We start from the raw sequence: 99,142 nt of genomic DNA, 5'->3' as shown, positions 1-99,142 counted from the left end.
GGTCGCTTCCGCGTGCGGAAGCGACCGACTCGTGTGTCCCCGTTCGTTCACCGTTGAAACAACCTTTTGTGAAGGGATTCAGTGATGACCCGCGACCTGAGGACAGCCCGAACCGGGGCAGTTCTCACATTCGTGCTGGCCGGCCTGCTCTGTGGGTCGATGACCGTGCGTATCCCGGCGCTGTCCGACAAACTCGGCCTGTCCGAGGCGTCGATCGGCGTCACGCTCCTCGTGTGGGGGCTGGGCGCGCTGGTCACCATGCAGTCGATGCGCGGGGTGATGGCACGGCTTGGCAGCCGGAGCGTCCTGCGGGTCGGCGCTCCCCTGTGCGCGGTCACCCTGGCCCTGCTGGCCCTGGCGCCGACCTATCCCCTGCTGCTCGTCGCCGCGGCGCTGTTCGGCATGGCGTTCGGCGCGGTCGACGTCGCCATGAACGCGCAGGGCTCGACGGTCGAGCGCGCCTACGGCAGGCCGCTGATGAACGGCATGCACGCGGGCTGGTGCGTGGGCGCGATCTCCGCGGGTCTCCTCGGCACGGCGGCCATCGCGGCGGGCCTGTCGTTCACCGCCCACCTGATCCTGGTGGCGCTCGTCTCCCTTCCCGTACTGGTCGTCATCAGCCGTTCCTACCTGCCCGACCCCGTCCTGTCGGAGAAGGCCGCCGCGGCCGGCCGCCGCCGGATGCCTCCGGTGGTCTACCTGCTCGGTGTGATCGCCTTCTGCGCGTTCATGGTCGAGGGCACGATCGCCGACTGGAACGGTCTGTACCTGCGCGACACCCTGGGCGCGGCCGAGGCCGTGGCCGCGCTGGGCTACCCGGTCTTCGAGGCGGGCATGTTGCTCGGCAGGCTCACCGGCGACCGGGTCAGGGCCCGCTTCGGCGCCCGAGGCATGATCGTCACCGCGGGTCTCGCGACCGCGGCCACCTTCGGCGCGGTGCTGAGCGCGCCGACCGCCCCGGTCGCCGTGGGCGCCATGCTCCTGGTCGGCGTCGCGGTCGCCACGGTCTCCCCGATGGCCCTGTCCCTGGCGGGCGGCGCGACGGCCAACCCCGGTCCGGCCATCGCCCAGACCGGTGCGATGGGCTACGCGGGACTGCTGCTCGGCCCGGTGATCATCGGGTTCGTCTCGCATGTGACCACCCTCAGGACCGCGCTCTTCCTGGCCGTCGTCCTGGGGCTGCTGATCGCGCTGGCCGCCCGGTTCCTACCCCGCCCCGCCGTACCGGCCGCCGTGGAGGAGACGCGGGAGCGGGAGCTGTCCATGGCCGCCTGACCAGGTCGTCTTTCCGGCCTTCCGCATTCCGCGGAAGGCCGGACATATATGTCTTAAATGCGAACAAAATCCAAATAAGAGATCAAGGCAGAAAATCCTCTGTACGTGTCGTTGATCGTTGATCTACAGTTCTGACTGGTAGTGCACTGCCTGTCAAGTACGTCGTATTCACGATCCGTCAGAACAGGAGATGCTCATGCGACCCGTCCTTCCGGTGGTCACCGCACTCGCCTTGGCCTCGACGCTCGCCCTGGCCGGTACCGCCCAGGCGCAGCAGACCGGCCCGGCCTCCAAGGCCTCCCTGGGACCCGTGGCCTACTTCGAGTTCGCCGACGCCGGCAGCGACACGTTCGTCTTCAAGCTCACCGACACCTCCAAGATCCGGCACGCCAGGGATCTGCTGAGCGGCCTGTCCACCGACAGGCGCAGCGTCATCGGCAAGATCGTCACCGGCACCGAAAGCTACAACCCGTCCTGGAGCTACCACTACGACCCCGCCACGGTCGACTTCTTCGACGTCGCGACCGAGGTGTGCGACGCCTCGATCGGCTACGTCGAGGAGCACCTGTCCGAGGTGGGCGGCGCGTTCCTTCCCGGCAACACCTGGTGCCCGTGGAGCTCGCACCTGGTGCGCGAGGTGACCGTGCCGTAGGGCACACGACCCGTGGTGAACGGGAGGTCCAGACCGTCGGGGGACGCCTGGGGACTCCCTGAGTGAGGACAGCGCCGTCCGGCGGCGGGCCCGCCGCCGGACGGTCACACGGGAAACGGCGCCGCACCCGGGCGCGACGCCGTTTTCCGTGGTCCTGTGAACTACTTGCGCTTGGTGATCTCGTCGGTCAGCTGCGGGACGACCTGGTGCAGGTCACCCACGACGCCGTAGTCCGCGAGCTCGAAGATCGGCGCCTCGGGGTCCTTGTTGATGGCGACGATCGTCTTGGCCGTCTGCATCCCGGCCCGGTGCTGGATGGCGCCGGAGATGCCCGCGGCGATGTAGAGCTGCGGGGAGACGGTCTTGCCGGTCTGGCCGACCTGGAACTGGTGCGGGTACCAGCCCGCGTCGGTCGCGGCGCGGGAGGCGCCGACGGCGGCGCCGAGGGAGTCGGCGAGCCCCTCGATGACCGAGAAGTTCTCCGCCGAGCCCACGCCACGGCCACCGGAGACCACGATCGCGGCCTCGGTCAGCTCGGGACGGGCCCCCTTCTCCTCCTTGACCCGCTCCACGATCCTGGCGGCCTTGGCGGCGTCGGAGATCGTGACGGAGACGCGCTCCTCGGCGCCTGCGCCCGCCGCGGCCTCGACCGGGGTGGCGTTGGGGCGGACCGCGATGATCGGGGTGCCCTTCGTGACGCGCGAGTGGACGTTGACCCCGCCACCGAAGATCGACTGGTCGGCCACGAGGCCGTCCCCCACACCGACCGCGTCGGTCAGCACACCGGAGTCGATCTTGATGGCCAGCCTGCCCGCGATCTCCTTGGCCTCGGCCGTCGCGGCGACGAGCACCGCGGCCGGAGCCTTCTCCGAGACGAGCTGGGCGAGCAGCTCGGCCTTGGGGGCCACGACGTAGTCAGCGACCTCGGCGGAGTCGGCGACGTAGATCTTCTCGGCGCCGTGCTCGGCCAGCTTCGCCTGGGCCTCCGCGGAGTATCCGGGACCGGCCCAGACCGCCGACGGCGAGCCCAGCCCTCGGGCGAGCGTCAGCAGCTCCAGCGTGACCTTCTTGACCTGACCTTCGACGTGCTCGACCAGAACGAGAATCTCAGACATATCAGGCAACCCCCGTTCTCAGACGAACTTCTTCGACGCGAGGAAGTCGGCGGCCTTCACACCGCCGTCGCCCTCGTCCTTGACGATCGTGCCCGCCGCGCGCGGCGGAGCCGCGGCGAAGTCGGTCACCTCGCTCCAGGAGCCCGCCAGGCCGACCTGGGCGGCGTCGATCTCGGCGTCGGCGACTCCGAGCTTCTCCACCGGCTTCTTCTTGGCGGCCATGATGCCCTTGAAAGAGGGGTAACGCGGCTCGTTGATCTTCTCGACGACGGAGACGACGGCGGGCAGCGAGGCCTCGACCCTGTCGTAGCCGTAGTCGGTGACGCGCTGGACGGTGATCGTGCCCTTGCCCACCTCGACCTTGTTGGCGAAGGTGAGCTGCGGGACGCCGAGACGCTCGGCCAGCATGGCGGCGAGCACTCCGGTACGGGCGTCGGTCGACTCGGAGCCGAGCACGACCAGGTCGAACCCGACCTTCCTGAGCGTCTGCGCCAGGGCGTAGGAGGTGCCCAGCGCGTCGGAGCCGTGCAGCGCGTCGTCGACCAGGTGGACCGCCTTGTCCGCGCCCATGGCCAGGGCCTTGCGGATGGTGTCGCTCGCCTTGTCGGGGCCCATGGTGAGGACGGTCACCTCACCCCCGTGCGCCTCCTTCAGGCGCAGCGCCTCCTCGACCGCGTACTCGCACAGCTCGTTGATGACGCCGTCGGCGGCGTCGCGGTCGATCGTCTTGTCATCGGACCGCAGCTTGCGCTCGGTCGCCGTGTCGGGGACTTGCTTCACGCAGACGACGATGTTCATGGCCGGTGGCCGACCTCCCGTGTTCGCGTGCGCCACCGCGTCGCTGCGGTTAGCGCCGAATGCTCCCTACGCGCACGCGGGGTACGTGCACGCGATGCCAAGACTGCCGGGTCCCCGTGGGCGGAACGGCAGCGGACGGCACGGCCGGGATGTCCCGTCCCTGCCCTCCGGCACCATGTTACCGATCGGTAGCCTACCCGGGTCGTACGGCTGACGCCGACGGCCAGGGCTGGCCGACCAGTCACACACCCCCACCATACCGAACTATGTTCCGGAAATCGTGGCCGGGTCCCATAGCTCAGCTCGACACGAGGATGGCCACCAGAACGAACAGGACCGTACCCAACGCGAGCGCGAGTGAAAGGGTGCTGAAGAAGGTGCCCAGAACGGCCCAGAGTATGACGGCTCCCGCGCCGCCCGCCAGATCGACGATCGCCCGGCCCCGGTCCTTACGGGCGAGGAGGGCGACTCCCCCGTCCACGAGCACCGTCAGGCCGTAGGCCGTCAGCAACAGCAGCGACAGCTCCGGCAGCGGACCGCGCGCCGTCGCCGCCGCCAGCGCGGTCAACAGCCCCGTGCCGACGACCCAGCGACGGTGCACCACGACCCTGCGGCGCCGCAGGGCCTCCTCAGCCGAGAGCCTGCCCTGCGGCGGGCGCCGCCCCGGACGCCACTGCCGGGTGGTCAGCGCGTGCACCCCGGTCTCCACCGCCCCGCCGCCTGAGGAGTCCGTGGAACCTGTGGAGACTCCCGGCACCGCGAAGGCCCGCCGGGGCCGTGCGAGCGGCTCGCCGACCTCCGGGGCCTCGGCCCCGAGGCGTCCGAGCACCTCCGCCGCCGTGGGCCTGGCGGCCGGGTCACGCCGCATGCACTCGCGCAGCACCGGCTCAAGCCAGCCGGGAACCCCCTCAAGGTCGGGATCGTGGTGGACGACGCGGTAGCCGACCGCCGAGGCCGGGCCGGTGCCGTACGGGTGCCTCCCCGTCGCGGCGTGGGCGAGTGTGGCGCCGAAGGAGAACAGGTCGGCCGCCGGGCCCGCCGCCGCGCCCTCGATGACCTCGGGCGCCAGGTATCCGGGAGTGCCGATGACCGTCCCCGACGCCGTGACGGAGGCGGCGTCGAGGGCCGAGGCGATACCGAAGTCGATCACGACCGGCTCGCCGTCGGCCATGATGACGTTGGCCGGCTTGAGGTCGCGGTGGACGACCCCCGCGCCGTGTACGGCCGCCAGCGCCCGCGCCAGGCCGTGCGCCAGCCGTACGAGATCGTCGCCGGGGACCGCGCCCTCGGCGGAGATCAGCGCGCTGAGCGGGCGGCCCTGCACGTAGCGGGTGACCAGGTAGGGGCGGGCGCCCTCCATGGAGGCGTCCAGAACCTCGGCGACGTGCGGCCCCTGGACCCGCCGCATGGTCTCGACCTCGCGGGAGAGGCGGGCCAGGGCCGTGGCGTCGGCCGCGACGTGCGGATGCAGGATCTTTACCGCGACCGTCCGCCCGTCGGGGTCGAGCGCCAGGTGGACCTCGCCGAAACCTCCGGCGCCGAGCGTGGACAGCAGGTGGTACGGGCCAAGGCGGTCACCCTCGGTCGCTCCCATGCGGCTCCTTCCGGCCTGTCCCCTCATCGTGCCTCAGCCGGGCCGCTCCCGCACGAAGAGGTTCCGAGAAACCCTCCATAAAGGACACGGGCCTACACCCGGCTTCTCCATCACGGTTACCGGAACTCACATCTTCCGGACGGAGACCGTCCGGAGATCAGGCTCCGGCCTGGGAAACGACGACCGGTTCCAGTTCCTCGCCCTTGGGGGTCGTGGCGAGCTGAGCGCGCAACCGGCCGAGAAGGTCGGCGACCCCGACCACCCGTTCCCCCGAGGACAGGGTGTGCCGGCCGAGGAAGCGGTCCTCGCCGTACCAGGCGATGAAACGGCCTGAATCCACCGGAACCCGGGCCGCCTGCGCGCCGTCCGCCGTTCGCCAGAGGCAGAGCTGACCGGCCTGCCCGGCGCAACGGGTGGCGAAGACCCTCCCGGAGGGGGACATCCAGTTCTGCTCTCCCATCAGTTTCCCGACCTTCTTGAAGCGGTGTCGCACCGCACCGTGGAGGTCGAAGAACGTGACGTCACGGTGGGCGTCCTCCTCGTCGCGTTCGAGCCCGGTCTGAACGGCCACCGTCTTGAAGTCCGCCCCCCAGCGGAATCCTCCTGAGTAACGGCCGCCATGGGCGACGCGGACGAACCGGGAACTCATCGTGGCCACGTCGACGATCACAAAACCGGTGATCGCCTCCTGGGTGCGGGCGGTCAACAGCAGACGTCCGTCCGGCGACCAGACGGGGCGGACCACACCCATGGGCGCCTTGACCGTCGGCACCTCGCGGACCTTCCCCGTCGCGGTGTCCACGATCGTCACAGGGTCCCGGCCCTGCGCCGGGTAGCTCTCCGTGGTCCCGGCCCCCCAGGCACCGGTCGGCGAAAGGGCCCTCACCGTCCCGTCAAACCGGGCGAAGACTCCCTTCACTCGGACGTAGAGGTCTTCACCGGACAGATAGGCGCCCAGCCAGGGGGAGGTCGTGGCGTCCTCGGCCACCACCGTTCGCGTTCCCGGCAGGCGGAGCAGCCTGAACCGCTGTGGTGGCGCGGGAGCGGGGACGGCCCGCGCCTCGCTGACGACATCGGTTTCGCGCAGCCGGTCGGCGACGGATCCGGAGAGTTCCGTCAGCCGGCGCCGCACGGAGATGTCACCCGACACGACGGAGACCACCACCGAACCGGCCCTGAGGACAACGGTGCTCGGCAGGGTCGCGTCCGCGACGGCCTGGTCTCCGATGCCGGTGACCGGTCTGTACGCGTAGACGTCCCGCAGCGTCTCGATCGTGCCGACGGCCTCGCCCGGATCGTCGGCGACCCACAGGACACGTACGACGAGGTGGCCGCCGTTCCGATCGGTGTAGCGGCAGGCGACAGGGCTGGGCATGGTGTAACCGGACAGGGTGGTCCGGGGCGTCCCGGCGGAGAACGTCCTCCCCGGGGAAAGCGCGCAGGCGTCCGGCCAGCGGCCCGGGTCCACACCCGCGAGCAGCGGCGTCCCTCCGCCCTGGCCACGTCGCAGGGCCGCGATGCGTACACTCGGCGTCTGCCCCACCGCGCTCATGACGCTTCCTGCGTAGAGACGCTCACCGGCCGACGCCAGCGGCCTGCCGGGCGTCGGAAGGCCGTAGGAGGTCACCTCGCCGGTCCCGGGCTCGATCAGGTCGACGACCGGAAGGCCTTCCTCCTCCGTCGCCCGGATTCCGACGCCTCCCTCGACCAGGCCGGTGTACGCCGGCGCCGGTCTCACCTGCCACACAGGGGCGCCTCCGGGCCAGGAGGCCGCCTCCATGACATCCTCCTCACCACTGTGGTAGGTCGTCAGCACGAGGCCCTGTTCGTACGTCATCGCGCATCGCGGCCAGCACTCCCCGCGCCGGAGCACCGCCCGCCCCTCGTCGTCGTACAAGGTCATCGCACCGTCACCGAAGAGCGCGATCACGTGATCGGCGACCTGGAAGTCCGAGACCGCCCCCGCGGGAAGCCGGACCGACCGGCGCGTCGCACCGGTGGCCACGTCCAGGAGAAGCATGCGCGACGACCGGCCACAGGTGAGGAGGAGCACCACGTCGGCGGCACGAACCGCCGATTGGGAGACGTCGCACCCGGCGGGAGGGCGGAAGCTCCACAGATCACGCGCCGTGCCCGGCGAAACGGCGATCAGCCCTCCTTTCTCCGACTTCCTGGTGAGGAAGACCGGCGAGCGGTCCTGCAGGGCCGCCGACCTCCGTCCCCGGGGCGGGAGGGACAGCCCCCGTCTGCGCCACAGTTCCTTTCCGGTGACGCTCGACACCGCGATCAGCTGGTGCCGCCTGTTCTCCTGGGCGAACGGCTGGTAGTAGTCGACGACGAAAACGCCGGAGGCGATGCTCCAGCCCACGGCCGTCGCCGTGGAGAGGTGGTGTCTCCACCTTGGCCGTCCGTCGTCCAGGCCGAGTGCGAGCACACCGCGTGCGGTGTACACGAGAAAGTCACGCGACGTGAGGGCGTACCCGTACTCCCCCTGCGGGATCGAGACGTCCCTGTGCCAGAGAGGGACGAGACGCGCTCGTGGCTGGGCGGCCGCCGGTGCGTCCGCCAGGGGCAGGGGCAGGACCAGCACCAGAAGGACCGCCAGCAGCCGTGTTCTCATCGCCTTCCGCACGGCTGATTCCTACCGGTGATCCGGTAACCCACACCGAAACTGCTGGGATCGTTGTAGACGACCGAGTACCTCGGTGCCTCTCCTGTGACTCTGAACGGCTGTCCGTTGGCCTGTTGGAAGAACGCGCTCTCGGTCTCCCCACTGTCCTTGTAGGCGTAAACCACCTCGATACCCCATTCGTACCAGCGGTTCTTGGCATGCACCGTGAACTCGACCGTCACACGCTCCCCATATGCCAGATCGATGCTCTTGGGCAGGAACCTCGACTGACCGCCTCTGGGGTTCAGGTGGTCGAGGTCCGCCTTGACCTTGTACTCCTCACCACCTCCCTGGGCGGGGATGGTGAGACAGGTGCCCGTGGGAAGGGGCCCGGACCTGACGATGTACGGCCGGACGTCGATGATCCTGACGGCGCCGTGGCGCCGGCCCCGGAGAACGGTGACCACGTTCATCGTCCCCAGCCGAGCCGCATGGTGACGGAACAGCGTCTCCGTCAGCTGCCGGTAACTCGGAGCGCGCAGCAGAAGGGCGTGCTCGGCGGTCGAGAACTCGTCCGGCATCGCGAAGGAGTCTCCGACGTTGACTATCGATGTGGTGACGGCGGTCAGGACCGGCGCGCCGAGAGCGTCCTGAGCCACGTCGGCCAGAGTGGAGCGTTCGCCGAACGCTACCGCGCCGACCGCCAGGACGACGCCTACGACGAACAGCCACACCGGTGAACGCCGCCGGACGGGTCTTCCCGCAGACTCGGAGACAACCGTCACGTCCCTGGCGGACGTGATCTGGACGTTGTTCCCGCCAACCGTCGCATGGTGCAGGCTCGGGGCGGCGGCGGGCTGCTCGACCGGCTCGGTCTCAGGCGGATGACGGGTCATCTCGTCGCCCGAAGGCCACGAACCACCTGGCGGGCGAGTCTCACGGTGACCTCGTGGCCGCCAGCGCCGTCCATGCGGACCACCGTGTCACCCGCCCGTAGGATCGCGACATCGCGCACCGCACTGTTGGTGTACATCTGCGCGCCATGCCCGAGAGAGATGGGTTTTTTCTCGTCGAACCTCGCCATCAGATCCTGAAGAACGTCCTCTGTCTCGTCCTTGTCCGTTCCCGCCCATCTGATGTCGATCGTGATGACGGGATGCCTCGCGTCGCCGGGAACCAGGTCGCAGCCGACGGGCGTGTCCAGGGCGAGTTCCGGCGGCCCCGGCCGGGCGACAGGAGTGTAGTGAGCCTCCGGGAACTCGGCCCTCAGCGTGGAGGCCGGGATCAGGGCACACGCGTCACGCCACCTCTCACGACCGACGCCTCCGCGCGCCGTGGCGCCGGGGTCTGCCGACGGCGGAACCGTCGTGTAAGCGGCCAGCGACGAGGTGGACACGGAGGCGAACAGCAACGTGTACCGGCTCATGCCAAGCAGGCTGACGGGAGCGGGAAAGGCGACGACGGGCGTCTGCTCTCCCGTCACCGGATCCACCGTCACGACGATGGAGCTCTGAAGCTCACCGAGCCGCCTCGTCGCGTAGATCCGCCCGTCGAGCGCCTGAACCGCCATGAAGGAGACACTCTCGTCCTCGCTCTCGATGACGCGGCCGGATCGCCGGTCCACGATCGCCGTCAACAAGGAGTTTCTGTAGTCGTCCTGCCCCACGACCAGCACACCGGTGGCCGTGGCGACGAGAGAGCACGGACAGGCGTGTTCGGCGACGTGCTCGTAGAGTTGCCGGCCGTCGGCGTCGTAGACGTTCAACGCGTTGTCGCTCTCCAGGCCCACCACCCCGTCGGCGACCACGACCAGGGGATTGCCCAGGGGAAAGACCTCCTGCTCCCAGAGCCACCTGCCGGTGGAGGCGCTCAGCACACGCAGACGGGTCTCCCGCCCGCAGGAGATCAGCATCGCGACGACCCACCGGTCCGCCCCGCCTGTCTGCCCGAGGCACCCGGAGGGGAGGGGGGAGTCCCATCTGCGGCGCCCGTCCGCCACGTCGAGAGCTCTCACCACACCGATGGCGGGAAGGTGGATCAGTACGTTCCCCTCACCGACACCGAGATAGGTCACCAGAGGGGGCAGGGGCGTGTCGGAGCCGTGGAATCCGGACCCGAGCGTCCAGAGGAGCGCTCCAGTGCGTCCGTTGAACGTCAGAAGGCCGTCACCCCTGGGGGCCTCTTCGTCCGTCTTGTCCTTCCCGTCGCGCGGAATCGCCGCGACGACGTAGTCACCGGTCACCCCGATGCGCTCCTCCGGCGGGCTGTAGCCGTTGGAGTCCGACACGCCGAAGGACCACAGGAGACGCCCTGTGTCGGCTTCTCTGCCTTCGATCTGATCTCCGTGTGTCACGACCAGCACGTCACCGACGAAGACGGTGTTGGACAGGTCCTCCGGGATCTTCACCTTCCACAGCAGCGAGCGAATACCGTCGGGAACGGCCGCGCCTCCATTTTCCACAGGAACGCGGAAAGGCACCGGAGGAAGCGAAGAAGGAATCACCAGGTAGGGCAGGAACAGCAGGGCAAGCCACACCCATGATTCACGAACGCGCCACTTCCCGATTACGAAGTACATCTTCAGGAAGCCATGTCCACTTGACCTCCCGGCGAATCAGCGTCGATGGAGGTTGACGTCCCGTGCCGATCCGATCTGAACGTTGTCCCCGGAGATCGAGCTTCCAGCGACGACCTGGCCACCGTTGTTCACCACCGGAGTGGAGGCGGAGGCGGCCCGCAGCAACTCCGCCACGTCCCCGGCCAGTTCGGGATCGGCGGCGAGAGCCCTCTTCAACTGACCACGGAGTGCGGCCAGGGCGTCCTCGTCCTCCGGCTCGCCCGCGAGATCCTGAACGGCGGACTCGATGCGATCGCGGCTTTCCTCACGCTTGACGAAACGCCGCAGCAGCCTGCGCCCGAGATTCACCGACTCGTCGGCGGCCAGATCCTGCGTCTTGGCCAGCACCGCGCCTCCGTAGGCGCCTATCGCCGCCACCACATAAGGTGTCACCTGATTTGCCAGATCGGCAACGTTCACGCGCCCTCCCAGTCCTTCTATCTCATCTCCCCCGCCGCCGTCATGGTTACACCGCCGACGATTATCGGCCCGCCTTTTGTTCTTCTTCCGGCCTGTGAAATCGCACACGCCGCGGAAACCTGACGGACCGGCGCCGGGCAGGAGGGTGAAACGGTGCCCCGGCAACGACCGGGGCAAAGCCGAAGGGCGTGGGGTCCGGAAGACACCCACGCCCTTCGTCGTTCAGGATCCCGGCGCTTGGACCCTCCGTCTAGAAGGAGACGAACCCGAGGCCGAGGCTGTCCATCAGGTCGTTGAACAGGCCTCGGACGAGGTCGATCGCCCCCATCTGCCCGTTCTCCACCTTGACCTGCCAGGCCCGCGTCACCTGCTTGACGACGCTCGACGGCTGGTCCCACGGGACGAAGGACGGGATCAGCGTCAGCGCGCCCATCACCACGAAGAACGCGAGCGTGCCCAGGATGATCGTGGTCACCATCGCCGCCCCCGGGCTGCGGATCACCCCGGTCAGCGCGCGGGAGACCGCTCTGCGCGGCTTGCCTCCGCCGGGCAGCACGAACAGCCCCGCCACGAACGCCCCGGCCGCGTAGGCCGCCGCCGGGTCGGTCTTCATGTGCCCGATGAACGTCAGCGCGCCCCAGACGCACATGCCGAACATCGCGGCCAGCGGAGCCGTGACCAGCGTCGCGAGGAACGCCTTGATCAACGCCCACGGGGTGCCGACCAGCGCGAGCAGCGGATCGGCGGCGCTGTTGCCGCGCACGGAGCGACGCTGGGCCAGGTCTCCGAAGAGGTACTCCCCGACCCGCAGGCAGAGCACGGCGACCAGGGCGAAGGCGCTCACCACCACGGGCAGCACGCAGGCCAGGCCGACCAGGATCGCCAGCAGCAGCGCCGCGGCCAGCGGATGCCCGGTGCGGTAGCGGGGACGCTGCTCCCCGGGCAGGGGCTGCGGCGCGGGCGGCGGGACGTACGGCCTGGGCTCGTGCTGGGGCGGGGCGAACGGCGCGCCCTGCCCCACCGGCTGCGGCGCCGGGTATCCGGCGACCCGCTGGTCGGGGTAGGGGGGCGGCGGCGCGACCCTGCGCTGCACGGAGAGCGGAGCCGGAACGTAGGGCGGCGGTGTGGCCGGGACGTACGGCGGCGGCGACCCGGCCGTGGAACGCCCGGCCTGGTGCTCGGGCGGCTCCTCACGCGGCCTGCGCTCGCGCCGCTCCGGCTTGGCGTACTCGACCGGGGGCAGCAGGTCGGAGTAGGTCCCGTCCTGCGGCAGCGCCCTGGTGCCGTTCGCCGGAGGCGGGACCTGAGGCCGCGACGCGGAAGGCGACGTGGAGGACGAAGCGGAGGACGTGGAAGACGGCGCGGTGGGGGGCGGCACGACCGGCGGCTGACCGTCCAGCACCCGGGTGCCGTCCGCGCTGAACACCCTGGTGCCGCCGTCGTTGGCCTGCGGCGGCGCGGCCTCGTGGAAGGCGGTGACCGTCGGGTCGAGGTCGCGTGCCATCCGCAGCAGCGCGTGCGCGCTCGGCCTGGCCTTGGGGTCGACCGCCAGGGCCTGCCTGAGCCAGCCGCGCAGCCAGACCGGGGCCTGGTCGACGTTGGCCCGGCCCTCCATGATGTTGAAGCAGACGACCTCGAAGCTCCCGGTGCCGAACGGCGGCTTGCCGGTCGCGCCGAAGAAGACCGTCGAGGCCAGCGCGTGCACGTCGGCGGCCTGGGTGATCTCGGAGTCCCTGATGATCTCCGGGGCGAGATAGCCGGGCGTGCCGACGAACATGCCGGTCTGGGTCAGCCGGGTCGCGTTGACCAGGTGCGCGATGCCGAAGTCGATGACCAGCGGCTCTCCGTCGACCATCATCACGTTCGACGGCTTGAGGTCACGGTGCACGACGTCGGCCGCGTGGATCGCCACCAGCGCCGCGCACAGGCCGCGGGCGAGCTTGATGACCTCGTGCGGGGCCAGCGGCCCCTCCGCGAGGACGATCTCCTCAAGCGTGCGGCCCGGCGCGAAGCGGGTCACGATGTACGGCTGCGCGCCGGTCAGCTCGGCGTCGAGCACCTCGGCCACCTGCGCGCTGCGCACCCGCCGCATGGTCTCGACCTCGCGGGTGAGCCGGTCGCGGGCCTTGAGGTCGGCCGCGACGTGCGGGTGCAGGACCTTGACCGCCACCTCGCGGCCGTCCTCGTCGAGCCCCAGGTGGACGACCCCCATGCCGCCCTCGCCGATCTGCCTGAGCAGCCGGTACGGCCCGAGCCGCTCCGGTGCCTGCGTCTCTCCCGTCGTCATCGTGTCGCCCTGTCCCGTAGATTGCGCAGTTCCCCCACCACCGTTCCGACGTCGACCGGCGCCCATTGCACCCGCGACGTCCCTCCCCTGAAGGTGCCGATCGCGAACAGGAGCGCCAGTGCGGCGACCGCTCCCAGCACCGCGGCCACGGCCGTGGCCGCGCCGCGCGAAGGCAGCAGTGATGCCAGCGTACGTCGCATCTGCCTCCTGGGGCCCTCGACTCCAGGACCTGCGCAGATCGTCCACAGCGCCACAGCCGCACCCCAGCTGAGCGCGGCGGTCTGCGGCAGGCTCCTGACCAGCACCGACAGCAGCAACGTCACCGGCAGGCCGAGGATGAGGCCGTACGGCACGAGCGCGAGGGTGATGCCCGCGGACTTCGCCAGGGCGGCGGGCCTGCCGAGCACCCGCAGGACGTCGGCGGCCCCCTCGGAGGCCTGCCTGCGGCCGTTGAACTCGGGCTGGGCGATGTCGGCGGCGCGCAGCAGGATCACCAGCGGGATGGCGACGACGGCGGTCAGGACGGGCGCCAGGACGGCGACGGCCGTCACGGCGACCATCAGCAGCGCGCTCGCGACGCCGTAAACCGCGGAGCCCCGCGGAGCGGAGGAGGCGGTGGGACGCCACTCCTGGCGTTCCTCGGCGGGCGGGTAGGACTGCACCCGTGTCGCCTGGTAGGGCTGCGGGCCCGCGGCGCCCGGATGCGCGGGGTGCCCGCCCGGCTGGGGAGCCCGCTCGAAGGCCGCCTGCCCCTGGGGGTACTGCCGCTGCGCCTGGTTGCGCAGTTGTTCGAGCTCGTGGGGCCGGACCCGCTGGGTCGGGATGTCGCCGTCGCCACCGGGCCTCGCCGGCAGGCCTCTCGTCCCCGGCTGCTCCTGGAAGGCCTGCTGCGGCATCGGCTGCGAGACCGGCTGGGCGGCCGCCTGACGCAGCTCCTCCGGCGTCACCCTGCGGGTCGGCCACGGGTCGGGCCCCTGCTGCTGCTCGCCGAGCAGCGAGACGTAGTCGGGCGGCGTCGAGACCGGGGCGGGCGGCCACGGCATGGACGTGCCGGGACGCGAGGCGACCGGGGTCGGCACGTCACCGGGGTCGGTTCGCTCCCCCGTACGGCCGGGCGCCGCGACGTCACCGGGGCGGGAACCCAGGCCCGTGGGCACGTAGGGACCGGTCGGCTGCCCGGGGTCCGCGACGGGACCGGACCGGAAACCCGGGCCGGTGGGCACGTAGGGCCCCGTCGCCTGACCCGTCGCCTGGCCGGGGGCCACGCCCGGAGCGCCGCCGGGAGTGGCGCCGAGTCCCGTCGGCACGTACGGCCCGGTCGGCTGCCCGAGGTCCGTCGTGCGGCCCTCGAAGCCGGTGACCGTGGGCACCTCGTCCGGCGGGCTGGGACGTCCGGAGGCCGACATCAGCCGTTCGATCTGGGCGGCGAGCTCCGCCGCCCTGGGACGCCTGGCGGGATCGCGCTGGAGGGCGGCGCGCAGCACGGGCCGCAGAGCCTCGGGGACCGCGTCCACGTTCGCCCGGCCCGCGGTGATGTTGTAGAAGATCATCTCCAGCGTGCCCTTGCCGAAGGGCGGCTGGCCGGTGGCCGCGAAGACCATCGTGCCCGCCCAGGCGTGCACGTCCACCTCGGGTCCCGCCTCGTGCCCCTCGATGATCTCGGGCGCGAGGTAGCCGGGCGTGCCGATGAACATGCCGGTCTGGGTCAGCCGGGTCGCGTCCACGGCCTGCGCGATGCCGAAGTCGATGAGGACCGGCCTGCCGTTCAGGATGAGCACGTTGCCGGGCTTGAGGTCGCGGTGGATCACCCCGACGGAGTGCACGGACGCCAGCGCGGAGGCAACCCCGTAGGCGACCTTGAGCAGCGCGGGCAGGTCCATCGGACCTTCCTGCTTGACGTGGTCGTCCAGCGGCTGACCCGGCACGTAGCGGGTCACGATGTAGGGGCGGTGTCCTGTCACGTCGGCGTCGAGGACCTCGGCGATGTGCTCGCTGCGCACCCGCCGCATGGTCTCGACCTCGCGGGAGAGCCTGCGGCGGGCCACGTCGTCGCCCGCGACCTCCGAGCGCAGGACCTTCACCGCGACCTGCCGCCCGTGGGGGTCGGCCGCGAGGTGGACAACGCCCATGCCGCCTTCACCGAGCCGCCGGAGCAGTCGGTACGGGCCCAGTCGGTCGTCCTGATTCATGGCATGAAAAACCATACCGGCTTAAACCCCGCCCATGAGATGAACCATCAGGCCATATTCTCTGATGGGATAACGTGTGCCAGATCTCCACGGTTTCCCAAACCGGGGTAACACTCAATCTCTTTTCGGCGTCAGTTCGCCAGGCCGATCACCTGGGCGGTCTTCAGACCGGCCAGCAGGGCGCCGGAGACCGCCAGCTTCGACCTGCGCACACCGCTGCCGATCACCACCCCCGGATGGGCCGCGACCGCCTCGTCCACCAGCACCGGCCAGTCCTCGGGCAGGCCGAGCGGGGTGATGCCGCCGTACTCCATCCCGGTCAGGCCGACGGCGTCGTCCTGCGGGGCGAAGGAGATCTTCCTGGCGTCCAGGTGCCGCCTGACCACGCCGTTGACGTCGGCCCTGGTGGTGGCGAGCACCATGCACGCGGCGTAGCGGACCTCGCCCGCGCGCTTGGCGGCCACGATCACGCAGTTGGCCGACTCGCCCATGCCGACGCCGTAACGCTCGCAGAAGGCCGCCGTGTCGGCGAGGTCCGGGTCGATCTCCGCGACCTCGACGTCCTGGCCGGTCACGGCCCGCGCGACCGGCTCGGCGAGCAGGTCGGGCCGCTCCCCGGCGGGCACCCAGTCAAGTGTTCCGATCCTCACAGCCTTCTCCCAACCACTCACCGCGTCGTTCCTGAGACTGTACGGCGAATCAGGCCGGGGCCCGTACGACCCGGGTGTGCAGTTCGGTCACCGCACGCCTGGCCGACTCCATCGCCCCCGCCTGCCAGGCCACCAGGTGGGTGAGCCAGTCTCCGGCGAAGTAGACCCGCCCGGCGGGGCGCCGCAGCAGGGCGAAGGCCCCCTCGTAGGAGGGCCAGCGGACCCAGCCGCCCTCGATGTGCGGTTGCCTGTGCCAGGCGATGGAGACGCTGGAGCGCAGGTCCGCGCGGTACCTCTCGCCGTGGATCTTCTTGCCCTGGGTGAGCGCGCGGGCCCGGCGCCCGGCGTGGGGGAGCCTGCCGTACAGCTCGGCGTTCTCCTCGGTGTTGTAGTAGCCGACGATCAGGCCGGACGCAGAGTGGTAACCGTGCGAGGGGTACCAGATGTGAGTGATGTCCAGGTCCGTCTCGGTGACGCCGCCGTAGATGCGTTCGTCGATCTCCCACCAGCGCCTGCCGTACTCAAGGCCGATCTTCCCGGCGGCGACCGGGACCGGGGTGCGCAGCGCGGCGGTGACCTGGGCGCCCAGATTGTGCGGGAGGCGGGCCATCAGGTGCGGCGGCAGCGTCGCGACGCAGTAGTCGGCGCGGATCACGCCTCCGGTGTGGGTCACCTCGACGCCGTCGGGCAGGTTCTTCAGGCCGGTGACACGGGCGCCCGTCATGATCCGGTCCCGGCCGACCGCGCGGGTGAGCGCGGTCACGATCGCGTCCATGCCGCCGACCGGCTGGAACATGGGCACGGCCTGGTCGTAGCCGAAGTCCATGGTGATGGCCCTGCCCATGCCCGCGGCGAAGACCTCGGCCAGTGAGCCCGGGGCGCCGAGCGGGACCCCGTCGTCGACCCCGGGGTAGACGGTGAAGCCCCTGCGGGTCGAGCCCCGGTAGGACAGGTCGGGGCCCAGGTCGCCGAAGCGGCGCAGGAACTCGCCGAGCCGTTCCCTGTCGTCCCTGGTCAGCCTGCGGTTGAGCGCGCCCGCGTGGCTCGCCTTCGCCAGTAGTTCGGCGACGTAGCCGTACATGTCGGCGCGGGCGGTCCTGGCCCTGACGGGGGCCTTCATGCCGTGGGTGTAGACGTAGGCGGAGGCGTTGTTGTTGACGAACGTCTCGATGGGCACGCCCAGCTCGCGGCAGTAGTCCATGGTGACCATCCACGGCGCGATACGGCCCGGCCCGGCGTTGAAGTAGGTCCCCTCCTGGAAGTCCGCCGTCTGGGCCTGCCCGCCGTTCTCGGTCAGCCGGTCGCCCCGGCGCAACGTGAGGTTCCGCCCGCCGACCCGGTCCGCGGCGTCGAGGAGGGTGCAGTCGTAGCCCGCCTTGCCCAGCTCGTAGGCGCAGGTCAGCCCGGCGACCCCGGCACCGAGGACGACCACCTTCGCCGCGCCCCTGCCACTGAGGGAGAAGTCGGAGGCCCGGGGCGGGACGTAGTCCTCGGGCCGGGTCTCGTGGGAGCCGGGGGCCAGGCCCAGCGCGCCCATGGCCGCGAACATGGCGCCCGCCCCGCCCGCGGCCCCGACGCCGACCAGCAGCGCCCTGCGGGTCAGCGTCCCCCGGGTCCCCTGGGCCTCCCGATCGTTCATCGTGTTCCCTGAGCCGTCCCCCGGGTCGTCCCCCAGCTCTCGACGCGGCGTGCCTCGTCCTCACTCATGAAGCCCACCTCGGCCGCCATGAAGTCGTGGACCTGTTTGCGCCACGGCTCGGGGATCTCCTCGACGGCCGGGGGGTAGCAGCGGTCGAGCCAGGCGGTCGAGGCCTCGGTCGCGCCGAGGAACCCGGCGGCCCTGCCGAAGACGGTGCCCTCGACGCCGGGGACCCTGGCGCAGCCGTACTCGATCATCTCCTGCCCGCCGTACGGCGGGGGCTCCTGCCACTTGCGGGCGACGGGGCGCTTGGGGCCGACCGCGGTGCGCAGCGGGCGGCGTTCCACGGCGGCCTGGATGAGCTCCTTGTAGAGGCACTTCCCGCAGGTCCCGCAGGGTCCCTCGACGCCCCGAAGGCACCAGCGGACCTGCTCGCGCAGGGAGGAGTTCAGGGCCAGGCGCATGGTGACCGCCTCGCTCACCCCGCCGACCGGGAGCACGATGTGCACCCCGGCGGCGGCGAACGCCCTGCCCCAGGCGCCGTGCGGCGCCCACATCGGGTTGTCGGGGGTGTATCTGAGCAGGTAGCGGTCCCCCCCGAGCCAGCGCGACCCCAGCTCGTAACCGAAGGCGAGACCGCCCAGGTCGAGTTCGTCGGCCAGCAGCAGCGCCCCGGCGGCCACCGCGTGGTGCTCGGGATAACCGGGGCGGGGCTCGGCGAGGGTGAACTCCAGGTCGGAGCGGACCACGGTCAGCTCCCTGCCCGTCTTCTCGGCGAGGCGGGCCAGGACGTCGGAGCGGTAGTGGGTCCAGCGGTTGGGCACGCGCGGATGGGAGACCCGCTGGAAGTGCACGAACGGCGCCTCGGGCAGCATCGCGGCCACGGCGACCGAGTCCGCGCCTCCGCTGTAGGAGACCGCGAGCCTGCTCCCCGAGCGCGGCGTCCCGCCGACCGGCCCCGCCTCGACCCCCCAGCCGTCGGCGAGGGCCTCGGCCAGAACCGGTGAGATCGGCTCGTCGAAGGTGACCGTACGGCGCGTCCACGGCGCGACGATCGTCCAGGCCGCCAGCGCCCGCAGGTCGGGGTGGACCTCGCCGGGAGTGCGCGGCAGCTCGACCCGGCAGGAGTTCGTGGCCATCCTCAACGGCTGGCCGTCGGCGCAGAGGCCGGTGATCTCGTCCTCGGCGTCCAGCCGGAAGGCCAGGCGCATGACGTCGTCCTCGGTGGTCCAGGTCACCCTCATGGAGCACCCGCCCCACGGCGGCCCAGCGCCTGGTCGGCGGCCTGCCAGAGCAGGACCTCGTTCTGCAGGACGTGCTCCATGGCGGCCGCGGTCTCCTGCGCCAGCCGGTGCGCGTCGTCCCAGCGCCGCACCTGCGCCTGTTCCGGGGTGGCCTTGGCCACCTGTGCCCTGAGCCTGTCGACCTCGGCCCGCAGCGCGGTGACCTCCCGGCCCAGCGTCTGGACCTCCCAGAGCGCGTCCTTGATGTCCTGCCGGTGGTCGGCCCTGGAGATGTACCGCGCGTCGAACCAGCCGAGCACCGCGCGCCGCAGCCATGCGGGCAGCAGCGCGCGCTTCCTTAAGCGCACCATAACCCGGCACGATACCGGCAAAACACGATCTACCAGGACGCTCTTCGACGCTTCAGGTGACGGGCAGCGCCAGATCCCTGGTTCCTCCGGCGGGTTCCCCCGGGGCGGCGATGACCTGCCGGTAGATCCGCTCGTACCCGGCGGTCATGACCTCGACGTCGAAGTTGCCCGCGACGTGGGCCCGGCAGGCGTGCGGGTCCAGCCCGCCGGCCGCCTCGACGGCCTCGGCGAGTTCCTCGGCCTCCTCCCTGACGAATCCGGTGACGCCGTCGGCGACCACCTCGGGAACCGCCCCCCGTTTCAGGGCGACGACGGGGGTGCCGCAGGCCATGGACTCGATCATGACCATGCCGAACGGCTCCTCCCACAGGATGGGGAAGAGCAGGCAGCGGGCCGCGGCCAGCAGTTCCCGCTTGCGGTCGGCGTCGGCCTGCCCGACGTACTCGGCGTCGGGGCCGAGTCTCGGCTTGATCTCCCGCTCGAAGTAGTCGTGTTCCGCGGGCTCGGTGAGCTTGCCCGCCAGCACGATCCTGCGGCCTGCCTCCCTGGCCACGTCGATGGCGATGTGCGCCCCCTTGTCCGCGTTGAGCCTGCCCAGCCACAGCACCCAGTCCTCCTTGCGCTCCCGGAAGGGGAAGGAGGCCGTCTCGACGGCGTTGTGGACCACCCCGGCCCAGTTGAGGTCGGGGGCCAGCCGCCGTTGCGCCTCGGAGATCGCGACCATCGACACGGCCGGGCCGAGCACCCGGTAGTACTCGCCCAGCTCGCCCTCGATCTCCCCGTGGCAGGTGACCAGCGTCGGCACCGCCCTGGCCGCCGCGCTCAGCGGCCCGGCCAGCGAGTGGTCGTGGACGATGTCGGCGTCGATGTCCAGGGCCAGCGCGTACGCCTTGGCCGCGTGCAGCACCTCGGGCATCGGCTCGCCGATCCGCTCCGAGGGCGCCGGGTCGTAGGTGGGCAGGAACCTGGCCCCCGTCCGCGCCCTGCCCGCCCCGATCAGGGTGACGTCGTGCCCCCTGCGGGACAGCCCGGAGACCAGCTCGGCGAGCATCGCCTCGATGCCCCCGTAGCCCAGGGGCGGGACGTCGTACCAGGGGGGCGCGACCATGACGACGCGCATCGCGTCGCGTCGTCGGGAAACAGCGGTTGTGGCGATCATTCTCAACCTCACCTACGGCCGTCCGGCCCGCCGGAATCCGACTTGAGTGGAACCTCAGGGGGCGTAGCGCAGGGCGGCCGCCGTCGGGCGGCGCGGCTCGTTGATCAGGGTGACGCCTTCGGAGAGGCCGGTGACGGACACCTCCGAGCCGTCGACGTCGACGGTGACACGGGAGTCGTCCAGGGGGAGCCCGGTGATCCGCAGCTTGCCCAGCCCGACCGGGTCGACCCACACCCGGCCCCGGGGGATCCACGGGTCCAGGCGCATCAGGGTGCGCACCAGGTGGATGGGGGCCGCCGCCGCCCACGCCTGCGGCGAGCAGGAGGTGGGGTACGGCACCGGCCAGGAGAATTCGGAGCGGCCGAAGCCGCAGAACAGCTCGGGCAGCCGCCAGCCGAAGACCTCGGCCGCGTCGAGAAGGCCGAAGGTGATCCGCTTGGCCTCCTCGGCGAAGCCGTAGCGCATCAGACCGGCCGCGATCAGGGCGTTGTCGTGCGGCCACACGGAGCCGTTGTGGTAGCTCATCGGGTTGTAGGCGCCCATGTTGGAGGCCAGGGTGCGCACGCCGTACCCGGTGAACATCTCCGGGGAGAGCAGGTGCTCGGCCACGGAGGCGGCCCGGTCCTCGTCGATGATGCCCGTCCACAGGCAGTGCCCCATGTTGGAGGCGAGGCTGTCGATGGGCCGTCCCGCGTGGTCGAGCCCGATGGCGTAGTAGCCCCGGTCGGCCAGCCAGAAACGCTCGTTGAAGGCGTCCCTGATCCGGGTCGCGCGGGCGTTCCACTCCTTCTCCAGTTCGATGTCACCCACCTCGTGGGCGAAGTGGGCGCGGGCGATGTAGGCGGCGTAGACGTAGCCCTGCACCTCGGCCAGGGCGATGGGGGCGCGGGCCAGGGTGCCGTCGGCGAAGTTGACGCCGTCGAAGGAGTCCTTCCAGCCCTGGTTGACCAGGCCGTGGTCGGTCTTGCGCTGGTAGGAGAGGAACGGGTCGGCGCACCTGACGATCCAGTCGAGGGCGTCGTCCGCGTACGGCATGAGCTCCTCGACGGCCTGCTGGTGCACCCCCCACCTGCGCAGTTCACCCAGGAGCATCACGAAGAGCGGGGTGGAGTCGACCGAGCCGTAGTAGGCGTGACCGCCGTGCGGCGAGGCGCCGGTCTGCACGCCGAACCGCAGCTCGTGCAGGATCTTGCCCGGTTCCTCCTCGGTGAGCGGGTCGTCCACCTTGCCCTGGAGCCTGGCCAGGCGGCGCAGGGTGCCCAGCGCGAGCGACTGGTCGAGCGGCAACGCCATCCACGAGGTCAGCAGCGAGTCGCGGCCGAACAGCGTCATGAACCAGGGCGCGCCCGCCGCGATCGTCGGCGGCTCCTCCGGCCGGTCCGGTTCGAAGAGCCGCAGCGCCCCCAGGTCCTCCCGCGAACGGTGGATCACGTGGGCCAGGGCGCGGTTGCTCGTGGTGAAGGAGGGGCTGAGCCGCTCCCAGTCGGCGCGGCGCCTGGCGGGCTCGGCGTGTTCGAGCGGGTGGTGGGTGGAGAACCAGGCCGGTGACTCCTCCCCCTCCAGGATCGGGTTGACCTGGAACGTCGCCTTCCACTCGCCGCGCGCGGGCACGACGACCCTGAAGATGAGCACGCCGGGCACGGCGAACGGCGGAGGGTCGGTGACCACCCGCGTCCCGCGCGACCTGGTGGCCGAGAAGATCAGCAGCCCCGACCTGTCCGCCGTCATCTCCACGTCCGTCACGTGCCTGATCCGGCCCGCCTTCACCTCGAACAGGTCGGCCACGTCGGAGGAGACGTGCACGTCGAGCACACACCCGGCGGGTTCGTCGGACAGGTTGCGCAGGATCAGGTCCTCCCGCAGGCCACCGCCGACGTAGCGGTCCCTGATCACCAGCAGACTGCTCTCGACCCGTCCAGGACGCGGCGCCGCCCTGCCCACGAACGTCGCGTGGTACGGCTCGCCCGCCAGCACCCTGAGCGGCTCGACGGGCGACTCGTCCACCCGCAGCTCCCAGCGGGACAGCAGCCGGGTGTCGGCGTGGTAGACCCCCTGCGGCCCTCCCTGGATGATGTCCCCGCTCCGCGAGCACACGCAGAAGGAGCCCCCCTCGACCAGGGTCACCGTGGTGTCGCCCAGTGCTCCGGGCTGTCCTTCGAACGTCCAGGCGTTCAATGCACTCTCCGGGGTCCACGTCCTCGTTTCCTGCCCCATTCCCTCCTCCCCGGGGGAAAGAACGCTTCCATGGCGTGTCTTGCCTGTTCACAGGCGTGTCGCCGGGAGAGGGACTACCGTTTGGTGCCGTCTTCGTGACGCCTGGCGAACTCCTGCTCCAGGAGTTCGTGCAGGCGCCGGACCATGCCGGGGCCGGGGCTCGGGCGCGGCGTCTCCGGCGGGACGTGGGGGGACAGCGACGGCTGAGCGGGGATGATCTCCCGCCACGGCGTGACGAACACCCCCGCGGGTTCGGAGTCCTCCGGCTCCTCCGGGGTGTCCGAAACCGACGACACGGCGGTCACCAGGAACAGGATGCCGATCAGCGCGGCGCCCGCCAGACGGAGCGTGAACCTCCTGCGGCTCCTGCGCGCCCTCTCCACGCCCACGGCCACCGGAGCGCCCGCCGTCGCGACGGGCTCCTCCGCCTGGGGTGTCCCCTCGGCGTCGTGGCCGAGCCAGGTCCCGGGGTCGACCCCGAGCGCGGCAAGCCGCAGCCGCAGCCGCCTCACTTCGGGGGCGCCGCCGAGGACGGCCGCCGCCACCAGGGAGTGGATCTCCCCGACGGTGACGCCCGCCGCGACCGCCCGGCCCCGTTCGCTCCAGGCCAGGCGGCTCGGCCCGGTCCATGTCGTCTCCCAGTTGGCCCGCCCCCGCACCACCAGGGCCTGGCCGACCAGCGCGAACAGCGCGGTCTCCAGCCGGGCCAGGCTCCCGGCCGTCTCCTTCCCGCTCCGCTCCTCCTGAGGGCCGAGGCAGGCGGCGAGCCGTCCCGCCCGGCCGTCGGCCAGCAGGTCGAGGACGGTCTCCAGCGCGGGCCGCGCGGTGCCGCCGACCCTGCGGGCGGCCCGGACCAGGCCCCGCACCGGCTCCGTCGCCAGGGTCTCCATGGTCAGTCCGACCCACTCCTGCCAGGGCAGTACGGCCCGCCTCTCCCGCTCCCCCGGGAACAGGCAGTGCCGTACGGTCCCCGGCCTCACCTCGAACCCGGCCTCCAGGGCGGTGGTACGGCCCCGGCCCGCGGGTTCCCGGCGCCCGCCCAGGGCCCGCATGCGCCGTTCCACACTGGGGTGGGGGTCGTGACGCGAGGTCCGCCGGGACGGCGTCGCGTGTTCCATCCCCTCGATAGCGGCCCGGTAGCCGGACGAGGCGAGCATGGCGGCGAACACCGCCGGCGGGTCGTCGGGCAGGTAGCCCCTGACGTACATGGGGTCGAGATACCGGTCACGGAACTCGCCCCACGCCACCGGCAGCACAACCAGGGTCCGCCACAGCGCCTCCGCCGCGACCGTGCCCCCTGTGCCTCCTGTGGCTCCCGTGCCTCCTGCGGCTCCCGTGGCCTCGACGGCCCTCGCCGCGGCCGCGTCCGCCTGGAGTTCCTGCCGCCGGTTGACGGCGGAGGAGACCCAGAGGTACAGCCTCGCGTAGCCGGAAAGCGGCCACCGGATCCAGGAGACCGGGACGCCGCGCGCGGCGGGGTCCGGGGTGCGGGGGCGTTCGAGCCGGTCGAGGACGGCACGCAGCGCCAGGTGCCCCCGGTAGACGACCGCGCCGAGCCCGGTGGGGGCGTGGTGACCCAGTTCGTGGCAGAGCGCCGCGCGCAGTTCGTCGGCCGTCAGCCCGGCCAGCAGCGGCAGTCCGAGGCGCAGGTGCCGTCTGCCCCCGACGAGGCCGAGCAGCCTCGTCTCCTCCGTCAGCTCGGCGTCCACCTCCGCGGTCAGCCGCAGGGTCGCGGGCGGGCGGGTGCCGAGCCGCCCGGCCAGTTCCGTGACCACGGCCCACAGCTCGGGCGCCTGGCCGGGGGTGACCAGGACGCCATCGGGGGCGGGCCGCACCCCGGCCCCGGTGACGAACAGGCGGCGCAGGATCCACAGCGCCGGGATCGCGGTGAGCGCCGCCGTCACCGTCCCCGCCCGCGACGGCCTGCCCAGCGCGGGCGCGTCCCACACGAACAGGACGAGGACGCCCGCGTCGAGCAGGACGAGGACCAGGCCCAGCAGGCAGGGGCCCGCGAGCAGTCCGAGCGCCAGCAGCGCGCGCACCGCGATCACGGCAGCCCCCTTCCCCGGTCCGCCGCCGTCCCGATGGCATGGCGGACCCGGTCGAGGCAGGTCCCCTTCTTCCTCAGCCGCTCCCACGCCCCGCGCGGGAGGAGGCCTCTGGTGGGCACACCCGCGAACGTCAGGCGGTGGAACCCCCCGAACCCGTCCGCCCTGTCAGGTGCCCGTGTGTCTTCCTGTCGTGCGACGTCCCGTTCCGTCATCGTTCGCCCCTCCGCCGGAGGCCGGACGCGGAGACACCATGGAGACACCTGATGAGCGTCCCCTCGCCCGCCCTGTGGCCGATGGGCACGGACTCCTCACCGGCCCGTGCCCGTACCACCGTGACCTGGCCGCGCGCCTGACTCCCGCCGGTCGAACGCATGCGGTACAGAACCACCGAGAACACCGGCCTGACCGAGCCCGCGAGCAAGGCGGGGACGACCGATCGCTCATCGCCGAGGTGTTCCGACGGCCGGCGCGCCCTGCGCAGGCCCCGTGCTCCGAGAGGGTCTCGACAGTGAGAGATCTTGGCCGGAGTCGACCTGAACCACAGCGGTGCGCGGGCCCGCCCGGCCGCGCCCGCCGGAGCGGGCGGCGGCCCGGTGGGCCACGAACACCGGTAATGCCAGTAAAGCAGCAGGCTGCGGCGTTGCGGAGGGAAAGACGGATTTCCGGACTTCGGCGATCCCCGGCCGGACGAGGCCGGTCGGGGACAGCCGGGGACGGCGTTACGCCGGGGTCAGCGCAGGGTGCCGTTGGTCATGCCGACCGGTTCCTCGGGGACGGCGATCAGGCCGAGTTCGGCGGGCGTGGCCACCAGCGGGTGGTCCGGCACGACCCGGACGGTGTATCCGAAGGAGCCGGTGCGGTCGAGCGGGATCGTGCCGCTGTAGACGGCCTTGCCGTCGTCGGCCTCCGTCTCCAGGGTCAGGTCGGCGTAGGACGGGCCGACCATCTCGTCGTGCTGGCCGACCAGCCCGTAGGCGGCCTGGACCCGGATGTCGGACGGCTGCAGCTCACCGAGGGCGATGGCCGCCCGCAGTTCCAGGGAGGCGCCGACCTCGGGGGTGTCCCCCAGGTTGGTCGCCTCGACGTGCTCGACCCGGACCCCCGGCCAGGCCTGGTGGACCCGGAGCTTCCAGGCGGCGAAGTGCCTGGCGGGCTCGTAGCCGTCCGCGGACAGGGCGCGGGCCGACCCGGCCGCCGGGGCGTACAGGCCGATCACGTAGTCGCGGAGCATCCGGCCCGCCAGGACCTTGGGCCCGAGCGAGGTCAGGGTGTGCCTGACCATCTCCAGCCAGCGCAGCGGCAGGCCGTCGGAGGCCCTGTCGTAGAACCGGTCGGCCACCTCGTGGTCGATCAGGTCGTAGAGCGCGTGCGCCTCAAGCTCGTCGCGGCGGTCGGGGTCGGCGACCCCGTCCGCGGTGGGCACGGCCCAGCCGTTCGTGCCGTCGAACCACTCGTCCCACCAGCCGTCGCGGATGGACAGGTTGAGCCCGCCGTTCAGCGCGGCCTTCATCCCGGAGGTCCCGCAGGCCTCAAGAGGACGCAGCGGGTTGTTCATCCACACGTCACAGCCCTGCACGAGGAGCTGGCCCAGGGCCATGTCGTAGTCGGGCAGGAAGACGATGCGGTGCCGTACGTCCTCGCTGTCGGCGAAGCGCACGATCTGCTGGATGAGTTTCTTGCCGCCCTCGTCCGCCGGATGGGCCTTGCCCGCGATCACGATCTGGACCGGCTTCTCCGGGTTGAGCAGCAGTTCGCGCAGGCGTTCCTGGTCGTTCAGCATCAGGGTGAGCCGCTTGTACGAGGGCACCCTGCGCGCGAAGCCGATGGTCAGCACGTTGGGGTCGAGGGCGTCCTCGATCCAGCCGAGTTCGGCCCGGGAGGCGCCCCTGGCCAGCCAGGACCTGCGCAGCCGTTCCCTGGCCGCGTTGACCAGGCGGGCCCTGAGCCTGTTCCTGATCCCCCAGACGTCCACGTCGGAGATCTTGTTGACGCCCTCCCAGCCCTGGGCGCGCTCGACCAGGGTGGGCAGTTCCCTGCCCGCGAGTTCCATGATCTCGCGGCCGACCCAGGTGGGCGCGTGCACACCGTTGGTGATGGACCCGATCGGGATGTCGTCGGCGTCGAAGCCGGGCCACAGGCCGCGGAACATCTCCCGGCTGACCTCGCCGTGCAGCTCGGACACGCCGTTGACCCGCTGGGCCAGGCGCATGCCCATCGCGGCCATGTTGAACTTGCCCGGTTCGTCCTCGGCACCGAGTTCGAGGATGCGCTCGACGGGGACCGTTGGCCAGGCGTTGTCGCCGCCGAACTGGCGGGCGATCATCTCGGCCGGGAAGCGGTCGATCCCGGCGGGGACCGGGGTGTGGGTGGTGAAGACCGTGCCCGCCCTGACGGCCTCCAGGGCCTCGTCGAAGGAGAGCCTGGCCTCGGTCAGCTCGCGGATGCGCTCAAGGCCGAGGAAACCCGCGTGCCCCTCGTTGGTGTGGAAGACCTCGGGCTCGGGGTGGTCGCCGACCCGGCAGTAGGCCCGGATCGCGCGCACTCCGCCGATGCCCAGCAGCAGTTCCTGGAGCAGGCGGTGGTCGGTGCCGCCGCCGTACAGGCGGTCGGTGACGTCGCGGGCGGCGTTGTCGTTCTCCGCGACGTCGGAGTCGAGCAGCAGCAGCGGGACCCGGCCGACCTGGGCCACCCACACCTGGGCGTGCAGAGGACGCTGTTCCGGCAGGCTGACCGTGATCCGGACCGGGGTGCCGTCCCGCTCCTTGAGCAGGGTCAGCGGCAGGCCGCCCGGGTCGAGCGAGGGGTAGTGCTCCAGCTGCCACCCCTCGGGGGAGAGCGACTGGGTGAAGTAGCCGTGGCGGTACAGCAGGCCGACGGCCAGGATCGGCACCCCGAGGTCGCTGGCCGCCTTGAGGTGGTCGCCCGCGAGGATGCCCAGACCGCCCGAGTACTGCGGCAGCGCGGCGGCGATGCCGTACTCGGGGGAGAAGTAGGCGATGGCCCGCGGTGCCTCGGCGAGGGTCTGGTACCACCGGGGCGCGGTCATGTACTCGTGGAGGTCGTCGGCGGCGTCGGCGACCCGCCGGAGGAAGCGGCGGTCGGCGGCCAGCTCACGCAGGCGGCTCGCCTCGACGGCGCCGAGCAGCGCGACCGGGTCGTGACCGACGCGTTCCCAGGTCGCCGGATCGACCTCGGCGAACAGATCGAGTGTTTCGGGGTGCCACGACCAGCGCAGATTGTGGACAAGCTCGCCGAGGGGGGCCAGCTCCGGGGGAAGGACGGTGCGGACAGTGAACCTACGGATTGCTCTCACGCTGCCAGACCCTAGTTACTCAGCGCCATGACGGCGACCCGGACACTCACGCGTCTCCCCCTCACCACTATCAATCCGCTCCAAACACATCCAAGGGCAGTCGATCGACCGGGAGACCACACCCTGGGAACAACTCGCCGAACAGTAAGAGGTCCCGCACTCTTCCACCTAGGCGCATGAAGATGGACTATTGGGGCACGCATCTGTGGGTCGCGACGCCCCACCCCCGGGGGGCCGACCGTCGATGCAACGGCAGGGTATTGTCCTGCATCAAAGCCGGTGACCAGGGGCTTTTAGAGAATCGAAGATCTATTCTTGCCGACTTTTTCGGCGGCACCGGGTGTGCCGTCGCTACCTTGAGACGCGATGATCGGACGAATTCCCATCCAGGACATCCAGCCCACGGTCGAGTGCGGGAGCTACCCCGCCAAGGCGGCCGCGGGTGAGACCTTCGAGATCACCGCCGTCGTGTTCCGTGAGGGCCACGACGCGGTCGCCGCGGGCGTCGTGCTGACGAGCCCCGACGGCGCGCGTGGACCGTTGCTGCCGATGCGCGAGCTCGCGCCGGGCACCGACCGCTGGGGCGTCGAGGTGACGCTGCCCGCGGAGGGTGAGTGGAGTTTCCGCGTCGAGGCGTGGGGCGACCCGATGGCGACCTGGCTGCACGACGCGGGCATCAAGATCCCCCGTGACCTGGACGCCGAGCTGATGTGCGAGGAGGGCGCCCGGCTCTTCGACCGCGCCGCCAAGGCCGTACGGCCCGCGGACTGCGCGCCGGCGGGCCAGGAGCCGAAGAAGAAGTCGGGCAAGACCGGGAAGAAGACCGCGTCGGCCCACGTGTGCGGGCACCGGGCCGCGTTGCAGGCGGTCGCGGCCAAGCTGCGTGTCACGGCGCTCGACCCCAGGGCCCGTTTCGCGGTCGCCCAGTTGCCGGAGACGGCGGAGCTGCTGCGGGCGCATCCGCTGCGTGAGCTGGTGACCCGCTCCCAGCGGCGGCTCGTCAGGGTCGATCGCCGCAGGGCGCTCTACGGCTCGTGGTATGAGTTCTTCCCGCGTTCGGAAGGGGCGATCGTCGAACCGGACGCAGCCCCCAAGTCCGGAAATTTCAAGACTGCCGCGAACCGGCTGCCCGCCGTCGCGAAGATGGGCTTCGACGTCGTCTACCTGCCCCCGATCCACCCCATCGGGCACAGCTTCCGCAAGGGCCGCAACAACACCCTGACGCCGGAGCCGTACGACCCGGGCTCGCCGTGGGCGATCGGCTCCGAGGAGGGCGGCCACGACGCCATCCATCCCGACCTGGGCACCTTCGAGGACTTCGACGCCTTCGTGGCCAAGGCCCGTGAGCTGGGCATGGAGATCGCGCTCGACCTGGCCCTGCAGTGCGCCCCCGACCATCCGTGGGTCAGGGAGCACCCGGAGTGGTTCAACGTCCGCGCCGACGGCTCGATCGCGTACGCGGAGAACCCGCCGAAGAAGTACCAGGACATCTATCCGCTGAACTTCGACAAGGACCCCGAGGGCCTCTACGCCGAGGTCAAGCGGGTGGTCCGGCTGTGGATGGACCACGGCGTACGGATCTTCCGGGTGGACAACCCGCACACCAAGCCGGTCGCGTTCTGGGAGCGGCTGATCGCCGACATCGGCTCGACCGACCCGGACGTGCTGTTCCTCGCCGAGGCCTTCACCAGGCCGCCGATGATGCACGCCCTGGGCAAGGTGGGCTTCCACCAGTCCTACACGTACTTCACCTGGCGCAACTCCCGGCAGGAGCTTGAGGAGTATCTCACCGAACTCTCGCACGGGTCGTCGAGCTTCATGCGGCCCAACCTGTTCGTCAATACTCCGGACATTCTCCACGAATACCTGCAACACGGGGGAGTCGCGGCATTCCGCATTAGAGCCATCATCGCTGCGATGGCCATGCCAACGTGGGGCGTGTACTCGGGTTATGAACTTGCGGAAAATGTCCCGGTTCGCCCTGGTAGCGAAGAATACCTAGATAGCGAGAAATATCAGTACAGACCTCGCGATTGGGCCAGTGCCGAGCGAGAGGGCCGTAGCCTGGCTCCACTGATCACGCAACTTAATCTGGTGCGCAGAGCACACCCGGCGCTCCAGGAATTGCGTAACCTACGGTTCCATAGCGTCGACAATCCGGACGTGGTCTGCTTCTCCAAGCGGCTGCCCGGCGCCCACGATACGGCCACACGACGGCACGGCATGGGCGACGTGGTCCTGACTGTCGTCAACCTCGATCCGCACCGCACCCACGAGGCGACGGTTTCGCTGGACATGCCCGCCCTGGGTCTCGGCTGGAACGCCGAGTTCGTCGTCGACGACGAACTCTCCGGCGAGTCGTACAACTGGCGGCAGTCCAACTACGTGCGCCTCGACCCTTATATCCACTCAGCACACATCTTCACTCTGCGTGCCACGGCGAACCAGCGGTGAGCCGGCCGGGTACGCATACCGGCAAACAGCGGGGAGTCCACTGGTGAGTCAGGTACCTGAGCCAATTCCGAACACCTTCGACGAGGAGAAGCCGCGCGACCCGTACTGGTTCAAGCGCGCCGTCTTCTACGAGGTGCTCATCCGGGGGTTCGCCGACTCCAACGGAGACGGCACCGGAGACATCCGAGGGCTGATCGAACGGCTGGACTATCTCCAGTGGCTCGGCGTCGACTGCCTGTGGCTGCTGCCCCTGTACGAGTCCCCGCTGCGCGACGGCGGCTACGACATCGCGGACTTCATGAAGATCCTGCCCGAGTTCGGGGACCTGGGAGACTTCGTGAAGCTCGTGGACGAGGCCCACAAGCGCGGCATGCGGGTCGTCGCCGACCTGGTGATGAACCACACCAGTGACGCCCACCCCTGGTTCCAGGCGTCCCGGCACGACCCGCAGGGCCCCTTCGGCGACTTCTACGTCTGGAACGACGACGACGAGCTCTACAAGGACGCCCGGATCATCTTCGTCGACACCGAGACCTCGAACTGGACCTACGACCCGGTCCGGCAGCAGTACTACTGGCACCGCTTCTTCTCCCACCAGCCGGACCTCAACTACGAGAACCCGGACGTGCAGGACGCGATGCTCGAAGTGCTGCGGTTCTGGCTCGACCTCGGTATCGACGGCTTCCGGCTCGACGCGGTGCCGTACCTGTTCGAGCAGGACGGCACCAACTGCGAGAACCTGCCCAGGACCCACTCCTACCTCAAGCGGATCAGGGCCGAGGTCGACCGGCTCTACCCGGACCGGGTGCTGCTGGCCGAGGCCAACCAGTGGCCCGCGGACGTGGTCGAGTACTTCGGCGACCCCGCGACCGGTGGCGACGAGTGCCACATGGCCTTCCACTTCCCGCTCATGCCGCGCATCTTCATGGCCGTGCGGCGCGAGTCGCGCTACCCCATCTCGGAGATCCTGGCCCAGACGCCGAAGATCCCGGAGAACTGCCAGTGGGGCATCTTCCTGCGCAACCACGACGAGCTGACGCTGGAGATGGTCACCGACGACGAGCGTGACTACATGTACGCCGAGTACGCCAAGGACCCCCGGATGCGGGCCAACGTCGGCATCCGGCGCCGCCTGGCGCCGCTGCTGGACAACGACCGCAACCAGATCGAGCTGTTCACCGCGTTGCTGCTGTCGCTGCCCGGCTCGCCGGTGCTCTACTACGGCGACGAGATCGGCATGGGCGACAACATCTGGCTCGGCGACCGTGACGGGGTGCGCACCCCGATGCAGTGGAGTCCCGACCGCAACGCCGGCTTCTCCAGCTGCGACCCCGGCAGGCTGTACCTGCCGATCATCATGGACCCCATCTACGGCTACCAGGCGATCAACGTCGAGGCCCAGCAGAAGAGCTCCGGCTCCCTCCTGCACTGGACCAAGCGCATGATCGACATCCGCAAGCGTCACCCGGTCTTCGGCCTGGGCGCCTACACCGAGCTGAACTCCTCCAACCCGAGCGTCCTGGCCTACGTGCGTGAGCTGGGCGACGACCGGATCCTGTGTGTGAACAACCTGTCGCGGTTCCCGCAGCCGGTCGAGCTCGACCTGCGCCGTTTCGAGGGATCGGTGCCGGTGGAGACGATGGGTGGAGTTCCGTTCCCACCGATTGGCGAACTTCCGTATCTTTTGACGCTTCCTGGGCATGGGTTCTACTGGTTCACCCTGCCGCCCACATCCCAGGAGGCGTGAGACCGTGTTGACGGAGCTCCTTTCCGGCTGGATCACCCATCAGCGATGGTTCGCCGGTAAGGGGCGCCCGATCGACGAACTCGGCGTCGACTCCGACGTCGAGCTGAGCCCCGGTCTGCGCCATCTGATCATCTCGGTGCGCCAGGCCGGGGACCACGACCGCTACCAGCTCCTGCTCGGCACGGACGGCGACGCCTCAGGCCGCTACAGCCACGCCAGGATCGGCGGCGACTACTACGACGCCGTCTACAACCCCGACCTCACCGGGCCCCTGCTCACCGGGATGGCCGAGGGCCGCGACCTGGGCCCCCTGCGCTTCCGCCATCTGGAGGGCGCCTCGATCGACACCTCCCTGCGCAGTCTGGTGCTGAGCGCCGAGCAGTCCAACACCTCCCTGGTGTACGGCGAGACCTACATCTGCAAGCTGTTCCGCCGCCTCATCCCCGGGGTCAACCCCGAGCTTGAGATCGTCACCGCCCTGGCCCGCCACGGCGCCGGGCACATCGCCCGGCCGTACGGGTGGATCGAGACCGACCTCGACGGGGAGACGACCACGCTGGCGATGACCCAGGAGTTCCTGGCGACCGCGAACGACGGCTGGTCGCTGGCCCTGGCCAGTGTCCGTGACCTGTACGCCTCACTCGACCCCTCGGCGGAGGACGCGGGGGGCGACTTCAGCTCCGAGGCCTACCGGCTGGGCGTGGCGACCGCCGAGGTCCACCGTGAGCTGGCCGTCGCCTTCCCCACCGGAGTGCTGGAGTCCCAGGACGTCAAGCAACTGGTCGAGGACCAGCGCCGCCGCCTGGCCCAGGCGATCACCGAGGTGCCCGCGCTGGCCGCGCACGCGCGGGTGGTCGAGGACGCCTACCAGCGGATGGCCGACGTGGTCTCCGAGATGCCCGTCCAGCGCGTCCACGGCGACTACCACCTCGGCCAGGTGATGCGCACGACGACCGACTGGGTCGTCCTCGACTTCGAGGGCGAGCCCGGTCAGCCGCTGGCCGAACGCCGCGCGCTGTCGTCCCCGCTGCGCGACGTGGCCGGGATGCTGCGCTCCTTCGAGTACGCGGCCCGCCACCTGCTCGCCGACAATCCGGACGCCGAGGCACTGCGCCCCAGGGCGGCCGAGTGGGCCGCGCTGAACCGCGCGTCCTTCCTCGACGGCTACGCGGCGGGCGGCGGCAGGCTGCACCCCCAGGACACCGTCCTGCTGCGCGCCCTCGAACTGAGCAAGGCCGTCTACGAGGTCGTCTACGAGGCCCGTAACCGCCCCACCTGGCTGCCCATCCCCATGGCCGCCTTCGAAACGGACCGCTGAGGGTTTCTCACTCCAGCCGGCCCAGGTCGGCCAGGGAGCCGTTGAACAGGAAGTCGGAGGTCTGGGTCATGGCCATGACCACGAGGTCGCGGGCGGGGTGGTTGAACCACGAGGTGCCGTAGCCGCCGTCCCAGCCGTAACGGCCGGGGACCGAGGAGATCTCGTCCGGCTCGGTGACGACGGCCACGCCGTACCCCCAGCCGTGACCGGCGAGCACGATGTCGCCTGACGCCCGCTGCCCGGCCGTCAGGTGGTCGGTCGTGATCAGCTCGACGGACCGCTCGGACAGCACCCGGCGCCCCCGGTGGACGCCCCCGGCCAGCAGCATGCGGGCGAAGGCCAGGTAGTCGTCCACGGTGGAGACCAGACCGGCCGCTCCCGAGGGGAAGGCGGGCGGCCTGGTCCAGGCTTCGTCGGCGGTGTGCGTCTGCGGCGTCAGCTCGCCGGTCGGGCCGGTCATGTAGTGGACCGGAAGCCTGCCGAGGTGCTCGGCGGGCAGGTGGAAGCCGGTCTCGGCCATGTCCAGCGGCTCGAACAGACGCGTCCTGAACACATCGCCGAGCGACATGCCCGTGGCGCGGGCGACCAGCACACCGAGCACGAGGGAGGCGGTGTTGTACTGCCAGCGCTCCCCCGGCCGGCACATCAGCGGCAGCGTGCCGAAGCGTCGCATCCACTCGTCGGGGTCGTGCGGCGTGCGGGGGTCGGGCGGGCCGGTGACGAGTTCGAGCTCCCGGGCCGCCTCGATGACGGGATAGGGCAGGTCGATCGTGGGGTACGGCGAGTCCGGCGTGACCCCGAAGACCAGGCCGTATCCCATCCGGAAGGTCAGCAGGTCCTCCACCGTGATCGGGCGTCCGGCGGGGACGGTGTCGTCGAGCGGGCCGTCGAGGCGCCTGAGCACCCTGCGCCCGGCCAGCTCGGGAAGCAGCCGGTCGACCGGTTCCTCCAGTCTCAGCGTGCCGTCCTCGACCAGGGTCATGGTCGCCGCGGCCAGAACCGCCTTCGTCATCGACCCGACGCGGAAGATCGTGTCGCGCCGCATCGGCTCGTCACCGCCCAGGGCCGTCGCCCCGATCGGCTCGACGAGCGTCTCGCTCCCCTGGGCGACGAGAAGCACCATGCCGGGCAACTCGCCTTTCTCGACACGCGCGGCCATCGCCTGGCGCACCCGGTCGAACCCGGCTCGCAACGGAGAGGTTGTCATCGTCGTGCCTCCACGCTCAGGGCTCCCGCCCACCGGTACGGCGTCACCCCAACCCTGCCATCCCCGACCGGCATTTCCCACGCGCATTCGGGGTACGGCGGTGCCGTACGACCGCTTCCGCCTCCGGAGGGAGGCGAAGAAAAGGGTGCCGTAAGCCGGAAAGAGGCTAGGAAAGAGCGGACATAAGGCTTTCCCATAGCTTTTCACAATCGCCTGACGGGTTCGCGGAAATTACCAGGACAGGCCCTTGTCGTCGTCGCGAACCAGTGGACGGGCATACACCGCCCACCTCAGGGCATGAATCCGGTCACACCCTCACCACCCGTACGGCCCCGCGACGCACCAGGTGTTTCGGCCGCCCCATAGTCCTCGTGACATAACACACGCCACGCGCACCACTCCCGGAACGGATTGAATCCACAAACCCTGGCGGACCAATTCACTGACTTCCGTGATCGCCGCGGGAGGGGCAATCTTGTCGGTGATCCTTCCGGCCGAAAAAACCTTCTCATCGGCTCGGGAAAAACACGGGAAAACTCATCGGGAGTCTGGAGAATCGAACATGGATCACGGAAGGAAAACAAAGGGAATCTTATCCGGATCGGGGACGCTGCTGGCGTGCGCCCTGCTGGTCGCCGGAGTCGGGGCCGTACCGGCGCAGGCGAGCGCGGCCGCGGTGAACTGCGGCGACACACTGACCGCGGACGCCGCCCTGACCGCCGACCTGGTGTGCGCCGGCGGCGGGCTGACCATCGCGACCGACGGCGTGACCCTCGACCTGGGCGGGCACGTCCTCACCGCGACCGGCCTCACCCTGCGGGCCTCGGGCGTGACCGTGAAGAACGGCAAGATCGTGGGAACGGGCGGGGAGGCGGTGACCGTGCAGCCGGGCACCACCGGCGGCACCGTGGAGGCGACGCTCTCCGACGTGCAGGTCACCGCGGGGGCGACCCGGGTGCAGGACGCGACCCTGACCGTGGCGGGCAGCAACCCGGCCCTGTGCCTCCTGACGGGCCTGACGGTGCTGAAGTCCACGGCGACGGTCGAGCAGTGCGTCGTGCACGGGGAGGTCAGCGTCCAGGACTCCCCCGAGGTCACGGTGGCGTCGAGCACGCTGAGCGAGGGGAGGCTGACGACCGCCAGGTCCGGCGGCGTCTACAACGGGACGGTCTTCGACAGCTTCCCGGTGACCGTCGCCGCCGACGCGGGTGAGGACGTCTTCCAGGACAACCTCTTCAGGAACGCCGACACCGCCCTTGAGGTCAAGGGCGGGCAGCGGACCACCTTCGACGGCAACGTCTTCATGAACAACTCCGTCGGACTGCTGAGCACCGGCGGCTTCGCCCTCACGACCGTGAAGAACAACGTCTTCCACAGCAACAAGACGGTCGGCCTGCTGGTCAACCAGAACCTCGCCGGGGTCAACCCCGACCCGGTGGCCGACAACATCTTCTTCGCCAACGGCATGACCCCCCGCAAGCTCACCGACCTGGGCGGCAACACCGTCCGCGGTGGCCTGCACCTGTTCACCGGCACCCTCACGCAGGCCGCCCTCACCGTGGCGCGCAACGGCGGCCTGGCCAACGGCGGCTTCCTCATCTGGGCCAGGCCCGGCTCGGTGACGGACGGCGGCGGCAACCGGGGTCCGTGCGGCCCCAAGCCCAAGTCCGGCCTCACCTGCGCCTGACCCCGGCCTTCGACCTTGACGCTTGAGGCGGCTCCCGCCGGGACACGGCGGGAGCCGTTCAGTCGTCCGAGGTGATCCGTCGCTCGATCCGGTGGCGGATCCCGGCCGCGCGGGGGTCGTCGTAGTCGGCGAGCAGGCCGAGCGCCTTCGTCCAGTGCCGTCTGGCCGCCTCGGGGTCCTCCTCCACCAGGGACGCGCCGAGGGCGTCGAGGTCCAGGGCCTCGTGCCAGGTGTCGCCAAGCATGTGGTGGATCGAGGCGGCCTGGCGGTGGAAGTCGGCCGCCTCCCCGTGCCGGTCGAGCGCGTGGAAGGTCTCGCCGGTGCCGTACCAGGCCAGTGCCTCCCGGCTGCGGTCCCCGAGGCGCCGGTGGAGCGTGGCCGAGCGCTGGAAGGAGGCCAGCGCGTCGACGAACTGCCCGGCCGCCCGCTGGGCGTTGCCAAGGGCGATGAGCCAGAAGCCCTCAAGCCGGTTGTTCCTGAGCACGAGGGCTATCTCGACCGCCTCGTTCGCCGTGGCCAGCGCCTGTTCGACCTCGCCCCGTTCACGCAGGACGTCACTGAACAGGCGCAGCGCGTTGCCCTCGCCGCGTTTGCTCTCAAGGAAGCGGTGCATCTCCAGTGCGCGCCGTACGGCCTGCTCCGCCTCGGTGAGCCGTCCGGCGTGGTAGTGGGTGCTGGCGAGGTTGGCCAGGGTGGTGGCCTCCCAGTGCGCCGAACCCTGCTCCCTGAAGGCGGCGACGGCCCGCTCGAAGTGCTGCGCCGCCTCGTCCAACCGCCTCCTGCGGAGGTTGACCAGCCCGATGAGGTTGAGCGAGTGGGCCTGGCCGAGCCGGTCGTCCACCTCGGTCCAGATCGCCAGCGCCTGGCGGTGGCTCTCCAGGCTGTCGTCCAGGCGGTTGATCCGGACGTAGCCGATGCCGAACTCGGTGAGCAGCCGTGCCCGCGCGGGCAGGTCGCCGAGCCGTTCCGTCGCGGCCAGGCCGAGCCTGCCGACCTCCAGCCAGTCGGCGACCGGCGCCGAGGGCGGCTGGCTGTTGGCCAGCACGACCGCCAGCTGCCAGGTCAGCTCGTCGTATCCGGCGGAGATAGCGGTCCTGGCGACCTGCAGGAGGTTGGCGTGCTCGCGTTCCGACCAGTCGACGGCCGTGTCGTAGTCGGCGAAGGTCAGCGGTCGCACACCCTCCATGGGAGGTGTGAGCCGTATCCGGTTCTCGGCGGGGCCGATCCAGTTCTGGGCGGCGTCGGCGGTGTGCAGGTACCACTCCAGGACGCGGCGGAGCGCGGCCTGCCGGTCGTCGTAGGAGCCGTCCCGCTGCGCCTGGTCGGCGGCGTAGGCGCGCAGCAGGTCGTGGAACTGGTAGCGGCCCGGCGTCGTCTGTTCGAGCAGGTGGGCGCCGACCAGGGAGTCCAGCAGCTGCCGTGTCCTGCTCGGGGTCAGCCCGCCGAGCGCGGCGGCGGCGTGCAGCCCGAACTCGGGGCCCGGGTGCAGACCGAGCAGCCGGAAGAGCCTGGCGACCTGGTCGGGCAGCGCGCGGTAGGACCACGCGAACACCGTCCGTACGGCCCCGGCCTCCTCGTCGTCCCCGGTGCTCAGCGCGTCCCACAGGGCGGACTCGTCACGCAGGTCGGCGATCAGGTCGTCCAGCCGCATGTGGGGGTAGCTGACGGCTCGTTCCGCGGCGATCCGCAGGGCCAGCGGCAGCCGGGCGCACAGTCTGGCCAGCTCGGTGAGCTTGCTCTCGTCGTCCTCAGGACGGTATCCGGCGGTGACGGCCCGCAGCAGGGCGACCGCCTCCGGCTCGGGGAGCGTGCCCAGCGTCAGGCGGTGCGCCCCGTCGCGTACGGCGAGGATCGACAGACGGCTGCGGCTGGTGACGACGACCAGGCAGCCCGCGCTGCCGGGCAGCAGGGGGCGGACCTGGCTCACCATGGCCGCGTTGTCGAGGACGATCAGCATCCTGCGGCCGGCCAGCAGTGAGCGGTAGAGCGCGGCGGCGGCGTCGAGGTCCTGCGGCACCGAGTGGGCGCGGACGCCGAGGGCGACCAGGAACCGGTGCAGCGCGTCGTAGGCGGTTACCGGCTCTCCGGGGTCGTAGCCGCGCAGGTTGACGTAGAGCTGCCCGTCGGGGAAGCGCTCCTGGATCTGGTGGGCCCAGCGCAACGCGAGCGAGGTCTTGCCGACACCGGCCGTCCCGGCGATCACGCACACCGAGATGACCCTGGGGTCGCCGTCCTCACCGGTCAGGACCGCGTTCAGCCGTTCGAACTCCTCGACGCGGTTGACGAACCCTCGCACGTCCGCGGGAAGCTGGCGCGGCACCGGAGCCGGGGAGGCGCCCCTGTTCCTGCCGCCGTGGTCGTGGAAGTGCACTCCCCCGCTGACGTTCCTGGCCTGCACGACGTCACGTGAGGACCCCGACAGTTCGGAGTACGAACCGCCGGGGTGTTCTTCATCTTCTCTGTGCTTTTTGACGGCTACTCCGTTTTCGACCCGACCGTGGACGAGGAGAGGGAGGTGAGCTCCCGGTCGACATAGGACCTGACGTCCTCGCCCGTCTCGTAGAGGCCTCTGATGTAGTCCTCCCAACCCCTGACGAGGTGGGGAGTGGTGTAGCGGAACGCGCCGTCGGGGACACCGCCCTCGGTGTAGAGGACACGGTAGAGAGTCCGGCCGCCGAGGACGACCACCTCGGGAAGCGGGCCGCCGCGTTCGAAGGCCGCGACCGCCTCGGCGCCGACCACCCGGATCCGCTCGCCGCACTCCGCGCGCATCCGCAGCGAGCGCAGCTCCCAGCGCATGTACGGCGTGAGCGGCGTCTCGACGACCCGCACCCGGTGGAAGAAGGAGTTGCGGAGCTCGTCCTCACGCGTCATGGCGAGCAGGCTGTCCGTGCGCTTTTCGAGCAGCCGCATCGACTCGTCCCAGTCACCCCGGCGGAAGGCGTCGTAGCTGGGAACGGCCTGCTCCTCGAAGTGCTGGCGCCGTTCGAGCTTCCAGGAGTCACGGTTGCGGAGGACCGCCTCCCGCTGCCGGAAGTCGCGCCGGTAGGCCTCTCTGACGAGCCTTTCGCCCTGGGCGGGGATGAGATGGGGAGCGCGGAGGTCAGACATCGGCGATGTCCGGTTTCGCGACGCTGAGCATGATGCCGGGGATGACGACCAGTCGCTCGTCCGGAGCGAGGGAGACGCCTTCCGGCAGACGCGGCTCGTAGACGGCGGTGAGATCTCTGCCGATCACCGCGATGTCACCGTTGTCCAGCTGCCAGATGTCGGGGCACTCGTCTCGACCGTCGGAACGGTCAAGCTCCTTGGCCGACTTCCCCAGGCGCCGTTGGAACAACGCGGACGGGTCAGCCTCCCAGGAACGAGCCATGCCTGCCTCCCAGTCGGCTTGGCCGTACGTGTGACTTGCACGGAGCATATGCGAGACGGCCTCCCGGAACAATGGAAAGTTCGCCTTCGCCGCCGAACATCACCCAAAAAACAAACGGCTAGCCCTAAACAGGATGAAAGCAGACCAATAACCGGCAATCACCCAACCCAGCCGAGAGGCCATGGACACCCCTGACCTGGGGATTGTCTCCACAGAAAGCCTTTTTCCCGTAAACGATCATGGCCTCGTATTCCGACGTCACCCCCTTTGGGCACCGTTTCCGGCAGACACCGGACGCCGAAGACACCAAGAACGGCACGCCCGAGATATCGGCCTCCGAAAAGCCGCTTCCGGCACTCGCGGGCGCCGTCATCCCGAGTACAGCCAGCACCACGAGAAGAGAGGCGCTGGTGGGATGTCGCCGGGTACGGCGTCGCCGTGAGGATCGACGGGCTCTTCCATCGCTCACAAACAGGAGAGGCCCGTGGCGAAGCGACATATCCCCATCGCCCTCATGATCGGCGCCGCCCTGGCCGCCGTGACGCCCGTACTGCCGGCCCTGGCGGGCGGATCACGCCCCACGGCCGTGGCGGTCTCCGACGTCCCCTGCCCGGTCGTGAAGGGAACGGCGGCCCGCTGCGGAGAGATCACGGTGCCGCTGGTCCGCGCCGACCCCTCAGCGGGCACGAACCGGATCGCCTACGCGCTGCTGCCGCGCACCGACGTCGGCCGTCCCTCGGCGGGAACGGTCATGGTGGTCAGCGGCGGTCCCGGCGAACCGGCGATCGCCTACGCGGAACGCTTCGCCGAGGACATGACCGCCCTGCGCGACGACCACGACCTGCTCCTGGTCGACCCGCGCGGCACCGGCGGATCGGAGCCGGTCGACTGCGGTGTCCCCGCGGACTACGACCTGCTCCCCAGAGAGCGGCAGATCGACGAGGTCGAGGCGTGCGGACGACGGCTCGGGGAGCGGGCACGGGCCTACACCTCGGCGGAGCTGGCCGACGACCTGGACGCCGTCCGCTCACGCCTCGGCGTCGACAGGGTCGATCTGTACGGCGTGTCCTACGGCACCTATCTGAGCACCGTCTACGCCTTCCGGCACCCGGAGCACACCCGCAGCGTCGTCCTGTCCGGGGCCTATCCCCTGCGCTTCGACCCGCTGGGCCGTCCGAACGCGCGGGCGGTCGAACGGGCCCTGCTGCGGCTGTGCGCGCGCAGCGACGGCGCCTGCCAGGGTGAGAAGGCGGTCGCCAACCTCGAACGGCTGGCCGCCCGCCTGCGGGAACGCCCCATTCCCTTCGAGATCGAGGTCTCGGGGCGTCGCCGTACCCTGCTGCTCGACGAGCACATGCTCGCCCTGATCCACTTCTATGTGGCGAGCGGCAACGGCACCCCGCGGGTCTGGTCCGAGCTGCCGGCCATGGTCTCGCGGGCGGTCTCCGGTGACACGGCCCCGCTCGTCGCCCTGGCCGGGCAGCTCGCCGAGGGACTCGCCTCCCAGCCGCCGGAGAAGCGGGCCACCAGGGCCCAGGCCCTGTCGATCGTCTGCAACGACTATCCGACCGTGTGGGACCGGCGGGCCACCGTCGCGGACCGTACCGCCGTCTTCGCCGGGGCGCTGCGACGGGCCGAGGGACGGTTCGGGCCGTTCAGCGCGCGTGGCTGGACCGAGGCCGTGATGGACGGCGCCGACCTGTGCCTCAAATGGCCCCGTACCGACCGGCCCGCGGGCCACGGCACCGCGCCCCGCGTCCCGGTGCTCGTGCTCTCCGGTGAACTCGACACCAACACCCCCGTCTCCCAGGGACGCCTGGCCGCGGAGCAGTTCCCGGTGAGCACCTTCGTGGAGGTTCCCTCCTCAGGACACGTCCCGACCTGGGAGGAGACCGGTTGCGCGGCCAGACTGGCGACGGCCTTCATCCGCACCGGCTCGACCGGTGACCGCTCCTGTCTGAAGGCCATCCCTCCCCTGCCGGTCACCCGCCTCCGCTGACCCTGCCGTACGGCGGAGCCCTTTTCGTACGGCGGGCTCCGCCGTACGAAAAGGTGTTGAGAGGTTGTCGGACCTCCGTGAGAGGCTGGGCGACGGTGATCAGGGCCGATCAAGATGAGAGGACCACGAGTCATGACCGACGACCGCGTTTCCCCCGCTTTCATCGCCGACGAACGCGCCATGCTGGACAGCTGGCTCGACTGGCACCGCGAGACTCTGGCCGTCAAGTGCGCCGGCCTGCCCGAGGAACGGCTCCGTGAGCGTTCCGTGCCGCCGTCGTCCCTGTCGTTGCTCGGCCTGGTTCGTCACATGGCCCATGTGGAACGCGTCTGGTTCCGCCGGGTGCTGGACGGCGAGGACGTCCCGCTTCTCTACAGCAAGGCCGAGGACCCCGACTCCGACTTCAACGACGTGGACACCGCCTCCGTGGAGGAGGCCTTCGCCATCTGGCGGGCCGAGATCGAGGTGGCGCGCGAGATCTCGGCCCGGGTGCCGCTCGACGCCGTCGGCAGGCAGCAGCGTCACGGCCAGGACGTCTCGCACCGCTGGATCCTCGTCCACATGATCGAGGAGTACGCCCGCCACAACGGCCACGCCGACCTGCTCCGCGAACGCCTCGACGGCGCCGTCGGCGAGTAGCCCACTTCTCTCTGCCATCAAGGAGCCGCGGCCAGGTTCGTCGAAGGGGAGTGAGATTCGCATCCTGTTCGCGTTCGATCCGGTCCGACGGGCAGTGCTGTTGGTCGCAGGTGACAAGGCCGGTAACCGGCAGCGTTGGTATGACACGAACGTGCCGCCGGCGGAAAAGCGATATGCCGAACACCTGCCGGAGTTGGCCAGCAGGGAGTACGAATGAGCGCGGTCAGCTGGAACGAAGTGAGGCGACGGGCCAGGGAGCAGCGTCAGGCCGCCGGGCTGACGGTACGGTCCGACGCCGAGAAGTCTGCCGCGATGGACCGGCTCGCGGCGGAGATCAGAGCGTACCGGCTCATGGAGATCAGGCATGAGCCGGACCTGACCCAACGCGACGTGGCCGCCGTCATGGGGGTCTCAAGCCCAAGGGTTTCGGCCATCGAACACGGAGACATCGACCGCGTCGAGGTCGCGACCCTGCGTTCCTACATCGAAGCTCTGGGCGGGCGTCTCCGCGTGGTGGCGGACTTCGGCGATGCCGAATACACCGTCGCCTGACCGACCCGTTCACCCAGCCGTTGGTGAAGGCGCTGGGCACCATCGGAGAGCGGCAGCGCTCTCGCACCGCTGGATCCTCGTCCACGTGATCGAGGAGTACGCCCGCCACAACGGCCACGCCGACCTGCTCCGCGAACGCCTCGACGGCGAGTGACCTTCTCCAGGGGACAGACCAGGTAAGCCGGAAAGGACCGGTGGTTGAGAGCCGGTCTCCCGGTGGCGCGATGTCCCCTCCGGTGCGAGCACCGGCTTTCGCCGCACCGCCTTGACGTGGACGGTCCCAGGTCGTCCATGGGCTGCGGATGCCGAAGTCGTCTCCCGAGGCGGAGAGGTCACCTGCCGGGCGGCGAAACGACTAAAAGGGCAAGAGGGATGTACACCTCCTGCCACTACCAAGCTATAGCGCATGGGGGGACTTGCCACAAGGCCCCGGTTGTGCCGCACAATCCCCCTTCGACACCGGAACGTACGGACATCGGGGGCCGTGAATGCGCGTTGTGTTGGTGACCTACGGATCACGCGGGGACGTCGAGCCGATGACGGGGCTGGCGGTGCGGCTACGGGCGCTCGGCGCCGAGGTGCGGGTGTGCGCGCCGCCGGACTTCGCGGAGTTGCTGGACGATGTCGGCGTGCCGCTGAGTCCTCTCGGCTGGCCGATCCGCGCGCTGGCGACGGGGGCGATCCCCGACAAGGCGAAGGCGGGCCTGTCCGGTATCGCCGCCGAGCTGACCGCCATGGCCTACGAGACGGTCGTCGAGGCGGCCGGCGACCGCGCCGCGGTGGTTGCCACCGGTTCCTTCCCCGCCGTGGCCGGTGCGCGGGCGGCGGCCGAGAAGCTGGGTGCGCCCTACGTGTTCGCCTCCCTCTCCCCCTCCTACCTGCCGTCGCCGCATCACGCGCCTCGTCCCTGGCCGGGCCAGGTGGTCCCCGAGGGGGTGACCGGCAACCGGGAACTGTGGGCCCTCGACGCCGAGCACAAGGACGCGTTGTTCGGCGAGACGATCAACAACCATCGGGCGTCGGTCGGCCTGCCCCCGGTGGACGGCATCCGCGACCATGTCTTCACCGGCCGCCCGTTCCTGGCGACCGACCCGGTCCTGGGTCCCTGGCAGGAGACGCCGGAGCTCGACGTGACGCAGACCGGCGCGTGGATCAGGCCGGACGAGCGCCCGCTTCCTGCCGGCCTGGAGGCGTTCCTGGCCGCCGGGGACAAGCCGGTGTACGTGGGCTTCGGCAGTATGCCGATGCGGGGCGCGAGCGCCCAGGAGATCTCGCGGGCCGTCATCGAGGCGGTTCGGGTGCTGGGTCGCCGTGTCCTGCTCGGAAGCGGCTGGGCCGACCTGACCGCGATCGACGACCGGGACGACTGTTTCGTCGTCGGCGAGGTCAACCAGCAGGCGCTGTTCAGCCGGGTGGCCGCCGTCGTGCACCACGGCGGCGCGGGCACCACGACGACGACGGCCCGTGCCGGAGCGCCGCAGGTGATCGTGCCTCAGGTCGCGGACCAGCCGTACTGGGCGAGCCGGGTGACCGAACTGGGCATCGGCGCGGAACACGACGGTCCGACGCCGACCGCCGATTCGCTGTCGGCCGCGCTCAGGATCGCCCTGGCCCCCCAGACCGGTGCCCGCGCGGCCGTCGTGGCCGGGACGGTCCGTACCGACGGGGCGGAGCGGGCCGCGAGGCTCCTGCTCGACATGATCGGCCGGAGCGGGTCCGCGCTGCCCGCGGGCTGACTTCTCAGAGGTCACACGGATGGTGGCGGCCTCACTCAGGCTCACCGTCAGAAGTCGAACTCACCCTTCTTGGCGCCGTCGACGAAGGCGTCCCACACACTCGCACTCACCACGAACGGCGCCTGATCGGGCACCTCGGTGTCACGGATCCCCACCCGACCACCCGACAACGGAGCCACCTCAAGACAGTTCCCCTGGCCGGAGCCGTCTTGGTGGCCCTGCGTCAAGCCGTGGTCTTCAGCTCGTCGCTCAGGTCCACAGTCGGGCGGCGACGGCCTTGTCCACCTGCTCCTCGGTGATGCCGGGCTCGCCCCGGATGACCAGAGGCTTGGCCGAAGGATCGGCCTTGGATATCACGGACATTTCTCCTCCGTCCGCCAGGGGATTGTTACAGCGTCAGCACACCAGCACAGTTTCAGCACAGCGCAGTACAAACTGTGGCCACGATGTGGTTCGGCTTTTCGTGCTCAACGTAGCCGGTCAGGGGCACCCTGCGAAGCGGGCGGGGACGCGAAGAAGCTCCTATGAGAGACCTTGTCATGCATGTAGTACGCCCCCTCACACCACCACCATAGAAACCTCAGGATATGTCCGGATCAAAGGGGTGAAAAATGCACGTCGAAGGTCGGAAAACGCATTGCCGGGACGGAGCGGACGGATGTTCGCCGGGCAGGGGGATGTCACTTCCGCGTAAGGGAAATGAGGAGACGGCTTTCCGGTCCTCGACATTCTCCGAGGACGCGACCACGCTCTCCCCCGAGAACGCCCCGTTCCCCAGGACCGCCTCTCCCACGAGCACTCCGATCCCCAGGACCGTCGCCCTCGGAAACGCTCCGCTTCCCGGAGTCGTCTCCCCCGGGGAGACGGCCTTCCCCGGAGGCGCGCCATACGCCGGGAGCGTGCCGTGCCCGAGGGAGGGGCGTGATCTGGAGGGAGACGTGGGTGCGGCTCGGTGGGCGGCACCGGCGTGGTGAGCCCTTCTCCCAGCCCCGGGTCCGCAGGTGGGACCCCGCCAACCGGGCCGGCGCCGAGCAGCTGGACCAGATCGAGCCCGCCTGGGCCGTCTGGTACGGCGTGGCCACCCGGTGCTTCTACGCCGCCGTCTGGCCGACTCTGGAGTCCCTGGTCGTGTGCGCCGGTTCGGCGGACGAGCTGTGCCGCCTGATGCGCGCCGCCGAACAGACCGCACCGCCCCGCGCCGGCGTCCCGGCAAGCCTCCCGGGAGCCGTCTCGGCCGGTCCGGACGTCACGGCCCCCGGAGTTTCCCGGGTCACGGGAACCGGACGCGGGCCCTCCATCCCCACGACCCCGGTAGCCCCGATGCGCCGGACACAGGACGGTCTGCGCACCGCCTGCTGGGACCTGCCGTACGACCTGTCGATCGTCGGCGGGGCGCGCCGCTCCGTGGGGCCCGTGCTGGCTCCTAGGGGCTGGCGCGCATGACGGACGACGTGGTCCTGGTGACCGGTGAGCTGCCGGCCAAAGCAGTCACCCACGGCGAGCCCCCGGTCAGGTTCTCCCTGTGGCTGGGGGCCGGGGAGCTGCGCGTACGGGTCACCGACCACGGCCCCGACCGGCCCCGCCACCTGGACCTGGAGGTCGAGGCCGTACACGGCAGGGGGCTGAGCATCGTGGACGCCCTCGCCGATGCCTCCGGCGTCACGCCCCTGCCCGACCCTCCGGGCAAGACCGGCTGAGCCCGCTGGCGTCTGGCCGCCCGTCCCCGGCCCCCGGCCCCCGGCCGGATGAGCGAAACGGCCGTGGAGGTGGTCCCTCCACGGCCGTGTCCCCCGTCGCCGATTGGTCAGGCCACCTCGGGCACTCCGGGGTCACCCGCTCCTTCTCCGGCCGCGACGGCCGCCCGCACCGTCACGGCCCTGGCGTGGTCGTCAGTCGACGTAGTCGTTCACCTGCGACTCGTACGTGGTCAGGTTCTCGGTCGTGCTCGTCTTCAGGCCCCACCAGTGGATCGCGGAGGGCGCCACGTCGTAGGAAACGACGGAGAAGCTGCTCTCCCCGGAGCAGTCACCGTTGAGCATGAACGTGCGGTAGATGTTGAGCGCGGGGATCTCGTAGTGCACTCCCACTTTCCATCCGTCGCCGCAGAAGGTGTCCTTCACCGTGAAGGAGTTGCGGCCCTTGGCCATGTTGTGCGTGCCGGCGTTGAACCACACCTCCCCCGCCCAGTTGCCGTCGGCGTGGTAGACGACCTGGTGGGACGTCGCCGCGTGGGCGACCCCGCTGGTGGTGGCGAGGGTGAGCGCCACGACGGCGGTGGGCACCGCGACGCGCAGTAGTCGGAAACGCATGTGAAAGTCCTTCCGATGCCGATCCTGATCCGGCCGCCGGTTCCGTTCACCGGCTGACCGGGATCCGTTTGCAGGGACGCCGGTGCTCTGGAACAGCCTCACGGTGCCGCCACGGTGCCGCCGGAGCAGGCGAGCAGTGGTAAGCCGGGAGGTCGGTCGCACCGGCCTGGCCCTGTCGTACCGTCCGGGCCGACGGCGCGGGAAGAGATCGGACAGCGGGGTGGACATCCATGAACAGCAACGAACAACCGGTGTGTCGTCGCAGCTCAACGGCGTGTCAACATGCCGGAGGAGAACACGGGCTTCCACCGGGAACCACACCGAACAGGCGCGGGCCGTACGGCCGACGCCTCCCGGGTCAGGGTCCCGGGGTGGCCGCCTCGAACTCCTTCGTCTCCCCGTTCGGAAACCGCACGTAGCCGAGGGCGGTGGTGGACCGGTTCATGCCGAACAGCATGTTCGACCAGAGGGGCGGGGTCTTGTCGTAGAAGCTCACGCAGTCCAGGGGGTAGCAGTCTCGCGTCGTCTTCGTGACGATCTCGACCCGGCCCCGCCACCCCTTGGGCATCCGCAGTGCCGCCCAGTTGGTGCCGCACTCCGCCGAGTACCAGTTCTCCAACTTGCCCACCGCCTTGCCCTTGTAGGAGAAGGTGGAGGCCGCGGCCAGTTGCGCGGTCTTCCAGCACCCCGAGGCGTCGGGATCCTTCTTGTGACACCCATAGCCCGGCGTGGCACCGCCGCACGCCGCCACCGGGGTGGGGTCGGGGCCCGGGGGGAAGGTCGGCCCGGACTGGTTCGCCGGAGGCTGGACGGCCGTCGCCGGACCGCGTACCGGGGAGTGACCGGGAAAGAGCACCGGGAAGAGCAGGAAACCCGTGGCCGTCAGAAGTGAGGAGGCCACGCTCGCCACCAGCAGGTGCCACCAGCGCGGCCCGCCCCGGCCCGGTCGTTGGGAGGCCCGGGCCACGGGGGCGTCGGGTACGGCGGAAGCCGACGACGCTGAGCCGGGCGGGTCGTCCGTCCCGGCCGGGTCCGATGCGGTCGACTGCGGAAGGCCGGTGACGGGTTCCGGTCCGGCGCTCGCCGTGGCGTCCGGGACGGGAGCCGGCTGGGCCGCCTCGTGTTCGAAGGCGGCGTCCCACCAGCCGCGCCACCGTTCGAGGTCCTGGGAGCCGCACGCCTGGACGAACGCGGCGGCCACCTCCCATGTCGGCAGCCGTCTGCCGCTCTCCGCGATGGACAGAGTGCTGTGCGAGTACCCCGAGATCTCCGCCAACCGGCGCAGCGTGAGTCCCGACCTCTCGCGGGCCTCCCTCAGCCTGACGGCGAAACGCATGGTCGGCCCGTCGCCTTCCAGGGGCGTCTTCCTTCGCGCCATCTCTCTCCCCGGCTTCCACAGTTGATCTTTACCGATGAGCAAAACGGTGTTGATTGTCCATGGTTACTCGATCATGTCAATTTCTCATGGGTAGCAGTCATATGTTCGCCGCCTCGACGGCCCGCCCACCGGCTGCGATCGGCGCGCCGGGCGGTTGACACGTCTTCGGTGCCGGGGATTGTGAACCGTTCCAAACAGGTGGGTCACAAGGAGGTTCCGGATTCGTTTTCGGGATTGCCCTGCCGGGAAAATCCCTCTAAATCCATTTAAATGCGATATGGGGATGTAGCTCGAGGTCGTGTGGTGTTAGCGGCGGCGGTGGGGGCGCTGGTCGCGGGAGTTCTGGGGGGCCTCGCGGCCCGGCTGCTGATGCGCGGGGTCGCGGTCGCCGTGGGCGTGGACACCTCCTTCACCCTGGTGGCGACGGTGATGATCACCGTCGTCTTCGTCGTGCTCGCCGTACCGGCCGCGATCACCGCGACCGCGCGTCCGGGCATCAGGCGCGGCGGCAGGTGGGTGACCGTGCTGGTCACCGGCTGGACCTCGGCCAGGACCGGGTTCGCCGACGCCAAGTCCATCCTGCTGGCCGAAGAGGAGCGGCTGCCGGTGCTCGCGGCGCTGGCGGTGGCCTTCGCGGCGGTGGTCACCGCCCACGGGCGGTTCGCGCAGTGGCTGACCCGCCGCCTGGCGACCTCGGGGGAACCCGCGAGGCCGTACGCGGCGAACCTCGGACACCCGGAGCCGGGGGCGGAGTTCGCCGACGGCGAGGCCTTCATCCGGGGGTCCTGTCAGAGCCCCGCCCCGCCGGCCCGTGGGACCGGCGGTCACTGAGCCCGTCAGCCTCCGGCCGCGACCCGTGCCTCCTGGAAGCGGGTGATCCGTACCACGACGATGGCCAGCAGGGCGGCGGCCAGCAGTGTGGGGATCCAGGTGAACGGGTCGAGGCCGAACCCGACGAGCGCGCCCACCTCCTCGGGCGGGCGCCCGGCGAGGCTCAGCAGCGCGACGGACGACAGCGGGACCACCCAGAAGGCCAGCAGCCACGCGATCCACCAGGCCCACACCAGCCAGGAGTGCGGCTGCCTGCCGATGCTCTCCCCCCGCACGCCGCCGGGGCGGGAGGCGGCCCAGACGTCGTCCACGATCTGTTTGGGGATCCACCACCCGACGACCGGCAGCGCCCAGCCGAGCACGATGAAGATCTTGAACCAGCGGTGCGGGACCCGGGTGAGGGACTCGGCGTTCAGGCGCGCCCGTACCAGCCAGACCAGGAAGACGACGACCAGACCCGCCCTGACCAAGGCTCTGGAGGCCGTCAGGGCGACCAGGAACGCGGAGTTCGACAGCAGCGGGAGGGCGCCCTCACCCACGACCTCGACGACGGTGGCCAGGGGGTCGGCCGCCACCGCCCAGGCGGCCCCCACGAGGGTGTCGAGGCCGAGCAGGGTCAGTACGGCCGTCGCGAGCCCTCTGACCGGCCGCAGCGGGCGGGGCGGCGGAGGGAAGGCCGTCTCCGCGGGCAGCGGCCAGTGATGAGGGCGTGCGGGAACGGGTGCCCCGGCCGTGTCACCGCGCATCGCCGCCCTCCAGGTGATCAACGGAACCGACGGCCAGTATTCCGCACCACGTGATGGCGACATACAGGATTTTCCTCATCGCATATCCGCACATTTTCGCGACACGCATGGTGATAGCGGACAAGGGCATGGGTCGTAACGCCCGAGTAGGGCAGGGTTAGGGGATACCGATCTACGGGAGTGATCCATGAACGCGGACTTGGACCTGGAGCGGCTCGCGGGCGGAGCGCACCACGATCCGCACTCGATCCTCGGCGCGCACCCGGGGGCCGGTGGCGTGACCGTCAGGACGCTGCGGCCGCTGGCGGAGAAGGTCCAGGTCGTCGTGGACGATCACACCCATGACATGGAGCACCTGGCCCACGGCGTCTTCGCGGTGACGATTCCCGGTCTTGACAAGATCCCCGACTACCGGTTCCTGGTCACCTATCCGGGCGCGGAGCCGTACGAGATGGCCGATCCCTACCGGCACTGGCCGACGCTGGGCGAGGTGGACCTGCACCTGATCGGCGAGGGGCGCCACGAGCGGCTGTGGGAGGTGCTCGGCGCGCGGGTCATGCGGCACGAGGACGTCGAGGGTACGGCCTTCGCCGTCTGGGCGCCGAACGCGCGGGGCGTCCAGGTGATCGGCGACTTCAACCACTGGGACGGCACCGCCCACCCGATGCGCTCGCTGGGCAGGTCCGGGGTCTGGGAGGTGTTCGTCCCCGGCCTCGGCGAGGGCGAGCGCTACAAGTTCAACGTGCTCGGCGCCGACAGCGTGTGGCGGGCCAAGGCCGACCCGATGGCCAGGCGCACCGAGGTCCCGCCCGCCACGGCCTCGGTCGTCGAGCGCTCCTCCTACGAGTGGCACGACGAGGAGTGGTTGCGCGGGCGCGCGGCGGCGGACGCGCTGAAGGAGCCGATGAGCGTCTACGAGGTGCACCTCGGCTCGTGGCGGCCCGGCCTGTCCTACCGGGACCTGGCCGTCGAACTGGTCGAGTACGTGGTGGACATGGGGTTCACGCACGTGGAGTTCCTGCCGGTCGCCGAGCATCCGTTCGGCGGCTCGTGGGGTTACCAGGTGACCTCCTACTACGCGCCCACGTCCCGCTTCGGCGGCCCGGACGACTTCCGGTACCTGGTGGACAGCCTGCACGCGGCGGGCGTCGGGGTGCTGGTCGACTGGGTGCCCGCGCACTTCCCGATGGACGACTGGGCGCTGGCCAGGTTCGACGGCACCGCGCTCTACGAGCACGCCGACCCGACCAGGGGCGAGCACCCCGACTGGGGCACCTACGTCTTCGACTTCGGCCGCAGGGAGGTGCGCAACTTCCTGGTCGCCAACGCGCTGTACTGGCTGCGCGAGTTCCACGTGGACGGGCTGCGGGTGGACGCGGTCGCCTCAATGCTCTACCTGGACTACTCGCGGCGCGAGGGCGAGTGGCGGCCCAACGAGTACGGCGGGCGGGAGAACCTCGACGCGGTGGCCTTCCTGCAGGAGATGAACTCGCTGGTCTACCGGGACCAGCCGGGCATCGTCACCGTGGCCGAGGAGTCGACCGCGTGGCCCGGGGTCTCCCGGCCCGTGCACCTGGGCGGTCTCGGCTTCGGGTTCAAGTGGAACATGGGCTGGATGCACGACACCCTGGCCTATCTGGCGCACGAGCCGGTCTTCCGGCAGTACCACCACCACCAGATGACCTTCTCCCTGATGTACGCCTTCTCGGAGAACTTCGTGCTGCCGCTGTCGCACGACGAGGTGGTGCACGGCAAGGGGTCGCTGCTCGGCAAGATGCCCGGCGACGAGTGGCAGCGGTTCGCGAACCTGCGCGCGCTCTTCGCCTTCATGTGGGCCCATCCGGGAAAGCAGCTGCTGTTCATGGGCGGTGAGTTCGGGCAGGGGTCCGAATGGTCGGAGGTCCGAGGTCTCGACTGGTGGGTGCTCGACTTCGACGGCCACAAGGGGGTGCAGCGGCTGGTGCGCGACCTCAACCGGATCTACCGGGAGACGCCCGCGCTGTGGACCCGGGACGACACCCCGGACGGTTTCCGCTGGATCGACGCCGACGACGCCCAGGGGAACGTTCTCTCCTTCCTGCGTCTGGCCTCCGACGGCTCGGTGCTGGCCTGCGTGGTCAACCTCTCCGGGGCGCCGCACGAGGACTACCGGCTGGGGTTGCCCCTTCCCGGCACCTGGGAGGAGGCGCTCAACACCGACGCCTACGACTACGCGGGCAGCGGGGTGGGCAACATGGGCGCGGTCGAGGCGGTCGAGGAGGAGCGGCACGGGCTGCCGTACTCGGCGCGGCTGCGCGTGCCGCCGCTGGGCGCCGTCTGGCTCCGGCACGACGCGCCGTCGGAGAGTCCCGCCGCGGAGAGCCCCGTCGCGGAGGCGGCCGGGGAGGCCGTGAAGAAGACCTCCGGGAGGAAGGGCGCCGGGAGGACCACCCGCCGCTGAGGGTTCCTTGACCGACGGGACAACCGCCGGGTCAACGTCACAGGAAGATTTTTTCGGTCGGGCCTGGCCGGTCACGCAGCGTGTGACCGGCCCTTTTCCGTTCAGGCCGGGTTCGCCAAGGCTTCCGTGAACCTTAAATCCGCCTTATATCGGTCAGCGAGCCATTGACCGCCCACGAAGGAGAACCTACGCTCTGGAAACTAATAGGAAACTTTCCTATGAATTCGGGGGCTAGGAACTCTTTGACCTGGAGCGACCCTTGCGACGAATGACCATCGGCTCCTTGATCGCAGCCACAGCGCTGATAGTCCCGGTGGGGATCGGGATGGGCAGCGCCACGGCCGCCACCTCCGCCACCGCCGTCTACACCACCACCTCCGACTGGGGCACCGGCTTCCAGGGCAACGTGACGGTGAAGGCGGGCTCGACCGCCCTGACCAGCTGGAAGGTCGAGTTCGACCTCCCCGCCGGCAAGTCGATCGCGTCCGCGTGGGACGCCGACATGACCAAGAGCGGCAGCCACTACACCTTCGCGAACAAGTCGTGGAACGGTGCGCTGGCCGCGGGTGCCACGGTGAGTTTCGGCTTCACCGGATCCCCCGGCGGAGTCTCCGGTGTGACGAACTGTAAGTTGAACGGTGCGCCTTGTGAGGGCGGGGACGCCACCCCGACGCCCACGGTGACGCCGACCGTCACCCCCACCGTGACGCCGACCGTGACGCCCACGGTCACGCCGACCGTGACCCCGACCGTGACGCCCACGGTCACCCCCACCGTGACCCCGACCATCACGCCCACCGGCCCCGCCGGGAACAAGAAGGTCGTCGGCTACTTCACCGAGTGGGGCGTCTACGGCCGTAACTACCACGTCAAGAACCTGGTCACCAGCGGCACCGCGCCGAAGCTGACCCACCTGCTCTACGCCTTCGGCAACACCGCCGGTGGCCGCTGCGCGATCGGCGACGCCTACGCCGACTACGACAAGTCCTACGGCGCCGACCTGAGCGTCGACGGCGTCGGGGACACCTGGGACCAGCCGCTGCGCGGCAACTTCAACCAGCTCCGCAAGCTGAAGAAGGCTTACCCGAACCTCAAGATCATCTACTCCTTCGGTGGCTGGACCTGGTCCGGTGGCTTCACCCAGGCCGCCGCCAACCCGCAGGCCTTCGCCGACTCCTGCTACAACGTCGTCAAGGACCCGCGTTGGGCTGACGTCTTCGACGGCATCGACGTCGACTGGGAGTACCCGAACGCCTGTGGCCTGACCTGCGACACCAGCGGCCCCGACGCCTTCAAGAAGGTCGTCTCCGCGCTGCGCGCCAAGTTCGGCTCCAGCGCCCTGGTCACCGCGGCGATCACCGCTGACGGCGCCGACGGCGGCAAGATCGACCTCGCCGACTACGCCGGTGCGACCCAGTACCTCGACTGGTTCATGCCGATGACCTACGACTTCTTCGGTGGCTGGGACGCCAAGGGCCCGACGGCTCCGCACTCGCCCCTGACCTCCTACCAGGGCATTCCGAAGGAGGGCTTCAACACTGACGCCGCCATCCAGAAGCTGAAGGGCAAGGGCATCCCCGCCAGCAAGCTGCTCATCGGTATCGGCTTCTACGGCCGTGGCTGGACCGGCGTGACCCAGTCGACCCCGGGTGGCACCGCCACCGGTGCCGCTCCCGGCACCTACGAGGCCGGCATCGAGGACTACAAGGTCATCAAGACCAAGTGCCCCTCCAACGGCACCGTCGCCGGTACGGCCTACGCCTTCTGCAACGGCCAGTGGTGGAGCTACGACACCCCCGCCACCATCACCAGCAAGATGGCCTGGGCCAAGAGCCAGGGCCTCGGTGGCGCGTTCTTCTGGGAGACCAGCGGAGACACCCCCAACGGTGAGCTGATCACCGCGCTCTCCAACGGCCTCAAGTAATATTTCGGACACTCGGCCCTCCGTGCGCGACACGCCGCGGGGGGCCGAGCCATGTCCGGCCCCGAGATGAACTCGGGCTGAGAAGATCCTTCAAATCCGGTACGTGCTATTCACTGGCGACAAAGCAGTATTTAAACTCCGTATCGCATGATCAGCAGCCGGAGCTGTCCTTACCCCCCGGAGGACGTGTGCGACTTCGAGCCCTCGTGGCCCAGGTGATCGTGCTCGGCGTCGTTTTCTGCGTCGTTTTCTGTGGGACCCCCGCGGTACCGGCCCTCGCCGAGGAGCCGCCGGCGGAAACGGTCCAGACGACACCGGAGCCGGAGAAGCTTGAGGCCGGGCTCGTCTCCGACGAGGACGGCGCCCGCGCCATCGTCGAGCTCGCCGTCCCCGCGCAGGCCGAACAGGTCGCGGGCGAGGCACGGCTGCTGCCGGAGACCGACGTCGTGCTCCAGCCCCAGGACACCTCCTTCATCGTCGTGCAGGGCACCGGTGAGTCGCTGGCCGAGCTGGCCAAGAACCCCCGGGTGGTCTCCATCCGCAGGGACCGCACCTACTCCCCCAGCTCGCTCGCCTCCGGCCTGACGCTCGTCGGGGCCGACCGCGCCCACGCTGAGGGAGCCGACGGACGCGGCACGACGATCGCGATCGTCGACACCGGGATCGACGCCGCCCACCCCGCCCTGGGGAGCAAGGTCGTACGGCAGGCCTGCTTCTCGGTCGTCGACGAGGGCGTGCGCTCCCTGTGCCCGAACGGGCAGGAGGCCGACACCTCCGAGCGCGCCGCCGACGCCGCCACACCCGCCTGTCTGGACGGCCAGGTCAACCTGTGCGAGCACGGCACCCACGTCGCGGGCATCGCCCACGCCGTCGCTCCGGGGGCGGACATCGTGGCGCTCCAGGTCTTCAGCCGTGTCGACGACTGCGGGGCCGGTGAGCCCTGCGTCACGGCCTACGAGTCCTCGCTCCTGCTCGCCCTCGAATACCTCACGCGGCTGAAGGACACCGTCCCCGGCCTCGTCGCGGTCAACATGAGCCTCGGCGGCGGTCTCTACGGCGCCTCCTGCGACGGCGAGCCCGAGGTCCAGGAGATGAGGGGACGCCTCGGCGCGCTGCTCGCGAAGGGCGTCGCGACCGTGGCCGCCGCCGGGAACGAGGGCTCCCCCGGCGCCGGGGTGCCCGGCTGCCTGTCCGGCGCGGTGACCGTGGGCGCCACCGACGACGCCGACCGCGTCCCCGACTGGTCGAACCACGGCTCCGTCCTCGACCTGTTCGCCCCCGGCGTCGACGTCGACTCCTCGGTCCCCGGCGGCAGGACCGAGATCTACAGCGGGACCTCGATGTCCACCCCGCACGTCACCGGGGCGCTGGCCGTACTGGCGCAGCGGGCCGCGGAGACGGGCGCGGACGCCTCGGCGGGCGCGCTCACCGGCAGGCTCACCGCCGCGGGCCGCCCGATCGTCTACGACGGGGTCGCCGTCCCCCGCCTCGACCTGTACGGCGCGCTCACCGGCGCCGCCCCCTCCCCCGGGGTGACCCAGAATCCCGGCGACCCGGGTGACCCCGGACCCGGAGACCCGGGAGACCCCGGAGACTCCGACGTTCCCGAGGAGCCCGGCGACGACCCGAGCCCCGAACCCGGCACCCCGCCCGTCGGGCCGACCCAGGCGCCCGTCCCGATCCCGCTGCCGACGGTGACCGTCACCGTGACCGTCACCGCCGACCCGGTCGATCCGCCCGCCGTCGCGGCGCCTGTCAGGCCCACGATGTGCGTGCGCGGGACATCGAAGAAGACGCTGAGCGCGGCGAAGTGGGCCGCCGAGTTCGGCACGGGCAAGGGCACGCTGACGGACGCGACGCTCCGGTGCTATCTCGGCATGGTGGGCAAGGCCAGCAGGGTCTTCCCCGAGTTGGGCGGGGCCTCGACCCCGGCCGCCGCCCGCCGGGTGCTCAAGCCCGCCAAGCGGACGAAGCGGACGGTGTTCGAGAGCGAACTGCTGGCGGCCTGGCTGAACTGGGCCAGCGGCTCCGTCAACCTCACCGCCAGGGTGAACGAGACCACGTCGGTCGGGGACGCCCTCACCACGGCGGAGGTCAGGCGGCTGCGGGGGTCGTTCCCCTCGGCGTCGGCCTCACTGCTGGGCAGGCACGTCAACGCCCGCCGTACCTGACGCCCCCGGCGCCGGTTCGGAGAGGTTCTCCGCCACAGGACCCTGTCGCCAAGACGTCGCTTAGGGTGTCAAGCATGGATGCGACCAAGGTGATCATCGACACCGTCGACCGGTTCAGGCAGCGGCGGACCGCTCCGCTTGTCCTTGAGCTCGACCTCACCGAGGGGCTCTTCGAGGGGCCTCCCGCCGACCCTCTGGGCGCGATCCTGTCCATGCGCAAGACGCGGCTGGCCGACGTGCTCTCCGGTCTGCGGCGCGCGGCGAAGGACCCCAGGGTCAGGGCGCTGATCGTCAAGGTCGGCACCCGGCCCCTCGGCCTGGCGACGGTTCAGGAGCTACGGCGGTCGGTGACCCGGCTCAGGGAGGCGGGCAAGCTGACGGTGGCCTTCTCCGAGACCTTCGGGGAGTTCGGCGCGGGCACCGTCCCCTACTACCTGGCCACCGCCTTCGAGAAGGTCTACCTGCAGCCCTCCGGCGACGTCGGGCTGACCGGCGTCTCCCTCGAACAGCGCTTCCTGCGGGGCGCGCTCGGCAAGCTCGGCGTCGAGTACCAGATCGGCCAGCGGCACGAGTACAAGACGGCCGCCAACACCTTCACTCAGGACCACATGACCGACGCCCACCGCGAGTCGCTGGGCCGCATCACCGAGTCGGTCGTCGAGCAGGTCGTCGCGGGTGTCGCCGAGGGTCGCGGCCTCGAACCCGCCAAGGTCAGGGAGCTGATCGACCGGGGGCCGTTCATCGGCGCCGAGGCGGTCGAGGCCGGGCTCGTCGACCGGCTCGCCTACCGCGACGAGGTCTACGACGAGGTGCGCAGGGCCGCGGGCGAGGAGTCCCTGCTGCTCTACGTCGGCCGTTACGCCAAGGGACCGATCGCGGGCAAGCTCCCGCAGCCGGGCGGCCAGACGGTCGCCCTGGTGCACGGCAGCGGCCCGATCCGGCTGGGCCGCAGCGGGCGCAGCCCCCTGGGCGGCGGCGAGGCGATGGGGTCCGACACCGTCTGCGCCGCGTTGCGCGCCGCCCGGCGCGACGAGCACGTCAAGGCCGTCGTCTTCCGGGTGGACAGCCCCGGCGGGTCCTACGTGGCCTCCGACGCCATCTGGCGTGAGGTCGTGCTCACCCGCAGGGCGGGCAAGCCCGTGGTCGTCTCGATGGGCGACGTCGCGGCCTCCGGCGGCTACATGGTCTCGATGTCCGCCGACGCGATCGTGGCCCAGCCGGGCACGCTCACCGGCTCCATCGGCGTGTTCGGCGGCAAGGCCGTCATCGGCGGCCTGCTGGACAAGATCGGTGTCTCCACCGAGTCGGTCGGGGAGGGCGCCAACGCCGGGATGTTCTCCTCGACGCACGCCTTCTCCGAGGCCCAGTGGGAGCGGATCAACGTCTGGCTCGACCGGGTCTACGACGACTTCGTCAACAAGGTGGCCGAGGGGCGCGGCCTGTCACGGGAGCGCGTCCACGAGCTGGCCAGGGGCCGGGTCTGGACGGGCGCCGACGCCCACGAGGGCGGGCTCGTCGACGTGCTCGGCGGCCTTGAGGACGCCCTCGCCCTGGCCCGGCGCAAGGGCGGTCTGGCCGAGGACGCCCCGGTGCGCGCCTACCCCCGGCTCAACCCGATCGAGCGCCTGCGCCCGGCGGACTCCAGCGAGGACAAGGCCGCCGCCATGACGCGGCTGCGCCTTGAGTCGTGGGGGCCGCTGGCCCACCTGGCCGCCGAGCTCGGCCTGCCGTCCTACGGGCCGCTCATGCTTCCCGGGTCGTGGACGATCCGCTGAGCCGTACCGGCTCTCCGTGGCCCTGCCACGGACGGGCGAACGCCAGGGCCAGGGCGGCCAGTGCGAGAGCGACCAGCATGACCGCGGCCGTCGGCGTCGGGCTGTCCGTCCCGAACAGGCCCGCCAGCGGGGAGGCGGCGGCGCCCAGCACGAACTGGGTGCCGCCGAGGAGGCCGGAGGTGGCTCCCGGGGCGTCGTGACCGAGGGCCTGGACGATGGTCGTGCTCGCGGGCAGGACGAGGCCGAAGCCGACGATGACCAGGAAGAAGCAGACCCAGGTGACGACGAGCCCGCCGCCCGTGGTGAGGAGCACCACGAGCAGTACGGCCGTCGCCGCCAGGGCGGTGCCCAGGCCCACGGTCAGCAGGGCGTTGATCCTGACCCGGGAGGCAACCCGCCCGAAGACGATCCCGCCGACCAGCATGCCGAGGGCGTTGACGGCGAAGATGAGGCTGTACTGGGTGGGTGAGACGCCGTAGACGTCCTGGAACACGAACGCCGAGCCCGCGATGTAGGTGAACAGGGCCGCGCCGCAGAAGGAGGAGGTGAGGACGTACCCCATGAGGGCGCGCCTGCCGAACAGCCCGGCGATGGCCCTGAAGGTGGTGCCGACCCCGCCCGAGTGCCTGCGGGAGGCGGGCAGGCTCTCCGGCGCCCAGGCCAGGACGCCCAGCACCAGCAGGACGCCGAAGCCCGCGAGCGCCGCGAAGACGACCCGCCAGGAGGCGACGCCGAGGATGGCTCCGCCGAGCACCGGGGCGGCGATCGGGGCGAAGGACACGATCACCGACAGGGTCGCGAAGTGACGCGGGGCCTCGGGAGTACCGTGGAAGCGGTCGGTGAGGACGGCGCGGCCGACGACCATGCCCGCCGCCCCCGCGACGCCTTCGAGCAGGCGGGCGACGTTGAGCACGTCGACGTTCGGGGCCAGTGCGCAGACCAGCGAGAACACCGTGAACAGTGTCGCGCCGCCGAGCAGGACCTTACGGCGGCCGACGGCGTCGCTGACCGGGCCGAGCAGGATCTGCCCGACGGCCAGGCCGATGAGGAAGGCCGTCATGGACAGCTGGACCGACGACTCGGTCGTGCCGAGAGACCGGACCAGCCCGGGGAAGCCGGGGACGTACATGTCCGTGGCCAGCGGGGCGACGGCGCCGAGGGCGGCGAGCACGACAAGCAGCCGTCCGACGTGTTCCGGCGGCCGTTCACCGGTCGCTGCGTCTGTCACTGTGTCTGTCACTGCGTCTGTCACTGTGTCTGTCGCTGTGGGGGCGGCGAGAGGGGGGTCCTTGGGCATGGCACGAACTGCTTTCTCGCCACCGGGCGAACGTGACGCCGCTACGATGGGCGACATCGGCAACAGGTAGTTAACTAGTTAACGGATATAAGTAGTTTATAGGTTAACGAATTGGAGGGCTCATGCAAGCCCCCGCCCAGCAGGTGTACGAGCGGTTGCGGCAGATGTATCCAGGCCTCGACACCTCCTCGATGGAGGTCGTCGGCCCGCTGAAACGGGTTCAGGCGCTGCTCGACCTGGCCATCGAGCCACTCTTCGCCGGCGCCTCGGTGACCTCCCCCGAGCTGGACGTGCTGCTCCGGCTGCGGTACGCCGAACAGCCGACGATCGCCAGGCAGCTCGCCAGGCAGATGAGCCGCTCCCCCGCCGCGCTGAGCAAGACCCTGGCCAAGCTGGAACGGCGTGGCTACATCAGCCGCACCGCCAACCCCGCCGACCGCAGGGCCGCCCTGGTCCACCTCACCGACGAGGGCAGCGAGGTCGTGAACACGCTGTTCCCGCAGCAGCTCGCCGTCGAGGTGCGCCTCCTCAGCGGCATGACCGCCCAGCAGCGAGCCCAGATCATCGAGGGGCTCACCCAGCTGGTCAAGGTCATGGAGGCGGGCCTGCGCGACATGACGGCCCCCTGAACGCGCCCCCGGTACGGCGGGCTCAGCCGCCGGCCGGGCGGTAGCGGGCGCGTAGCCGTACGAGAGGGGTCAGGCCGGGGGTGACGTAGTCGACGGCCAGCACCCTGGCGACGAAGAGCGTGTGGTCCCCGGCGGGGACGACCTTGATCGTCTCGGCCTCCAGGGCGGTCACTCCGCCGTCCACGACGAGTGCCTCGCTCAGCTCGCCCCGGTGGTGCGGCGTTCCGGCCAGCAGGAGCCGGGCGCCGGGACGGCCCGCGGTGGCGAACCGGCTGGCGATCGCCTTCTGCCCGCCGGACAGCACACTGGCGGCCCAGCGGTCACGGCGCAGCAGCAGTTCGTTGAGGTAGCCGCCGCTGTCCATGCTCACCATGACCAGCTGCGGATCGAGCGAGACCGAGGTGAAGGTGCCGACGGTCGCCCCCACGTCGTCACGCTCGTCCTTCACCGTGACGACCGTCACGGCGGTCGGCACCTGTCCCATGGCCTCGACGAACTCGTTCATTGGTCAATCATGGCGAAAACGGCGCACGGCCCGCGCCGCGGGGCGGCACGGGCCGTGCTGGAGGACCGGCGGGGGTCAGGCGAGACCGTTCTGGGTCAGCCAGTCCTTGGCCACCGTGGCGGCGTCGGCCTTGTCGATCGAGACGCGCTTCATCAGCGTGAGCAGCCCGGCGGTGTCGAGCTTGGCGGAGACCGCGTTCAGCGTGCCGGTGACGGTCTCGTTCACCCCGGCCTTGTTGACCAGGGGCGCGACGTTGCCCGCGCCGAAGACGTGCTTGGTGTCCTGCAGCGAGACCAGGCCGTTGATGATCACCTTGGGGTCGGTGGTGAAGACGTTGCCGACCTCGATCGTGCCGTCCTTGATGGCGTCGGCGGTCGCGTCACCGGTCTTCTTCCACTCCTTGAACTCCAGGCCGTAGGCCTCCTTGAGGGCCTTCTCCTGGCGGGTCTGGAACTCCGGCGGGCCGCCGACGGTGTAGTTCTTGGCGACCTTGGCCAGGTCCTCGATCGTGACCAGGCCGACCTTCTGGGAGAGCTCCCTGGTCACGGTCAGCGAGTCGCTGTCCTCGGCCGCGGAGGGTTCGAGGACCTCAAGCTCGGCGGGGAGCTTCTCCTTGAGCGCGGCGACGACGTCTTCCTTGCTCTTGGCGGTCGCCGACTTGTCGATGAAGGCGAGCAGCGAGCCGACGTACTCCGGCAGGATGGTCAGGCCACCGCTCTTGACCTGCCCGTAGAGGACCTCACGGCTGCCGATGTTGAGCTTCTTCTCGACCTGGACGCCCTTGGCCTCAAGGGCCTGGGAGTAGATCTCGGCGAGCAGGACGTTCTCCGGGAAGTTCGCCGAGCCGACGACGACCTTGCCCCCGCCACCCCCGGTCGCCGGCGCGGCCCCGGAGTCTGCCGGGGTCGGGGAGGTGTTGGTGAGCGGATCACCGCCACCGCACGCGCTGAGTGTGAGCGCCGCGGCGAGGGTGACCACCACGGTGCTGAAAAGGCGCTTCATCGTGCTTTCCCTTCTAAGGCGGGAGGTAAAGGTGACATTACCGTACGGCGTTACGCCGCCTCACCCCCGGTGAGACCACCAGTCTCTGGATCAGGACGAAGACGAGTTGGACGAGCAGGGCGAGCAGCGCGACGAGCACCGCCCCGGCGAGGGTGCGGGGGTAGTCGTTGGTGGCGAACCCGTCGACGACGTAGCGCCCCAGGCCTCCCAGTCCGACGAAGGCGGCCACGGTCGCGGTCGCCACCACCTGGATCGCCGCGAGCCGCAGGCCCAGCAGGATCAGCGGCAGCGCGACCGGCACCAGCACCCGCCCCAGGACCTGGCCGCCGCGCAGGCCCATGCCGTACGCGGCGTCCCTCAGGTCGGGGTCGACACCCCTGACGCCCTCGTAGGTGTTGACGAGGATGGGCGGCACGGCCAGCGCGACCAGCGGGATCAGCACCGGCAGGTCGGTGCCCAGGCCTGCCAGCAGCACGACCAGCACCAGCAGGCCGAGCGTGGGCAGGGCGCGGGCGGCGTTGGCGCTCAGCACGACCAGCAGCGCCCCCCTGCCGGTGTGCCCGATCCACAGCCCGAGTGGCAGCGCCACCAGCATGGCCAGCAGCAACGCGACCGCGGAGAACTGCAGGTGCTCGGCCAGCCGTACCGGGATGCCGTCGGGGCCCGACCAGTTGGCCGGGTCGCCGAAGAAGTCGACCAGCCAGTTCATGTCGTCCCCCTCGCCCGTGACCACGGGGTGAGCAGCCGCTGGGCCAGCACGAGCAGCGCGTCGGCGATCGCGGCCAGCAGCACGACCAGCACCACGCCCACGATGATCGGGGTGTAGAACTGCCGCTGCCAGCCGTCGATGAACAGGTAGCCGAGGCCGCCCCTGCCCACCAGCGCCCCCACGCTGACCAGGCTGATGCTGGAGACCGCGGCCACGCGCAGCCCGGCCAGCACCACCGGGACCGCGATCGGCAGCTCGACCAGCAACAGCCTGCGCAGCGGGGTGAAGCCCATGGCGACCGCGGACTGGCGCACGTGGTCGGGAACCGAGCCGAGCCCGTCGACCACCGCCGGGATGAGCACCGCCAGCGAGTAGAAGGCGAGCGGGACGATGACCGTCGCCCTGGTGGCCAGGCCCGTGACCGGGATGAGCATGACGAAGACGGCCAGCGAGGGAAGCGAGTAGGTCACGTTCATGACGCTCATGGTCGGCTGGTAGATCCCGCGCCAGCGGACGCAGGCCAGCCCGAGCGGGAGCGCGACGAGCAGCCCGACGACGATCGGCACCAGCGACATGACGACGTGATCTTCGAGGAGGGACTGGATGGAGGGCCAGTTACGCCCGATCCAGTCCCAGCGAACCAGCGGCTCCTCACGCATGGGCGCCCCCGGCGACCCGGTCGAGCGCCTCGTTCAGCGCCTCGCGGGTGACCACGCCCTCGGCCCGCCCGGCGTCGTCGACCGCGATCGCGCACCCCGACGGGGACAGCAGTGTCGCGTCGAGCGCCGCGCGCAGCGAGTCGCGCCCCCTGACGAACGTCCCGTACGGCGCGGGCCGCACGTCGGCGAGCGTGCCCGAGGCGGGCAGGTCGGCGACCCTGACCCAGCCGAGCGGCCTGCCGTCCTCGTCGAGCACCGCCAGCCAGGGATCGGCCGCGGCGCGCAGACCGGCGACCTCGGCGGAGACGGGCGCGGTGAGGTCGGTGCGCAGCCGTACCTCCTGGCCGGGGACGAACGACAGGCGCCTGATGCCCCGGTCGCGGCCGAGGAACTCGCGGACGAAGTCGTCGGCGGGCCTGGACAGGAGGGTCGCGGGGTCGTCGAGCTGGGCGAGGTGGCCGCCGACGCGCAGCACGGCCACCCGGTCGCCGAGTTTGACGGCCTCGTCGATGTCGTGGGTGACGAAGACGATGGTCTTGTTCAGCTCGGCCTGCAGCCGCAGCAGCTCCTCCTGCAGGCTGGTGCGCACGACGGGATCGACCGCGCTGAACGGCTCGTCCATCAGCAGCACCGGCGGGTCGGCCGCCAGCGCGCGGGCGACGCCGACACGCTGCTGCTGCCCGCCGGAGAGCTGGAAGGGGTAGCGCTCGGCGAGCCCGAGGTCGAGCCCGACCCGTTCGAGCAGCTCCATCGCGCGGTCGCGGGCCTTCTTCCTGTTCCAGCCGAGCAGGTGGGGCACCGTCGCGACGTTGTCGACGATCTTGCGGTGCGGGAAGAGGCCCGCCTGCTGGATGACGTAACCGATGCCCCGGCGCAGGGCCGGTGGGTCGATGGTCGTGACGTCGACGCCGTCGAGGAGGACACGGCCCTCCGACGGGTCGATCATCCTGTTGATCATGCGGAGTGAGGTGGTCTTGCCGCATCCTGAGGGGCCCACGAAGACCGTGATCTCGCCCGTCGGCGCCTCAAGGCTGAGACGGTCGACGGCCACGGTCCCGTCGGCGTAGCGTTTGGTGACCCCGTCAAATGTGATCATGCGCAACCCCATGCTTCTCGGCAGGGCCGCGGCCCCCCTGCCACAACCGCCCCATGATCTGTCCGACCGACAGCCTACGGTGGCCCTCCGACATTCGACCCCGTCCCCCCGGCCAAGTCATCCGGGATCGTGAGATATCGAGCAAAAGAGCACTCAATAGTGCCCAGAATCTCGGCGTCTCACCACGATTACCCATATCGTGGACATCGACCCCTCCAGTCACACGTACCACGGGCTTTTCGCCCTCGCTTCTCACCACGACCCCAGAGGAACCGGTCTCGTGAACCAACCGATCCTCGGTCAGCGCTCGCGCGGCGAACTGATTACCGAGCTCTATGACACACACGCCGCCGGGCTGTTCGCCTACTGCCACGACCAGCTGGGCGATCCGGGGGCCGCGGGCACGGCGCTGGCGGCCGTCTTCGCCACCGTCGCCTCCTCTGGCGCCTCCACTCATGCTTCCTCGGGCGCCGTCTCCGACGCACGGCCGCCGCGCGCCGCGCTGTACGCGCTCGCCCGCCGCGAGATCCACCAGCGGGACGTCGTCCACGCCGCCCCGCTGCCCGGCGCCGACCCGGTCTCCCTCTTCGTCGACCGGGTGCTGCACGACCTGCGCCCGCACCAGCGCGAGGTGCTGTACCTGTCCGGCGTGTGCGAGATGGACACCGCCGAGCTGTCCTGGGTGCTCGACGTGGCCGCCGACACGGCCGACGAGCTGACCGTGAGCGCCTGCCGCCGCTTCGCCCAGTCCCTCCAGCTCGCCCTGGTCTCTGCCAGGGTCCCGGCCCACCTGGCCGACGCCTTCGGCGCGCTCGGTGTGGCCCCGATCAGGGACGTGCTCGTCCGCGCCCCGTGGGCCGTCCCGCCCGCCGGACTGCGCGCGGCCGTTCTGGGGCTCCCCGGTGCGCCAGCGCTCCCCCCGGTCTCCCCCACGCGGACCCCGGCGCTGCCGGTCTCGCTCAGGCCCCTGTGGCCGACGCCGCCCGCCTGGCCGCTGCCGCTGGCCGACACCGACGCCCTGACCAGCACCAGCGTCTTCGCCACGCCGGAGCTGCCGCCGCCCTTCTCCCCTGCGGACTTCTTCCCCGCCGCGCCCGCACGGGACAACTTCCCCGACCCCTTCTCCCCGCCGGACCCCGACGTCGTCTCCGCGCACGAGGCGACGACCGAGCCGATGCCCAAGCTCAAGGACTCGGTGCTGAGCGCGCTCGACGAGATCGTCCCGCGCACTCCCCGGCGCAGGCTCCAGCGGCCCAAGCCGCGCGGGGCGAAGCCGCTGCCCGCCCCGATCCCGGGGGACGTGCTCGACGACGCGCCAACCACCCGTCAGGAGGGCGCCACCGAGGACCTGTTCCAGCCGTTCACCCCCGAGCCGAGGCCCAGGCAGCACTCCGACAAACTGGTCGCCGCCGCTCCCAGGGAGACGGCCCCCGAGGACTTCGCCGCCTTCGAGGCCTCCGGGGTCGTGACGCCGCTGCCTGGCTGGCCGCTGCGGGCCGAGGAACTGGACGCCGCCGCCCCGGTCCTCCCCGAACCGGAGGCCGTACGGCCCGCCCCGGCCGGCTGGCCGCTACGGACCGACGAGCTGGGCACCGTGGAGGCCTCTGCGGAGGCCCCTGTGGAGGCCTCTGTGGACTCCTCGGACTTCACGGACTCCGGGGACCGTGCCAGGCACGCGAGGAGGCCGGGCCGGAGCGCCAGGAGAACGGGCGCGCACCGCGGCGCACACGCGGAGCAGCCCGGCGACGACGCCCCGGCCCCCGCGCCCCTCCCCGAGGGCCTTCCCGAAGACCTTTCCGGCGTACCGGACTCCCCTCGGGAGATCCCCGCCGAACCCGAGACCGCCGGCGTCTCGGAGAAGGCCCCCGCCACACGCCTGTCGCGGCTGGGCGGGAGGGCACGCCGCAGGCGCGGGCAGGCCAGGCGGGGCGGGCAGCGCCACGACTGGGCGTGGGAGCTGTTCGGCTTCGTCATCTGCGTGGTCTGCGTGGCGATCGCGATGCTCGTCTTCTTCGCGATGCCCACCCCGCTGACGCCCTGACGCCCGGCCCGGCGCCCTCAGTGGTCGGGGAAGGCGAGACGGACGGTGCCCGAGACGTGTGTTCCGAGGCCGATCTGTCCCAGGACCCGCACCGTGAGCCTCTCGCCCTCACGGGACATGACGGTCCCGGTGAGGGCCAGCGTCTCCCCGGCGTGGGCGGGAAGGCCGAGCTTGACGTTGATCCCGCGGACCAGCGCCTCCGGTCCCGCCCAGTCGGTGACGTACCGCTCGACGAGGCCCATCGTGGTCAGGATGTCGAGGAGGCCGCCCTCAGGGCGGTCACGGTGCGGCGGGGCGAGGCCCGCGGTCGAGGTCAGCGTGATCGTGGCGGTGGGCAGAAGGGTTCCGACCTCGACGAACGCCGCCTCCTTCCCGGGAGGCCCGCACCTGCGAGCCGACTCGTCATCCTGCTGGCGGTACGTCACACACGACGGCATACCGATACCCACTTCTCCAGGTGGGCGGCCCACGACGCCGCCACCGCCCACACACCTTCCGGCAGTTACCACCACCGTCCTCCCGGCGCCGGGGGTCACGGCGCACGGCGAGGCCGCGGGTCCTCGCCGTGACAACCGCGCTCCCGCGACGTGCCACGCCGTACGGCCCGGCGGCCCGGTCGGTGGGGGAAGGACCGCACCCGACGCGTCCCGCCCCCGGCACACCCTTCCAGAAGAAGGCGGTCCCGCCTTTCCCCCTGCCTTCCGGAGGGTACGGCTCGCATGTGTCGGGCTGGTTTTTCCCTCCCCAGGGCGAAAATCCAGTACCCGAGGACTTCCGCACAGTGGGGTAGAACCAATTACATTTTTCACCCCGCCCCATACCTGCCCCATGGTGACGACAGGGCTCCATAACACGCGTGACATGTGGAGACAGAGATCCCCTGTAACTGACAGATAACCCACCGGAGCGGGCGAAGGTCAGATAACGTGTTCTCATGCGTACCCCGCGTGCGGCCGTGGGTCTCCCGGTCGCCCCGCGCCCCGGCGGAGCCCCGGCCACCGGCGGCGCCGGACCGGCCACGATCGAGGGGGCATCCGGCATGCAGAGCGAACCGCACCCGAGCGGTGTCCGCGCGAGAAGCCAGCACCAGCGCCGAAGGCGCATCGTCCAGGCCGCCGCGGCCCTGGCCTCCCTCGGCGGCGTCGAGGCCATGCAGATGCGCACCGTCGCCGAGCGCGCGGGGGTCGCCCTCGGCACGCTCTACCGCTACTTCCCCTCGAAGATGGACCTGGTCGTCGCGGTCGTCAGTGACGAGATCGACCTGATCGAGGGCAGCGTCGAGCGCAGGCCCCCGGCCACGACCACCCCCTCGGGCCGTGCCGTGGACGTGCTGATGCGCGCGACCCGGGGTCTGATGCGCGAGCCCGAGCTGGCCGACGCCCTCGTCCGTTCGCTGATCATGGCGGAGATCGACACCCCGTTCGCCGAGCGGGTGACCGGCCTGCTGCTGCGCGTCTCCGGGCACGAGCCCGACGCGCGGACGGTGACCGAGGAGCAGCGCGTCCTCGCGGGTTCGCTGACGAGTGTCTGGGTGCACGAACTGCTGGCGATGCTCAGGGGGCAGCGGACCTACGACCAGGTCCAGCGTCATCTGGAGATCACCGCCACCCGGCTGCTCGCCGATTTCCCCGCCCCGCCTTCACCCTGAAGGCCGGCACGCGTTACTGTCGGCGAGGCGAACAGACTAACGTTCTAGAGCGACGCGCCGGGAACCCCCTGGACCGTGGAGCCGCCGGGACGACGCCGACAGACAGGGAGCGCCGCCGTTGAAATCCCTCCGCAGGCCCTACAGCGAACAGCGTCCGACCGACATCGGTGGCGGGGTGTGGAGCGTGCCCGTGCCGATCCCCGGCAACCCCCTCGGATACACGTTGATCTACGCGATCGAGTCCCCCGCCGGGCCGGTGCTGGTCGACGCGGGCTGGAACCACCCCGACGCCTGGCTGGCCCTGCGGGACGGGCTGGCCGCCACGGGCATGGACATCCGCGAGGTCAGGGGGGTCGTCGTCACCCACTTCCACGCCGACCACGCCGGACTCGCCGGTCAGGTGCGGCAGGAGTCCGGGGCCTGGATCGCCATGCACGAGGCCGACGCCGAGCTGGTCGGGACCATGCGCGAGGCCGAGGAGGACGCCCAGCGCACCGAGCGGGCCGGGATGCTGCGCCGGGCGGGAGCCGGCGCGGCCGAGATCGAGGCGGTGACCACCGCCTACCGTCCCGAGCCCCCCGCCGCACCGGACAGGACGCTGCGCGACGGCGACATGATCGACATTCCCGGGCGCAGGCTCCGCACCGTCTGGACCCCCGGTCACACCCCGGGTCACGTCTGCCTGCACCTGGAGGACGCCGACCGGCTCTTCACCGGGGACCACGTGCTGCCGGGCATCACCCCGCACATCGGCGTCTACCCCTACGACCGGACCGACATGGACCCGCTCGGGGACTTCCTGGCCTCGCTGGAGAAGGTGGCGGAGCTGGGACCGCTCGAAGCCCTGCCCGCCCATGAGTGGATATTTCAGGACACGGCAGAGCGGGCGCGGGCGATCGGCGCGCACCACGAGGAGAAACTCACCTCCCTGGTGGCCCTGCTGGCCGAGGCGGGCGAGCCGCTCACCATCTGGGAGATCGCCTCACGGATGACCTGGAAGCGCTCCTGGGACGACCTGCCCTCCATGCTGCGCGGCATGGCCGCCGCCGAGGCCGCCGCCCACCTGCGTGCCCTTGAGGTGCGGGGCCGGGTCCGCCGTACCGCCGAGGGGGACCCCAAGGAAGATATGGTGCGCTTCGCCGTACACTCATAGACATCCGATGTCTGAGCGTGACCAGGGAGGACGAAGCGTGGCGGTCACCGACACCGCTATCGACAGGATCAAGCAGATGATCCTGGAGGGCGAGATCCCCCCTGGCGGCAGGCTTCCGAAGGAGGCCGACCTGGCCGAACGGCTCGGCCTGTCGCGCAACTCCCTGCGCGAGGCCGTCCGCGCCCTGGCGCTGATCAACGTGCTGGACGTACGGCAGGGCGACGGCACCTACGTGACCAGCCTGGAGCCTCGCCTGCTGCTGGACGCGATGGCGTTCGTGGTCGACTTCCACCAGGACGACACGGCGCTTGAGTTCTTCCAGGTCCGCCGGATCCTGGAGCCCGAGGCGACCGCGATGGCCGCCACCCGGATGACCGAGGCCGAGATAGCCGAGCTGCACGAGATCCTCACCCGGCTGCCCGAGAACCCGAGCGTCGAGCAGCTGACCGCCAACGACCTGGAGTTCCACCGGCGCATCGCGGCGGGTTCGGGGAACTCGGTGCTGTGCTCCCTCATCGAGAGCCTGTCGGGGCCGACCACGCGGGCCAGGCTCTGGCGGGCCCTGACCAGGGAGAACGCCCTGACCAGGACACGTGAGCAGCACACCGCGATCTACGAGGCCATCGCCGCCCGGCAGCCCGAGGTCGCGCGCGCCTGGGCCACGGTCCATGTCGCCGGAGTCGAGGAGTGGCTTCGTAGCGTGCTCGCCTGAGCGGATATCGCATCATAAAAGATCACAAAGCCGTACTCTTGGGGCGGAACGATTCCCCGACGACGAGGATGCCCCCCATGCAGCCACTCGATGGAGCCGACTTACGGGTGGTGGCCGCCCTTCAGGTGAACGGACGCGCCACCTGGGACCGCATCGGAAGAGTGCTGGACGAGTCGACCCGCAACGTGGCCAGACGGGCCACCCGGCTGACGGAGGCGGGCGTCCTGTCCGTCGTCGGAGTGGTCGACGACCGCCGGATCGGCTCGGCGATCCTGCGGCTGCGCTGCCGGCCCGGTTCGGTGATCGACGTCGGCGCCGCGCTGGCCGAGCTGCCCCAGACCCGGTTCGTCTCGCTGGTCTCCGGCTCCGCCGACTGCACCGCGGAGCTGTGCGTGGCCGACGACGCCCTGGTCGATCTGATCTTCCGGGACATCCCCTCGATCGACGGGGTGGTCGAGAGCACCACCTACCCGGCGCTGCGTTACTTCAAGACCCCCCAGGAGTGGCACGTGGACGTGCTCACCCCGCAGGAGATCGAGGGACTCCTCGAACAGTGGACGCCGCTGCCCGAGCGCTTCCAGCGCGCCGGTGACACCCCCTCCGCCGAGGACGAGCGGATCATCGCCGCGGTCGCCGCGGACGGCCGGGCCACCCACGCGGAGATCGCGGCGGCCACCGGGATCAGCGAGTCGACCGCCCGCCGCAGGCTGGACTCCCTGCTCCGCAGGGGCATCCTGCGCATCCGCGCGGAGATCGAGCCCGCCTACCTGGGCCTGCCGATCGAGGCCGCGCTCTGGCTGCGGGTCGCGGAGCGGGAGGTCGAGACGGTCGGCCACGCCCTGGCCAGGCTGCCGAAGGTGAGATACGTCCTGGCGGTGGCGGGCGACCACCAGCTCGTGGCCCACGTGGCCGTCCCCGGCCGTTCCGAGCTCTACGAGATCCTCAGGGAGATCGGCGGACTGACCGGGATCAGGGCGATCGAGACGACGATGACCCTCCTGCCGCTGAAACGCGGCTTCATCATCAAGCGGGACGGCGTCGCCGACCGCTGGGCGGGCCCGATCGGCTGACCCGGGTCCCTCAGACCGGTGCGGGGGCACCGGTTCTCGCAGACCGGAAGGCACGCGCGCCGCAGGGAAGATGCGCATACGGTTCGCCCTAGGAGGGACTCAAATGGACATCAATCTTGTGGACAAGGACGTCTACGCGCGCGACGGCGCACCCCACGACCAGTTCCGCTGGCTGCGCGCCAACGCCCCCGTCTACCTGCACGAAGGCGAGCCCGAGCGGGACTGGCCGCCGTTCTGGGCGGTGACCAGGCACGCCGACGTTGTGCACGTGTCGCGGCGCTCCGACCTGTTCTCGTCGAGCAGGAGACTCGCGCTCTTCGACGAGATGCCCGAGGAGCAGCGCGAGCTCCAGCGGCTCATGATGCTCAACCAGGACCCGCCCGAGCACACCCGGCGGCGTTCCCTGGTCAACCGGGGCTTCACCCCGCGCATGATCAACGCCCTTGAGCAGCACATCCGCGACATCTGTCACCAGCTTCTCGACGAGGTCACCGGGCTCCCGGCGGTGGACTTCGTGCGTGACATCGCGGCCCCGCTGCCGCTCTACGTGATCTGCGAGCTGCTCGGCGCCCCCGTCGAGGACCGTGACAAGATCTTCAACTGGTCCAACCAGATGATCGGGGCCGACGACCCCGAGTACTCCTCCGGCCCCTCCGCCGGTCAGGCGGCGGCGGCCGAGGTGTACGCCTACGCCAACGCGCTGGCGGCGGAACGGCGCGAACGGCCCCGCGAGGACATCGCGACCAAACTGCTCCTGCCGGACGTCACCGGGGAGACCCTCGACGAGAACGAGTTCGACCTCTTCGTACTGCTGCTGGTCGTCGCCGGCAACGAGACCACCCGCAACGCGGCCTCCGGCGGGATGCTGGCCCTCTTCGAGCACCCCGAGCAGTGGCGGCGGCTGGTGGCCGACCGCGCGCTCGCCGCCCCGGCCGCCGACGAGATCGTCCGCTGGGTCTCCCCCGTCAACCTCTTCCGCCGTACGGCCACGGCCGACACGGTGATCGGCGACCAGGAGATCAAGGAGAACGACAAGGTCGTGGTGTTCTACGGCTCCGCGAACCGGGACGAGGAGGTCTTCGCCGACCCCGACGTCTTCGACATCGGCCGTTCCCCCAACCCGCAGATCGGCTTCGGCGGGGGTGGTGCCCACTTCTGCCTCGGCAACCATCTGGCCAGGATGGAGCTCCGGGTGCTCTTCGAGGTCCTCGCCGAGCGTTTCCCCGGCCTGACCCAGGCGGGTCCCGCCCGGCGGCTGCGCTCCAACTTCATCAACGGCATCAAGGAGCTGCCGGTCACCCTCTCCTGACCCGCTCCCGCGCCTGCGGCGGCCGCCCACCGGTCCGCCGCGGGCCTTCAGGCGCGCAGGCCCAGCGTGAGCCGCAGGGTCAGGCCGGTGTTGCGGCGCAGGCCGAGACGGCGCACGGCCAGTTCGAGCGCCTCGCGCTGACCGACCAGCACCACCCACGCCTTCGCCCGGGTGACCAGGGTGTAGAGCAGGCCCCTGCGCAGCATCACTCCCCCGGCCTCGGCCACGACGGGCGCGACCACGAAGGGATATTCGCTGCCCTGGGAGCGGTGCACGCTGATCGCGTAGGAGTGGGTCAGCTCGTCGAGCTCGTCGAAGGTGTAGCGGACGGTCTCCCCGTCGCCGGTGCGCAGCTCCAGCACCCGGTCCTGCGGGAGCACCGCCGTGACGGTCGCGGTCTCCCCGTTGAAGACGCCCTTGTCGTAGTTGTTGCGGATCGGCATGACCCGGTCGCCGACCCGGAAGACCGACGGGCCCGACCAGTGCTCGGCCGTACCCTCGCGTGCGGGGTTGAGCCGCTCCTGAAGGCTCCGGCCCAGCTCGGCCGTACCGGTCGCGCCCTTGCGCATCGGGCACAGCACCTGGACCTGGTCGCCGCCGACGCCCTGCTTGCGGGGAATGGCCTCGGTGGCCAGGTGGACCACCCGGTCGGCGACCAGCTCAGGGTCGTCCAGCTCCTCGAACCAGAAGCCGCCCCCGCCGGGCAGGTCGGGCAGCCGGCCCGACCTGATCCGGTGGGCCGCCCTGACGATGCCGCTGTCCTGGGCCTGCCGGAAGACGTGGGTCAGCCGGACGCGTGGGATCTCCTCGACCCCGAGCAGGTCGGCCAGCACGTTGCCCGGCCCGATGCTGGGCAGTTGGTCCCCGTCCCCGACCAGCAGCAGGTGGCCGCCCGAGGGGATGGCCGCCACCAGGCGGGTGGCCAGCTGCAGGTCGAGCATCGACGCCTCGTCGACCACGATGAGGTCGGCCTCCGTCGGCAGCCGCTGGAAGAGCGTCCCCTCCTCGGGGTCCGCCCGCTGGGCGAGCATCCGGTGCACGGTCATCGCGGGCAGGCCGGTCAGCTCGGACAGGCGCTTGGCCGCCTTGCCGGTCGGCGCGGTCAGGGTCACCCCGCCGCCCATCGCCCGCACGGTCGCCGCGATCACCCGCACCGTGTGGCTCTTGCCGCAGCCGGGACCTCCGGTGATGACCGAGACGGTGCTGGTCAGCGCGAGGTTCACCGCGGCCCGCTGGTCCTCGTGCAGGCTCTCGTCGTCGGGGAAGGGCCGCAACGGAAGCGTCGAGGCGGCCCGCAGCAGCCTGGTCAGGTGCGTGGCGAAGGCGACCTCGCGGCCGTGCTGCTCCTTGGCGTAGACCACGAGGCCGGGCCCCGCGGGTGACTCCTCGACGACGACCGCGCGCTCGGCGGCCAGCGCGTCGACGGCCCGCCGTACGGACTCCTCCTCCTGCTCGACGAGGGCGGCGGCCGAGGGGAGCAGGACGGTCAGCGGCAGGTAGCAGTGCCCGTCGCGGGCCGCGGCCATCTCCAGGCGGTCGAGCACCGCGGCCTGGAGGCGGCGCGGGCTGTTCTCCGGCACCCCCGAGCGCAGCGCGATCCGGTCGGCGGTGTGGAAGGCGATGCCTCTGACCTGGCCGATCAGCCGGTACGGATCACGGGTGAGGATCTCGCGGGCGTCGTTTCCGTAGACCTGGTAGATCTTGGCCGCGAGCAGCGGGCTGATCCCGAAGCCCTGCAGAACGACCATCAGCTCGGCGACCGCCTTCTGCTCGGCCCACGCCTGGACGATCTGCGCCTGCCGGGTCGCGCCGATGTTGACGACCTCGGTGAGGCGTTCCGGCTCGGTGTCGATGACCGTGAGCGTCCGCTCGCCGAAGTGGCTGACGATGGCGTGGGCCAGGCGGGGCCCGATGCCGCGGACCAGGCCGGAGCCGAGATAGAGCCTGATCGCGCGCACGGTCGAGGGGACGACCCGCTCACACCGCCTGACCAGCAGGCGGCTGCCGTGACGGGGGTGCTCGTCCCACTCACCGGTCAGCCTGAGCGTCTCGCCCGGCTGCACGCCGGCCAGGGCGCGCCCCGAGGCGACGAAGGCCGCCGGGGCGCCCTCCTGGTCGTCCGCGCTCATCCGCGCGACGGTGTACTCGTCGTCGCGGACGTAGACCAGCTGCTCGACGGAGGCTTCGAGCTCCGTCGCGCGCGCTGTGGCGAGCACGGTCACCGTGCGCTCCCGGGAATCGTGTGCGGCACCTCTTCTCCAGGACACTAGCGGGCGACTGCGACAAGTCTCAGGTGGCGCGGGACTCCAGCGCGTCCAGGATGAGGTCGATCGCGGCGTCGAAGGTGGTCTCGGCGTCCCCTTCCGGGTCCAGCCCGGCGAGCAGGCCGCCTGTCTCGGCGGTCAGCAGGCCGGAGACGAAGGTGTAGAGCACCGTGCGGACGCGCACCAGCTCCCCGGCGGGAACCCCGGCGGCGGCCAGGACCCGGTTGAAGACCACCCACATGTTCTCCTCCTTCTCGACGAGGTCGGGGTGGGTGTTGACGTAGGACCACAGGGCCGGGTGGGAGAGCGCGATGGAGCGGTAGGCGTGGGCCAGCGCGCGCAGCTGCTCCTGCCAGGGGGTGCCGTCGTCGGGGGGCAGGCGCAGCCCGAGGGCGACGGCCGTACAGGCTCCGTGCAGCAGCGCGTCCTTGTTCTCCACGTGGTGGTAGAGCGACATGGGGTTGACGTCGAGTTCGGCCGCCAGCTTCCGCATGGACAGGCCTTCGACCCCGCCTTCGTCGACCAGCCGCAGAACGGCCGCGTATATCTCCTGGGTTGTCAGGGGTTGTCCCCTTCGCGCACTCACTGCCATACACCGTATGGTAGCTTGAGACATACAGTGTATGGCTGGCGGTTCCGGGAGGCCGCCCGGTAAAGGAGGAGTTCCATGTCGGTGACCCGTTCCATCCCCTCCCCCCAGGGGCTCCCTCTGCTCGGCAACACGCTCCAGATCCCCTCGCACTCGCCCGACGAGCACTTCAGGAAGCTCGCCGCCGAATACGCCGAGGAAGGCCTCTTCCAGCTCGAACTGCTCGGCCGCAAGGTCCTGTTCGTCTACGACCCCGACATGGTCGCCGAGATGTGCGACGAGACACGCTTCTACAAGGGCATCGACCCGCCGCTGTCCATCGTCCGCGACTTCGGCGGCGACGGGCTGTTCACCGCCCGCCACGACGAGCCGGTCTGGGGCCACGCGCACCGCATCCTGATGCCCGCCTTCAGCCAGCGCTCGATGAAGGCCTACTTCCCGCAGATGCTGGAGATCGCGCAGAACCTGGTCGGCAAGTGGGCGATCTCCGACGAGGTCAACGTGCCCGACGACATGACCAGGCTGGCCCTGGACACGATCTCCCTCACCGGGTTCGACTACCGGTTCAACTCCTTCCAGTCGCCGGAGCTGCACCCGTTCCTGCAGGCGATGGGCCGCTCGCTGACCGAGGCGATGCTCCGCAACCGGCAGCTCCCCCTGGTCACCAAGCTCAAGAAGCGGCAGGACACGGCCTACCGGTCCGACATCCAGGTCATGCAGGACCTGGTCGACGACGTCATCAGGCAGCGCAGGAGCACCGGCAGGGGCGACACCAAGGACCTGCTCGGCCTGATGCTCAAGGCCGCCGACCCGCGGAGCGGTGAGCGGCTCTCCGACGAGAACATCCGCAACCAGGTCCTGACCTTCCTCATCGCCGGGCACGAGACCACCAGCGGCCTGCTGTCGTTCGCGCTGTACAACCTGCTGCGCAACCCGCACGTGCTGGCCAGGGCCTACGCCGAGGTCGACAGACTGCTGCCCGGCGACACCGTCCCGACCTACGACACGATCATGAAGCTCGACGTGATCCCGCGCGTCCTGGAGGAGACGCTGCGCCTGTGGTCCCCGATCCCGGCGTTCGCCGTCAAGCCCTTCGAGGACACCGAGCTCGGCGGCTATCCGATCACCAAGGACCATGTCGCCGTCGTCCTGCTCGGTCAGCTGCACAAGCACCCCGGGGTGTGGGAGCGTCCCGAGGAGTTCGACATCGACCGTTGGCTCCCCGAGAACAGGAAGGGCCACCACCCGGCCGCCTACAAGCCCTTCGGCAACGGCGAGCGGGCCTGCATCGGCCGCCAGTTCGCGCTGACCGAGGCCAGGCTGGCCCTGGCCATGGTGCTGCAGCGCTTCGCGATCTCCGACCCGGACGCCTACCGGATGAAGATCAAGCAGATGCTCACCCTCAAGCCCGAGGACTTCACCATCCGGGTCAGGGAGCGCAGGGCCCACGAGCGGGGCACCGCGGAGACGGTGGAGGCGGCGGAGACCGTCCGGGAACAGCCGGTGGAGGTGGCCGTCACGGGAGTCGGCCTCACCGTGGCGTACGGTTCCAACCTCGGCACCGCCGCCGACGTCGCGGAACGGCTGGCCGAGGTCGCGGGGCGCTCCGGCTTCGCGACCACGCTGACCACCCTGGACGAGCTCGAACCGCCCTCCGAGGGGCTGCTCGTGGTGATCACCTCGACCTACAACGGCAAGGCCCCCGACAACGCCCAGCGGTTCGACGCCCTGGAGGGGCTGCCCGCCATGGACGGGGTGCGCTTCGCGCTGCTCGGCTGCGGCAACACCCAGTGGCCCACCTACCAGGCCTTCCCCAGGCGCGTCTTCGACAAGCTCACCGCGGCGGGAGCCGTACCGCTCGTCGAGCGGGGTGAGGCGGACGCCGACGGCGACTTCGACGGCGACGTCTCGGCGTGGACCTCAGGGCTCTGGGCGGCGCTGGCGGCCGAGTACGGCACGTCGGCGGCCAAGGCCGGTCCCCGCTACGAGATGGACGTCCTCACCGAGGCCGACGTGCGGCCCGCGGTCGTCTCCCCGCAGGCGGTCCCGCTGACCGTGGTCTCGGCCGAGGAGCTGACCGGCGACCCCACCGGCCTGTGGGACTTCTCCCGCGAGCTGCCCAGGCCCGGGGTGCGCTCGATCGTGGCCGAACTGCCCGAGGGGACGTCCTACACGGCAGGCGACCACATCGCCGTCTTCGCCAAGAACGCCCCCGAACTCGTCGAATGGGCGCTGCGTCAGCTCCACGTCCCCCGCGACCAGGTCGTACGGCTGCGCGCCAGGGGGACGACCCACCTGCCCGTCGACACCCCGGTGACCGCGGGGCTGCTGCTGACCGAGTTCGCCGAGCTCCAGGAGGTGGCCACCCGCTCCGACCTGGCGACCCTGGCCGAGCACACCCGGTGCCCCTGGACCAGGGGCCAGCTCGCCGAGCTTGAGGCCTCCTACGCCGACGAGATCCTCGCCAAGCGGGTCTCGGTGCTCACGCTGCTCGAACGCCTCCCGGCGATCACCCTGCCGCTGCCGGCCTTCCTGGAGATGGCCGGGCCGATCAGGCCGCGCTACTACTCCGTCTCCTCCTCGCCGCTGGCCGACCCCCGGCGGATCAGGATCACCGTCGGCCTGGTCGAGGGCCCCTCCTGGTCGGGCGGCGGTTCCTACCGGGGCATGTGCTCGGCCTACCTGGCGGGCCTGGAGCCCGGCGACGTCTTCTACGGATACGTACGGGTTCCCAGCCCGCCGTTCCGGCTGCCGGACGACCCGGCGACGCCGGTGATCCTCGTCGGCCCCGGCACCGGTTTCGCCCCGCTGCGCGGCTTCCTTGAGGAGCGGGCCCTGACCGGGGCGTCCGGACCCGCCGAGGTCTTCTACGGCTGCCGCCACCCCGAGCACGACTGGCTCTACCGCGCCGAACTGCTCGGCTGGCAGGAGGCCGGGACCGCCCGGGTGCACACGGCCTTCTCCGCGCTCGACGGACACCCCTTCAAGTACGTCCAGGACGCGGTCGCCGCCGAGGCGGACCGGGTGTGGGAGCTGCTCGAACAGGGTGCCCACGTCTACGTCTGCGGGGACGGCCTCCGCATGGCGCCCGCCGTACGGCGTGCCCTGGCGGAGATCCACCACGACAGGACCGGAGGCGACGGCGAGGCGTGGCTGCGCGAGCTGGAGGCCCAGGGCCGGTACCAGCAGGACGTCTTCGCCTGACCCGGCGGTGAGATAGGACATTCCACCCCATATCTAAAGTGCCCTTTCGCGGAACGTCGACTATGGTCGAGGTGATGAGGGAACCGCGGTGGGGCACACCCAGGCCCACCGCGGTCACGGCGGTGGGTCTGCTTCTCGTTCTTCTGCTGGCCGCCGTCTCCCCCTCCCCGTGGTCCGGCGGCTGGAGGCCTGCGGACGCGGGCACCGGCTTCTGGGTCCCCGGCACCGACACCGCCGGTCACTCCACCGCGCCGAGACTGCTCGCCGGTGGGACCGAGCACCTGCCGACGCCGGGACAGCTCCGCTCCCTCCTCGCCGTCGGCGCCACGGTCGCGACCCCCGGGCCGCCGCCCTCCATCTGGCGCCCGACCGGCCCCGCCGCCGCGCCCAGACACGACGTCCAGCGCGCCGTCACCTCGCGCAGCCCGCCGTCCGCCTGACGGCGCCCTCTTGAAGGCCACCGGCTCTCCGTAGGCGAGACGACGCGTGGAAGGCCCGTCCCCGGGCAGTCCACGTCCATGATCGCGTCAACGACGACGGCCTGAGGGGGCCCCGCTGCCCCTTTTCTCTTCTTTCCTGCCCCGACGGGGACCGCGTCGAGCGGTGGCCGGCCGGGGTCCCACAGTCGTGCGGTGCTTTCGCGCCGCCCTGCCTTTCGAGTTCCGGCTTTCCCGGCGGAGACCGTGTCCAGCCATGACCGGTCATGACCGCCGTGAGTCATCCAAGGAGTCGATGTCCCATGGGCGACATCAGGTCGACAAGCAGGCTGCTTGAGGACTACCAGCGTCACACGACGCATCTGGAGGAACTGCGCGCGCTCCTGCACGAACGGCTCGGCGCCGCGCGGGACGCCATGACCGAGAACGAGACCGAACCCGGGAGCGAGCCGGCGTCCCCGGAGGACCCGGGGGAGCCCGTCTCCCTGTCCGCCAGGCGTGCCGCCCGTGCGGCGCGGACCGTCGTGGAGATCGAGGCCGCGATCGAGCGGCTCGACTTCGGGGTCTACGGCACCTGCGAGCACTGCGGGGCCTTCATCGCGCTGCGACGGCTGCGGCAGGTGCCGCACACCCGGCACTGCGACGACTGCGAAACCCCGCGCGCCCGCCCCTCGGGGCCGGCCCTGGCGAGCTTCCCGACCCTCAGAAAGGACCAGAACACCATGATCTCCGACGTCCACCTCAGCAGCGTCCAGCTCGACAGCATCCGTGAGGAGCTCGAAGGCCAGCTCCTGCGGTGGACCAGGCAGCTCTCCGAGCTGGAGGCCGCGGTCGGCGACGACTCGGTCGAGGTCTCGGAGAAGTCGGCCCTGCTGGCCGACATCGTCTCCGCCGAGCGCAGCGCCTCCGTCCTGCGCGCCACGCTGGGCGAGATCGCCGAGCTGACCTACGGCCGCTGCGACGGCTGCGGCTCCGGCATCCCGTTCGAGCGGCTCAAGGCCCGTCCGCTGGCGCGCTTCTGCATGCAGTGCCAGCGCCGCCACGAGAACGGCTGACCCGGCCCCGGCGACCGGGGCCCGTCGAAGGCGGTCAGCTCAGCCGCCGACGCGGGCCTCGGTCCACGCACGGGCGAGGATCTCCTCGACGGTCTCCTCGGGGGTCTGTTCCGAGGTGTCGAGCCAGAGGCCGAGACGCGGGGTCCGCTCGCGCAGAACGGCGTCGAGCGGACCGGCCTTCCAGTGGACGTAGGCGTCCTTGGCCCGCGCGGCCTCACGCGCCTCGACGACCTCGGCCCTCGGGACGAGCACGACCACCAGCAGGGGACGGGCGCGGACAAGCCGGGTCATCTCCACGAGATGCTCGCCCAGCACGACGTCCTGGGCCACCACGGTGAACCCGGCCGCGAAGTACTCGTCGCAGGTGGCCGCGGTCAGCCGGTGCCGCAGACGCAGTTGCGCCAGCGCCTCGGCGGAGGGTTCGGGAGTCATCTCGGCCCTGCCGCCGACCACCATGCGGCGGAACACGTCGCCGCGCACGTGCGCCGAGCGGGGCAGCCGCTCGGCCAGCCGCTGCGCCACCGTTGACTTGCCCGCCGCCTGGATGCCCGTGACCAACAGGACGGCCCGCCGCCCGGCCTCCTCGCTCAGGGCCATGAGGAGTCCTGCTCGGGGTCGCCGCCCTCGGACAGCAGTTTCAGGTCGGACTCGACCATCATCGTGACCAGTTCCTCGAACGAGACCGAGGGCTCCCAGCCGAGCTGTTCACGGGCCTTCTTCGGGTCGGCGCACAGGAGGTCGACCTCGGCCGGGCGGTGCAGGGAACGGTCGGTGACCACGTACCGCTCCCAGTCGAGCCCGGCGGCGGCGAAGGCCGCCTCGACCAGCTCACGAACCGTGTGCGTACGGCCGGTGCCGATCACATAGTCCTCCGGCGGGCCCGCCTGCAGCATCAGGTGCATCGCCCGCACGTAGTCGCCCGCGTATCCCCAGTCGCGGCGGGCCTCCAGGTTGCCCAGGCGGAGCCGGTCGGCGAGCCCGAGCTTGATGCGGGCGACCCCGAGGGAGACCTTGCGGGTCACGAACTCGGCGCCCCGACGCGGGGACTCGTGGTTGAACAGGATCCCCGAGACCGCGAACATCCCGTACGACTCACGGTAGTTCTGGGTGAGGAAGTGGCCGTAGGCCTTGGCGACGCCGTACGGCGAGCGGGGGTGGAAGGGGGTGATCTCGGTCTGCGGAGTCTCCCTGACCTGGCCGAACATCTCCGAGGACGACGCCTGGTAGAACCTGATCTGGCCGGATTCCGCGGGGGTGCGTGAGGAGGAGACACCCGAGCAGACCCTGATGGCCTCAAGCATGCGCAGCACGCCCATCCCGGTGACCTCGCCGGTCAGCTCGGCCTGTTCCCACGACATCGGCACGAACGAGATGGCGCCCAGGTTGTAGACCTCGTCGGGCTGGACCTTCTCAACGGCGGAGATCAGCGAACCCTGGTCGAGGAGGTCGCCCCGGACGAGGCGGACGTCCCGCAGCAGCCTGCGCACCCGGGAGACACGGGGGTTGGCCTGTCCCCTGACGAGCCCCCAGACCTCGTAACCCCGATCGAGCAGGCACTCGGCCAGATAGGAACCGTCCTGCCCGGTGATACCGGTGATCAGCGCGCGCCTGGCCAAGGCGTCCTCCTCGCTTGTGAAGCTCGTGAAGTGGGACTTCCGCTCGGCTGAGTGCCGTGTGACGGCGAATGTATCGCCCCTCCCGTCGCCGGGCACGACTCAGGGCCCCAGTACCCTAGAACACGTTCCACCGAACGTCGTTCGGTTGGCGTGATGCCGCAGTTGGCGCGCGACAGAAGTGGCTTTAGCACCGTTTCCACATTAGGTGGAAGAGAGATACCGAATGGTAAGATCCGAATACTGAGGTCATCTTTCACGGTACCTGTCCCCTTCCGGACAGGCTGAGGAAGGGGTTGCCGTGCCTGACGCGGACTCCCTGCGGGTCGCGCTGCTGTCGTACCGGAGCAAGCCGACCTGTGGCGGGCAGGGCGTTTACCTGCGTCACCTCAGCCGTGAACTGGTCGCCCTCGGGCACCACGTCGAGGTCTTCTCCGGCCAGCCGTACCCCGAACTGGACGAAGGGGTCGTTCTCAACAAGATCCCCAGCCTGGACCTCTACCGTGACGAGGACCCCTTCCGCACCCCCAAGCTGGGCGAGTACCGCGACTGGATCGACCTTCTCGAAGTCGGGACCATGTGGACCGCCGGGTTCCCCGAGCCGCTGACCTTCACCCTGCGGGCCCGCCGCGAGCTGGCCAAACGCGTCGGGGACTTCGACGTGGTGCAGGACAACCAGACGCTCGGCTACGGCCTGCTGGACATCCAGAAGCTGTTCCCCGTGGTCGGCACCATCCATCACCCGATCAGCGTCGACCGCAGGATCGAGCTGAGCGAGGCCCCGCTGCGCAAGCGCCTCACGCTCAGAAGGTGGTACGGCTTCGTCAGGATGCAGGCCAGGGTCGCCCCCAGGCTGAACCCGATCCTGACCGTCAGCGAGTCCTCGCTGGCCGACATCCACCGCGACTTCAACGTGCCGCAGGCCAACATGCGGCTCATCCCGCTCGGGGTCGACACCCGCTACTTCCACCCGCGCCCCGAGATGCCCAAACGGCCTGGCTCGATCGTCGCGGTCGCCAGCGCCGACTCCCCCATGAAGGGTGTCGCCACCCTGCTGCGGGCGGTCGCCAAGCTCGCCACCGAGCGCGAGGTGAACCTCACCGTGGTGAGCAAACCGACCCCCGGCGGACCGACGGAGAAGCTGGTCGCCGAACTCTCCCTGCGTGAGCGGGTGAGGTTCGTGCACGGCATCTCCGACACCGAGCTGGGCGAACTGATCGCCACCTCGGAGGTCTCGGTCGTGCCCTCCCTCTACGAGGGCTTCTCCCTGCCCGCCGTCGAGCACATGGCCTGCGGCACCCCGCTCGTCGCCTCACGGACGGGGGCGCTGCCCGAGGTCGTCGGCGACGCCGCCGTCCAGGTCGCCCCCGGAGACCCCGAGGAGCTGGCCACCGTACTGCGGCGCCTGCTCGACTCCCCCGAGGAGCGGGCCGAGGTCGGGCGCAGGGGCTACGACCGGGTCATGGAGCGCTACACCTGGCGCGTCGTCGCCCAGCGCACCGTGGACGCCTACCGCGAGGCCATCGCCGCGCACAACGCCCGGTGACCGACCACTTCACAAGGAGCGGCAAGTGCTGACCGTCGACTTCGACCGGCTGCCCGTCGGACCCGGCCTGCGTGTCCTCGACCTGGGCTGCGGGGCGGGACGGCACGCCTTCGAGGTGCTGCGCAGGGGCGCGGACGTGGTGGCCTTCGACATGGACGCCGAGGAGCTCGAAGGCGTCGCGGGCATGTTCGCCGCGATGGCGAAGGAGGGCGAGGTGCCCGAGGGCGCGGTCGGCGAGACCGTGACCGGCGACGCGCTGAAGATGCCCTTCGAGGACGCCACCTTCGACCGGGTGATCGCCGCCGAGGTGCTCGAACACATCCCCGACGACATGAGCGCCATGCGGGAGATCTTCCGGGTGCTCAAGCCCGGCGGACGCGCCGCGATCACGGTGCCGAGTTTCCTGCCGGAACGGATCTGCTGGGCGCTCGACGAGGCCTACCACACGGCCCCCGGCGGGCACGTGCGCATCTACACCCTCGCCGAGCTGAGCGCGAAGCTGAAGGCCGTCGGCATGGAGATCGGCTCCCACCACCACGCCCACGGACTGCACGCGCCGTACTGGTGGATCAAGTGCGCGGTCGGCGTCGGCAACGACGACCACCCGCTGGCCAAGGCCTACCACGAGCTGCTGGTGTGGGACATCATGAAACGCCCCGCCGTCACCCGGATCGCCGAGACGCTGCTGAACCCGTTCATCGGCAAGAGCGTGGTGCTCTACGTGCGGAAGCCCGCGTGACCCGGTACGGCCCCGCGCCCCGAGACGACCGGAGCGGCCGATGAGGCGGGAACTGGTCGTCGAGACCGCCCTGAGCATCGCGGCCGTGCAGGAGGCCGACGGCGGCGTCCCCTGGCCCGAGGGGCACGTGGACGCCTGGAACCACGTCGAGTGCCTGATGGCCATGGGCGTCGCCGGGCTGAGCGGCCCCGTGCGCAGGGGTTACGACTGGCTGGTGCGCAACCAGCGCGCCGACGGCTCGTGGCCGATGAAGCTGGTCGGCGGCCTGGCCGTCGAGCGGGGCGGGGAGTCCAACCACGCCGCCTACGTCGCGGTCGGCGTCTGGCACCAGCTGCTGGTCACCGGGGACGACGGCTTCGCCCGTGAGATGTGGCCCGTCGTCAGGTCCGCGCTGGACTTCGTGGTCGGGCTGCAGACCGCCCGGGGCGAGGTCGTCTGGGAACGCACCGCCGACGGCGAGCCCGCGGGCTACGCCCTGCTGACCGGCTGCGCCTCCATCCACCAGGGGCTGCGCTGCGGCGTGCTGCTCGGTGAACGTCTCGGCGACCCGCAGCCCGACTGGGAGCTGGCCGCCGACCGGCTCGCCCACGTGCTGTCCGACCACCCCGAGGCGTTCGCCGACAAGAGCCGCTTCTCGATGGACTGGTACTACCCGGTCCTCGGCGGCGCGGTGCGGGGCCCCGCCGCGCGGGCGCGACTCGCCGCCGAGTGGGCCGTCTTCGTCGAACCCGGCCTCGGCGTGCGCTGCGTCTCCGACCAGCCGTGGGTGACCGGCGCCGAGTCGTGCGAGCTGGTGCTCACCCTGGACGCCCTCGGCGACCGGGACGAGGCGCTGCGGATCTTCACCGACATGCAGCACCTCAGGCACGAGGACGGTTCCTACTGGACCGGCTGGCAGTTCGCCAACCAGAAGTGGTTCCCGCACGAGCGTTCCGCCTACACCGCCGCCGCCGTGGTTCTCGCCGCCGACGCCCTGTACGGCCTCACCCCGGCCTCCGGGCTGTTCAGGGACGTGCGCGGCGCCATGCCCGGCGCCGTGGAAGACCGGGCCGCCGACCGCCCGGCCCAGGACTGCGGCTGCAGTCACGCCGGTTCACCCGCCTGACGACCCCGCGCCCGAATCCCCTCCCCCGAATCTCTTCGCCTGAATCTCTTCGCCTGAATCTCTTCGCCCGAATCCGAGGCGGTGCTTGAAGGCTCGGGGACGGCTCACTACGTTCGGGCACGTGAGCGACACGGAGGGCGACGGAGAGATCGCGGGGGGCGACGGCGGCGTGACGACGGTCGCCGCGCCCCATCCAGGAGTGCCCGGTCCCGGGGCACCGGAGCCGGAGGCGGGCGAGCGCACCGTCCCCGTCCGCTCTCCCTGCCCTGCGCCCCGTGCCCCGTCGCCCGCCCTGCCACCCGGCGATCCGGCACCGGGCAGGCCGCGTGGCCTGCCCGGGTTGTTCTGGCAGGACCCCGATCGGACCGGGTTCGGGGTGCGGCGTTTCCGGCTAGGCCCGGCCAGGGAGCACCTGGAGAACGCCGGGCGGGCGTGCGTCGCCGGGCACAACGCGGTGATCGCGGGCGAGCCCGAACGGATCGACGACCTGCGTGAGGAACTGCGCGGCTTCGCCTACGAGGGGGCGGGCATGGCCTGCGCGTCCCTCGACGTGCTCACCGCGTCCGGCGGCAAACGGCTCAGGAACCTGCTCAGCGGCCAGGGCGTGCGCTACCCGCACATGATCCACCTGGGTGCCGGCCGGGGATACGCCCGGCTGCGGATGCGCCCGATGTGGGGCATCCACTCCGTCCACCCCCTGCTGCGCTGGCTGGCCTTCGACGGCTTCGGCTTCCACCAGGGATTCTACGCCGCCGACCGGACGGTCGGGCGTCAGCGTACGGCGGGCCTGCTCGACCGGACCAGGCGGGCGATCTTCGACCAGGGGGTCGGCCGGATGCTCTGGTTCCACGAGTGCGCGGGCGTCGAGGACGTCGTCCTCCGGCTGGCCGAGTTCCCCCTCGGCCGCCGCGCCGACCTGTGGAGCGGGATCGGGCTCGCCGCCGCCTACGCGGGCGGCGCGCGGGCCTGCGAGCTGGAACGGCTCAGCGCCGCGGCGGCCGAGGACGGCTTCCGCGCCCACCTCGTGCAGGGCGCCGCCTTCGCCTGCTCGGCCCACCTGATCTCAAGGACCGTACCCGAGCACACCGCCGAGGCCGTCCTCGCCCTGTGCGAGGTCGGCGTCGAGGAGGCGGGCGGCTGGACGGACACCGCGCTCGTCGCCCTCGGGCACAACGCGCACACCGGCGACCACTACCAGGCATGGCGGGCCGGGGTCAGGAAGGCCTGGGCGAGGCGCAACCGCGGCTCGTGACCGAAGTACGGCCAGGCGCGACGTCCAGGGACACGGCCGATGCCGTGCCCCCGGTCCGTCCGGCCGCCCTGGTGGCGCTGGCGGCCGTCGCCGTCGGGTGGGCGCTGACCGGTACGGCCGAACCCCCCCCCCCCCCCCCCACCACCCCGGTCTTCTCCTTCGCCGCCGACCGGCTCGGTGGTTCCGCGACGGGAGTGGCGCTCTTCGACCTCGACGGCGAGATCGTCTCCGACGACGTCTGCCTGGCCGACCCCCGTCACGGCGGGGTGACCGTGGCTCCCGTGCCGGGCACCCACGGCGGCTACCGGCCGTTCAGGCTGACCGCCCCCGGCCCGCGCGGGGTGCCCGTCGGATGCCTGCCCGCCGACCTCGACGAGGACGGCGCGCAGGACCTGGTCGTCCTCTACCGGGACCGTTCCCCCTCCCTGTTCGTCCGCCTTCCCGGGACCCGCCCCTCCGCCACCGCCTTCGCCCACCGTGAGCCCGCCGTACGGCCCGGCCCGTGGAACACGGCCGCCGCGAGCGTCGGCGACTTCGACGGCGACGGCCACCTCGACCTGGTCCTCGCCGCCGGGACGGCCTCGGGCGGCTCGTCGCCGGACGTCCACGACGACGGGCCGCGGCTGTACCTCGGGACGGGGACGGGCACGTTCACCGAGGCGCCGCAGGCGTTCGGCGAGGCCGGGCGGACGGGCGGGACGCTCGCGCTCGGCACCCGGGACCTGGACGGCGACGGGCTGCCGGAGCTGTACCTCGCCAACGGCCTCGGACCCGACACGCTGCTCGTCAACGAGTCGGCACCGGGCAGGGCCGCCTTCCGGGTGGCGTCGGGCACCCGGGACCTGACCACGCCGAGGTCGTCCGTCCTGGGCCGGGACTCCTCGGACAGCGGGGCGGTCGCCTTCACCGACCTCGACGCCGACGGCGCGCAGGACATCCTCATCGGGCGGGGCCCCGACGAGATCGGGCCCGTCTTCGTCTCCACGGTCCTGCCCGGACTGCGGGAGCACCTGCACGAGGGCGAGGCGCCGTACGAGGACCGGGCCGGGGAGCTGGGGCTCGGCCGTACCGGACGGGTGTGGGACGTCGAGACCGCCGACCTCGACAACGACGGCCACGACGAGATCATGTACGCGGTCGCGGCGCCCGGGGGCGTCACCCTCTTCACGCCAGGCGCGGACGGCCGTCACACGAACGTGGCCGGACCGGTGCCTCCCGGGGGCGACGCGACGGCCCTGGCGGTCGGCGACGTGGACGACGACGGCCGTCTCGACGTCGCGGTCTCCGGCCCTCTGACCCCGGCCACGCTGTACCGCAACCACGGTGTCACCGCCCCCTTCGTCGGCCTGCGTCCCCGCCTGCCCGCCGGTCCCTGCGGCGCGGCGCACGGCGCGGCAGGCGTGACGCGCCCGGCGATCGGGGCGGAGGCCAGACTGCGGCTGCCGGACGGCGGCACACTCGCCGGGCAGCTCTACCCCGCCGCCTCCGCCCCCGAGTTGCTCCTCGGTCTCGGCGAGACCGACACGGGTGAGGCGGCCCTGCCCGTCGCCCTGTCCTGGCGTGACGAGTGCGGCGTCCCGCGCACCGCCACCGTCTCCCTCGACCCCGGCTGGCACGACCTCCTGCTGACCCCCCAGGGCGTGACGGAACTGAGGAACCCATGACAGCTCCTACAAGGGTGCCCGTTTCGCGCCGGCTGGCGGTCTCGGTGACCGTCGTCACCCTAGCCGGGCACCTCCTGCTCGGGTTCGAGCAGGCCTACCTGGCACCGGTCGTCGGAGTCCTCACCGGCGTGACCGCCGAACTGGCGCTGGAGACCGTGCGGGCCTGGACATCCCGCGACAGACCCCGCTACCTGACCGACCGCGCCTTCCTGCTGCCGTCCTACGCCGAGAGCCTGCTGTGCGCGATGCTCCTGTACGGCCAGGCCCACCTGGCCGGGATCGCGCTGGCCGCCCTGGTGGGGGTCGCGAGCAGGCACGTCCTGCGGGCCGGGCGGCCGGGGACGCCCTTCGTGAACCCGGTCGCCCTGGGGGTGACCGTCGCGGCGCTGCGCCCCGGGGTCGAGATGGCGCCGCCGTACCAGTTCACCGCGTGGGTGCCGGAGGCCCTGCAGTCGTTCGTGCCGCTGGTGCTCCTGGCCCTCGGCATGACGTTCGTACGGTCTTCCGGGCGGTTGCCGCTGGTGCTGGCCTGGGCCGGGGGCGTGGCCCTGACCGGACTGGTCGCGGGTCCCGGTTCGGGTCCCGGTTTGGGTCACGGTTTGGGTCACGGCCTTCTGGCGGTGACGGACGCGGCGTTCGTCCTGCACACCTGCTTCGTGCTGCCCGAGGCGCGCACGACGCCGTCCCGGCCACGTGAGCAGGTCGTGTTCGGCCTGTCCGCCGCCGTGCTGTACCTGGCGCTGCCCGGCCCCGGGCCCATGGCGGCGCTGCTGGCGGTCTGCGCGCTGCGGGGTGCCTGTCTGGCCGTGCTGGGGCGGCGGGGTCAGCCGATGCCGGGGCCGACACGCTCCAGGACCCGCAGTGAGCCCTCCCGTCTGACCTCCCTGAACGCCCCGGAGGCCAGGGCGCGCAGATAGACGCGGTGGGGCTCCTGCCCGCCCTCGGCCGGGTCGGGGTAGATGTCGTGGAAGACCAGTGCCCCGCCCTGGAGGACGTGCGGGGCCCACCCCTCGTAGTCACCGGTCACCGGCTCCCGCGAGTGGCCGCCGTCGATGAAGAGCATCGCCAGCGGGGTGCTCCAGAGCGCGGCCACCCGCTCGGAGCGGCCGACGACGGCGACGACCTCCTCTTCGAGACCCGCGGCGGCGATCGTGTGGCGGAAGGTCGGCAGGGAGTCCATCCTGCCGAAGCGCGGGTCCATCAGCGTGGGGTCGTGGTGCTCCCAGCCTGGCTGGATCTCCTCCGAGCCCCGGTGGTGGTCGACGGTGACGACCACGGAACCGGCCAGCCTTGCCCCCGCCCCGAGGTAGACGGCCGACTTCCCGCAGTAGGTGCCGATCTCGCAGATCGGACCGCGCGGGCCGTACTCGACGGCCGTCTCGAAGAGGGCGAGGCCCTCGGCGTGCGGCATGAACCCCTTGGCGCCGAGCGCGGCGTCCAGCAGGTCCTCGGGCATGGTCACGTCGCTCACCGCAGCAGGCTACCGGGGACCGATCGGCGTTCCACACGGCCCTTGCCCACCGTTATGCAACATGTTCTACTTTCCACCGTGAACCAGCGCGCCCGCCGTCAGGCCCCGGAGCGGGCCGCGAAGAACCCCCCGTGACAGACCACACGCGACGTCCGTGCCCTACGGTCTGATCCAGGGGCGGGTTCCCTCATCTGACCTGTCCCCCGCGTAGGAGGTTCACATGAAGGTCAAAGTCGACCACATGGTGTGCGAGGCCAACGCCGTCTGCACCGGACTCGCCCCCGAGGTCTTCGAACTCGACGACGACGACCAGCTCCACGTGCTGCTGCCCGAACCGCCGCCGGAGGCACAGGACCGTGTCCGGCACGCCGTACGGTCCTGCCCGAAGGCCGCCCTCTCCATCGAGGGCAACTAGGAAGGCTTCCCCCCATGCGTGGTGCGTTGCTGCACGCCGTCGGCGACGACCGTCTCGACATCCGGGACGACCTCACCCTCGCCCCCGTCGGGCCCGCCGACGTCCGTGTCAGGATCAGGGCGACCGGCGTCTGCCACTCCGACCTCTCGGTGATCAGCGGAGTGCTGCCCATGCCGCTGCCGGTCGTGCTGGGGCACGAGGGCGCGGGCGTGGTCGTCGAGACCGGGGAGCGCGTGACCTCGGTCTCCCCCGGCGACCACGTGGTCGTCAACTGGACCCCGGCCTGCGACACCTGCTCGAACTGCCTGGCGGGCCAGCCCTTCCTGTGCATGACGTACATGAAGGACGCCTTCGTCAACGCCCGCTTCCGCTACGACGGCGGGACCCCGGCGTACGGCATGGCCGGATGCGGTACCTGGGCGGAGGAGATCGTCGTCCCCTGGCAGGGCGCGGTCAGGATAGATCCCGAGCTGCCCTTCGAGATCGCGGCGCTGATCGGCTGCGGCGTCACGACCGGTGTCGGCGCGGCGCTCAACACCGCCCGCGTCAGGCCCGGCTCGACCGTGGCCGTGGTCGGTTGCGGCGGCGTCGGCCTGTCCGTGGTGCAGGGCGCCCGTGTCTGCGGGGCCACGACGATCCTGGCGATCGACCCCCTGGAGTCCAAGCACGAACTGGCCCTCAAGCTCGGCGCCACCCACGCCGTCACCCCCGACCGGCTCTCCGACGCCGTCCGCACGATCACCGGTGGACGGGGCTTCGACTACGGCTTCGAGGCCGTGGGCGGCTCCGCGACCATCATGACCGCCTGGAAGGCGACCCGCCGCGGCGGCGACGTCATCGTGGTCGGCGCGGGCGCCTCCGACGACCTCGTCCCGTTGAGCGCCTTCAACCTGTTGTTCGAGGGCAAGAACATCCTCAGCTCCCTGTACGGCGGCGCGGACGTCCGCAGGGACTTCCCCTTCCTCGCCGAGCTCCACAAGGCAGGCAAACTCCACCTGGAAGGCCTGATCAGCTCCCGAATCTCCCTGGCCGACCTGAACGAGGCGATAACCGCCCTGAAAACCGGCGAACCCCTCCGCCAGATCATCCTCATGGACTGACTCTCAGCCCGGCCTCCCCCGGCGTCGCCCGTGAAGGGTTTGGTCCTGTGCCTTACCGGTGCCGTGCGTGAGGGGCGTCGGCTTGGGCGCGTCGGTGTCTGGACTGAGGAACGCAGGAGCGCAGCGACGGAGAGACGAGGGAAGACACCGACTCAGGGCGCCCAAGCCCCCGCGACGCCGCCAGGCGGAGCAAAGAAGCAGGGCTTGTGCCTTACCGGCGCCAAGTGTGAAGAGTGTCGGCTTGGGCGCGTCGGTGCTTGGACTGAGGAACGCAGGAGCGCAGCGACGGAGAGACGAGGGAAAGCACCGACTCGAAAGCGCCCAAGCCCGCGACGCCGAAGGCGGCGCAAAAAGGCAGGACACGGCCTGCGTTCACTCTCAAGTGAACGCAGGCCGTGCCGTCGCATCCGCCCCCCACCGGGTGGATGCGGGTTCTCGGGCCACCGGCCGCCCGCCTTGTGGGCGGGGACGCCGGTTCCCGAGTGGTCGTGCCGCCGGTCAGGCGGGCTGTCGCTGTGCCGTACCGTCCTCGACGTCCTCGTCGGCGAGGGCGGCGCGGTAGTCGCTGGGCGCGCAGCCGTAGATCCGCCGGAAGGCCCGGCTGAAGGAGGCGGCGTCGGAGAAGCCCCAGCGCGCCGCGATGGAGCTGACCCGGTCGGCGCGCAGGTGGGCCGTGGACAGTTCCCTGCGGCAGCGGTCCATTCTGCGGGTCCGCACGTGGGCGGCGACGGTCATGCCGGCCGCGTGGAAGATCCGGTGAAGCTGGCGCACCGAGACGTGGTGGGCGTGCGCGATGACGGCGGGCGACAGGTCCGGGCGGTGCAGGTTGCGCTCGATCCAGTCGGTGATGCACTGCAGCAGCTCGGCGCCCGCGCCGGGTACCGGCGATTCGCCGCTGAGCCGCTCGCTCAGGGCGGAGGTCACCATGTTGACGATGGCCTCCCCGAGATACTGGCCGTGTGGCCCGTCGACGGCGTCTCCCTCGGCGGCCAGGGAGGTCAGGAAGGAGACGGTCAGTCTCCCCGGTCCCTGCCTGCTGGCCAGCAGGGTGCCCGCCAGGTCGGCCACGTGGGCCGCGGGCAGCGGGATGGCCGAGCGCGGCACCGTGAGGGCGAGCAGGTGGTGGGCGTCGAGGACGAGTTCCATCGGACGGCTGAGGTCGTAGAAGACCAGGTCTCCGGCGCTCGCCACGACGCGGCGCCCCGCCTGCTCGATGACTCCGGAGCCCCGCAGCAGCAGGCAGAACTTGTAGTTCTCCCTGCCTCCCCTGGTGGTCATGTGCCGGGCGGCACGGCTGACCACGTGCGCGGGGGCGCGTACGTCGCTGACCTGGACGGGGCCGAGGGTACGGCTCGCGATGCGGCCGGCGAACCCCCCGGTGTCCCCGGCCCGCAGCTGTAGCGGGCCGAAGGCGTCCGACACGACATTACGCCAGAACTCGACCTGCTCCCTCGGGGGCAGGCCGGCCGTACTGACGAGTGTGGGCATGACGCTCTCCTCGGCGTTAATGAGGCGATGACCCTAGCTTCACCCCTGGTTTCTACTCGGCGGCAATCCCATTCAGATCCAACATCGCGTTATGCCCGGCACGCCCTGACAACAGACTGGCACTTAGAGTCAACCTTGCAAGTCAGATGAATGGATATACACATCTGGAGCCGTGCGCACCCCCAGCACGGCCACCACCTCGCTGAAGGAGAACCTCGATGTCCGAGATTCCTCTCACCCCAGAAGAGGAAATGGAGTCCGGCCTGAGCCGCAAGCAGTTCGTCGCGGCGGTGGGCCTGGGCGCGATCGCGGCCCCGGTGGTCGCGGGCGCGATCGCGGGCCCCGCCTCCGCGCTTCAGGGGCAGGACCTGCCTCTGGCCTGCACCCCCGGCGGCTCGACCACCATCGCACAGACGGAGGGGCCGTACTTCAAGCCCAACTCCCCGCTGACCGCCAACATCGTCCCGGCGGGAGCGGGCGGCACCAAGCTGACGGTGACCGGCCGTGTTTACAGCCGTTCGTGCAAACCGCTGGCGAATGTGCTGCTGGACTTCTGGCAGGCGGACAACGCCGGCAACTACGACAACTACGGCTTCAGGTTCCGCGGCCACCAGTTCACCGACGCCAACGGCGCCTTCTCCCTGACCACGATCGTCCCGGGCCTCTACCCGGGGCGGACCCGGCACATCCACGTCAAGCTGCAGGCGCCCAACAGGCCGATCCTGACCACGCAGCTCTACTTCCCGGGTGAGCCGCGCAACCAGACCGACACGATCTACGACCGGCGCCTTCTCATGACCGTGCAGTCCGTGCCCGGCGGGCGCGCCGCCTCCTACGAGTTCGTGCTCAACGTCCCCTGACGGACCGCCTGATCTCCTGACGGCCTCCTTGGACCGGCCGGGCCGTCGTTCCGCCTATCCCGTAGCCAGGCGGAGCGGCGGCCCGGCCTCGCCTTCTCCGCCATAACTCCGGCGTTCACCGACCATGACCTCGGACCGTTCCAAAACGGCCTGACAGACCTTTTGTCAAGGCCACTGTCAAGCGTGGCGTTTGTCGCAAATGTCGCAACAGGGATGTTTTGCCGGACATCACATACGCCTTCACAGAACATACTTCTGCCTTCCGGCATGTCTTCCCGGGCGCCCGGTGAGCCATGATGTTCACATCCGCGCCCTCCCGAAGCACGGAGGAAAACGACAGGGTGTCAGACCGTCGCGGATAGTGATCGAGCGTGTGAATTTCTGCTAAAGTTTCTGCACTTACCGGGCGAGGGTAATCAATGCAACTCCTCCCAGTACGGCCCTGCCCAAAGACCCCGGGCTGGAGGCCCCCATGCCCCCACCGCCGCCCCTCCGCGTGGTCCAGTGGGCCACGGGCGCCGTTGGCAGATACTCCCTGCGCAATCTGATCCGCCGTCCCGAATTCGAACTCGCCGGAGTGTTCGTCTACGACCCCGGCAAAGTCGGTCTCGACGCCGGTCCGCTCGTCGGACTGCCGGAGACCGGCGTCCTGTGCACCGACGACGTCGAGCGCATCCTCGCTCTCGACGCCGACTGCGTGCTGCACATGCCGTTGCCCTCGGCCGCCTTCGACGGGGATCCGACACCCGACGTGGAGACGTTCTGCGCCCTGCTCGCCTCGGGCAAGAACGTCGTGACCACGACGGGGTTCGTCTACCCGTGGTGTTACGGCCCGGCGGTCGTCGGGCGGATCGAGGCCGCCTGCGCGACGGGCGGCTCCTCCCTGCACGGCACCGGCATCAACCCGGGCTTCGTGAGCGACATGCTCCCTATCGCGCTGAGCGGCCTGTCCGGCAGGATCGACCACGTCTACGTCCGTGAGTGCTCCGACTTCAAGGGGCATCCGTCCCGCAGGCTCGTGGTCGACCTGTTCGGCTTCACCCGCTCGGCCAAGGACTACGCGACCGCGGTGCGCCCGTTCCGTGCGTACCAGCGCGGCCTGTTCGCCGAGAGTGTCCAGCTCGTGGCGAGCACCCTCGGCGTGGCCCTCGACGAGGTCGACGAGAGCGACGAGTTCGACCTGGCGTCGGAGGAGTTCGAGATCGCCGCGGGCCTGGTCAGGAAGGGCACGGTCTGCGCGTCCCGCTGGACGTTCAGCGGGCTGGTCAGAGGCCGTCCCTTCATGACCGTCGAGTGCGTCTACAAGGCGGACGCCAACAGGGTCGACCGCTGGTCCGCCCCCGGTTTCGTCGTCCACATCGAGGGTGTGCCGCAGATGACGGTCTCCCTCGACGCGATCTCCCACGGCCTGGCCGGAGCCGCGGCCCACGCGGTCAACTCGGTGGCCGCCCTGTGTGCGGCGCCGCCCGGCATCCGCACCCTCCTCGACCTGCCGCCTCCCACCGGGCGGGGCACCGTACGACTGGCCTGACCGGCGGGGACGTCCTTCGGGCGTCCCCGCCGGACGGTCAGGTGTGCGGGGTGAAGCGGCCGAACCTGCCCCGGTGGTAGAGCAGGGGGCGGTCGTCGGAGACGAGGTTGGTCTCGGTGACCAGGCCGACGACGAGGACGTGGTCGCCGATGTCGACGGTCGAGTGGGGGACGCACACCAGCTGGGCGGAGACGCCCCCGAGGATCGGGACCCCCTGGGGACCCGGCCACCACTCGGTCGGGGCGGCGAAGCGGTCGACGCCCTTGCGGGCGAACCTTGAGGCCAGTTCCGCCTGGTCGCTGGCCAGGACGTTCACCGCGAAGTGCTCCGCGAGCCTGAGCGAGGGCCAGGTGGTCGAGGACTGGTCGACGTAGAAGGAGACCAGCGGGGGTGTGAGGCTGACCGAGGAGAACGACGTGGCCGTCAGGCCGACGGGGACCCCCCGCGCCTGCGCGGTGATCACCACGACGCCGGCCGCGTGTACGGCCAGCGCCTGCCGGAAACGGTCGGCGTCCACGGCCCGGCCGGGGAGGGTCTCGGTCACGAGTCCTCCCCCGCGAGTCGTTCCACACCGGAAACGCCGGAGAGGATCTCGGAACCGGTTGCGTCGTTCCGCTCGGTCACTTCTCCTCCTCCAGGGCGTAAACCACGCTTATGATTCGCAACCTATTCATAACGCCTTCTCTTCCCGATCTCATCGGGGACTCCCTCCTTGCCGCGTTCACGCCCGGGTCACCGAGTCCACCGAGTCCTTCGCCGTGAGCACCGCCCTGACCTGAGGGGCGACCCTGTCGGCCCAGGGACCGAGGACCTCGTCCAGGGCGGGGATCTGCGACTCGACCACCGCCAGCCCGGGGGTCGGCACGCTCGCGCCCAGCTCGACCAGGAGAGGACGCAGGTGGACCTCCACGGCCAGGGCGTGCCTGGCGTCGCCCAGCACCAGCAGCGGGAGCGCGACGACCGAGGCGAGCGCGCCCCCGGGAAGACGGTCCAGGAAGACCTTGAGCAGGCCGGTGTAGGTCCCCTTGTAGGTCGGGCTCGCGACCACCAGCACGTCGGCCCGCCGTACCAGGTCGAGGGCCGCCTCCACCTCGGGCGAGGCCTGGGGGGAGAGCAGCCAGGGGGCCAGGACCGACAGGTCGACGACCTCCTCCTCGGCTTCCCGCCCGGACCACTCGTCGCCGAGCCGCCCGGCCACGGCCCGCGCCGCCTGGACGGCCACTGCGTACGTGCGCGACCCGGTCCGCGGGTTGCCCACCACTGTCACGATGCTCATGAGGCCACCGACACCTTCTGCTCGAACTGCTCAAAACTGGACACCGGTCGCGCCAACCCGTAGTTCTGGCGCAGGGTGCGGCCTTCGTACTCGGTTCTGAACAGGCCACGGGCCTGCAGCTCGGGTACGACGTGATCGACGAAGTCCGCCAGGCCGCTCGGCAGGACAGGCGGCATGATGTTGAAGCCGTCCGCCGCGCCGCTGGTGAACCACTCCTGGATCTGGTCGGCGATCAGTTCCGGGGTACCGGCGACCACCCGGTGTCCCCTGCCTCCCGCGAGCCTGCCGATCAGCTGACGCAGGGTCAGCCGCTCACGCCTGGCGAGGTCGGTGACGAGTTTGAACCTGCTCTGCTGACCGTCACTCGGCTCGGGCAGTTCGGGCAGCGGCTCGTCCAGCGGGTGGCCGGACAGGTCGGCGCCGAGCATGGTGGACAGCTGCTGCACGCCGTACTCGGGGATGATCAGGTCCTGGAGCTCCCGTTCCAGCCTGAGTGCCTCCTCCTGGGTCGAGCCGATGATCGGTGAGATGCCGGGCAGGACCAGCAGCTCGCCGGGGCGCCTGCCGTACCGGGCGAGGCGGGACTTGAGGTCGGTGTAGAACGCCTGCCCCTCGGCGAGGGTCTGCTGGGCGGTGAACACGGCCTCGGCGAACCGGGCGGCGAACTCCTTGCCGTCCTCCGAGGAGCCCGCCTGCACCAGCAGGGGATGGCCCTGCGGGGGACGGGAGGTGTTCAGCGGGCCCCTGACCCTGAAGTGGGTCCCGACGTGGTCGAGGGCGTGGATCCTGCCGGTGTCGGCGTAGCGGCCCGCGGCGCGGTCGTTGAGGATCGCCCCGTCCTCCCAGCTGTCCCAGAGTTTGGTGACGACCTCGAGGAACTCCGTGGCGCGGGCGTAGCGGTCGCCGTGGGAGGGGCGTTCGATTCCGAAGTTGTGCGCCTCCGCCTCGGTCGCGGAGGTGACGATGTTCCACCCCGCCCTGCCGCCGCTGATGTGGTCGAGCGAGGCGAACTTGCGCGCCACGTGGAACGGCTCGTTGTAGGTGGTCGAGACGGTCGCGATCAGGCCGACGTGCTCGGTGACCGCGGCCAGCGCGGCCAGCAGCGTGAGCGGTTCGAGGCCGCCGAGGGCGTTGTGCCGGACGTTTCCCCACAGGGCCAGCCCGTCGGCCAGGAAGACCGAGTCGAGCCTGCCCCGTTCTGCGATCCTGGCCAGCTCCTGGTAGTGCCGTACGTCGGCGATCAGGCCGGGGTCGGTTTCCGGGTGCCGCCAGGCCGCCTCGTGGTGCCCGACGCCCATCAGGAACGCGTTGAGATGGAGCCTGCGTTCGGTCATCAGGAGGTCCTCCACGTCGAGAAACGGCGCTCCAGGCGAACGAGGAGCTGGTTGATGAGCAGTCCGAGCACCGAGATGGTGAGGATGCCCGCGTACATCTCGGGCACCCGGAAGTTGAACTGCGCGTAGTTGATCAGGTAGCCGAGGCCGGCCTTGGCGCCGACCATCTCCGCGGCGATCAGCACGAGGATCGAGTAGGCCCCCGCCAGCCTGATGCCGGTGAAGATCGTCGGTACCGCCGCGGGGAGGATCACCTTCTGGAACAGCCGGAACGGCCCGAGTCCCATCGACCTGGCCGACTTGACCAGCAGCGGATCGACCCCGCGCACCGCCGCGATCGTGTTGAGCAGGATCGGCCAGGCGCAGGCGTACAGGATGATCGAGATCTTGGACGTCTCGCCGAGCCCCAGGATCAGCACGAACACCGGGAGCACGGCCAGCGCCGCGGTGTTGCGGAACAGTTCGAGCAGCGGGTTGAGGAACTCGGCGACCGGCCGGTACCAGCCGATCAGCAGGCCGAGCGGGATGGCCACCACGATGGCCAGGGCGCATCCCGCCAGTGACCTGACCAGGCTGGCCTGGGTGTGGTCGAGCAGTTCACCCGAGACGAGCAGGTCCCACCACGCCGTGAGGACCTGCGAGAGCGGCGGCAGGAAGGTGGGGTCGACCACCTCAAGGCGGGGCAGGACCTCCCAGATCACGGCCAGCACGGCGATGGCGGCCGTGCGCCTGCCCACCGCGACGGCGGCGCGCGCCGTACCGCGCAGCAGGCGGGTACCGGCTCCCGGGACGGCGCCCGCCGTACGGGACGCCTCCTGGAGCGCCTCCCTGGCGAGACCCCGCGTGGTGACCTCGGTGGAGACCGTCCTGGTCGAGACGCTAGCCAACGGGGACCACCTCCTCGGCCCTCGTCTCGATCCTGGCGGCCCCGGCGGCCTCCTCGCGCAGCAGCGTCCACACCTCGTGGCGGTAGGCGCCGAAGCGGGCGTCGGCCCGCAGGTCGCCCTCGCGGCTGTCGAACTCGATGTCGAGGATCCGCTTGATCCGGCCGGGGCGGGGGGTCATGACCGCGACCCGCTGGCCGAGGTAGACGGCCTCGTCGATGCCGTGGGTGATGAAGACCACCGTCTTGCCGGTCCGCTGCCAGATCCGTAGCAGCTCCTCCTGGAGCGACTCGCGGGTCTGGGCGTCCAGCGCGGCGAACGGCTCGTCCATCAGCAGCACCTCCGGGTCGAAGGCGAGGCTCCTGGCGATGGCCACCCGCTGGCGCATGCCCCCGGAGAGCTCGTGCGGGTAGCGTTCCTCGAACCCGCGCAGCCCGACCAGCTCCAGGTGCGCCCTGGCCCGTTCGGCGCGCTCCCGCTTCGGTACGGCCTTGGCCTCAAGCCCGAACTCGACGTTCGACAGCGCCGTGCGCCAGGGGAAGAGCGCGTACTGCTGGAAGACGACTCCCCGGTCGAGACCCGGCCCCTCGACCGGGGTCCCGTCGAGGAGGATGCGGCCCCTGCTCGGCACGGCCAGTCCGGCGAGCAGGTCGAGGAGGGTGGACTTGCCGCAGCCGCTCGGCCCGACCAGGGTGAGGAACTCCCCCTCCCGCACGTCCAGGTCGACGTCGTCGAGGGCGGTGAAGGGCCGGTCGGCGCCGCGGACGGCGAACTCCTTGCCGACGCCCTGGATCTGGAGCTTCATCCCTTGCCTCCGAACGGGTTGTAGGCGTTGGTGAAGAGGTCCTCGGTCTTGACCTGGCCGGGCTTGATCTCACCGGCGCGCTGCAGCCAGTCGATCCAGATCTGGAACTCCCTGGGGTCGATCACGCCGCCCTTGCCCGCGACCCCGCTGCTCTTCCAGAGCTTGATGGCGGCGGTGTCCTCGTTGCGGTGCCGTTTGGCGATGATCGCCTCCGCC

Annotated in this window: 82 protein-coding genes and 1 pseudogene (1 of these 83 running past the window's edge); 39 read left to right on the top strand and 44 right to left on the bottom strand. The window is 70.8% G+C overall.

Annotated elements, in window-relative coordinates:
• Window positions 1–84 precede the first annotated feature (84 nt).
• Window positions 85–1,275: an MFS transporter gene (locus ABT340_RS35105; protein WP_352015205.1), complete on the top strand. Its 1,191-nt coding sequence runs from the start codon at window positions 85–87 to the stop codon at window positions 1,273–1,275.
• Window positions 1,276–1,471: 196 nt separating this feature from the next.
• Window positions 1,472–1,927, top strand: coding sequence for a BP74-related protein (locus ABT340_RS35100; RefSeq protein WP_352015204.1), 456 nt, complete (start codon window positions 1,472–1,474; stop codon window positions 1,925–1,927).
• Window positions 1,928–2,088: 161 nt separating this feature from the next.
• Here the strand turns inward: ABT340_RS35100 and ABT340_RS35095 are convergent, their stop codons facing one another.
• From ABT340_RS35095 to glgP, 17 genes are all read right to left on the bottom strand, one after another.
• The gene (locus tag ABT340_RS35095) at window positions 2,089–3,042 is read right to left on the bottom strand and encodes an electron transfer flavoprotein subunit alpha/FixB family protein (RefSeq protein WP_352015203.1); all 954 of its coding nucleotides are present in this window, start codon (window positions 3,040–3,042) and stop codon (window positions 2,089–2,091) included.
• Between the two features lie 18 nt (window positions 3,043–3,060).
• Entirely contained in the window at window positions 3,061–3,840 is a 780-nt protein-coding gene (locus ABT340_RS35090; RefSeq protein WP_352015202.1) for an electron transfer flavoprotein subunit beta/FixA family protein, read from the bottom strand.
• Window positions 3,841–4,138: 298 nt separating this feature from the next.
• Window positions 4,139–5,434, bottom strand: coding sequence for a serine/threonine-protein kinase (locus ABT340_RS35085; protein ID WP_352015201.1), 1,296 nt, complete (start codon window positions 5,432–5,434; stop codon window positions 4,139–4,141).
• 157 nt (window positions 5,435–5,591) lie between these two features.
• Window positions 5,592–8,066, bottom strand: a complete 2,475-nt coding sequence (locus tag ABT340_RS35080; protein ID WP_352015200.1) for a PQQ-binding-like beta-propeller repeat protein — start codon at window positions 8,064–8,066, stop codon at window positions 5,592–5,594.
• Window positions 8,051–8,941, bottom strand: a complete 891-nt coding sequence (locus tag ABT340_RS35075) for a hypothetical protein (protein ID WP_352015199.1) — start codon at window positions 8,939–8,941, stop codon at window positions 8,051–8,053. Before ABT340_RS35075 ends, ABT340_RS35080 begins: the two co-directional genes overlap by 16 nt.
• Window positions 8,938–10,452, bottom strand: coding sequence for an outer membrane protein assembly factor BamB family protein (locus ABT340_RS35070; protein WP_352015198.1), 1,515 nt, complete (start codon window positions 10,450–10,452; stop codon window positions 8,938–8,940). The genes ABT340_RS35075 and ABT340_RS35070 overlap by 4 nt, the downstream gene beginning before the upstream one ends.
• Before the next feature lie 207 nt (window positions 10,453–10,659).
• The gene (locus ABT340_RS35065) at window positions 10,660–11,082 is read right to left on the bottom strand and encodes a hypothetical protein (protein WP_352015197.1); all 423 of its coding nucleotides are present in this window, start codon (window positions 11,080–11,082) and stop codon (window positions 10,660–10,662) included.
• Between the two features lie 250 nt (window positions 11,083–11,332).
• On the bottom strand, window positions 11,333–13,369 hold the full coding sequence (locus ABT340_RS35060) for a serine/threonine-protein kinase (protein WP_352015196.1): 2,037 nt from the start codon (window positions 13,367–13,369) through the stop codon (window positions 11,333–11,335).
• Window positions 13,366–15,558, bottom strand: coding sequence for a serine/threonine-protein kinase (locus tag ABT340_RS35055; protein WP_352015195.1), 2,193 nt, complete (start codon window positions 15,556–15,558; stop codon window positions 13,366–13,368). Before ABT340_RS35055 ends, ABT340_RS35060 begins: the two co-directional genes overlap by 4 nt.
• 131 nt (window positions 15,559–15,689) lie before the next feature.
• Window positions 15,690–16,208 carry a YbaK/EbsC family protein gene (locus ABT340_RS35050; protein ID WP_352015194.1) on the bottom strand — a complete coding sequence of 173 codons (519 nt, stop codon included), beginning with the start codon at window positions 16,206–16,208 and terminating at the stop codon, window positions 15,690–15,692.
• Between the two features lie 49 nt (window positions 16,209–16,257).
• Window positions 16,258–17,847 (bottom strand): flavin monoamine oxidase family protein, encoded by a 1,590-nt coding sequence (locus ABT340_RS35045; protein WP_352015193.1) that lies wholly within the window; start codon window positions 17,845–17,847, stop codon window positions 16,258–16,260.
• Window positions 17,844–19,091 (bottom strand): DUF6395 domain-containing protein, encoded by a 1,248-nt coding sequence (locus tag ABT340_RS35040; protein WP_352015192.1) that lies wholly within the window; start codon window positions 19,089–19,091, stop codon window positions 17,844–17,846. The genes ABT340_RS35045 and ABT340_RS35040 overlap by 4 nt, the downstream gene beginning before the upstream one ends.
• Window positions 19,088–19,441, bottom strand: a complete 354-nt coding sequence (locus ABT340_RS35035) for a hypothetical protein (RefSeq protein WP_352015191.1) — start codon at window positions 19,439–19,441, stop codon at window positions 19,088–19,090. The genes ABT340_RS35040 and ABT340_RS35035 overlap by 4 nt, the downstream gene beginning before the upstream one ends.
• 52 nt (window positions 19,442–19,493) lie before the next feature.
• Entirely contained in the window at window positions 19,494–20,600 is a 1,107-nt protein-coding gene (locus ABT340_RS35030) for a glycosyltransferase family 4 protein (RefSeq protein ID WP_352015190.1), read from the bottom strand.
• A 54-nt stretch (window positions 20,601–20,654) separates the two neighbouring features.
• Window positions 20,655–22,775, bottom strand: a complete 2,121-nt coding sequence (locus ABT340_RS35025; protein ID WP_352015189.1) for an amylo-alpha-1,6-glucosidase — start codon at window positions 22,773–22,775, stop codon at window positions 20,655–20,657.
• A gap of 113 nt (window positions 22,776–22,888) precedes the next feature.
• On the bottom strand, window positions 22,889–24,865 hold the full coding sequence (locus ABT340_RS35020) for a M48 family metalloprotease (RefSeq protein ID WP_352015188.1): 1,977 nt from the start codon (window positions 24,863–24,865) through the stop codon (window positions 22,889–22,891).
• A gap of 730 nt (window positions 24,866–25,595) precedes the next feature.
• Window positions 25,596–28,178 (bottom strand): alpha-glucan family phosphorylase, encoded by a 2,583-nt coding sequence (gene glgP, locus ABT340_RS35015; protein WP_352015187.1) that lies wholly within the window; start codon window positions 28,176–28,178, stop codon window positions 25,596–25,598.
• Between the two features lie 366 nt (window positions 28,179–28,544).
• Between glgP and ABT340_RS35010 the strand changes: the two genes are divergently transcribed.
• From ABT340_RS35010 to ABT340_RS35000, 3 genes are read left to right on the top strand one after another with little or no spacing between them, the layout of a single operon-like run.
• Window positions 28,545–30,632 carry an alpha-1,4-glucan--maltose-1-phosphate maltosyltransferase gene (locus ABT340_RS35010; protein WP_352015186.1) on the top strand — a complete coding sequence of 696 codons (2,088 nt, stop codon included), beginning with the start codon at window positions 28,545–28,547 and terminating at the stop codon, window positions 30,630–30,632.
• A 43-nt stretch (window positions 30,633–30,675) separates the two neighbouring features.
• Complete coding sequence (gene treS, locus ABT340_RS35005; protein ID WP_352015185.1) at window positions 30,676–32,379, top strand: maltose alpha-D-glucosyltransferase; 1,704 nt, start codon at window positions 30,676–30,678, stop codon at window positions 32,377–32,379.
• A 4-nt stretch (window positions 32,380–32,383) separates the two neighbouring features.
• Window positions 32,384–33,697, top strand: coding sequence for a maltokinase N-terminal cap-like domain-containing protein (locus ABT340_RS35000; RefSeq protein WP_352015184.1), 1,314 nt, complete (start codon window positions 32,384–32,386; stop codon window positions 33,695–33,697).
• A 7-nt stretch (window positions 33,698–33,704) separates the two neighbouring features.
• Here ABT340_RS35000 and ABT340_RS34995 read toward each other — a convergent pair whose 3' ends face one another.
• Window positions 33,705–34,904: a serine hydrolase domain-containing protein gene (locus ABT340_RS34995; RefSeq protein ID WP_352015183.1), complete on the bottom strand. Its 1,200-nt coding sequence runs from the start codon at window positions 34,902–34,904 to the stop codon at window positions 33,705–33,707.
• 562 nt (window positions 34,905–35,466) lie between these two features.
• Between ABT340_RS34995 and ABT340_RS34990 the strand changes: the two genes are divergently transcribed.
• Entirely contained in the window at window positions 35,467–36,591 is a 1,125-nt protein-coding gene (locus ABT340_RS34990; protein ID WP_352015182.1) for a right-handed parallel beta-helix repeat-containing protein, read from the top strand.
• Between the two features lie 58 nt (window positions 36,592–36,649).
• On the opposite strand, the gene ABT340_RS34985 is transcribed toward ABT340_RS34990, so the two are convergent.
• The 3 genes from ABT340_RS34985 to ABT340_RS34975 all read right to left on the bottom strand — a co-directional run bounded on the left by ABT340_RS34985 (window position 36,650) and on the right by ABT340_RS34975 (window position 39,964).
• Window positions 36,650–38,989: an ATP-binding protein gene (locus tag ABT340_RS34985; RefSeq protein WP_352015181.1), complete on the bottom strand. Its 2,340-nt coding sequence runs from the start codon at window positions 38,987–38,989 to the stop codon at window positions 36,650–36,652.
• A 77-nt stretch (window positions 38,990–39,066) separates the two neighbouring features.
• The gene (locus tag ABT340_RS34980) at window positions 39,067–39,702 is read right to left on the bottom strand and encodes a DUF6879 family protein (protein WP_352015180.1); all 636 of its coding nucleotides are present in this window, start codon (window positions 39,700–39,702) and stop codon (window positions 39,067–39,069) included.
• Window positions 39,695–39,964, bottom strand: a complete 270-nt coding sequence (locus ABT340_RS34975; RefSeq protein WP_352015179.1) for a hypothetical protein — start codon at window positions 39,962–39,964, stop codon at window positions 39,695–39,697. Before ABT340_RS34975 ends, ABT340_RS34980 begins: the two co-directional genes overlap by 8 nt.
• A 484-nt stretch (window positions 39,965–40,448) precedes the next feature.
• Here ABT340_RS34975 and ABT340_RS34970 point away from each other — a divergent pair, with 484 nt between their 5' ends.
• The 6 genes and pseudogenes from ABT340_RS34970 to ABT340_RS34945 all read left to right on the top strand — a co-directional run bounded on the left by ABT340_RS34970 (window position 40,449) and on the right by ABT340_RS34945 (window position 44,890).
• Window positions 40,449–41,963: an alpha/beta fold hydrolase gene (locus tag ABT340_RS34970; RefSeq protein WP_352015178.1), complete on the top strand. Its 1,515-nt coding sequence runs from the start codon at window positions 40,449–40,451 to the stop codon at window positions 41,961–41,963.
• Window positions 41,964–42,095: 132 nt separating this feature from the next.
• Window positions 42,096–42,602 carry a DinB family protein gene (locus tag ABT340_RS34965; protein ID WP_352015177.1) on the top strand — a complete coding sequence of 169 codons (507 nt, stop codon included), beginning with the start codon at window positions 42,096–42,098 and terminating at the stop codon, window positions 42,600–42,602.
• 16 nt (window positions 42,603–42,618) lie between these two features.
• Complete coding sequence (locus ABT340_RS34960; RefSeq protein ID WP_352015210.1) at window positions 42,619–42,819, top strand: type II toxin-antitoxin system RelE/ParE family toxin; 201 nt, start codon at window positions 42,619–42,621, stop codon at window positions 42,817–42,819.
• Window positions 42,816–43,154, top strand: coding sequence for an XRE family transcriptional regulator (locus tag ABT340_RS34955; RefSeq protein ID WP_352015176.1), 339 nt, complete (start codon window positions 42,816–42,818; stop codon window positions 43,152–43,154). The genes ABT340_RS34960 and ABT340_RS34955 overlap by 4 nt, the downstream gene beginning before the upstream one ends.
• 28 nt (window positions 43,155–43,182) lie before the next feature.
• A pseudogene (locus tag ABT340_RS34950) lies at window positions 43,183–43,308 on the top strand (mycothiol transferase); the annotation flags it as partial.
• Window positions 43,309–43,642: 334 nt separating this feature from the next.
• On the top strand, window positions 43,643–44,890 hold the full coding sequence (locus tag ABT340_RS34945; RefSeq protein ID WP_352015175.1) for a glycosyltransferase: 1,248 nt from the start codon (window positions 43,643–43,645) through the stop codon (window positions 44,888–44,890).
• Between the two features lie 47 nt (window positions 44,891–44,937).
• Here the strand turns inward: ABT340_RS34945 and ABT340_RS34940 are convergent, their stop codons facing one another.
• Complete coding sequence (locus ABT340_RS34940; protein ID WP_352015174.1) at window positions 44,938–45,117, bottom strand: DUF397 domain-containing protein; 180 nt, start codon at window positions 45,115–45,117, stop codon at window positions 44,938–44,940.
• Window positions 45,118–45,811: 694 nt separating this feature from the next.
• On the opposite strand from ABT340_RS34940, the gene ABT340_RS34935 reads away from it, so the two are divergent.
• Window positions 45,812–46,333: a hypothetical protein gene (locus ABT340_RS34935; RefSeq protein WP_352015173.1), complete on the top strand. Its 522-nt coding sequence runs from the start codon at window positions 45,812–45,814 to the stop codon at window positions 46,331–46,333.
• Window positions 46,330–46,587: an ATP-binding protein gene (locus ABT340_RS34930; protein WP_352015172.1), complete on the top strand. Its 258-nt coding sequence runs from the start codon at window positions 46,330–46,332 to the stop codon at window positions 46,585–46,587. Before ABT340_RS34935 ends, ABT340_RS34930 begins: the two co-directional genes overlap by 4 nt.
• A 192-nt stretch (window positions 46,588–46,779) precedes the next feature.
• On the opposite strand, the gene ABT340_RS34925 is transcribed toward ABT340_RS34930, so the two are convergent.
• Complete coding sequence (locus ABT340_RS34925; RefSeq protein WP_352015171.1) at window positions 46,780–47,199, bottom strand: hypothetical protein; 420 nt, start codon at window positions 47,197–47,199, stop codon at window positions 46,780–46,782.
• Window positions 47,200–47,557: 358 nt separating this feature from the next.
• Window positions 47,558–48,577 (bottom strand): helix-turn-helix domain-containing protein, encoded by a 1,020-nt coding sequence (locus ABT340_RS34920; protein ID WP_352015170.1) that lies wholly within the window; start codon window positions 48,575–48,577, stop codon window positions 47,558–47,560.
• Window positions 48,578–48,880: 303 nt separating this feature from the next.
• Between ABT340_RS34920 and ABT340_RS34915 the strand changes: the two genes are divergently transcribed.
• A complete protein-coding gene (locus ABT340_RS34915; RefSeq protein ID WP_352015169.1) occupies window positions 48,881–49,408 on the top strand; it encodes a hypothetical protein in 528 nt (175 codons plus the stop codon).
• A gap of 5 nt (window positions 49,409–49,413) precedes the next feature.
• On the opposite strand, the gene ABT340_RS34910 is transcribed toward ABT340_RS34915, so the two are convergent.
• A complete protein-coding gene (locus ABT340_RS34910; protein WP_352015168.1) occupies window positions 49,414–50,154 on the bottom strand; it encodes a DUF4328 domain-containing protein in 741 nt (246 codons plus the stop codon).
• 187 nt (window positions 50,155–50,341) lie between these two features.
• Between ABT340_RS34910 and glgB the strand changes: the two genes are divergently transcribed.
• The 4 genes from glgB (at window position 50,342) to sppA (ending at window position 58,464) form a co-directional block, all read left to right on the top strand.
• Complete coding sequence (gene glgB, locus ABT340_RS34905) at window positions 50,342–52,594, top strand: 1,4-alpha-glucan branching protein GlgB (protein WP_352015167.1); 2,253 nt, start codon at window positions 50,342–50,344, stop codon at window positions 52,592–52,594.
• A 283-nt stretch (window positions 52,595–52,877) separates the two neighbouring features.
• Window positions 52,878–54,518, top strand: a complete 1,641-nt coding sequence (locus ABT340_RS34900) for a glycosyl hydrolase family 18 protein (RefSeq protein WP_352015166.1) — start codon at window positions 52,878–52,880, stop codon at window positions 54,516–54,518.
• 188 nt (window positions 54,519–54,706) lie between these two features.
• Window positions 54,707–56,689, top strand: coding sequence for a S8 family peptidase (locus ABT340_RS34895; protein WP_352015165.1), 1,983 nt, complete (start codon window positions 54,707–54,709; stop codon window positions 56,687–56,689).
• A gap of 74 nt (window positions 56,690–56,763) precedes the next feature.
• Window positions 56,764–58,464 carry a signal peptide peptidase SppA gene (gene sppA, locus ABT340_RS34890; protein ID WP_352015164.1) on the top strand — a complete coding sequence of 567 codons (1,701 nt, stop codon included), beginning with the start codon at window positions 56,764–56,766 and terminating at the stop codon, window positions 58,462–58,464.
• Here sppA and ABT340_RS34885 read toward each other — a convergent pair.
• A complete protein-coding gene (locus ABT340_RS34885; protein WP_352015163.1) occupies window positions 58,433–59,692 on the bottom strand; it encodes a multidrug effflux MFS transporter in 1,260 nt (419 codons plus the stop codon). The genes sppA and ABT340_RS34885 overlap by 32 nt on opposite strands.
• A gap of 191 nt (window positions 59,693–59,883) precedes the next feature.
• On the opposite strand from ABT340_RS34885, the gene ABT340_RS34880 reads away from it, so the two are divergent.
• Window positions 59,884–60,390 carry a MarR family winged helix-turn-helix transcriptional regulator gene (locus tag ABT340_RS34880; RefSeq protein ID WP_352015162.1) on the top strand — a complete coding sequence of 169 codons (507 nt, stop codon included), beginning with the start codon at window positions 59,884–59,886 and terminating at the stop codon, window positions 60,388–60,390.
• 22 nt (window positions 60,391–60,412) lie between these two features.
• Here ABT340_RS34880 and ABT340_RS34875 read toward each other — a convergent pair whose 3' ends face one another.
• The 5 genes from ABT340_RS34875 to ABT340_RS34855 all read right to left on the bottom strand — a co-directional run bounded on the left by ABT340_RS34875 (window position 60,413) and on the right by ABT340_RS34855 (window position 64,361).
• On the bottom strand, window positions 60,413–60,895 hold the full coding sequence (locus tag ABT340_RS34875; RefSeq protein WP_352015161.1) for a flavin reductase family protein: 483 nt from the start codon (window positions 60,893–60,895) through the stop codon (window positions 60,413–60,415).
• 75 nt (window positions 60,896–60,970) lie between these two features.
• On the bottom strand, window positions 60,971–61,897 hold the full coding sequence (locus tag ABT340_RS34870; protein WP_352015160.1) for an ABC transporter substrate-binding protein: 927 nt from the start codon (window positions 61,895–61,897) through the stop codon (window positions 60,971–60,973).
• 37 nt (window positions 61,898–61,934) lie between these two features.
• Window positions 61,935–62,606 (bottom strand): ABC transporter permease, encoded by a 672-nt coding sequence (locus ABT340_RS34865; RefSeq protein ID WP_352015159.1) that lies wholly within the window; start codon window positions 62,604–62,606, stop codon window positions 61,935–61,937.
• Window positions 62,603–63,265: an ABC transporter permease gene (locus ABT340_RS34860; protein WP_352015158.1), complete on the bottom strand. Its 663-nt coding sequence runs from the start codon at window positions 63,263–63,265 to the stop codon at window positions 62,603–62,605. The genes ABT340_RS34865 and ABT340_RS34860 overlap by 4 nt, the downstream gene beginning before the upstream one ends.
• Complete coding sequence (locus ABT340_RS34855; RefSeq protein WP_352015157.1) at window positions 63,258–64,361, bottom strand: ABC transporter ATP-binding protein; 1,104 nt, start codon at window positions 64,359–64,361, stop codon at window positions 63,258–63,260. The genes ABT340_RS34860 and ABT340_RS34855 overlap by 8 nt, the downstream gene beginning before the upstream one ends.
• Before the next feature lie 280 nt (window positions 64,362–64,641).
• Here ABT340_RS34855 and ABT340_RS34850 point away from each other — a divergent pair, with 280 nt between their 5' ends.
• Window positions 64,642–66,402 carry a hypothetical protein gene (locus tag ABT340_RS34850; RefSeq protein WP_352015156.1) on the top strand — a complete coding sequence of 587 codons (1,761 nt, stop codon included), beginning with the start codon at window positions 64,642–64,644 and terminating at the stop codon, window positions 66,400–66,402.
• A 17-nt stretch (window positions 66,403–66,419) separates the two neighbouring features.
• Here ABT340_RS34850 and ABT340_RS34845 read toward each other — a convergent pair whose 3' ends face one another.
• Window positions 66,420–66,827 (bottom strand): hotdog family protein, encoded by a 408-nt coding sequence (locus ABT340_RS34845; RefSeq protein WP_352015155.1) that lies wholly within the window; start codon window positions 66,825–66,827, stop codon window positions 66,420–66,422.
• A 614-nt stretch (window positions 66,828–67,441) separates the two neighbouring features.
• On the opposite strand from ABT340_RS34845, the gene ABT340_RS34840 reads away from it, so the two are divergent.
• The 5 genes from ABT340_RS34840 (at window position 67,442) to ABT340_RS34820 (ending at window position 72,294) form a co-directional block, all read left to right on the top strand.
• Complete coding sequence (locus tag ABT340_RS34840; RefSeq protein ID WP_352015209.1) at window positions 67,442–68,050, top strand: TetR family transcriptional regulator; 609 nt, start codon at window positions 67,442–67,444, stop codon at window positions 68,048–68,050.
• A gap of 118 nt (window positions 68,051–68,168) precedes the next feature.
• Window positions 68,169–69,203, top strand: a complete 1,035-nt coding sequence (locus tag ABT340_RS34835; RefSeq protein ID WP_352015154.1) for an MBL fold metallo-hydrolase — start codon at window positions 68,169–68,171, stop codon at window positions 69,201–69,203.
• A 37-nt stretch (window positions 69,204–69,240) separates the two neighbouring features.
• On the top strand, window positions 69,241–69,915 hold the full coding sequence (locus ABT340_RS34830) for a FadR/GntR family transcriptional regulator (RefSeq protein WP_352015153.1): 675 nt from the start codon (window positions 69,241–69,243) through the stop codon (window positions 69,913–69,915).
• Between the two features lie 77 nt (window positions 69,916–69,992).
• Window positions 69,993–70,985, top strand: coding sequence for an Lrp/AsnC family transcriptional regulator (locus ABT340_RS34825; protein WP_352015152.1), 993 nt, complete (start codon window positions 69,993–69,995; stop codon window positions 70,983–70,985).
• Window positions 70,986–71,088: 103 nt separating this feature from the next.
• On the top strand, window positions 71,089–72,294 hold the full coding sequence (locus ABT340_RS34820; RefSeq protein WP_352015151.1) for a cytochrome P450: 1,206 nt from the start codon (window positions 71,089–71,091) through the stop codon (window positions 72,292–72,294).
• Window positions 72,295–72,341: 47 nt separating this feature from the next.
• On the opposite strand, the gene recD2 is transcribed toward ABT340_RS34820, so the two are convergent.
• Together recD2 and ABT340_RS34810 are read right to left on the bottom strand one after the other, a co-directional pair.
• Window positions 72,342–74,516, bottom strand: a complete 2,175-nt coding sequence (gene recD2, locus ABT340_RS34815) for an SF1B family DNA helicase RecD2 (RefSeq protein WP_352015150.1) — start codon at window positions 74,514–74,516, stop codon at window positions 72,342–72,344.
• 67 nt (window positions 74,517–74,583) lie between these two features.
• Window positions 74,584–75,150 (bottom strand): TetR/AcrR family transcriptional regulator, encoded by a 567-nt coding sequence (locus ABT340_RS34810; RefSeq protein WP_352015149.1) that lies wholly within the window; start codon window positions 75,148–75,150, stop codon window positions 74,584–74,586.
• A 75-nt stretch (window positions 75,151–75,225) separates the two neighbouring features.
• Here ABT340_RS34810 and ABT340_RS34805 point away from each other — a divergent pair, with 75 nt between their 5' ends.
• The 3 genes from ABT340_RS34805 (at window position 75,226) to ABT340_RS34795 (ending at window position 79,843) form a co-directional block, all read left to right on the top strand.
• The gene (locus ABT340_RS34805; RefSeq protein ID WP_352015148.1) at window positions 75,226–78,351 is read left to right on the top strand and encodes a bifunctional cytochrome P450/NADPH--P450 reductase; all 3,126 of its coding nucleotides are present in this window, start codon (window positions 75,226–75,228) and stop codon (window positions 78,349–78,351) included.
• A gap of 74 nt (window positions 78,352–78,425) precedes the next feature.
• Complete coding sequence (locus tag ABT340_RS34800; RefSeq protein ID WP_352015147.1) at window positions 78,426–78,791, top strand: hypothetical protein; 366 nt, start codon at window positions 78,426–78,428, stop codon at window positions 78,789–78,791.
• Window positions 78,792–79,090: 299 nt separating this feature from the next.
• A complete protein-coding gene (locus tag ABT340_RS34795) occupies window positions 79,091–79,843 on the top strand; it encodes a TraR/DksA family transcriptional regulator (protein WP_352015146.1) in 753 nt (250 codons plus the stop codon).
• A gap of 39 nt (window positions 79,844–79,882) precedes the next feature.
• Here the strand turns inward: ABT340_RS34795 and ABT340_RS34790 are convergent, their stop codons facing one another.
• Window positions 79,883–80,440, bottom strand: coding sequence for an AAA family ATPase (locus tag ABT340_RS34790; protein WP_352015145.1), 558 nt, complete (start codon window positions 80,438–80,440; stop codon window positions 79,883–79,885).
• Window positions 80,431–81,459, bottom strand: a complete 1,029-nt coding sequence (locus ABT340_RS34785; RefSeq protein ID WP_352015144.1) for a GDP-mannose 4,6-dehydratase — start codon at window positions 81,457–81,459, stop codon at window positions 80,431–80,433. The genes ABT340_RS34790 and ABT340_RS34785 overlap by 10 nt, the downstream gene beginning before the upstream one ends.
• Before the next feature lie 298 nt (window positions 81,460–81,757).
• Between ABT340_RS34785 and ABT340_RS34780 the strand changes: the two genes are divergently transcribed.
• The 6 genes from ABT340_RS34780 (at window position 81,758) to ABT340_RS34755 (ending at window position 88,679) form a co-directional block, all read left to right on the top strand.
• Window positions 81,758–83,002: a glycosyltransferase family 4 protein gene (locus tag ABT340_RS34780; RefSeq protein WP_352015143.1), complete on the top strand. Its 1,245-nt coding sequence runs from the start codon at window positions 81,758–81,760 to the stop codon at window positions 83,000–83,002.
• A 25-nt stretch (window positions 83,003–83,027) separates the two neighbouring features.
• Window positions 83,028–83,741: a class I SAM-dependent methyltransferase gene (locus ABT340_RS34775; RefSeq protein ID WP_352015142.1), complete on the top strand. Its 714-nt coding sequence runs from the start codon at window positions 83,028–83,030 to the stop codon at window positions 83,739–83,741.
• A gap of 40 nt (window positions 83,742–83,781) precedes the next feature.
• Window positions 83,782–84,846, top strand: a complete 1,065-nt coding sequence (locus ABT340_RS34770) for a prenyltransferase (protein ID WP_352015141.1) — start codon at window positions 83,782–83,784, stop codon at window positions 84,844–84,846.
• A 121-nt stretch (window positions 84,847–84,967) separates the two neighbouring features.
• Window positions 84,968–86,098 carry a DUF1702 family protein gene (locus tag ABT340_RS34765; protein WP_352015140.1) on the top strand — a complete coding sequence of 377 codons (1,131 nt, stop codon included), beginning with the start codon at window positions 84,968–84,970 and terminating at the stop codon, window positions 86,096–86,098.
• A complete protein-coding gene (locus tag ABT340_RS34760) occupies window positions 86,095–87,762 on the top strand; it encodes an FG-GAP repeat domain-containing protein (protein ID WP_352015139.1) in 1,668 nt (555 codons plus the stop codon). The genes ABT340_RS34765 and ABT340_RS34760 overlap by 4 nt, the downstream gene beginning before the upstream one ends.
• Before the next feature lie 14 nt (window positions 87,763–87,776).
• Window positions 87,777–88,679 carry a hypothetical protein gene (locus ABT340_RS34755; protein WP_352015138.1) on the top strand — a complete coding sequence of 301 codons (903 nt, stop codon included), beginning with the start codon at window positions 87,777–87,779 and terminating at the stop codon, window positions 88,677–88,679.
• Here the strand turns inward: ABT340_RS34755 and ABT340_RS34750 are convergent.
• On the bottom strand, window positions 88,586–89,218 hold the full coding sequence (locus ABT340_RS34750; protein WP_352015208.1) for a class I SAM-dependent methyltransferase: 633 nt from the start codon (window positions 89,216–89,218) through the stop codon (window positions 88,586–88,588). The genes ABT340_RS34755 and ABT340_RS34750 overlap by 94 nt on opposite strands.
• Before the next feature lie 235 nt (window positions 89,219–89,453).
• Here ABT340_RS34750 and ABT340_RS34745 point away from each other — a divergent pair, with 235 nt between their 5' ends.
• Together ABT340_RS34745 and ABT340_RS34740 are read left to right on the top strand one after the other, a co-directional pair.
• Window positions 89,454–89,648 carry a ferredoxin gene (locus tag ABT340_RS34745; RefSeq protein WP_352015137.1) on the top strand — a complete coding sequence of 65 codons (195 nt, stop codon included), beginning with the start codon at window positions 89,454–89,456 and terminating at the stop codon, window positions 89,646–89,648.
• Window positions 89,649–89,662: 14 nt separating this feature from the next.
• The gene (locus ABT340_RS34740) at window positions 89,663–90,748 is read left to right on the top strand and encodes a zinc-binding dehydrogenase (protein WP_352015136.1); all 1,086 of its coding nucleotides are present in this window, start codon (window positions 89,663–89,665) and stop codon (window positions 90,746–90,748) included.
• A 498-nt stretch (window positions 90,749–91,246) separates the two neighbouring features.
• Here ABT340_RS34740 and ABT340_RS34735 read toward each other — a convergent pair whose 3' ends face one another.
• Window positions 91,247–92,236: an AraC-like ligand-binding domain-containing protein gene (locus ABT340_RS34735; protein ID WP_352015135.1), complete on the bottom strand. Its 990-nt coding sequence runs from the start codon at window positions 92,234–92,236 to the stop codon at window positions 91,247–91,249.
• A 218-nt stretch (window positions 92,237–92,454) separates the two neighbouring features.
• Between ABT340_RS34735 and ABT340_RS34730 the strand changes: the two genes are divergently transcribed.
• Window positions 92,455–93,096, top strand: coding sequence for a dioxygenase family protein (locus ABT340_RS34730; protein ID WP_352015134.1), 642 nt, complete (start codon window positions 92,455–92,457; stop codon window positions 93,094–93,096).
• A 472-nt stretch (window positions 93,097–93,568) separates the two neighbouring features.
• A complete protein-coding gene (locus ABT340_RS34725) occupies window positions 93,569–94,627 on the top strand; it encodes an NAD(P)H-dependent amine dehydrogenase family protein (RefSeq protein WP_352015133.1) in 1,059 nt (352 codons plus the stop codon).
• Window positions 94,628–94,664: 37 nt separating this feature from the next.
• On the opposite strand, the gene ABT340_RS34720 is transcribed toward ABT340_RS34725, so the two are convergent.
• From ABT340_RS34720 to ABT340_RS34695, 6 genes are all read right to left on the bottom strand, one after another.
• Window positions 94,665–95,171 (bottom strand): flavin reductase family protein, encoded by a 507-nt coding sequence (locus ABT340_RS34720; RefSeq protein WP_352015132.1) that lies wholly within the window; start codon window positions 95,169–95,171, stop codon window positions 94,665–94,667.
• 177 nt (window positions 95,172–95,348) lie between these two features.
• Complete coding sequence (locus ABT340_RS34715; protein ID WP_352015131.1) at window positions 95,349–95,903, bottom strand: NADPH-dependent FMN reductase; 555 nt, start codon at window positions 95,901–95,903, stop codon at window positions 95,349–95,351.
• A complete protein-coding gene (locus ABT340_RS34710) occupies window positions 95,900–97,237 on the bottom strand; it encodes an LLM class flavin-dependent oxidoreductase (protein ID WP_352015130.1) in 1,338 nt (445 codons plus the stop codon). The genes ABT340_RS34715 and ABT340_RS34710 overlap by 4 nt, the downstream gene beginning before the upstream one ends.
• The gene (locus ABT340_RS34705) at window positions 97,237–98,124 is read right to left on the bottom strand and encodes an ABC transporter permease (RefSeq protein ID WP_352015129.1); all 888 of its coding nucleotides are present in this window, start codon (window positions 98,122–98,124) and stop codon (window positions 97,237–97,239) included. The genes ABT340_RS34710 and ABT340_RS34705 overlap by 1 nt, the downstream gene beginning before the upstream one ends.
• Window positions 98,117–98,926, bottom strand: a complete 810-nt coding sequence (locus ABT340_RS34700) for an ABC transporter ATP-binding protein (protein ID WP_352015128.1) — start codon at window positions 98,924–98,926, stop codon at window positions 98,117–98,119. The genes ABT340_RS34705 and ABT340_RS34700 overlap by 8 nt, the downstream gene beginning before the upstream one ends.
• A protein-coding gene (locus ABT340_RS34695; RefSeq protein ID WP_352015127.1) for an ABC transporter substrate-binding protein crosses the window boundary here: on the bottom strand, window positions 98,923–99,142 show its 3' portion. Its footprint extends 791 nt past the window's final position; only the last 220 of its 1,011 coding nucleotides appear in the window; the start codon falls outside the window, past its right edge — the gene reads right to left on this strand; its stop codon occupies window positions 98,923–98,925. The genes ABT340_RS34700 and ABT340_RS34695 overlap by 4 nt, the downstream gene beginning before the upstream one ends.

Origin of the sequence: Streptosporangium sp. NPDC000239, from assembly GCF_040300765.1 — a bacterium.
Lineage (GTDB): Bacteria > Actinomycetota > Actinomycetes > Streptosporangiales > Streptosporangiaceae > Streptosporangium.
The sequence above is the reverse complement of the archived record's forward strand: the minus strand, read 5'-3'. Positions and strand labels throughout refer to the sequence as shown.

Excerpts from the sequence above, each read along its gene's own strand:
- ABT340_RS35105 (WP_352015205.1), top strand. The coding sequence starts at position 85 with ATGACCCGCGACCTGAGGACAGCCCGAACCGGGGCAGTTCTCACATTC.
- ABT340_RS35100 (WP_352015204.1), top strand. The coding sequence starts at position 1,472 with ATGCGACCCGTCCTTCCGGTGGTCACCGCACTCGCCTTGGCCTCGACG.
- ABT340_RS35095 (WP_352015203.1), bottom strand. The coding sequence starts at position 3,042 with ATGTCTGAGATTCTCGTTCTGGTCGAGCACGTCGAAGGTCAGGTCAAG.
- ABT340_RS35090 (WP_352015202.1), bottom strand. The coding sequence starts at position 3,840 with ATGAACATCGTCGTCTGCGTGAAGCAAGTCCCCGACACGGCGACCGAG.
- ABT340_RS35085 (WP_352015201.1), bottom strand. The coding sequence starts at position 5,434 with ATGGGAGCGACCGAGGGTGACCGCCTTGGCCCGTACCACCTGCTGTCC.
- ABT340_RS35075 (WP_352015199.1), bottom strand. The coding sequence starts at position 8,941 with ATGACCCGTCATCCGCCTGAGACCGAGCCGGTCGAGCAGCCCGCCGCC.
- ABT340_RS35060 (WP_352015196.1), bottom strand. The coding sequence starts at position 13,369 with ATGACGACGGGAGAGACGCAGGCACCGGAGCGGCTCGGGCCGTACCGG.
- ABT340_RS35055 (WP_352015195.1), bottom strand. The coding sequence starts at position 15,558 with ATGAATCAGGACGACCGACTGGGCCCGTACCGACTGCTCCGGCGGCTC.
- ABT340_RS35045 (WP_352015193.1), bottom strand. The coding sequence starts at position 17,847 with ATGAACGATCGGGAGGCCCAGGGGACCCGGGGGACGCTGACCCGCAGG.
- ABT340_RS35040 (WP_352015192.1), bottom strand. The coding sequence starts at position 19,091 with ATGAGGGTGACCTGGACCACCGAGGACGACGTCATGCGCCTGGCCTTC.
- ABT340_RS35035 (WP_352015191.1), bottom strand. The coding sequence starts at position 19,441 with ATGGTGCGCTTAAGGAAGCGCGCGCTGCTGCCCGCATGGCTGCGGCGC.
- ABT340_RS35030 (WP_352015190.1), bottom strand. The coding sequence starts at position 20,600 with ATGATCGCCACAACCGCTGTTTCCCGACGACGCGACGCGATGCGCGTC.
- ABT340_RS35010 (WP_352015186.1), top strand. The coding sequence starts at position 28,545 with ATGATCGGACGAATTCCCATCCAGGACATCCAGCCCACGGTCGAGTGC.
- ABT340_RS34995 (WP_352015183.1), bottom strand. The coding sequence starts at position 34,904 with ATGACAACCTCTCCGTTGCGAGCCGGGTTCGACCGGGTGCGCCAGGCG.
- ABT340_RS34990 (WP_352015182.1), top strand. The coding sequence starts at position 35,467 with ATGGATCACGGAAGGAAAACAAAGGGAATCTTATCCGGATCGGGGACG.
- ABT340_RS34980 (WP_352015180.1), bottom strand. The coding sequence starts at position 39,702 with ATGTCTGACCTCCGCGCTCCCCATCTCATCCCCGCCCAGGGCGAAAGG.
- ABT340_RS34975 (WP_352015179.1), bottom strand. The coding sequence starts at position 39,964 with ATGGCTCGTTCCTGGGAGGCTGACCCGTCCGCGTTGTTCCAACGGCGC.
- ABT340_RS34965 (WP_352015177.1), top strand. The coding sequence starts at position 42,096 with ATGACCGACGACCGCGTTTCCCCCGCTTTCATCGCCGACGAACGCGCC.
- ABT340_RS34955 (WP_352015176.1), top strand. The coding sequence starts at position 42,816 with ATGAGCGCGGTCAGCTGGAACGAAGTGAGGCGACGGGCCAGGGAGCAG.
- ABT340_RS34945 (WP_352015175.1), top strand. The coding sequence starts at position 43,643 with ATGCGCGTTGTGTTGGTGACCTACGGATCACGCGGGGACGTCGAGCCG.
- ABT340_RS34930 (WP_352015172.1), top strand. The coding sequence starts at position 46,330 with ATGACGGACGACGTGGTCCTGGTGACCGGTGAGCTGCCGGCCAAAGCA.
- ABT340_RS34925 (WP_352015171.1), bottom strand. The coding sequence starts at position 47,199 with ATGCGTTTCCGACTACTGCGCGTCGCGGTGCCCACCGCCGTCGTGGCG.
- ABT340_RS34920 (WP_352015170.1), bottom strand. The coding sequence starts at position 48,577 with ATGGCGCGAAGGAAGACGCCCCTGGAAGGCGACGGGCCGACCATGCGT.
- ABT340_RS34910 (WP_352015168.1), bottom strand. The coding sequence starts at position 50,154 with ATGCGCGGTGACACGGCCGGGGCACCCGTTCCCGCACGCCCTCATCAC.
- glgB (WP_352015167.1), top strand. The coding sequence starts at position 50,342 with ATGAACGCGGACTTGGACCTGGAGCGGCTCGCGGGCGGAGCGCACCAC.
- sppA (WP_352015164.1), top strand. The coding sequence starts at position 56,764 with ATGGATGCGACCAAGGTGATCATCGACACCGTCGACCGGTTCAGGCAG.
- ABT340_RS34880 (WP_352015162.1), top strand. The coding sequence starts at position 59,884 with ATGCAAGCCCCCGCCCAGCAGGTGTACGAGCGGTTGCGGCAGATGTAT.
- ABT340_RS34875 (WP_352015161.1), bottom strand. The coding sequence starts at position 60,895 with ATGAACGAGTTCGTCGAGGCCATGGGACAGGTGCCGACCGCCGTGACG.
- ABT340_RS34870 (WP_352015160.1), bottom strand. The coding sequence starts at position 61,897 with ATGAAGCGCCTTTTCAGCACCGTGGTGGTCACCCTCGCCGCGGCGCTC.
- ABT340_RS34865 (WP_352015159.1), bottom strand. The coding sequence starts at position 62,606 with ATGAACTGGCTGGTCGACTTCTTCGGCGACCCGGCCAACTGGTCGGGC.
- ABT340_RS34860 (WP_352015158.1), bottom strand. The coding sequence starts at position 63,265 with ATGCGTGAGGAGCCGCTGGTTCGCTGGGACTGGATCGGGCGTAACTGG.
- ABT340_RS34855 (WP_352015157.1), bottom strand. The coding sequence starts at position 64,361 with ATGATCACATTTGACGGGGTCACCAAACGCTACGCCGACGGGACCGTG.
- ABT340_RS34840 (WP_352015209.1), top strand. The coding sequence starts at position 67,442 with ATGCAGAGCGAACCGCACCCGAGCGGTGTCCGCGCGAGAAGCCAGCAC.
- ABT340_RS34825 (WP_352015152.1), top strand. The coding sequence starts at position 69,993 with ATGCAGCCACTCGATGGAGCCGACTTACGGGTGGTGGCCGCCCTTCAG.
- ABT340_RS34820 (WP_352015151.1), top strand. The coding sequence starts at position 71,089 with ATGGACATCAATCTTGTGGACAAGGACGTCTACGCGCGCGACGGCGCA.
- ABT340_RS34810 (WP_352015149.1), bottom strand. The coding sequence starts at position 75,150 with ATGGCAGTGAGTGCGCGAAGGGGACAACCCCTGACAACCCAGGAGATA.
- ABT340_RS34805 (WP_352015148.1), top strand. The coding sequence starts at position 75,226 with ATGTCGGTGACCCGTTCCATCCCCTCCCCCCAGGGGCTCCCTCTGCTC.
- ABT340_RS34800 (WP_352015147.1), top strand. The coding sequence starts at position 78,426 with ATGAGGGAACCGCGGTGGGGCACACCCAGGCCCACCGCGGTCACGGCG.
- ABT340_RS34795 (WP_352015146.1), top strand. The coding sequence starts at position 79,091 with ATGGGCGACATCAGGTCGACAAGCAGGCTGCTTGAGGACTACCAGCGT.
- ABT340_RS34790 (WP_352015145.1), bottom strand. The coding sequence starts at position 80,440 with ATGGCCCTGAGCGAGGAGGCCGGGCGGCGGGCCGTCCTGTTGGTCACG.
- ABT340_RS34770 (WP_352015141.1), top strand. The coding sequence starts at position 83,782 with ATGAGGCGGGAACTGGTCGTCGAGACCGCCCTGAGCATCGCGGCCGTG.
- ABT340_RS34750 (WP_352015208.1), bottom strand. The coding sequence starts at position 89,218 with ATGCCCGAGGACCTGCTGGACGCCGCGCTCGGCGCCAAGGGGTTCATG.
- ABT340_RS34745 (WP_352015137.1), top strand. The coding sequence starts at position 89,454 with ATGAAGGTCAAAGTCGACCACATGGTGTGCGAGGCCAACGCCGTCTGC.
- ABT340_RS34740 (WP_352015136.1), top strand. The coding sequence starts at position 89,663 with ATGCGTGGTGCGTTGCTGCACGCCGTCGGCGACGACCGTCTCGACATC.
- ABT340_RS34735 (WP_352015135.1), bottom strand. The coding sequence starts at position 92,236 with ATGCCCACACTCGTCAGTACGGCCGGCCTGCCCCCGAGGGAGCAGGTC.
- ABT340_RS34730 (WP_352015134.1), top strand. The coding sequence starts at position 92,455 with ATGTCCGAGATTCCTCTCACCCCAGAAGAGGAAATGGAGTCCGGCCTG.
- ABT340_RS34725 (WP_352015133.1), top strand. The coding sequence starts at position 93,569 with ATGCCCCCACCGCCGCCCCTCCGCGTGGTCCAGTGGGCCACGGGCGCC.
- ABT340_RS34715 (WP_352015131.1), bottom strand. The coding sequence starts at position 95,903 with ATGAGCATCGTGACAGTGGTGGGCAACCCGCGGACCGGGTCGCGCACG.
- ABT340_RS34710 (WP_352015130.1), bottom strand. The coding sequence starts at position 97,237 with ATGACCGAACGCAGGCTCCATCTCAACGCGTTCCTGATGGGCGTCGGG.
- ABT340_RS34700 (WP_352015128.1), bottom strand. The coding sequence starts at position 98,926 with ATGAAGCTCCAGATCCAGGGCGTCGGCAAGGAGTTCGCCGTCCGCGGC.